72 protein-coding genes, 1 tRNA gene and 1 pseudogene (1 of these 74 running past the window's edge) are annotated in these 84,197 nt (G+C 67.8%); 36 read left to right on the top strand and 38 right to left on the bottom strand.

Annotated elements, in window-relative coordinates; all coding sequences use genetic code 11:
* Positions 1-123: 123 nt before the first annotated feature.
* The gene (locus AB0J88_RS37905) at positions 124-561 is read right to left on the bottom strand and encodes a fasciclin domain-containing protein (RefSeq protein WP_364360516.1); all 438 of its coding nucleotides are present in this window, start codon (positions 559-561) and stop codon (positions 124-126) included.
* A 584-nt stretch (positions 562-1,145) separates the two neighbouring features.
* On the opposite strand from AB0J88_RS37905, the gene AB0J88_RS37900 reads away from it, so the two are divergent.
* Together AB0J88_RS37900 and AB0J88_RS37895 are read left to right on the top strand one after the other, a co-directional pair.
* Positions 1,146-1,667 (top strand): hypothetical protein, encoded by a 522-nt coding sequence (locus tag AB0J88_RS37900; protein ID WP_364360514.1) that lies wholly within the window; start codon positions 1,146-1,148, stop codon positions 1,665-1,667.
* Between the two features lie 240 nt (positions 1,668-1,907).
* On the top strand, positions 1,908-2,456 hold the full coding sequence (locus tag AB0J88_RS37895; protein WP_364360512.1) for a DUF5994 family protein: 549 nt from the start codon (positions 1,908-1,910) through the stop codon (positions 2,454-2,456).
* Between the two features lie 292 nt (positions 2,457-2,748).
* On the opposite strand, the gene AB0J88_RS37890 is transcribed toward AB0J88_RS37895, so the two are convergent.
* The 9 genes from AB0J88_RS37890 to AB0J88_RS37850 all read right to left on the bottom strand — a co-directional run bounded on the left by AB0J88_RS37890 (position 2,749) and on the right by AB0J88_RS37850 (position 13,309).
* On the bottom strand, positions 2,749-4,350 hold the full coding sequence (locus AB0J88_RS37890; RefSeq protein WP_364360510.1) for an FAD-dependent oxidoreductase: 1,602 nt from the start codon (positions 4,348-4,350) through the stop codon (positions 2,749-2,751).
* A gap of 169 nt (positions 4,351-4,519) precedes the next feature.
* Positions 4,520-5,659 carry a hypothetical protein gene (locus tag AB0J88_RS37885; protein WP_364360508.1) on the bottom strand — a complete coding sequence of 380 codons (1,140 nt, stop codon included), beginning with the start codon at positions 5,657-5,659 and terminating at the stop codon, positions 4,520-4,522.
* Positions 5,656-6,627: an acetylxylan esterase gene (locus AB0J88_RS37880; RefSeq protein ID WP_364360506.1), complete on the bottom strand. Its 972-nt coding sequence runs from the start codon at positions 6,625-6,627 to the stop codon at positions 5,656-5,658. The genes AB0J88_RS37885 and AB0J88_RS37880 overlap by 4 nt, the downstream gene beginning before the upstream one ends.
* Positions 6,628-6,669: 42 nt before the next feature.
* Positions 6,670-7,554 (bottom strand): carbohydrate ABC transporter permease, encoded by an 885-nt coding sequence (locus AB0J88_RS37875; protein ID WP_364360504.1) that lies wholly within the window; start codon positions 7,552-7,554, stop codon positions 6,670-6,672.
* A complete protein-coding gene (locus AB0J88_RS37870) occupies positions 7,551-8,507 on the bottom strand; it encodes a sugar ABC transporter permease (RefSeq protein ID WP_364360502.1) in 957 nt (318 codons plus the stop codon). Before AB0J88_RS37870 ends, AB0J88_RS37875 begins: the two co-directional genes overlap by 4 nt.
* Positions 8,508-8,567: 60 nt before the next feature.
* The gene (locus AB0J88_RS37865; RefSeq protein ID WP_364360500.1) at positions 8,568-9,932 is read right to left on the bottom strand and encodes an extracellular solute-binding protein; all 1,365 of its coding nucleotides are present in this window, start codon (positions 9,930-9,932) and stop codon (positions 8,568-8,570) included.
* 57 nt (positions 9,933-9,989) lie between these two features.
* On the bottom strand, positions 9,990-11,258 hold the full coding sequence (locus AB0J88_RS37860) for an enolase C-terminal domain-like protein (protein WP_364360498.1): 1,269 nt from the start codon (positions 11,256-11,258) through the stop codon (positions 9,990-9,992).
* Positions 11,255-12,145 (bottom strand): NAD(P)-dependent oxidoreductase, encoded by an 891-nt coding sequence (locus tag AB0J88_RS37855; protein WP_364360496.1) that lies wholly within the window; start codon positions 12,143-12,145, stop codon positions 11,255-11,257. The genes AB0J88_RS37860 and AB0J88_RS37855 overlap by 4 nt, the downstream gene beginning before the upstream one ends.
* Positions 12,146-12,310: 165 nt before the next feature.
* The gene (locus AB0J88_RS37850; RefSeq protein WP_364360494.1) at positions 12,311-13,309 is read right to left on the bottom strand and encodes a LacI family DNA-binding transcriptional regulator; all 999 of its coding nucleotides are present in this window, start codon (positions 13,307-13,309) and stop codon (positions 12,311-12,313) included.
* A 153-nt stretch (positions 13,310-13,462) separates the two neighbouring features.
* Between AB0J88_RS37850 and AB0J88_RS37845 the strand changes: the two genes are divergently transcribed.
* On the top strand, positions 13,463-17,005 hold the full coding sequence (locus tag AB0J88_RS37845) for a hypothetical protein (protein WP_364360492.1): 3,543 nt from the start codon (positions 13,463-13,465) through the stop codon (positions 17,003-17,005).
* A gap of 40 nt (positions 17,006-17,045) precedes the next feature.
* Here AB0J88_RS37845 and AB0J88_RS37840 read toward each other — a convergent pair whose 3' ends face one another.
* Positions 17,046-17,768, bottom strand: a complete 723-nt coding sequence (locus AB0J88_RS37840; RefSeq protein WP_364738167.1) for a helix-turn-helix transcriptional regulator — start codon at positions 17,766-17,768, stop codon at positions 17,046-17,048.
* 72 nt (positions 17,769-17,840) lie between these two features.
* Between AB0J88_RS37840 and AB0J88_RS37835 the strand changes: the two genes are divergently transcribed.
* Positions 17,841-19,382, top strand: a complete 1,542-nt coding sequence (locus AB0J88_RS37835) for an FAD-dependent oxidoreductase (RefSeq protein ID WP_364738164.1) — start codon at positions 17,841-17,843, stop codon at positions 19,380-19,382.
* Positions 19,383-19,574: 192 nt separating this feature from the next.
* Positions 19,575-22,544: an immunoglobulin-like domain-containing protein gene (locus AB0J88_RS37830; protein WP_364360486.1), complete on the top strand. Its 2,970-nt coding sequence runs from the start codon at positions 19,575-19,577 to the stop codon at positions 22,542-22,544.
* 86 nt (positions 22,545-22,630) lie between these two features.
* Here AB0J88_RS37830 and AB0J88_RS37825 read toward each other — a convergent pair whose 3' ends face one another.
* The gene (locus AB0J88_RS37825) at positions 22,631-24,301 is read right to left on the bottom strand and encodes a family 43 glycosylhydrolase (protein ID WP_364360484.1); all 1,671 of its coding nucleotides are present in this window, start codon (positions 24,299-24,301) and stop codon (positions 22,631-22,633) included.
* A gap of 846 nt (positions 24,302-25,147) precedes the next feature.
* Between AB0J88_RS37825 and AB0J88_RS37820 the strand changes: the two genes are divergently transcribed.
* The 4 genes from AB0J88_RS37820 to AB0J88_RS37805 all read left to right on the top strand — a co-directional run bounded on the left by AB0J88_RS37820 (position 25,148) and on the right by AB0J88_RS37805 (position 33,663).
* A complete protein-coding gene (locus AB0J88_RS37820) occupies positions 25,148-32,530 on the top strand; it encodes an Ig-like domain-containing protein (RefSeq protein WP_364360482.1) in 7,383 nt (2,460 codons plus the stop codon).
* A gap of 147 nt (positions 32,531-32,677) precedes the next feature.
* Positions 32,678-32,875: a hypothetical protein gene (locus tag AB0J88_RS37815; protein ID WP_364360480.1), complete on the top strand. Its 198-nt coding sequence runs from the start codon at positions 32,678-32,680 to the stop codon at positions 32,873-32,875.
* Positions 32,875-33,075 carry a hypothetical protein gene (locus tag AB0J88_RS37810; RefSeq protein ID WP_364360478.1) on the top strand — a complete coding sequence of 67 codons (201 nt, stop codon included), beginning with the start codon at positions 32,875-32,877 and terminating at the stop codon, positions 33,073-33,075. The genes AB0J88_RS37815 and AB0J88_RS37810 overlap by 1 nt, the downstream gene beginning before the upstream one ends.
* A gap of 336 nt (positions 33,076-33,411) precedes the next feature.
* Complete coding sequence (locus AB0J88_RS37805; RefSeq protein WP_364360476.1) at positions 33,412-33,663, top strand: hypothetical protein; 252 nt, start codon at positions 33,412-33,414, stop codon at positions 33,661-33,663.
* Positions 33,664-34,362: 699 nt separating this feature from the next.
* On the opposite strand, the gene AB0J88_RS37800 is transcribed toward AB0J88_RS37805, so the two are convergent.
* The 7 genes from AB0J88_RS37800 to AB0J88_RS37770 all read right to left on the bottom strand — a co-directional run bounded on the left by AB0J88_RS37800 (position 34,363) and on the right by AB0J88_RS37770 (position 40,624).
* Positions 34,363-35,049: a glycosyltransferase family 2 protein gene (locus AB0J88_RS37800; RefSeq protein ID WP_364360474.1), complete on the bottom strand. Its 687-nt coding sequence runs from the start codon at positions 35,047-35,049 to the stop codon at positions 34,363-34,365.
* 27 nt (positions 35,050-35,076) lie between these two features.
* Positions 35,077-36,660 carry a glycosyltransferase family 87 protein gene (locus AB0J88_RS37795; protein ID WP_364360472.1) on the bottom strand — a complete coding sequence of 528 codons (1,584 nt, stop codon included), beginning with the start codon at positions 36,658-36,660 and terminating at the stop codon, positions 35,077-35,079.
* Between the two features lie 35 nt (positions 36,661-36,695).
* Positions 36,696-37,508, bottom strand: a complete 813-nt coding sequence (locus AB0J88_RS37790) for a hypothetical protein (protein ID WP_364360470.1) — start codon at positions 37,506-37,508, stop codon at positions 36,696-36,698.
* Positions 37,505-38,011, bottom strand: a complete 507-nt coding sequence (locus tag AB0J88_RS37785) for a SigE family RNA polymerase sigma factor (protein ID WP_364360468.1) — start codon at positions 38,009-38,011, stop codon at positions 37,505-37,507. Before AB0J88_RS37785 ends, AB0J88_RS37790 begins: the two co-directional genes overlap by 4 nt.
* A 112-nt stretch (positions 38,012-38,123) precedes the next feature.
* Positions 38,124-38,582 carry an integrase gene (locus AB0J88_RS37780; RefSeq protein ID WP_364360466.1) on the bottom strand — a complete coding sequence of 153 codons (459 nt, stop codon included), beginning with the start codon at positions 38,580-38,582 and terminating at the stop codon, positions 38,124-38,126.
* Positions 38,579-38,956: an AbrB/MazE/SpoVT family DNA-binding domain-containing protein gene (locus AB0J88_RS37775; protein ID WP_364360464.1), complete on the bottom strand. Its 378-nt coding sequence runs from the start codon at positions 38,954-38,956 to the stop codon at positions 38,579-38,581. The genes AB0J88_RS37780 and AB0J88_RS37775 overlap by 4 nt, the downstream gene beginning before the upstream one ends.
* 1,320 nt (positions 38,957-40,276) lie before the next feature.
* Positions 40,277-40,624: a hypothetical protein gene (locus tag AB0J88_RS37770; RefSeq protein WP_364360462.1), complete on the bottom strand. Its 348-nt coding sequence runs from the start codon at positions 40,622-40,624 to the stop codon at positions 40,277-40,279.
* A gap of 188 nt (positions 40,625-40,812) precedes the next feature.
* Here AB0J88_RS37770 and AB0J88_RS37765 point away from each other — a divergent pair, with 188 nt between their 5' ends.
* The 5 genes from AB0J88_RS37765 (at position 40,813) to AB0J88_RS37745 (ending at position 47,726) form a co-directional block, all read left to right on the top strand.
* Complete coding sequence (locus AB0J88_RS37765) at positions 40,813-43,884, top strand: BTAD domain-containing putative transcriptional regulator (RefSeq protein ID WP_364360460.1); 3,072 nt, start codon at positions 40,813-40,815, stop codon at positions 43,882-43,884.
* A 90-nt stretch (positions 43,885-43,974) separates the two neighbouring features.
* Entirely contained in the window at positions 43,975-44,664 is a 690-nt protein-coding gene (locus AB0J88_RS37760; protein ID WP_364360522.1) for an IS6 family transposase, read from the top strand.
* 306 nt (positions 44,665-44,970) lie between these two features.
* Positions 44,971-45,693, top strand: a complete 723-nt coding sequence (locus AB0J88_RS37755) for a response regulator transcription factor (protein WP_364360458.1) — start codon at positions 44,971-44,973, stop codon at positions 45,691-45,693.
* Positions 45,694-46,415: 722 nt separating this feature from the next.
* On the top strand, positions 46,416-46,916 hold the full coding sequence (locus tag AB0J88_RS37750; protein ID WP_364360456.1) for a hypothetical protein: 501 nt from the start codon (positions 46,416-46,418) through the stop codon (positions 46,914-46,916).
* 45 nt (positions 46,917-46,961) lie between these two features.
* The gene (locus tag AB0J88_RS37745) at positions 46,962-47,726 is read left to right on the top strand and encodes a hypothetical protein (protein ID WP_364360454.1); all 765 of its coding nucleotides are present in this window, start codon (positions 46,962-46,964) and stop codon (positions 47,724-47,726) included.
* A gap of 479 nt (positions 47,727-48,205) precedes the next feature.
* Here AB0J88_RS37745 and AB0J88_RS37740 read toward each other — a convergent pair whose 3' ends face one another.
* Positions 48,206-49,792 carry a SulP family inorganic anion transporter gene (locus AB0J88_RS37740; RefSeq protein WP_364360452.1) on the bottom strand — a complete coding sequence of 529 codons (1,587 nt, stop codon included), beginning with the start codon at positions 49,790-49,792 and terminating at the stop codon, positions 48,206-48,208.
* Between the two features lie 71 nt (positions 49,793-49,863).
* Positions 49,864-50,214 carry a metalloregulator ArsR/SmtB family transcription factor gene (locus AB0J88_RS37735; protein ID WP_364360450.1) on the bottom strand — a complete coding sequence of 117 codons (351 nt, stop codon included), beginning with the start codon at positions 50,212-50,214 and terminating at the stop codon, positions 49,864-49,866.
* Positions 50,215-50,569: 355 nt separating this feature from the next.
* Here AB0J88_RS37735 and AB0J88_RS37730 point away from each other — a divergent pair, with 355 nt between their 5' ends.
* The 3 genes from AB0J88_RS37730 to AB0J88_RS37720 all read left to right on the top strand — a co-directional run bounded on the left by AB0J88_RS37730 (position 50,570) and on the right by AB0J88_RS37720 (position 51,829).
* Positions 50,570-50,881: a HEAT repeat domain-containing protein gene (locus AB0J88_RS37730; RefSeq protein ID WP_364360448.1), complete on the top strand. Its 312-nt coding sequence runs from the start codon at positions 50,570-50,572 to the stop codon at positions 50,879-50,881.
* A 508-nt stretch (positions 50,882-51,389) separates the two neighbouring features.
* Complete coding sequence (locus AB0J88_RS37725; RefSeq protein WP_364360529.1) at positions 51,390-51,587, top strand: hypothetical protein; 198 nt, start codon at positions 51,390-51,392, stop codon at positions 51,585-51,587.
* Positions 51,584-51,829, top strand: a complete 246-nt coding sequence (locus tag AB0J88_RS37720; protein ID WP_364360525.1) for a GIY-YIG nuclease family protein — start codon at positions 51,584-51,586, stop codon at positions 51,827-51,829. The genes AB0J88_RS37725 and AB0J88_RS37720 overlap by 4 nt, the downstream gene beginning before the upstream one ends.
* Positions 51,830-52,243: 414 nt before the next feature.
* On the opposite strand, the gene AB0J88_RS37715 is transcribed toward AB0J88_RS37720, so the two are convergent.
* Positions 52,244-52,387, bottom strand: coding sequence for a hypothetical protein (locus tag AB0J88_RS37715; protein WP_364360446.1), 144 nt, complete (start codon positions 52,385-52,387; stop codon positions 52,244-52,246).
* Positions 52,388-52,455: 68 nt separating this feature from the next.
* Complete coding sequence (locus AB0J88_RS37710; protein ID WP_364360444.1) at positions 52,456-52,626, bottom strand: hypothetical protein; 171 nt, start codon at positions 52,624-52,626, stop codon at positions 52,456-52,458.
* Between the two features lie 271 nt (positions 52,627-52,897).
* On the opposite strand from AB0J88_RS37710, the gene AB0J88_RS37705 reads away from it, so the two are divergent.
* The 5 genes from AB0J88_RS37705 to AB0J88_RS37685 all read left to right on the top strand — a co-directional run bounded on the left by AB0J88_RS37705 (position 52,898) and on the right by AB0J88_RS37685 (position 57,698).
* Positions 52,898-53,965 (top strand): inositol-3-phosphate synthase, encoded by a 1,068-nt coding sequence (locus AB0J88_RS37705; RefSeq protein ID WP_364360442.1) that lies wholly within the window; start codon positions 52,898-52,900, stop codon positions 53,963-53,965.
* Positions 53,962-55,152: a methionine adenosyltransferase gene (locus AB0J88_RS37700; protein WP_364360440.1), complete on the top strand. Its 1,191-nt coding sequence runs from the start codon at positions 53,962-53,964 to the stop codon at positions 55,150-55,152. The genes AB0J88_RS37705 and AB0J88_RS37700 overlap by 4 nt, the downstream gene beginning before the upstream one ends.
* Positions 55,153-55,157: 5 nt before the next feature.
* Positions 55,158-55,856 (top strand): hypothetical protein, encoded by a 699-nt coding sequence (locus AB0J88_RS37695; protein ID WP_364360438.1) that lies wholly within the window; start codon positions 55,158-55,160, stop codon positions 55,854-55,856.
* Positions 55,857-55,933: 77 nt separating this feature from the next.
* Positions 55,934-56,773, top strand: coding sequence for a transketolase (locus AB0J88_RS37690; RefSeq protein ID WP_364360437.1), 840 nt, complete (start codon positions 55,934-55,936; stop codon positions 56,771-56,773).
* 46 nt (positions 56,774-56,819) lie between these two features.
* Positions 56,820-57,698, top strand: coding sequence for a transketolase C-terminal domain-containing protein (locus tag AB0J88_RS37685; protein WP_364360435.1), 879 nt, complete (start codon positions 56,820-56,822; stop codon positions 57,696-57,698).
* 12 nt (positions 57,699-57,710) lie between these two features.
* Here the strand turns inward: AB0J88_RS37685 and AB0J88_RS37680 are convergent, their stop codons facing one another.
* The gene (locus AB0J88_RS37680; protein WP_364360433.1) at positions 57,711-58,454 is read right to left on the bottom strand and encodes an SDR family oxidoreductase; all 744 of its coding nucleotides are present in this window, start codon (positions 58,452-58,454) and stop codon (positions 57,711-57,713) included.
* Positions 58,455-58,550: 96 nt separating this feature from the next.
* On the opposite strand from AB0J88_RS37680, the gene AB0J88_RS37675 reads away from it, so the two are divergent.
* The 4 genes and pseudogenes from AB0J88_RS37675 to AB0J88_RS37660 all read left to right on the top strand — a co-directional run bounded on the left by AB0J88_RS37675 (position 58,551) and on the right by AB0J88_RS37660 (position 60,800).
* Positions 58,551-59,039, top strand: coding sequence for an NUDIX domain-containing protein (locus tag AB0J88_RS37675; RefSeq protein WP_364360431.1), 489 nt, complete (start codon positions 58,551-58,553; stop codon positions 59,037-59,039).
* A 16-nt stretch (positions 59,040-59,055) separates the two neighbouring features.
* Complete coding sequence (locus AB0J88_RS37670) at positions 59,056-59,832, top strand: TIM barrel protein (protein WP_364360429.1); 777 nt, start codon at positions 59,056-59,058, stop codon at positions 59,830-59,832.
* Positions 59,829-60,071, top strand: a pseudogene (locus tag AB0J88_RS37665) (alcohol dehydrogenase catalytic domain-containing protein); the annotation flags it as partial. The gene AB0J88_RS37670 and the pseudogene AB0J88_RS37665, both read left to right, overlap by 4 nt.
* Positions 60,072-60,800, top strand: coding sequence for a zinc-binding dehydrogenase (locus AB0J88_RS37660; protein ID WP_364360524.1), 729 nt, complete (start codon positions 60,072-60,074; stop codon positions 60,798-60,800).
* Here AB0J88_RS37660 and AB0J88_RS37655 read toward each other — a convergent pair.
* The 5 genes from AB0J88_RS37655 to AB0J88_RS37635 form a co-directional block, all read right to left on the bottom strand.
* On the bottom strand, positions 60,717-61,676 hold the full coding sequence (locus AB0J88_RS37655; RefSeq protein ID WP_364360427.1) for a TIGR03560 family F420-dependent LLM class oxidoreductase: 960 nt from the start codon (positions 61,674-61,676) through the stop codon (positions 60,717-60,719). The genes AB0J88_RS37660 and AB0J88_RS37655 overlap by 84 nt on opposite strands.
* A gap of 44 nt (positions 61,677-61,720) precedes the next feature.
* Complete coding sequence (locus AB0J88_RS37650; protein ID WP_364360425.1) at positions 61,721-62,491, bottom strand: hypothetical protein; 771 nt, start codon at positions 62,489-62,491, stop codon at positions 61,721-61,723.
* Between the two features lie 47 nt (positions 62,492-62,538).
* The gene (locus AB0J88_RS37645) at positions 62,539-63,885 is read right to left on the bottom strand and encodes a hypothetical protein (RefSeq protein ID WP_364360423.1); all 1,347 of its coding nucleotides are present in this window, start codon (positions 63,883-63,885) and stop codon (positions 62,539-62,541) included.
* Between the two features lie 4 nt (positions 63,886-63,889).
* Positions 63,890-64,528 carry a flavoprotein gene (locus AB0J88_RS37640; RefSeq protein WP_364360421.1) on the bottom strand — a complete coding sequence of 213 codons (639 nt, stop codon included), beginning with the start codon at positions 64,526-64,528 and terminating at the stop codon, positions 63,890-63,892.
* 321 nt (positions 64,529-64,849) lie between these two features.
* A complete protein-coding gene (locus tag AB0J88_RS37635) occupies positions 64,850-66,220 on the bottom strand; it encodes a radical SAM protein (RefSeq protein WP_364360419.1) in 1,371 nt (456 codons plus the stop codon).
* 185 nt (positions 66,221-66,405) lie between these two features.
* Between AB0J88_RS37635 and AB0J88_RS37630 the strand changes: the two genes are divergently transcribed.
* Positions 66,406-67,365, top strand: coding sequence for a hypothetical protein (locus AB0J88_RS37630; protein ID WP_364360417.1), 960 nt, complete (start codon positions 66,406-66,408; stop codon positions 67,363-67,365).
* Between the two features lie 1,237 nt (positions 67,366-68,602).
* Here AB0J88_RS37630 and AB0J88_RS37625 read toward each other — a convergent pair.
* Entirely contained in the window at positions 68,603-70,618 is a 2,016-nt protein-coding gene (locus AB0J88_RS37625; RefSeq protein ID WP_364360415.1) for a polymorphic toxin-type HINT domain-containing protein, read from the bottom strand.
* Positions 70,619-70,750: 132 nt separating this feature from the next.
* Between AB0J88_RS37625 and AB0J88_RS37620 the strand changes: the two genes are divergently transcribed.
* Together AB0J88_RS37620 and AB0J88_RS37615 are read left to right on the top strand one after the other, a co-directional pair.
* On the top strand, positions 70,751-71,440 hold the full coding sequence (locus AB0J88_RS37620; protein WP_364360522.1) for an IS6 family transposase: 690 nt from the start codon (positions 70,751-70,753) through the stop codon (positions 71,438-71,440).
* A 66-nt stretch (positions 71,441-71,506) separates the two neighbouring features.
* The gene (locus AB0J88_RS37615) at positions 71,507-71,707 is read left to right on the top strand and encodes a hypothetical protein (RefSeq protein WP_364360413.1); all 201 of its coding nucleotides are present in this window, start codon (positions 71,507-71,509) and stop codon (positions 71,705-71,707) included.
* Here AB0J88_RS37615 and AB0J88_RS37610 read toward each other — a convergent pair.
* Positions 71,689-71,772 (bottom strand) — tRNA-Leu (locus AB0J88_RS37610). The genes AB0J88_RS37615 and AB0J88_RS37610 overlap by 19 nt on opposite strands.
* Positions 71,773-71,894: 122 nt before the next feature.
* Here AB0J88_RS37610 and AB0J88_RS37605 point away from each other — a divergent pair.
* On the top strand, positions 71,895-72,314 hold the full coding sequence (locus AB0J88_RS37605; protein WP_364360411.1) for a RidA family protein: 420 nt from the start codon (positions 71,895-71,897) through the stop codon (positions 72,312-72,314).
* A gap of 566 nt (positions 72,315-72,880) precedes the next feature.
* Here the strand turns inward: AB0J88_RS37605 and AB0J88_RS37600 are convergent.
* Positions 72,881-73,861, bottom strand: coding sequence for a serine hydrolase (locus AB0J88_RS37600; RefSeq protein WP_364360409.1), 981 nt, complete (start codon positions 73,859-73,861; stop codon positions 72,881-72,883).
* A gap of 176 nt (positions 73,862-74,037) precedes the next feature.
* Here AB0J88_RS37600 and AB0J88_RS37595 point away from each other — a divergent pair, with 176 nt between their 5' ends.
* Complete coding sequence (locus AB0J88_RS37595) at positions 74,038-75,294, top strand: sensor domain-containing protein (protein WP_364360407.1); 1,257 nt, start codon at positions 74,038-74,040, stop codon at positions 75,292-75,294.
* A 7-nt stretch (positions 75,295-75,301) separates the two neighbouring features.
* Positions 75,302-75,934 (top strand): response regulator transcription factor, encoded by a 633-nt coding sequence (locus AB0J88_RS37590; RefSeq protein WP_364360405.1) that lies wholly within the window; start codon positions 75,302-75,304, stop codon positions 75,932-75,934.
* Between the two features lie 5 nt (positions 75,935-75,939).
* On the opposite strand, the gene AB0J88_RS37585 is transcribed toward AB0J88_RS37590, so the two are convergent.
* Complete coding sequence (locus tag AB0J88_RS37585; RefSeq protein WP_364360403.1) at positions 75,940-76,539, bottom strand: hypothetical protein; 600 nt, start codon at positions 76,537-76,539, stop codon at positions 75,940-75,942.
* Positions 76,540-76,737: 198 nt separating this feature from the next.
* Between AB0J88_RS37585 and AB0J88_RS37580 the strand changes: the two genes are divergently transcribed.
* Complete coding sequence (locus AB0J88_RS37580) at positions 76,738-77,271, top strand: N-acetyltransferase (RefSeq protein ID WP_364360401.1); 534 nt, start codon at positions 76,738-76,740, stop codon at positions 77,269-77,271.
* Between the two features lie 26 nt (positions 77,272-77,297).
* Here the strand turns inward: AB0J88_RS37580 and AB0J88_RS37575 are convergent, their stop codons facing one another.
* On the bottom strand, positions 77,298-77,546 hold the full coding sequence (locus AB0J88_RS37575) for a hypothetical protein (RefSeq protein WP_364360399.1): 249 nt from the start codon (positions 77,544-77,546) through the stop codon (positions 77,298-77,300).
* Between the two features lie 87 nt (positions 77,547-77,633).
* Between AB0J88_RS37575 and AB0J88_RS37570 the strand changes: the two genes are divergently transcribed.
* Both AB0J88_RS37570 and AB0J88_RS37565 read left to right on the top strand, forming a co-directional pair.
* On the top strand, positions 77,634-78,566 hold the full coding sequence (locus AB0J88_RS37570) for a LysR substrate-binding domain-containing protein (protein WP_364360397.1): 933 nt from the start codon (positions 77,634-77,636) through the stop codon (positions 78,564-78,566).
* A 45-nt stretch (positions 78,567-78,611) separates the two neighbouring features.
* Positions 78,612-79,082: an SRPBCC domain-containing protein gene (locus tag AB0J88_RS37565; protein WP_364360395.1), complete on the top strand. Its 471-nt coding sequence runs from the start codon at positions 78,612-78,614 to the stop codon at positions 79,080-79,082.
* A gap of 52 nt (positions 79,083-79,134) precedes the next feature.
* Here AB0J88_RS37565 and AB0J88_RS37560 read toward each other — a convergent pair whose 3' ends face one another.
* From AB0J88_RS37560 to AB0J88_RS37545, 4 genes are read right to left on the bottom strand one after another with little or no spacing between them, the layout of a single operon-like run.
* The gene (locus tag AB0J88_RS37560; RefSeq protein WP_364360520.1) at positions 79,135-79,776 is read right to left on the bottom strand and encodes a response regulator transcription factor; all 642 of its coding nucleotides are present in this window, start codon (positions 79,774-79,776) and stop codon (positions 79,135-79,137) included.
* 5 nt (positions 79,777-79,781) lie between these two features.
* Positions 79,782-81,017 (bottom strand): histidine kinase, encoded by a 1,236-nt coding sequence (locus tag AB0J88_RS37555; protein WP_364360393.1) that lies wholly within the window; start codon positions 81,015-81,017, stop codon positions 79,782-79,784.
* Positions 81,014-82,573 carry an amidohydrolase family protein gene (locus AB0J88_RS37550; RefSeq protein WP_364360391.1) on the bottom strand — a complete coding sequence of 520 codons (1,560 nt, stop codon included), beginning with the start codon at positions 82,571-82,573 and terminating at the stop codon, positions 81,014-81,016. The genes AB0J88_RS37555 and AB0J88_RS37550 overlap by 4 nt, the downstream gene beginning before the upstream one ends.
* Before the next feature lie 42 nt (positions 82,574-82,615).
* Entirely contained in the window at positions 82,616-83,464 is an 849-nt protein-coding gene (locus tag AB0J88_RS37545; RefSeq protein WP_364738161.1) for a helix-turn-helix transcriptional regulator, read from the bottom strand.
* Positions 83,465-83,551: 87 nt separating this feature from the next.
* On the opposite strand from AB0J88_RS37545, the gene AB0J88_RS37540 reads away from it, so the two are divergent.
* Positions 83,552-84,197 carry the 5' portion of an alpha/beta hydrolase family protein gene (locus AB0J88_RS37540; protein WP_364360387.1) on the top strand. It continues 83 nt past the right edge of the window, so 646 of the gene's 729 nt are visible here — the first part of the coding sequence; the start codon lies at positions 83,552-83,554; the stop codon falls past the right edge of the window.

The raw sequence follows: 84,197 nt of genomic DNA, 5'->3' as shown, positions 1-84,197 counted from the left end.
CCCCGGCGCGGGGGGGGGGTGCGCTTTGTCCGCGGTGGGGCCGACCCCAAATTATTTGGGTTGCGGGCTCCCCTTCCCAAGGTCTCCGCTCCCCCCCCCCACCGCTCCTACCACTGCTTCAGCTCAGGTGGCGTTCGGCGTCGGCGTGCCCGACGTCAGCGGTGTGAGCACCGAGTCGATCATGTAGATCGTCGCGTTCCTCGTCTGGATGTTGCCGCATACCACGTTCGCGGTGTTGTTGACGGTGAAGTCCTCACCGCTGCCCGTGACGGTCAGGTCTTGGCCTTCCATGGTCCGGTGTGTGCCATCCAGGTCGTTCGGGCTCAGCCGCTCTGGCACGACGTGGTACTGCAGCGTGCGGCTCAGCTGCTGCTTGTTGGCCAGCAGGGCGTTGAGCTGCGACTGCCCGACCTTGTTGAACGCGTCGTTGGTCGGTGCGAACAGCGTGATGTTCTGGGCATTGTTCAGCGTGTCGGTGAGCCCCGCCGTCTTGATCGCGTTCGACAGCGTCGACATCTGCGGGCTGCTGGCCACCGCGGTGGCGACCGGCTGGTTGGCCATCGACGACAGGCTGCCGGCGCCCGAGGTCGGCAGCGAGGCGCAACCTGGGCCGAAGACCTGGCTGCTCCTGCCGGCGGTCGCGGTATCCGTCGGCTGAGGGCTGCGTGTCGAACCCCCGCCAGGGGACGTGGCCGTCGCTGTACCGGTCGGCTGGAGGGCGTTGGACGGGCTGGTGTCCGAGCCGCACGCCGCCATGGCCAGGGCCATCGCGGCCACCGTTACGGCGAGACCCGCTGTCCTGAAGACGCGCATGATGCTGAAATCCCCTCGTATCGGTTTTGAGTGCTTCACGCAGATTCGTACCAGCATATAAGGAGCAAGGGTGCCTACTCGACGTAATCAGGACATTGCATTGGTTATACCGATCGCGTCCGTCCGACTCGCCGGCCGTACCGTATGAATGCTTCTTCGCGGCAGTTGAACGGAGTGGGTCGATGACGCGGCGGGCGCGCCGCCGTCGACGAGATCGGGCAGCCGGATGGGTGGAACGCGCTCCATATCCACCGCTCCGAAGAGGAGTAGCGTTCCGGGCATAGACGTCGACCTTCGGCGTGCGGTGTGACGACCCCGGAGAGCAGGCAGCGATGAGTCTGCACCTGTCCAGCGCACGCGGCACGGCCCGGCGCGTCGTGCTCAGTTGCGACGTCGCGGGATGCGCGGTGCAGGTCGAGCCGCCCCCGATCGAGTCGTGGCGCAACGACGCGGACGCCCGTGTGTGGGCACGGGACCACGCCGCAGGCTGGACCCACGACCCGGTCCGGCAGACCGACTACTGCCCAGCCCATGCGGCGTTCAGCGTTGCCCCGGCCGCCGGCGCGGTGGCGCCCCGTCCCACGATGACCGCCCGCGACAACGCTGGTAACCCGCTCAACCGCGACGAGTACGCCGAACAGCTGCGAAAGCAACTCGCCGGAGACCGGTGGGTTACCGGCGCGCCGGCAGCGGTGACGACAGCGCAGGCAGCGGTCGCCGCCCGGCTCCTCGACGAGTTGGCCGGCGTCTACCACGGCGAGAGCATCGGCACGCTCGCCCACGAAGTCGCCACGCTCCTCGACCGGGCGTCGGTGGTCGACGGCGGCATGGCCCGTGGCGGTGAACCGGCGTAGGGTTGGGGCGTCGCTCGAGACCCCGGCGGCCGACAGCCCGCCGCTGGCGGACGCGCCGCACCGATCCAACGCCACCATGACGGCGGACGCCGTTCCGCGCTAGACGGTCCCCGCGGCGTACGGCCTGATGGGCTGGCACACATACCGGTAGCGGCCACGTTCGGCACGCCTTGCCGGGTTGCCGTCCAACCACTTCGGGACGCCACTGCCGCGCCCCTTTCCCGTCAGGACGGTACCGCCGTGCCCACCACCTCTGAACGCGCCACCATCGTGGTGTCCACGCCGCCATCATCGCCACGACTGGTCCTCGCCCCTGTCCGCGCCAACCAGGCCGTCCTCGACGGCGGCTGGTGGCCCCGGTCCTGGGACCCCGTCGCCGAGCTTCCCGGCCTGGTCCTGGCCCTGTCCGCCCGCTACGGGACAATTCGCCAGCTTATGCTCAACAACTCCACCTGGGACACTCGCTTCAGGCGGATCGCGGTCGGCGACGGCGTGGTGCGGGTAGGTTGGTTCGCCAGCGTCGACCCGGCCGTAGTGATCGCCACCACCTACGGCGGTGATCAGGTCGACCTGCTCGTGGTCCCGCCACCGACCGCACCCGCGGCAGCCGACAAGATGATCGCCGAAGCCGCCGACCCGGCCAACTTCACGCGAGCGCAGGCGATCCTGGCCGTCATGACTGCGGTGCCGGCTCCGGTCGAAGTAGCCGACGACGAGCAACCGGCCTGGGTCAACGAAGGCGGTAGCACCCTCGCGCCCGCCCGACGGGCGTTCTCGCCAGCACGGTGAACAGCAGCGACACCGCAGACGATCACGCCTTCCGACCGAAAGGGTGCCCTGGCTACCGCAATGCGTGGTGGTCGCCGCGCTCCGGTCGCGGGATCTGCACGGCAGGGCCGACTGGGTCGAGAGGGAGCTACCCAGCTTATCGACACCGCGAGCAACGCCTAGCTGATGCGAACCGTCGGCATGAACCTCGATGCGTGACCCACGGCGCGGCGCCGGTTAGCGTCGCCGGCGTGGGACCCCTGAGCGAAGCGGCCATCCAGGAGTCGTTCGTCAACTGTTCCCCCTGCAGCGGTCACTGGGGCGCTCGGTGTACGCGGATCTCGTCTGGCCAGGCGAGGGCGATGCCGAGGGTTTCGGTGAGCAGGCGCTGGTAGTCGCTCAGGTGGGTCTGGTCGTTGCGCACCTTGCGGGGCGGTACGCCGCGGTCGAGGCAGTACGCGGCCATGGCGCCTGCGGCCTCGCCGATGCTCCACTCGACCGGGTGCAGCCGGTAGCAGCCGTTGGTGATGTGCGTGCTGCCGATGTTCTTGCCGGCGGCGAGGAGGTTGTCGACGCGAACCGGGATGAGCGCGCCGAGCGGGATCTGGAAGGGGTACGACTCGATGTCGACGTACGTCCGCCCGGCCGTGCTGGGGTGCAGGTCGATGCGGTAGTGGCCGAGGCCGACGCTGTCGGGGAAGGTCTCGCTGCCGGCACCGGGCGGCCGGGCCTCTACGCCGACGTGCTGCTCCAGCACGGTGAACTCGGCCCGGATCCGCCGCGACTCGCGGACGTAGGCGGCCTTGGCCAGCCCGTCGAGCGTGCCGGTGACGTCGCCGCGCAGTCGCAGTCCCGGGTAGCCGGCGCCCTGCCCGTCGAGGCGGGGAGCTTCGGTCTGCATCCAGTGGAGGAACGACAATGACAGGTCGCGGGCACCTTCGAGGGCAGCGGCCCGGGTGTTGTCGTCGACGCCGAGCAGCGGGGCTTCCCAGTAGTCGATCTGCGGCCAGTTGACCAGCGTGATGTCGCCGAAGCTGGCGTCGGTCAGCTGGCGGGCGGCCAAGATGCGCCGGTAGTGCCACAGGTCGTCGGCGTGGGCGCTGTCGGGTCGGCCGCGGAAGATGGGACGGGTACGCGTGGCGAGCGTGATCGGTTCGACGTCGGTCCAGGACAGCTGCGGGCCGGGCCAGAACGGTGCGACCGTCGTCCGCCAGTGCTCGTACCCGGCGGGCCGGTCGATGGTGTGGTCCTCGCCGGGCCGGTAGTCCACCGCGAAGCACCACGAGATCGCCTGCTGGTCGAGTGGGTTGGCGACCGGCAGAGCGTGGGGTTCGCCGGTCTCGTCCTGGCCCTCGGCACCGATCACGTGCTCGACGCCGGCCAGGGGCAGCAGGTCGCCGAGCTCGGTGGCGTCCAGGACGTAGTGGGCAGTGATGGTCACGTCGCCGCCGTCGGGCCGGCGCAGGGTGACCGCGGTGATCTGGTCACCGGTGGTGTGCGCGGCGACCGGTTCGTGCTCGAGCAGGACGGTCAGGCGAGCGGCCGACTGCCAGGGAGCCAGCAGCGCCTCGATAACGGCGAGGGCGGCTCGGGGTTCGTGGCACAGCCGGCTGACGAGCCCGAGGCCGGGGTTGAGCAACGGGTGGGCCGCGGCCTGCGGCGTCAGCGGGTAGTTGTCCCGGTAGTGCTGGCGGATGCGGCGCCGGAAGTCGGCGTAGCTGGTGGCCGTGAGCTGGGTTTCGATCCAGGCGTTCTCGTCGGGTGGCACGGCCTGGCCGGTCAGCTGGCCGCCGAGCCAGTCGGTGGATTCGGTAAGGATCACCTTCCGGCCGAGCCGGCTCGCGGCCAGGGCGGCGGCCACGCCGCCGACGCCGCCGCCGACGACGAGGACTTCAGTCTCCAGTTGCGCACTCACCGCAGTCGTTACCCTCTCGAAATGGTGGTTACGGACGGGGCCGAGCGCACGACCGGTTGGGCGGCGGCCGCAGCCGCCACTATCCGTACGCGACCGCCTTCAAGGAGGTCTCGTTGACACGACTCAAATGCGATCCACTCTGGACCATGTAACAGCTCATGGGCAAGCGTCATCCAGCGGTCGTCTCCTTCTCGCGTATGATGCGTGGGCCGACGTCTGCTCCCATTCGGGCGAACCACGTCTCCGCGAAGTCCAGGTCCGGCACGCCGTTCGGCGGCAATGCGATGGTTTCCGGATTGGTTTCCGCGGTGTCGCGGGCGCGGAGTTCGGCGATGACGTCACGGACGCGTACTCCGACGGGCTTGACGTTGTTCATCGCGTCGATCAGTCCAAGGCCGTATTCCAGCTCGTCGAAACCGGCGAAGCGGCGGTCGATGTCGTGTGACGCCCACCAGGTCACGGCCGCGACCTCCGGAATCGCGGCGATTCGGCGCAGCATCCGTTCGGCGAAGTCCGGCACCGTCGTGCGCTTGAGCCACAGCTCGGACACGCCGACCTCCTGCACCCACAGGGGTTTGCGCGGTCCATCCATAGTGCCCAGTGCGATCTGCGCCAGATAGTCGGGGATCGCCCAAGCGCCCCGCTCAAGCTCACCGAAGCGCCGCAACGCGCCGGTGAAGTAGGGCCACGCGTGGATCGCCACCAGGTCCGAGGCCGCCACGACGGCTTCCGCGGTCAGCGCGCAATCACCGGTCATCCAAGGCTCGTGATCCACACCCACTGTCACCGGTAAGCCGGGCGCCCCACCGCGGGCGGCGGCGACCATGCGCTGCGCCCAGCCGTCACACCTTCCGTGGCCGAGACCCGCCTTCCGCATGAGGACGTTGGGTTCGTTGGCGATGTCGAGGCACCACAGGGCCGGGTGCCCGGCGACGGCCCTGGCGACCTCGGTCACCAGGAAGGCCGCTGCCTCCACGGTGGCCGGGTCGGTGAAGGGCTCGGCGTCGCGCAGCCAGGCAGGGCGGAAGTCGAAGCCGCTCAGCCAGCCGTCGAGCACCGTCGGGCAGACCGCCAGGCCGTATGCGTGTGCGAGGTCGAGCAGCCGGACGAGTCGGGACAGCAGCACTGGGGAGACGTACGCCGGGTTCGGCTGGAACAGCGGCCACAGGCACTGGATGCGGACGTGGTCGAAGCCGAGCCCGGCGATGACGTCGAGGTCACGGGCGATGTCGGCGTCGTCCCAATCGACCCAGGCGTACCACCACTCGCGGCTCGGCAGGTAGTTCACGCCGTAGCGCACCGCGCTCACGAGCCGCACCGAGCACCGAGGAAGGCCGCCTGCACCGGCCATTGGCTCGCGGCGCCGCCCTCGTGCTCGTTGTAATGGTGGACGGTGATGTCCTTCTCCCCCGCGTACGCGTTGTAGGCGGCGAACACGGTGGACGGTGGGCATATCTGGTCGAGCAGCCCGACGGAGAACAACGCGGCGGCGGACGCGCGAGCGGCGAAGGTCGCGCCGTCGAAGTACGACAGCGTCGCGAAGACCTGGTCCCTGGTCTCCCGCCGGACGGCGAGGTAGCGGACGATCTCCTGGTACGGATCGCGCCCGGTCATGCCGACGGCCCGCTCGAAGTGACACAGGAACGGCACGTCCGGCAGCACGGCGACGAGGTCGTCGGCCAGGCCGGCGGCGGCCAGCGCGATGCCGCCGCCTTGGCTGCCGCCGCCGACGGCCACGCGCGCCGCGTCCACCATCGGATGCTTCCGCACGGCGTCGATCGCGCGTACCGCATCGGTGTAGACGCGGCGGTAGTAGTAGCTCTCAGGGCTTTCGATGCCCCGGGTCATGACGCCGCCGGCGGCCGGGCCGCTGCCGTGGGGGTCGGGAGTGACGCCACCGACGCCCCACGTCGCACCTTGGCCACGGGTGTCCATGACGAAGAACGCGTACCCGGCCGCGACCCAGGTGAGCCATTCGTGCGGCAGTCCACGGCCCGCGCCGTAACCGAGGTACTGCACCACGGCGGGCAGCGGCGATTCCGCGCCGGACGGGATGAGCAGCCAACCCGCGACCGGCTCACCGGCGTACCCAGGAAATCGCACGTCGTAGACGCGGCAGGCGGCGAGCGGCGTGTCGACGGGGACGAACGTCGGCTCGTCACCGGCGGCGCGCGCCTCGGCGAGCGTATGCGCCCAGAACTCGTCGAAATCCGCCGGTTCGCGGATGTCGGGTCGGTACGCGCGTAGCTCGTCAAGGCCCAGGTCGAAGCGGGGCATGACGTCCTTCCGGTTTAGGTCTGATGTGGACAATGCTGGTGATCATCCCTTCAGCGCTCCCGAGTTTCCGGCCGCCTGCAAGAACTGCCGCTGGAACACGAGGAACAAGGCCACCGGGATGATGACGGAGATGAACAGCGCCGCCATGAACTGCGCGAAGTCTCCGGAGGTCTCCAACCGCGGCAGCGCGACCGAGATCGGCTGATCCTGCGGGTTCGGCAGCACCAGCAGCGGCCACAGGAACTCCTTGTACGCCCCGACGAGCGTCAGCAGGCTCACCACCCCAAGGATCGGCCGCGACATGGGCAGGACGAGCGAGCGGAGGATCCGGAACGGGCCCGCGCCGTCGATCCGGGCCGCCTCGAACAGCTCGCCCGGGATGGCGGCGAAGAACCGCTGCATGAGCAGGACGTTGACCGCGTTGGCCGAGGCGGGCAGCCAAACCGCCCACAAGGTGCCGATCAGGTTGGTGTGCACGAACGGCACATCCATCACGGTCAGGTAGAGCGAGACGAGTGAGATGACCCCGGGGATGAAGAGGGTGGCGAGGATCGCGCCGTACACCGCCTTGGCGTACCGGGGCTTGAGGACGGCCAGCCCGTAGCCGCCCGTCGTCGCGACCAGCAGCCCGAAGAACAGCGAGCCGGCCATGAGCCACAGCGTGTTGACGAAGTAGCGGGCGAAGTCGACCTTCGTCCACACCTGGGCGAAGGTGCTCCAATGGATGCCACTCGGCCACAGCGAGAACGGGCCGGACAGGCTCTCGGTCGACGTGGACGTGGCCGCCTTGAACAGCCAGAACAGCGGCCCGACACACAAGACGACGAGAACGGTGAACACCAGTGCCCGGACGGCGGCGAGGGCGACGCGTACGCCGGGGCGGCGCCGGTCGAGGCGGGACAGGATGCTGCGTTCCGTGGCCGTCATGACGTGCTCCATCGCTGGGTCGCCCGCAGGTAGATCCAGGACAGCGCCGACAACGCGACCGCCAGCAGCAGGCTCAACGCCGTCGCGCGCCCGTAGTCGCCGGAGACGAAGGCGTACCGGTAGATCAGCATGAGGATCGTCACCGTGCGGTTCTCGGGACCGCCGTTGGTCATGATGTACGGCTCGGTGAAGACCTGGAAGGTGCCGATGAGCTGGAGCAGCAGCATGACCAGCAGCACGCCGCGCATCTGCGGCAGCGTGACGTGCCAGAACCGGCGGAACGCGCCGGCGCCGTCGGTCTCCGCGGCGTCGTACAGCTCCGTCTGCACGCCCATGAGCGTGGCGAGGTAGATGATCGTTGCCGTGCCGAACGACGCCCAGGTCGCCTGCAGCACGATGGAGGGCATGGCCAGATCGCCGTCGTTGAGCCAGGCAAGCGGGCCGAGCCCGAACCACCCGAGGGTCGTGTTGAGCACACCGGTCGGGCTCGGGTCGAAGAACGCCTTCCACAGCAGGACCGCGACCACGGGCGGGAAGATGACTGGCAGGTAGACCAGGACCGAAGCCAGCCCGCGGGTGCGCCGCAGCTCCGCGATGACCACCGCGAACAGGATGGGCACCGGGAAACCGATCACGAGGGCCAGCACCGCGAACCACAGCGTGTTGAGCGCGGCGGTGACCAGCAACGGATCCTGGAGGACCCGGGTGAAGTTGTCCAGGCCCACCCATTCGGTCGTCAGGAAGTTGGTGCGCTGGACGCTCAGGGGCAGCGACCGCAGAATCGGCCACCACGAGAACAGCCCGAACGACAGCAGCATGGGCAGAAAGAACAGCAGCGTGGTCAGCCCGCCGCGGCGTACCCAGTGGATGGGGCCGCGCGGACGGCGGCGCGGCGCGGCCGTGGGCACGTCGGGCGCCGGGCGGGTCGCAATGGCAGCGGTCAGGGCAATCACCTCGTGTCGGCCGGGTCGCCGCGCCACGGGTTCGCGGCGCGGCGATGGATCGGGCGATGGTCAGCCGGCGTCGATGATCCCCTGGACCTTGCGCTGCGCGTCGGCCAGCAGCGCGTTGATGTCGGCGTTCTTGCGGGTCAGGACGGCCTGGACCACGGTGTCGAGCGTGCCGTAGGTCTCCTGGGCCTTCGTCTGCGGCTCGGGGACGATCGGCACCGTCTGGGCCGTCGCGAAGAACGCGGCGTAGTTCTGGCGGGGGACGTTGACGTAGTCCTTGACCCAGCCGAGGTACCGGTCGGTGGTCTGCTGGTCGAACAGCGGCAGCGCGGGCGCGCCGACCGGCTGCTTGTCGGCGACCTTCGCCTTGGCGTCCGTGACCGCGTCCTGTTCACTGCTGTACTTGCGGAAGTTCTCGAACTCCAGCCATTTGATCGCGGCCTTGACCTCGCGCGCCGACGCCCGCGGGTTGACGATCGCAACCGTGCCGCCGCCGAGTGTGCCCAGCCCCTGGCTGGCCTGCGGCAGGGGGGCGAGGCCGAAGTCGTCGGGCTTCATGCCCATGTTCGACACGACCACCGGGTACGCGTCAGCGCCCTGCACGAACATGCCCATCTTGCCGCCGGCGAACGCCTTCATCGCGTCGTTGTACCCGAGCAGGAAGTTCGAGCCGAACGTGTTGTCGTCCCAGCGCAGGGAGCGATAGAACTCCAGGGCGGCGCGCGTGCCGTCGTTGTCGACGGTGGCGTTCTTGCCGTCGGCCGATGCGATGGTGCCGCCGTTGGCGTAGCTCATGGCGGTGAGCACCCAGCCACCCGTGTTGTCCTTCGTCATGCTGCCGAAGCCCTGGACACCGGCCGCCGTCTGGATGGCCTTCGCGGCGGCGCGCACCTCGTCCCACGTGGCCGGCGGCTTGTCCGGGTCCAGGCCCGCCTTCTTGAACAGGTCGCGGTTGTAGAGCAGACCCATGCTGTACGCCTGGATCGGCACACCGTAGACGTGGCCGGCGGAGTCCTTGGCCACCTTGAGGATCGACGGATTGATCCGGTTGACGGCCGAGTCGGCGGGCAGCGCGCTGGTGATGTCCGCGATCTGCTTGCGTTCGATCAGGCCCTGCATCTCGGTGAACGGGACCAAGGAGACCGTCGGCAGCTGGCCGCCGGCGAGCTGGGCCTGGAACGTGCGGATGTCGAAGACGGCTTCGTCGCCGACGACCTTGATGTCGGGATTGGCCGCGGTGAAGTCGGTGACCTTGCGCTTGAAGGCGGCCAGCTGCTCCGGCTGCTGGGCGGTGGGCATGCCGCCGACGGTGATCGAAACTGGTCCGGACTGCTCGTCGTTCGACCCGCTGCCGCAGCCCGCTGGCAGGGCGAGTGCCGCGACCGCCAGGGCTGCCGGCACGAGAATCCGTCTTCTGGTGCTTCTCATGAGTCTCCTCGCAGAAAGTCGTTGTGCTGGATCACCCCGTGGAAAGCGGTGCGCGGATCAGGGAGCGATGAGTCCCCCGTCTCGGCCGCGTACGCGCGCGGCCCAGGCGTCATGGCCGGCCAGACCGGCCGGATACCGGGCGGCGGCCGTCTCGTCGAGGTCGATGCCCCAGCCCGGCGCCTCAAGGGGACGCAGCCAGCCGCGCTCGATCCGCAGCGTCCCGGGGAACACCTCGTGTACGGCGTCGCCGTACACGTGGCCCTCCTGGATGCCGAACGCCGGGCTGGTCACATCCAGGGCGACGTTGGCCGCCGCGCCGATCGGCGACGTGTCGCCCGGAGCGTGCCAGGCGGTGCGGACACCGACCAGTTCCGCGGCAGCCGCGATCTTGCGGGCCGCGGTGAGGCCGCCGATGCCGGAGATGTGCGAGCGGATGAAGTCGACGCCGCCGCCGAGCACCAGCCGGGCCGCGTCGGTGAGCGAGGTGGTGAGCTCGCCGACGGCCAAGGGCACCGGCGAGGCCGCCCGGACCTCGGGCAGCCGGTCCCAGTGCTCGGGCGCGATGACGTCTTCCAGGAAGAACAGGCGGTACGCCTCGAGGGAGCGGGCGAGCACGACGGCTTGTTTCGGGGTGAGCCGCGAGTGCACGTCGTGCAGCAGGGCGATGTCGGGGCCGAGCCGGTCGCGGGCAGCGGCGAACAGTTCCGGCGTACGCCGTAGGTACTCCTCGACGTCCCAGCCACCGGCGTACGCGTAGTCGGTCGCGGTCGGCGGCAGCACCGGCGCGCCGTAGTGGCCGGTGCCCGCCTGACCGGTCTGCAGCCGGATGTGCCGCAGACCCTGCTCCCGCAGGCGTTCGGCATGATCGAGGGTCTCGGCCACGGTGGCCCCGGCGGCGTGCAGGTACGTGTCGGCGGCCGCGCGGACCTTGCCGCCGAGGAGCTCGTGCACCGGCCGGCCGGCCCGCTTGCCGGCGATGTCCCACAACGCCTGATCGAGACCGGAGATCGCGTTGTTGCCGACCGGGCCTTCGCGCCAGTAGGACGAGAACCGCGCGAGCCGTACGAGGTCCTCGATGTCGCCGGGGTACCGCCCGACGACCAGTCGGGCCAGGTGCTCCTCGACGTAGGCGGCGACGGCCTTCCAACGCTGGGTGAAGGTGGCGCAGCCCAGCCCGTAGAGGCCGTCCTCACTGGTCTCGACCTTCACGACGAGCAGCGGGATGCCTTCCGGCGCGGTAGCGATCGCCCGGACGCGGGTGATGCGCACGTCGTCGGGCGCCTCCCACGGCTGGGCGAAGGCGGAGGCGGCGGGCAGCGTGCTCATGCGGATGCCTCCACGGTCCGGCCATCTTCGATCGAGACAGTGGGCGCCCAGCCGAGGACCCGGCGCGCGGCCGACGTGTCGACCGGGGCCTGCCGCCCGGGGAAGGACCGGCGGCGCTCGACGCCGTCGGCGTACCGGTCGAGCAGCTCTTCGGTGGGTTCGGTCATGATCGTGTCGTCCGCGGCGACCAGCAGCGCGTGCATCCCGGCGACCGGCTCCGTGAGGCCGCGCACGATGGCGTCCACGGCGTCGGCCATCTCCAGGTACGCCCAGCCTTCGCGGGCCAGCCGGGCCGGTTCGCCCGGCGCCGCGAGCATCCGCGGCACCGTCTCGCGCAGCGCATCCAGTTCGCGGACGAGCGGGAAGCGCAGTGCGACGACGGTCATGTCCCAGCGGCTGCAGGCATACGCGCCGATGTGCTCGTCGACCCACTTGGACAGCGAGTACGCGTCGTCGTGCGCGATTGGCGAATCCTCGTCCAGCGGGTAGTACGCCGGCTTGATCCCATGCCGGTTCATCGGTACGCCGAAGGCGTTGATCGAGCTGGCGATAACCGCCCGGCGTACCCCCGCCTCCCCGGCCGACGCGAGGACGGTGAACGTGGCGGAGGTGTTGCCGACGAAAACCGCCCGGGGCGTGTCGAGGCTGGGATGGGCCGTCGCCGCCAGGTGGACGACCGCGTCGACGTCGGTCAGTGCGGAGCGCACCAGGTCTTCGTCGGCGGCGTCGCCGGTGACGACCCGGTCCGCGCGGGTGGGCGCGGACCAGGTGCGAGACAGCCCGGTGACCGCGATGCCGCGATCGGTGAGCGCCTCCACCGTGGGCCGGCCGAGCGTCCCGTCGGCGCCGGTGACCAGCACCCGGGCGGGTCGGATGAGCTTCGGCACGCGCGTGAACCTCACAGTCGAGATTGATTTTGCGAAACTGCTTTCGCAGCAGAGAAGCACACGTGTTCCGGCAATGTCAACACCCGGTTACGACGGGCGCACAAGAAAATGACCGTCCCGCTAGGACGGTCATCGGACGAGAGGCCTTACGAGATTGGGGGGCCCTCAGGACGACGGGCCGAGCACCAGAGTCGGCGGCACGAGATGTTCCCCGGGGATGCGGTCGGGCGCCAGCACGTCGGCGGCCGCCAGCCGGCCGAGCCGCTGAAGTTCCAGGTCGACAGTGGTCAGCCGCCGAGTGCTCTGGTCCAGGACGACGCCTTCCCAGTTGTCGACGCCGACCACGGCGACGTCGTCCGGCACCCGGAGCCCGCGGGCCTTGCAGACACCGAGCACGCCCAGCCCGATGTGGTCGTTGCCGCAGAAGACGGCGTCGATCTCGGCGCCCGAGTCGAGCACCGCGGACATCGCGTCGGCGCCCGAGTCGCTGGACCACGTCCCGAAGCGGGTCGAGCCGGCCTGCTCGAGCCCGGCCGCCGTCAGCTCCGCCCGCATCCCCCGCTCGCGAAGCCGCACGGCGATGCTGTCGGCCGTCCCCGTGATGTGTGCGATCCGCGTGCGCCCCCGATCGATCAGATGCCGCGTCGCCAGGCGGCCGGCGCCCTCGTTGTCAGGCAGGTAGACGACGTCCTCGGGGTGGTCCGACGCGGCGAACGCGTAGGTGACGGGCACGCCGAAGTGGTGCGTCACCGAGGGCGACATCCGCTCGTGGCCGTCGCCGACGACGAGCAGGCCGTCGATCCGGCGCGCCTGCAGATCCCGGATGCTCCTGGTGATCTCGCGGGGCACAAGGAGGTCTTCGTCGAACACGAGCGATGCCTGCTGCAGCTCGCCGAGCGCGAGCACCGCCCCGATGAGGACCGGGCCGGCGAAGGTGCTGGCCGCCCGGTAGGTCAGGACGCCGATGGTGCGGCTGCGCCCGAGAGCGAACGAGCGGGCCAGGGCGTTCGGCTGGAAGTCGAGCCGTTCGGCGATCTCGCGCACGCGAGCCCGGGTCTCGTCCGAGACGCGATCGCCCCCGTTGAGGGCTTTCGACGCGGTGGACAGCGACACCCCGGCGATCGCGGCGATATCGCTCAACCGGATGCTGCGGTCCGACGGCATGCCGGAAGCATACCGGCGCGGACCCGTTGACAGCCGCCGGGCGCCCGCGCAAAATCGCCTGAGTGCGAAACCGCTTTCGCAGGCACAAACCCCCTCGCTCGTCCCGCCCCACCCTCAGCATCGCGATCATCCGACGCTGATTGAGGAGTGCCCATGCTCAGGACGATCCCCTCCCTCATCCGCCCACGAAGACTTCCCGTTCGGCACGCGCTGGCCGTCGTGACATGCCTGGCCACCGTCGCCACCGCGCTGACGGCGCTGCCCCAGCCCGCCGCCGCGAGCACCGGCCCGGTGGTCATCGGCGACTTCGAGAACGGCACCAGCCCGTGGTTCCCGGTCACCGCGGGCGGCGCCACCGCGACCCTCACCACCACGACCGACGCCCCGGCGAGCGGCAACGCCTCGGCCCGCGTCCAGGCGACCGCGCCGAGCGGAACGGTCGAGATGGCGCGGTCGGTCGCCTCCCTCGACCTCCAGCGACTGGATCTCTCCGTGCGCAGCGTCGAGCTCACCGGCCTGGTGCTCCGCCTCGTCGACAGCACCGGGCAGGCTCATCAGCAGACCCTCGCGCTCTCCCCCGGCGCCTCGTGGCAGCGGCTCTCGGTCACCACCTTCGCCGGCGGTTCGCAGTACGGGCACTGGGGTGGTGCCAACGACGGCGTGTGGCACGGTCCGCTGACCCAGATCTCACTGCTCATCGACGCGTTCAGGATCAAGCCCGGTCCCGCGGTGACTCTGGACGTCGACGACGTCGTCGTCCAAGGGCCGCCACCGGCCCTGGCCATCCGGCCGACGACCCTCGGCAACGCCTTCAGCACCGGTGACACCGTGGCCTTCGGCGTCGACACCGCCGCCACGTCGCTGAGCTGGACGGCGCGGGACGCGTACGGGGCCGTCGTCGCCTCGGGCTCGGGCAGTCCGGCCCAGCTCGGCAACACCATCTCCCTGGGCACGCTGCCCACCGGCTGGTACACGGTCGCCATCGACGCCGTCCAGCCGGACGGCACTACGGTTGCCGGCGGCACCGACATCTCCGTGCTGCCCGGCAGCACGCTGCGCGAACGGCGCATCGGCGCGTCCGCCCACTACGGAGGCACCTGGCCGACCGCCTCCGCCCCCTTGCTCGGCGAGGCCGGTCTGGGCTTCGCGCGCGACGAAGCGTACTGGTCGGAGGTCGAGAAGACCAAGGGTGTCTACGCCTTCCCCGTCCGCGTGGACAACGCCGTGGTGGCGCTGCGCGCCAACGACGTGGACTCCCTGCAGATCCTCGACTACGGCAACGCCCTCTACCACCAGGGCGAAGCACCCGCGACCGATGCCGGGCGCGCCGGATTCGCCGCGTACGCCCTGGCCTCCGCCGACCACTTCGGCACCGCGCACGCCGCGTACGAGGTGTGGAACGAGTGGAACATCCGCGACGTCGACGGGCCTGCCGGAGCCACGCCGCAGAACTACGTGGCGCTACTGACGGCCACCGCTGCCAAGGTGAAGGCCGCGCATCCGGACGCCGTCATCACCGGTCCCGCGCTCGCGCCGATGAACGACTGGCAGGCCTGGCTCGACGGCTTCATCGCCGCGGGCGGGCTCGACCACATCGACGCCTTCACGACCCACCCGTACAACTTCACGGCCGAGCCCGAGGTCTTCGAGGCCCACGTGGCGATCCTGCGCCAGAAGTTCGCCGCGGCCGGCCACGCCGACATGCCGATCTGGTTCACCGAGCACGGGTGGTACACGACGGCCAACGCACCCGGCGTGACACCCGCGGTCCAAGCCCGCAACCTCGCTCGGACCCAGTTGCTCGCCCTCGGCGACGGCATCGGCCGGTACACGATCTACGACTTCAAGGACGACGGCACGAACCCCGCCGACGCCGAACACAACTTCGGGATCATCCGCAACCAGGCCGACGCCCGCGGCGCGTACGCCCCGAAGCCCGCGTTCACCGCGCAGGGCGTGCTCACCCGACAGACCGCTGGGCGGCCGGTACGCGGCGTGCTGCCGCTGGGCACCGGCCGCTACGGCGTCGAGTTCGGCTCGCGTTCGGGGGAGCCGGGCGGCACTCGGATGCAGGCGCTGTGGGCGCTGACGCCGCAGACCTGGAGCGTCCAGGCAACCGGTCCGGTGAGTGTCACCAACCTTTACGGCACCACGATGGTCGTCGAACCGGACGCCGACGGGCGCATACACGTCTCGGTCGGTCCCGAGCCGACATACGTGCGGGGCACGCTGGGCCAGGTCGCGACGAGCTCGCCGTTCTCGCTGACCGTGACGGAGGCGGTCGCCGGCGTCGCACCGGACGCCACCTGGCGCGTCGTCAACACCAGCGACTCCGCCCGCAGCGTGTCACTCGTCTCCGACGGGCTGACCACGACGGCAACCGTGGCCGCCGCGACGACGCAGGACGTGCCGGCCCAGTTGGCACCGGCGCCGGTCGGGCCGCGCACCTGGGCCGGAGTCCTCCAGGAGGGCGGTCACGCCATCGGCGTGCTGACGGCCGCCGCCGCGGTCCAGCCCGCGTTGCAGCTGACCGGCGGGCACGCGCTCAGCGCCACCGGAGCCGACGTGCTGCGGCTCAAGGTCCGCAACCGCAGCAGCCATGAGGTGCGCCTCGACGGCGTCACCTGGAGCGTCGGCGGAACAGGCGGAACGGTGCTCGCCGGCACGCGGGTCGACGGCGGAGCAACCGCTGTGCAGGACGTTCCGCTGGCCGCCTTCGGCACCTGGTCGGCGACCGTATCCGGCCCGTCGACCGACGCGGCGACGGGCGTCGTCGTGTCGGCCGGTGCGGTTGCGGTGGACGTGCCGTACCAGTCAGTCACGGTGGACGGGGTCGTGGATCCCGGGCTCGCGAACCTTCCCGCGCAGAACCTTGGCGCCGCCGAGCAGGTGATCTCCGGGTGGGGCGGCCCGTCCGACCTGAGCGGGAGCCTGTGGATCACCCACGACGACGACCGCCTCTACGTCACCGCCCGGCTCACCGACGATGTCCACGCGCAGCCGGCGAGAGACGCCTCCATCTGGCAAGGCGACAGCGTCCAACTCGGTTCGTCACCGGGCTGGCCCGGCGAGGGTGTCCAGCCGGTGGGCGAGATCGGTACCGCCCTGACCGACGCCGGCCCGGTCGATGCCACCCGCTGGCTGCCCGTCAGCGGCGGCACGAACGGCCTGTCCACCGCGGTCAAGCGCGACGAGGTGACGAAGACGACCACCTACGAACTCGCGGCGACGTGGGCGGCGCTCGGGGTCGACCCCGCCGACCGCGTCATGGCCGCCACCATCGCCGTCAACGAGAACGACGGCTCCGGCCGCCGCGGCTGGAGCACCTGGGGCAAGGGTGTCGCCGAGTCGAAGGATCCGAGCCTGTTCCGGGCGCTGCGGCTCATGCCGCCCGGCGATGACGAGGTGGATCTGTCGACCCGGGCTCGCTCGGTCTGCCAGTCACCCGGCAGCGCCGTAACCGTGGAGGCGACGAACCGCGAGAAGTCACCGGCGGCAATTCGCATCACCACCCCGTGGGGCACGAAGGAGTTCCGGGGCGTGCCGCCCCGCACGCCTGTCTCGCAGACGTTCGCGACTGGTTCGGTGGGCCTCCCGGCGGGCAAAGTGACCGTCGACGCCTCGGTGGTCGATGCCGGCGGCCGGCCGGCGTACGAGGTCCGGCGGGTTCCCTATCCGCCGGTCATCTGTCCCTGACGAAACGCGTCTGAGCGGCGGTGGACGCGTCCACCGCCGCTCAGACGCGGCTGTCCTTGCGGTATCGCGACGGTGACTGCCCGGTGCGATCGCTGAAGACCCGGCTGAGATAGAACGCACTGCGGTATCCGCAGCGCTCGGCGATCGCCTGCAGCGTGTCGTCGGTCTCCGCCAGCAGCTCACGGGCCTTCTGCAGCCGAACACCCCGGAGGTACGCGACCGGGGTGACGCCCCGCACGGCTCGGAAACGCCGGGAGAGCTGCGCCGGGCTGATCCCGAGCAGGGCGGCCAGCCGGCGCAGCGACAGGTCCGGGCGGGCGAAGTGGTCCAGAATGTACGCCGTCGCCTGACGCACCAGGTCGTCCTCGGGTGTCTCGGATTGACCGCGCATCATCAGGATCAGGTCGGCGACGACGTGCGCCGCCACCAGATCGGCGTGCGCCCGAGCGGCTTCGAGCAGCGCGAGATCGGCGCGGAGCCGATCGAGATCCCGTACGCGCGTCAGGCCGACCGGAGGCTCCAGCTCGGTGTGGAAGCGCGCGTGGAAGAAGGACGTCGGCGTCAGCATCCGGCGCCAGAGCGTTCCGCCGGGCGGGCAGACGACGATGTCATGGCGCTGCGCCACCCGTCGCCCGCCGGCCGAGACCTCGAAGGCGAACGACCCGGTCCGCGCCAGCAGCAGACACCAGACGTCGTAGGTGTCGACGGCGCGACTGAACTGCTCCCGAGGCGGAGCCAGCAGGTGGCCATAGAGAATGACCATGGCAAAAAAGTACATGGTCGTGGTCAGAGTCGCTATGTCCAGCGGATATGGGACTCCGCGAAAGTGCATGGCATGACTTCGACGAAAACGGCCGACGTGTGCGTCTACGGCGGCACACCGGCAGGTTGCGTTGCCGCGATCACCGCTTACCAGGAGGGCGCGTCCGTCATCCTCATCGAGCCGAGCCGCTGGCTGGGCGGCATGCTCAGCGCGGGGATCAAGCCGCGTCAGGACTGCCCGGTTCCCGCGGCCGTCGGCGGCGTGACCCGCGACGTGATTCTCGAACTCGGCGACGACCCGCGCGACATCATGCGCGGGTTCCACGAATGGATCGCCGGCACAGGCATCACCGTGATCTTCGAACGTCGCGTTCGTTCGGTGCGGCGAGAGGGCAACCGGATCGCCGCCCTCCAGCTCGAGACCTCACAACCCGACCGGTGGGGAGTCCCGCTGCCCGCCTCCGAATCCGTTCTCGACACCGTCGTGGCGGCGTCGGTCTTCATCGACGCCTCGTACGAGGGCGACGTCATGGCTCTGGCCGGCGTGCCCTACCGCACCGGGCGGGAATCGCGGGACGCGTACGGCGAGCAGGTCGCCGGAGTGCGCCCGGTCACGAACTGGACGCCCATCGACCCGTACGCCGTACCCGGGGACAGCGCCAGCGGGCTGCTCTCCCACCTCGACGCCGATCACGGCCGCCCCCTCGGAGCCGCTGACGACTACACGCAGGCCTACAACTTCCGCCTGTACGTGACGACCGATCCCGCCCGTCGCGCCGAACTCACTCCGCCCGACGACTACCACCCATCCGACTTCGAGCTCGTCAGGCGGTACGTCATCCACCAAGGCGATGACCTCACGGCGCTGCGCGGGATCTTTCCCGGCTGGCTCAACTCGGGCGAGTACAACTATCAGCGCGCGTCTCTGATCAGCAACGCTCCGCTCGGGGTGAGTCGGGCGTACCAGGACGGAGACTGGGACGAGCGGTCGCGTGTATGGCGTTGTCACATCGACTATCTCCGTGGTCTGCACCACTTCCTGTCGACGGATCCAGCAGTACCAGAGGAGTTCCGGGCCGAGACGGCGGCGCACGGGTTGGACGCGGCTGTGTTCCCCGCGACCGACGGCTGGCCGCCCCAGTTGTACGTGCGGGTGTCACGACGACTTGACGGGCGATACACCGTCACTCATGACGATGTGCGCAACCGGACAGCACCCGCCGACAGCATCGGTCTGGCACTGTTCGGAGTGGACGTCTATCCGACCCGACGAATACCACATCGCGACCCGGAGACCGGGCAGGTCGGCGTCGCGACCGAAGGTGACATGTTCATCGGCGGGCATCTCGGCACGGGCAAGCCGTATCCGATCCCGTACCGGGCCGTCACCCCGAAGCAGTCCGACTGCGGCAACCTGCTGGTCCCGGTCTGCCTCTCCGCCACGCACATCGGGTACGCCGCCACCAGGATGGAACCGGTGTTCTGCGTCCTGGCCGAATCCGCAGCGGTCGCGGCTGTTCAATCCATCGACCGGCAGATCGACGTCCAGGACGTCGATGTCCGGTGCCTTCAGGCCCGAATCCTGGAGCGGGGTCAAGTGATCACATGGGCTTAAGAGATCCCAACAAAGTTCCCGAGGTCGGTGGGCCAATCGATCCCGACAACGAGACCCACGAGCTCGAACGCGGACGGCGGTGCGACGACGAGCAATGTGACGCACCGCGTTGACCTGGCTGCACGCCGTAGTTAGCGTGAGCAAGCACCGTCCACTTCAGAAGGAGTCCCACCACCTGTCGAGGAGGATCAATTGAGACTGCGACAGCGAAGGTCCCGTCCCAGGCTGAGTCGGAAGGGCAGAGGTGTCGCGGTCCTGGCACTGGGTGCGCTTCTCTCGGTCTCCTTCGCCGCTCCACCCTCGTACGCTGCCGAGGAGCAGCTCACCGAGGGTCTGGTGCACCACTTCGCCCTCGACGAGACCAGTGGGACGACGCTGGAGAACTCGGGTAGCGCGGGCGTGGCGGCGAATGCCACGCTCGTCAATCCTGGGAAGGCGACCTTGACCGGCGACGGGGTCAGGTTCAACCCCGACTCCTACGAGAGCGCCCTTGACGGCGCGTACGTGAGACTGCCGAACGACATCACCGCCGGCATGTCCAACCTCACGGTCGACTACGACGTGTGGATCGACCCGGCGAATGTGGGCGAGCACCAGATGTGGGGCTTCGGTCGCAAGTCCGGCTCCTGTGACGTCGACAGCGGCGCCCAGGGCTCCATCTTCGCGTCGAACACTCAGCGGTTCCGGGTCGCGGTGGGCTCGGTGAACCTGCAACAGAACCGGGTCCGCATGCTCGAAGGAGCGTGGACACACGTCACCTACACCCAGTCGTTGAACCCGAACGGGACGAGCTGGACCGGCAGGCTCTACCTCGACGGCGTGTTGCACGTGACGTCGGCGAACCTGACGTCCCCGCCGTCGGTGAACGCGGCGGGGACCAACTGCAACTTCCTCGGCCGCTCGCAGACGTCGGGCCACTACTCGTTCCGCGGCACGATCCGGGACTTCCGGGTTTACGACCGGGCGGTGAGCCCCGACGAGACACTCGCCCTGGCGCAGCGGACCGTCTCGGACGGCGTTCGCGACGACGCCGCCGCCATCGACCTCGGCCTGACCAATGCGGTCGTGCGCGACATCACCCTACCCAAGGTGGGCTCCGTGGCGGGCTCGGCCATCACGTGGGCGAGCTCGGATCCGTCGGTCGTCCAGGTCTACACCCCACCGGCCCTGCCCAGCGCGCGCAAGGTTTCGGTGACCGGGAGGATCACTCGACCCGCGCAGGGGCAGCCAGACGCGACAGCCACGCTCACGGCGACCGTGCGCAAGGGCGCCCAGGAGGTCACCACCCGGGAGATCCCGGTCGTGGTGAAGGCCGAGTTCGACGACGCGCAGGCCGTCGACCGTGACAGCTTCGACCTGACCCTGTACGCCACCGACGACGTACGCGGAAACCTGAACCTCCCTGCCCGCGGCGAGTTCGGATCCACGATCACCTGGCGCTCGACCACCGACCTCGTCACCGCGACGGGTGAGGTGACCCGCCCGGGCTTCGGCCATGCGGATGTCGCCGCCACCCTGACGGCGAGCATCACCAAGGGATCAGCCTCGCAGACGAAGTCGTTCCCGGTGACCGTCACCGCCCAGGCTCGTTCGGAGGACTACGAGCGGTACTTCATGGGGTACTTCAAAGGTGAGGGAATCGCCGACGGCGAGCAGATCATGTTCGCTACGTCCAATGGAAACACCGCGCTGGACTGGACCGGTCTGACCGGAGGCCGGCCGTCGCTCATCTCCCAACTGGGCGATCAGGGCCTTCGTGACCCGCACATCGTCCGCTCACCCGACGGCGACACCTTCTACATGATCGCCACCGACCTGAACTGGTACGACCAGGGCGGTTACGCGATCAACGACACCCAGTACATCGAGGTGTTCGAGTCGCACGACCTCGTGCACTGGACCCCTCAGCGGCACGTCAAGGTCGCGCCCGACAACGCGGGCAACGCCTTCGCACCTGAGTCGCTGTGGGTCGAGGAGATCGGCGCCTACGTCGTGTTCTGGGCGCAGTCGCTGTGGAACGACCCGGTGAACCGCACCGGTCAGGGCAACGCGCAGATGTGGTACGCCACGACGCGCGACTTCCAGACGTTCTCCGCTCCGAACGTCTGGCAGAACCCGGCCCCGCTGTCGCGGATCGACACGACCGCGATCCGGGTCGGTGACCACTACTACCGGGTGACCAAGAACGAGGCAGGCAACCAGGGCTCGGACATCTTCTCCGAGAAGCACACCGACTTCCTGGACAGCGACATCAACAACTGGACGTTGGTCGCGCCGGCCCTGGGGCGTACGACATGGGTCGCCAACCAGGGGTACGAGGGCCCGGTCATCTTCAAGGCCAACCCGGGCGACACCTCCTGCCCCGGCCAGTTCTACCTCTGGGGTGACCGGTACACCAACGGCGGGGGGTACCAGGCCGCCTGCCACGAGAACATCGAGGCTCCGACCTGGAACGCCAAGGCGATCACGATGACCAACGCGGGTGTCGTCCGTCCGCGTCACGGCACCGTGATCCCGCTGACCGTCCGCGAGTGGAACGACATCCGCGGGATCCCGAACAGCGACGTCACGACCACCACCGAGGTGGCTGTCGAGCCGTACGCGAGCGGGGCCCAGACGACCACGGCCATCGCCACGGTCACGGCGGCCGACGGGTTCGAGACCGGCGGTCAGGTGAGGTTCAGCGTCGGCTCGTGGTCGACGCTCGCCCATCTGAGCGACGGCGCGGCCACGGTCACGCTCCCGGCGGGTTTGCCCGCGGGCGCCCGGACGGTCAAGGCCGAGTACCTCGGGTTCGACTACCTGAAGGCGTCGGACGTTACGGCGCCGTTCGAGGTGCCCTCCGGCCCCGCGGCCGTCAAGGTCCACGCCAAGGCCGCGCCGGCGTCGGTGGTCCGCGGGGACACGTTCCGACTGAAGGTGACAGTGGGGCCGGCGGGTGGGCACCAGCACAACGCGCCGACCCCGACCGGCGAGGTCACCGTCACCTTCGGCGGCGCCGTGCAGGTCGTGACACTCGTCGACGGTAAGGCCGTCGTCGACCTGCCGACCGCTGATCTGCAGCCCGGGAGGTACCGGGTGCACGTCGCCTACTCCGGCAACCCGACCTACCAGCCCCACGCCGCCAACTACCAGAGGTTGACGGTGCGCAAGCGAGCGTAGGCGCCCTGAGGCGCTCGGCGACAAGAGGGAGCGGGCGAGATCCGGTGATCTCGCCCGCTCCTGACGGTACGGCCGCGCGACCGGGACTACGGAGTGATCATGCCCTTCTCGACGGCCAGGTTGTAGTTCTCTCCGAACACGTTGAGCTCGTGGACGCCGACCTTGACGTTCTCGGTCGTACCCAGGACCTTCAGCCGGACGGCGTTCGTCAGCACCCGGTCGAAGGTGACGTAGTCGGCCGTGTACGCGGTGGTGTTCGTGCTCCTGTCGACCAGGGGACGCCACGTGTTGGTGGGGATGTCCTTGTACTCCAGCGTGTACCGCACCGCGTTGTCCTTGGTGAACGTGCGCCCGAGTTCCTTCCACTGGATCTGCGCGGCGGAGATGTGGAAGACGGTCCCGAAGCCCCTGATGTACGTGGGCGCGATGTCGCCGTCAGCCGGCTCCCACCACGTGGACAGAGACCGGTCGCTGCCGTAGTACGGGTTGCGCCCGGGGGCGTAGCTGCTCGCCCAGTACGCCTGGCTGTTCGTGGCCACGTTGTAGAGCCCGACGTCGTCCCGGCCTGAGATCTTCTTCCCCGGGGCCAGCTGCGGCGTGTTGGACAACTCGCAGTCGACGTCTCCCTGTTTCGGGCCGGCGGGGATAACGGTGCAGATGTCCATTCCCAGTCGCCGCTCGAAGAACTCCTCGTAGGCGATGACGTAGGTGTAGAAGAACACCAGGTTGCCGGACTTGTCCAGGACGAAACTGCCGTGCCCGGCGTTCGGATAGACCGCACTCGGGTGGTTGTTGCCGTAGCCGATGGGATTCTGCTGGGTGACCTCGAAGCCGGAGAGCGGTTTGTCAGACGTCATTACGCCGGTCGCGTACGTGGTGAACTCGGTGCCACCGGACGCGACCGAGAGGTAGTAGGTGTCTCTCACCTTGAACAGTTGCGACCCCTCCACGTACCCATGCGTGTAGGTCGCCTTGTTGTCACCGATGTGCTGCCACTCCTGGCGCGGGTCGAAGGTCCAGAGCACGACCGGGTCGCTGATGAGCTGCCGAGGATTGTTCGGGTCGAGCTCGGCGCCCATGATCGGCGAGCCGATGTTGTACGTCAGGTACAGCCGGCCGTCCGTGTCAAGGAAGAACTGCACGTCGCCGACGCTCAGGGTCTGGCCGGTCGGGCGCAGGAAACTCCCCATGCTGGTCCACGGCCCGGTGGGCGAGTCCGATCGATAGACCGGGGTGTTGTTGCCGGCCATGTAGAACGTGTCGCCGATCTGCACGACCGTGGGTGCGACCAGGCCCAGGTTCATCTGGTGCGGCGTCCATGTCAGGTAGTCGGTGGTGGACCAGACGGTGCGGTTGTTGTTGGGTGCGTTCTGCATCGCGCCCGATGCGTAGAGGTAGATGGTCCCGTCGACGTTCAGCGCGGACCAGTCCGCCCCGGTCCGGGCGGAGTTCTCCGAGATCCTGGTGAAACCGACGGTGGACCGGCTCGCCAGCGTCCGCCCGGACGCTGCCGTCCACGTCGGCAGGTTCAGGCTGGCCGGGATCTGCGAGGTGTTGGCGACATTCGCGTCCGTCGGCGGCATCGTCCCGACGATGTTGCGCACCGCCATCCCGGGCAGGTTGATCGGGTTCACGTAGGTCTGTGTCATGTCGACGCCGGCCAGCGGCACCTTGGCGGTGGGGGTCTGTGGCCCCGGCGCTCCCGGGGCCGCGGCTCGCTCCGCCGAGGCTGCCATGATCGGTGTCAGTTGGCCCACTCCCACTCCTACCAAGAGCGCAAGGCCAATAGCCGCTATACCTCGTCGTCGTTTGCCGCCGGTCCACTCGACAACCATCAGCTCCTACCTTCCGTCTGGGCAGCGTTAGCGCTCACAACTTGCGGAAGTGTGCGATTTCCGGGTCAACCGGCCTGGCGTGGTTGATTGCTGGGTGTGAGGTGTCTTCATCGAGGGTGGCCGCGAAAAGGAAAGAGTATGTCCCTGGACCGGTTGGGCATCCAGCGCACGCCCCGGCTCGGTCTCGTCCAGCAGGGTCAGCGACCGAGCAGACTGTTAGCGCTAACAATGTTGCGGTGATGTTAACGTCACTGTCTGGAGCGCGTCAAGAACGTCAATGCCCTGTGGCTGGTCGCGGACGTCGTGGCGGGGTCTCGACGAATTGTCCGCCGGCTGCCCATACAGTCCCCCGCTGAGAATCAGCGCCCGCCGGCGTTGATTCGTCACACCGACGTATCTGGATGGGTGTTTCTAGAGCGTGCCGTACTAACGATTCCGTTTCCGAGAAATCGCATTGAATTGTCCTAACTCGGACATCGATGAGCCTCTTGTCTTGCAGCAACCGTTAGGTATATGTTCATCGCGCCAGAGGCTCATTGACATTCATGGGGGCCGAGCCTGCTCGGTCCGATGCGATTCATCGCATCGTTAGGCCACAGCGAAGCCAGTTTCTTCACGCTCCAACTCCGTGCGCCATTCAACCATGCGCAGGATTGATTCCGCGCATCGGTGAATGCTGCATGCCGGAAAAGGAGTGCGACCGGGGGAGGAAATGCGATGACCCGTGTCCGCGTAATGCCGTCCTGCCGCGCCGTCGTCGTGATCATTATGATCGCGACGGCGGCGCTGTTCGTCCCACCGACGCGAGCGCAGGCGACCGCCCATGCCGCCGTGCTCGCGGGCGAGATCACGCTCGATGAGCCGCAGGTCGTGCGCTCCAGCGGAGCCGAACTGAGGTGGTCCTTCGCCGCCGGCCCGGTCGCCGTCGAAATACACCGAGGCACCAGCGCCAACTTCACCGCGTCGGCCGCGACGAGGTTGACGACGATCGCCGACACCTCGGTGCGGTCCTTCCAGGACACCACCGCCGGGGCCGGCAGGACCTACTTCTACCGCGTGCTGAACGGCGCCCTCGCCTCGGCCGACGTCGCGGTGACGACGCCGCCGCAGGGAAACGCGCGCCTGACCCTGCGGGCCACCGCCGACACCTACCTGCTCGGCATGATCGGTCCCCCGACAGGATGCTACGGCTGGCAGAACAGCGGTGCCTCGACCAACCTGAGCATCGGCAACTCGGTCAGCCGCACCGTGATGCGCCCGATGCTCCGCTTCGATCTGCGAGACGTCCCCGTCGGTGCCACCGTCAGTAACGCCACGCTGCAACTCGGCTACGGCGCGACCAACGCACCCGTCGGCCCTCTCAACGTGCACCGCGTGACCACCGACTGGCCGGAAGGCACGGGGAATGCGACCTGCGACGGCTCCGGTGCCAGCTGGAACGAGAAGGTCGGTGGGATCCGGTGGCAGTCCGACGGCGGTGACTTCGACGCGACGATCGAGGGCACCCAGCCGAGCAAGGACCGCTCGAAGGCGGCCGGCTACGACATGATCGCGGTCACGGGCCTGGTTCGTAAATGGACCAACGGCACCGCCAACCATGGCCTGTTGATCAAGCGGGAGGTCGACACCGAGGTTCCGGAGCCGCCTCTGGTCGCCGACCCCCGTTTCAGCTACCTCTCCGACGAGTCCACCACCCGGCGTCCGGCCTTGATCGTGGATTATCTCGACGGCAGCGTCAGCCGGGGCCCCACCTCGGCGCTCACGGCGCCGGCCGCCGGAAGCACCGTACGCGGCACAGTCGCCCTCCAGGCCAACTCCGCCGATGACGGCCGCGTCGACCGGGTCGAGTTTCTCGTCGACGGCGCGTCGATCGGCAGCGACAACGTAGCGCCCTTCGAGATGCCGTGGAACACCGCACTGACCTCCAACGGCAACCACGCCGTCACGATCCGCGCCACCGATGACGTCTTCAACGTCACCACATCGACGGCGACGACGCTCGTCGTCGACAACACCGGCCTGCCGTTGGTGAGCCTGACCTCACCGGCACCCGGGACGGCCGCAGGCACGGTCACTCTCTCGGCCGATGCCAGCGACGACAAGGGCGTCGCGCGCGTCGAGTTCTACTCGGACAACCTGCTGGTCGGCGAGGACACCGTCGCCCCGTACTCGGTGGCGTGGAACACGCTCGATCCCTTCTCGACGACGTACGACGGCGCGCACATCCTCGCCGCCAAAGCGTACGACGCCGGCGGTCAGACGACGACGTCCGCCACGGTGGTGGTCAACGTCGTCAATCGAACGGGTCAATACATCGCCAACTTCGACCTCGGTCAGGCCGGCAACGCCGACGACGCTGCCGCGACGCCCTTGGGTGTGGGGCAGAACAACGCGGCGACGCCGGTCGACCCCGCGGTCTCCACACGCGCCGTAGCGACCGCTCCCACCGACGACTCGGCCAAGACCGACCCGGACGCCTTCACCGTCCCAATCAAGATCACGAACGCTGGCTCCGCCAGTTGGAGCGCGACGTCGCTTCGACCGTGGTATCGCTGGATAACCCCTGACGGCAAGGTCCTCTACGAAGGACCGGCCGGTGGGACCCTACCCGGCCTCGCCCCGGGCGGCTCCGCCCAGCTCACCGTCACCGTCCAACCGCCCGCCGTCCCGCTCGGCGCGGAACTGGCCGAGACGGTGTTGCGCTTCGACATCTACGACTCGGCCGCCGCCGGCTCCAACTGGTTCGCCCAGCGCGGCAACAAGCCGGCGGAGAACCCGGTGAAGGTGGCCAAGGACCTCGACAACGCGCTCGGCTTCGAGCGCTTCTGGCAGTACGAGGGAGACGAGGTCGGCGCCGGGATGTCGACGAGCACCAACGTCTCGAACGGCAACATGCTGCTGCGCTGGACGCCCTTCCTCGCACCCGGTCGAGGCCTGTCCACGATGGTCGACCTGTCCTACAACTCGCTCGAGGACCACTCCCGGTCGCCGGCCGGCAACAACTTCTCGCTCTCGATCTCGAGTCTCGCGAGGTGGGGTGAACGACTCGACCTCAAGCCGCCCAAGAACGTCACGTTCGTCGACGGTGACGGCACGAGCCACGAGTTCGTGAAGGTCGTCGGCAGCGACGGCGTCACCCGCTGGCAGGAGCCGCCGGGCGTCAACCTCTACCTGCGCGAGGTGCCGACCAACCCGACCGACAGACGCTGGGGCATCACCCGTCCCGACAATGTCACGCACTGGTTCGACGACGAGGGCTACCCGCGTTCGGTGACCGACCGCAACGGCAACTCCCTGCTCTTCGATCTCGTCGACACACCGCCCGGCGAAGACCCTGGTGGCCCGAAGAAACGGGCCGTCAAGGTGACCGACGCCGGTGGTCGGTCGTTCGGCGTCGACTATTACTCGAAGGACGAGGCGAAGAAGGCGCACGTCCGCGGCAAGATCAAGCGGATCACCGACCATTCGCAGTCGGCGCTCGACTTCGACTATTACGACGACGGCAACCTGCTGCGCCTGACGCAGCGCGGTGGCACCAAGGCCACGGGCGAGCCGCTGGTCGACCGGTCGTTCGTCTTCACCTACACGACCTCGTCGGGGTCCGGCCCGGCAATCACCGACCCCGCCACACGTCGCGCGCCAGACCCGCATACCCCGAACCAGTCGACCCGGATCTTCAGTGTCCTCGACCCCCGCAAGGGTGAGACGACCTTCGACTACTACGGGCCCAGCGAAGGAGCGCAGCTGCGCTGGAAGCTGCAGTCGCGCACCAACCGCGCGAACGCGGTCACCTCGTTCGAGTACGACCCGACCAACCGGGTGACGACCGTCAAGGCACCGCTGTCGCGGACCACAGCGTTCACCTATGACGTCGACGGCAAGGTCGTCCGCCTTGTCAACCCGCTCGGGCAGGCGGCATCGGTGGAATGGTCTCCTGACTTCAAGGTCACCAAGCTGACGGAACCGAGTACCAAGTTCAGCACCTTCACGTACAACGCCAACGGCTATCTGACCTCCTCCACCAACCAGGACAACGAGCGCACCGAGCTCACCTATCTGGACTCGGCCGTCGACGCGAACGACGCTGCCGGAAAGCACCTGTCCCTGCTGGCCACGGTGACCAAACCCAAGGGTGTGGCGACGCCGACCGTTCCGACCGATTTCCAGACGCGTTACACCTACGATGCGGCCGGCAACGTCGACAAGGTGACCGACCCGACAGGCGCGGTCACCGACTACGACTACAACCTCGCCGGGTCCGCCGCGCCGGGAACGCTCGCGGCCGTCAAGGACGCCAACGGCAACCCCCCGACCACGTTCCCGTCGTACGACCCGTCAGGCCAGCCGACCCAGACCAACGACCCGACTGGCGGCATCACGCGGGTCGGCTACGACCTCGACGGATTCGTCCGGTGGATCCAGGACCCGAACCACCAGGACGCCTCCGGAGTCGACGAGCGCTCCTACAAGTCTTTCTTCGACTACGACAGCTTCCACCGGTTGGGCCGGCAGAGCGCCCCGGTGTCGACCACCGGTGATCGCGGCAGGCTGATCTGGTCCAGTGTGGACTTCGATGAGAACGACAACGCCGTGCGCACGGTCAGCCCGCACTACGGCACGGCGGCCGACCGGGGAACGTCAGGCTCGGCGGCGGTGTCGAGCTACGACCCGATGGACCGGGTCCTCGTGCAGGGAAACCCGGACCGGTCCGTCGACCCCGACGGCGAACGGTGGTCCTACGCCTACGACGCGGCCGGGCGAATCACCAGGCAGACCATGCCGAAGGGCACGCTGTCCGCCACCGTCGACGACTTCACCTCCGCGTTCGCCTACGACACACTCGACCGGATCGTCCGTGAGACGACCTACGGAGCGTCGACCGCACAGGCTCGGCACACCCACCTGTGTTACGACGTCGCCGGAGACCTGCGCTCGGTGACCTCACCGCGCGCGGCACTGCCGAGCGTGTCGTGCCCAGGCAACGGCCCGCTCACCGGCACGGCGTTCACAGCGAGCTACGACTACGACGCCGCACACCGTCAAACCGTCTCGCGGGACCCGTTGGGACACGCGAACCGCACGACCTACGACGACAACGGCAACGTCTTCTCCACCGAGCAGGACATCGTCGCCGGCCGCAACGGCCGCACCGAGACCGAGTACGACCAGCGGGACGCGCCGGTGCTCGTGCGTCAGCGTTTCGACGCCGCGACCGGTCGCACGGTCGTGACCAAGACGGAGTACGACGCCAACGGCAACGTCAAGAAGCGAATCTCACCGCGCGGTGTCGAGGCCAACAACGGCCACTACGTCACCGAGTTCAGTTACGACGGTCTGAACCGGCAGGTCCGCCAGACCCAGCCGTTCGACGGGGCCGACGGCTCCGAGCGCCGCTACACCCACCAGGCGTACGACCGCAACGGCAACGTCGTCTGGACGAGCCTGCCGGTGACGGCCGACGCCGCCGGATCGGTCGGCCCGACGGCGAAGACGACGATGTCGTACTTCGACACGGGCTGGGTCGCGACATCGAAGGATCCGCGCAACCCGACCATCCATTTCGGGTACACGGCCCAGGGCTGGCAGCTCGAACGTGTGCCGGAGATGCGCGGCTCACCCGGTCAACTCAACGAACAGCGGCGCAGCAGCTGGACCTACTTCGAGGACGGCCTGCAGGCCTCGCGCAACGACTACAAGGGACAGCCCAGCACCTACACCTACGACGCGAACAACAACCTGACCCGGGCGCTCGACGCCGACGGGCTCGACGACCCGAGCCAGAAGGCGGTCGACGTCAGGGCCGACTACACCGCTTTCGATGAGGCGTCCAAGGTCCGCTACCGCAAGGAAGGCGAGACCCTCTGGAAAGCCAACTCCTACACCTACGACGCCAACGGCAATGTCACACTCCGCCTCGAGAACGGCGAGGAGAACGACGCCGGCACCCAGACCAAGGCGCCGCGCCGCTACGAGATGACCTACGACGGTGCCGACTGGCTCTCGGGCCAGCTCGACCGCGGCGTCGACGACGCCTGCAAGAACGACGAGCGGATCGTCAACACCTTCTGGTCCAACGGGCTCGAGAAGCAGCGCGACGTCTACCGCGCGGCGAGCGGGTGCGTGGCCGACCCGTCGACATGGCCGAAGAAGCAGACCACGACCTGGGACTACTTCGACTCGGGGAAACTGCGCTCCCTGGTGACGAAGAACGGGTCGGGCGCGGTCACCGAGTCGCACAGCCCGGGTTATGTCGACGAGGCCGGACGCTTCGCCAACGGCAACCGCACGACCGACAGCTTCATTCTCAAGCGGGCCGAGGGCAATGGCGCCACGGCGTGCGTAGGGCCGACACCCTGCACCGCGAAATACACCTATGACGCTCGCGACAAGCTGGTCAGCCACCAGAAGCGCGAGGGCAAGGTCACCACGTACAAGCTCGACGAGCCCGACAAGCTCATCGGCGACAACACGATCCGCTCCGGGAACGTCACGACCGAGAACAAGGACGACGGCACCACCCTCGTCCGTCGTTACGAGGCGGACCAGAACAAGGAGATCACGGTCTCCGGGGTCACCGGCAAATACTGGTACGACGACTTCGGGAACCTCGACTGCCTCACCCTGGCCGCGGGAAGCCAGGCCGACTGCAACAAGACCGACGGCGCCGGCGGCGCGAACCTGATCGCCGACCACACCTACGACTACCTCGATCGCCTCAAGGCCACCCGCCAGTATTCGGGCGGCGCCACGGCGACCGACACCTCGACCTACAGCTACGACGCGCTCGACCGGGTGACCAAGCAGGTCGAAGACCACTCAGGCACCGGCAAGGATCGCACGACCGACTTCACTCACCAGGGCATGTCCCGCGACGTCACGGAGGAGAAGCAGACCGGCGGCACCAATCCGAAGACCAAGCAGTTCTCGTACGACAGCTACGGGCACCGCATCTCGATGTCGAGCAAGGACAACGTCTCGGGTGCGGAGGAGCAGTTCGGGTACGCCTACGACCCGCAGGGTTCGGTCTCGCAGCTCATCGGCGACTCCGGTCAGGTGAAAGCCTCCTACGGCTACGACGCCTACGGCGGGTCCGACTCGCCGAGCAGTGACCCACAGTCGATGACGACCGGTGACACCGACAGCCAGGCCCCGGTCAACCCGTTCCGCTACGGCGGCAAACGGATGGACTCCGGCACGGCGCGTTCGAGCGCGACACCGGTCGCCAGCGGCGCGGCCGCCTACGACATGGGCACCCGTCGATACGGACCGGACATGGGTCGGTTCTGGCAGGAAGACATGTTCGCGGGATCGCTGGCGGACCTCGGTCTCTCTCTCGATCCGCTGACGCAGAACCGCTACGCCCTGGCGGGTGGCAACCCGATCAGCTACGTGGAGTTCGACGGTCACCTCCCCTCGTTGAGTGACATCGGCAACGCGATCGAAGAGGGCATCGAGAACGTACAGGGCTTCTTCGGTGAAGGGCCGGAGGCCGACCAGAGTCCCGACTGGATGAAGTCGGCGATGCAGACCTGGGACGATCTCGAAACCGCGTCGGCGACGAACGTCGCCGGTGACTCGGGAGACAAGGAAGCCGCGGCCGACCGGTTGGCTGGCTCCAACTTCGGCAAACTCACCGGGATCACCGACGCACGCAAGTGCGACCAGGGCGACAACGGCTCGTGCGCGTGGGCCGCCGCGGCGTTCCTGCCCGTTGGCAAGGTCGGCACGGGGGCCAAGGCCGCCGGATCCTTCCTCAAGAACAAGGCCTCGTATGCCTACTTCCGCGGCGCCGCCGAGTTCATCAACGTCTCGACCCTGCCCGGCAAGTCGGTATTCTGGTCCGGACCCGGGTCCAAGGCCGCCGCTCAGTCGTTCGCCCGCTCGACTGGACGCACCACGCTCGACATGACGCCGGGCGGTGGATGGTTGAACAGCATGAGCGGGCGGATGGCACGAAACCTCACGGATGCGCAGGCGACAAAGGTCTGGGGTGCCACGTCCAAGCGCTTCGCGGAGCAGGCCTCGGGCGAGGTCAACACGTTTACCCGCGGCTTCTATGCCGACTCCATCTGGCAGAAAATCGAACTTCCGGCCCTGAACAAGAACCCGCTGGTGACAAACATCAACATCATCTCCAGAGCGATGCCCTGACGGATGTCCCGGGTGCCCGCGTCGCCGCCAGCGTCGCGGGCACCTGCCGGGACCGACACACATCGATCGGAAGGAAAGACCTCGATGGCTTCACGGATACTGCGTGCGTTGTTCGGTCGTTCGTCACGAAACACGTCGGCAGGGCCGTTGATCGTCAAAGACTCCGCCACCGACCAGACGGCGGAAGCGTTCGACCGCTGGTTGCGCGCACAGGAGCGGCTGGAAGCCGTCTTCGCGCCCGTCATGGACCGCCCGAGCACACCACTGGATCTGGGTCTGGTCGCCCGCCTTCAGGACCAGGAGGCGCGCGCATGGAGTGAGTTCGTGGGATTGAGGAGAGGCTGATGGATCTGCGAACCCTCGTCGAGGGGCTCGGAGGCATCCGCAACGCCGGCAGCGAGATCCGTGCGACGGTCGCCGCCGCCCGCGACTCCAACGGCGAGGTCGACGTGGCGCTTGTCGACGTCGAGCGGATCGAGCGCGGCCGGGCCGACATGCGGACGGCCATCAAGTGGGTTCAGGGCGCGTACGGCGAGCCAGGCTGACGACCCACGACCAGCTTCGGCGCGCTTGGTGTGATCACCGACTGTCGGGTCTCCGCGGTTGCTCAACCGTGCGAACAGTGACGCCGGCGTGGCCGCTCCGGGCTGCGACTCAAAGGACCAGCTCAGCGCGCCGGTCACCGGGTGGAGGTAGCTGAAGGTACCGCGGGACGCGTCTACCGTCTCGTCACCGGCCAGGCCCGTATCTCTTCCGCGGGCTGAGCTCAGGCGGGATCTGCGGGCGCAACATCGCCGGCAACCCGAACCACGGACGCCTCTGCTACCGGTGCGCCGCTTCACGCGACTACGTTCGCCAGCACAGGATCAGCACCCCCCCCAGTGCTGTATCTCTGCGAAGACGCGATCGCAGCACCGATCGACAGCTTCCTCGCCGAGGAATTCGGCGGACGACCGCTGGCAACCAATCTTCGCCGGGCAGCCGAAGCCCAAGACCGAGCCGCGCTCGCCGCCTACGACCCGAGCGACGAAACCGTCCGCCGGCGGCAAGCCGCCGATGAGTACGACACCAAGATCGGCCGCTACCGGGAGGCGCTCGATGCGGGTTGCGACCCGGTCCTGACCGCCGGATGAATCAAAAGACAAGCGCGATCAAGACGAGCGCACAAGCAAGGCTGGCGGCGACCGACGCGCCGCCCCAGCGAATGACCGAAGATCAGCTCGACGCCGTCGCGGATGCCTTCCGCAACCTGCTCGCTCGCGCATAGTCAGACACTCGTGCTGAGCCTTCCGGACCACCAGAACCGAGCCCGACGACACCCCGGTCCCGAAACGCGACCACGGAGGTGGCGACGAGCTCGGCGAGGCCGGGTTCTTGACCGCGGGAGATCTCCGGCGTGAGGCGAACGTCGACACCGAACCGGTCGTGCGCCTCGACCGCACCGTCGGCGTATCCGGCGAAGAGCTCACGCCCGCAAGCTAAAGCTCAGGCCAGGTCCATTGAGGAATGGTCGCGGTCGGGTCGTCTTCCTCCAGCTCAAATCGCCGCCAGCTCAACTCGACGCTGGCAGCTACTACGGCGATCGCTTGTGGACGTAAGCGCGACGGGATGCGGTCGCTTGTGGGTGACCGTGCTATTGAGCTCCAGACGAGTACCTCGGCGAACATCCACGGGGGACCGATTCGGCGGCAACGTTACGGCGAAGGCCAGATCGCCGACAAGGGAGCGTTCGTCGTTGCCTCGCCACCTTGCGTGGGCCGCCGAACGGGCGAGATGCGGGCCTGAGCAGGCGCCGCTGGCGACTGGGGCCATCCCCGGCCAGCCAGTGGTGCTCAGGGTTTGCGGGTGCGCTCGCGGCCCAGGATCCACAGTGCTTCGACGCCGTCTTTCCACGTGATCTTCTTGCCCTCTTCGCGACCGCGGGCCCGGTAGCTGATCGGCACCTCGTAGGGGCGGATCTTGCGCCGCAGCAGCTTGCCGGTGACCTCGGCCTCCATGCCGAAGCCGCGCGACTTGATCTCCAGCGAGCGGTAGAGCGAGACCGGCAGCAGCTTGAAGCAGGTCTCCAGGTCGCCGATGTAGGAGTTGAAGAGCACGTTGGCGGCGGTGGTGACGGCCTTGTTGCCCATCACGTACCAAAAGCTGTAGGCGCTGTGGCTCCCGAAGGTGCGGTTGCCGTAGACCACCTTGGCCCGCCCGTCGAGCACCGGGTCGAGCAGCCGCGGGATGTCCAGCGGGTCGTATTCGAGGTCGGCGTCGAGGATGACCATGTAGTCGCCCTCGGCGTTGTCGACCGCGGTCTTGATGGCCGCGCCCTTGCCGGCGTTGCGCTGGTGGGTGATGACCCGCAGCCGCGAGTCGTCAGCCGCGTCGAGGATCGCGCCGGTGCCGTCGCGGCTGCCGTCGTTGACGACGACGAGCTCGATCTCGCACGGGTATTCCACGGCGAGCGCCTGCTTGAGCGCTTCCGCGATGCGTTCTTCCTCGTTGTAGACCGGCATCAAAATCGACAGCTTCACAGAACAACCTCCGGATGGCGTCGCACGTTACTGGTGGATCTCGAGGTAGGGATTCGTCGTCGATGTCGGCCGCGGATGCCTCGGTGCCCGCGTCGCCGGCACCGAGCCGCGGAAGTGGCCTCCGCCCGTGTTTCTCACGGCCGAAGTAATCGTCGCCGACGAGCCGCTGTCATGGCTGCGCACCGCCGCCGGTGCACCCGCCTGCGCTGGGATCCGCGGCTGGCCCGGACCGCCCGACCCTGGCCCGGGCGGGGCGTGGAGACGCCGCGGCAGCGCGGCCAGCCCGGCGACGATGACGACAAGCGAGGCAGCGGGCAGGACGACGTTCATGGCGTCACGGACGTCCGGGACCGCTTCGTAGAACATGTAGAACAGCGCTGAATACACGCCGGCCAGCGTCACGTAGACGATGCCGGAAAGGCGCCGCAGCAACAGCACGAACGGCACCGGCCACAGCAGGTACTGGATCCCGAAGCCCGCCGTGACGGCGAAGAAGACCAGCATCAGTCCCCCGGTCAGCGCAACACCGTCGGCCCGCTTCCACAACAGGGCGAGCACGCCGAGGACCGCGACCGCGGTGAGCAGCGTGCCCACCCGCTGCGCGGTATCGACGCCCGGGCCTGCGTACCCCAGGTCAACGACGTCCCAGACGTGGGCTATGCCGGCCCAGCCCCAGCGGCCCACGAACGACCGGTAACCGGTCAGCGTGTCGATCGCCGCGCGCAGCGAGTCATGCAGCACAAACGGAACCATCAGCAGAAACAACAACGGCACCGCGGCAACGCCGGCCAGCGCCCGCCACCACCGGCGCCACGGGATCTCCCGCAGCAGGCCGGGCAGCAGAACAGCGGGCCAGGTCTTGGCCGCGATCGCCAGGCCCAGCAGCGCGCCGGCCACCCCGGGACGGCCGCCGCGGGCGGCGAGGTAGCCGGCGACGCCGAACGCCAGCGCGATCGGCTCCACCTGACCGTGTACGGCGGTGACCAGGAACGCGACCGGACACACGGCGTAGAGCAGCGCCACGTTACGGCCCTGATGCTCCCTGCCGCCGAGCCTAGCCAGCAGCACGACCAGCACAAGGTCGGCGATGACCGGCGCGATCTTGCCAGAGATCTCCCAATTGATGCCGGTCTTCAACTCCGCACCAAAGATGATCGGCATGAACGGCAAGAAGTTCCACCGGAACTGCGGCATGTGCGTCATCGGATCAGCGCCCCGCAGCAACAACTCGCCTGCCACCCGGAAGTAACTCGCCACATCCCGCGGCGTCTGTCCGAACGCGACCCACACCACAACGACCCGCACCAGCACTGCGACACCGATGCTGGCAGCCACCCGAGGCGCCCAGTGGCGGAGATAGGCCACCACGAACAACACAGAACAAACCGCCACCAACACGCCGAGCGCCCACGTGTAATTCGGCACCGCTCCACTGAGCCGCGGCAGGTCGTCAACCGTCACCACGCGCGCTCGCCCCGCGCCCCGAGGACAGCGTCGCTCGACACCACACCCATGAACAAAACCGTGGTGCTGATAGTCAGCATTTCGAGCTCCCGTTAGTGGTCGCGGCAAACCATGCCACGCATCTTCGTGAGCATCGCGAAGAGGCACGTGGCAGCAGGCGCGCAAAGTGAACCGGGCGACCGCTATCGACGCGAGTAGCCTGCTGGAACGACAGGATTCAGAAGCTCAAGCGATTCGTTGTCGCGGGAAAGCCATTTGTAATCGGTCTGCGACCGGTATTCGCTATCGAAGATGAGGGAGCGGACTAGGCGGAAGCTGTCGGTCTCGACCCAGATATGCTCGGTAACGAAGATGCCGGTGGGGTCGACAATTTGCCGTCCAAGCATGAAGGTGTCATTCCCATCGATCGATTCTTCACCCTCCATGTAGAGCTCGTCACGCTCGAAGAGTGACCGAGGATCTTCTAGCTCCCGAGAAGATCCCCCGTCCGGGAAACGCGCGTCACGTGTTGTCCAGGTGCGTGCGGCGTGGTCGACCATGGTGTAAGACCAGACCTTTCCTCCGGATGGGTCCGGCCGTACGCGCAGCCAATACTCCGTATCGCCCGCACCAGGCCGCGAAGGCAGATCTCGGCATCGGCTGTCACCGGTGATCGGATCCCGCCAGCACTCCCTCGAATAGCCGTCGCGAGTGTCTGTCGTCAAGGAATGCTGAATCTGGTCAGGTGGGAGCGCCGCCGCCGCCCGCTCGACAATCGCCGCGACGGTCAACATCGTGGGTTCGTCGGGCGTTGTGCCTAATCTCGCGTACATCGGCTGCACGGCGGCTACGGCGACCACCGCTAACGCCACAAAGGTGCCGGCCGCGGCAACCGAGCGCATCCGTCGTCGACGGTGCCGCCGCAGGGCACGCGCCACCAGGCCGTCCGTGGGACGCAGGCCTTCGGTCAGCGACCGCATCGCATCCGCGAGCTCCTCTTCCAGGCGAGTCGTCATCGGGATACTCCATTCGACAGGTCTTCCCATGAGGCGGTCAGCTCGCGTAGTCGGGATAAACCGCGCGAGGCGTTCGATTTGACGGTCCCGACGGCGCAGCCGAGTACCTCGGCCGCCTCGGTTTCGCTGAGCTGCTCGAAATAACGCAGCACGAGGACGGCACGCTGCCGAACCGGCAACTCGCCGAGCGCGCGGATCAACGCCTCTCGCAAGGCGAACCGTTCAAAGCCGTCGTCCGTCGGCGGGGGGTCGACCGGCACCAGGATCTCGGGCCGGCGTCGGCGTACTCGCCATGAATCGACAGCGAGGTGATACATGGTGCGCCGCAGATAGGCCTCGATGTCGCCGTCGACTCGTCGCCACGAACGCATCATCCGCTCCAGCCCGGCCTGCAGCAGATCTTCACCCGCGGCGCGATTGCCTGTCAGCAGCACCGCAGTGGCGAGCAGGGCTGGACCCCGGACGGCAACCAGCTCCGTCAGCGCATCGTAGTTCCGCACCATCGAACTCCCCTCGACGCCAACCAAGGACGACGATGGGCCACAAATGGTTGCATGGGTTCCACACCAAGTTCGGCGGGCGCACTTGGGCGCGGTACGGCAGACTCAGGCTTACCTACGCGCACTCGGCCGCGACTTGCCACGGCCGCCGGGGTTTGGCGACCTTCCGGGCCGGGTTGTCCGCCTCCCGGATCAACCCGTCCGCCTCGGCCCGGCGATACACACACCGCAGCGCCGCCACCAGATGCTCGGCAGCCGACAGGCCGCCCCGCCCATTCCGCCGGGCGACGACCGCTGCCTGGACTCGGCCGCGGAGCGCTTCGATCTCCGACGGGGTCGGCTCGTCCAGCCGCCGATCCGCCCACTGCTCCAGCACCCTGTTCCAGTAGGAGCCATACGACCGGCGAGCGCCCGGCGACACCGCCGCGGCGGCGATCGGCACGTACTGCGCGAACGTCGGCACCACCCGAGCCTCCACCGGCGCCCCGGTCAGGTCCTCGATGGAGATACCCATCCGTTCCAGCAGCAGCCGGGCCGCCGCCAGCTCCGCCTCCCGGCCAGCACTCTGGTTCACTCCAGACCACCACCCTCGCCCGCCGACGACGCCGCTGCCAGGAGCCGGTCAAGAACCGGCAGCGGATACCCCTTCAAAACCCCTGCCCGGCGATCGGCGGTCAGCAGCAGCCGGTCCCCCGCCCCGAGCCGACACCAGCGGCGCAGCGCCAGCGCGAGGATGAGGTGACCACGGCTGTCGATCCGGCAGCGGCCGTCACCGGGCGCGTGAACCGTGAACAGGCCGGCCCGTTCGCGGGCATCCAGCCGTGTCCCCGGCGGCCAGCCGAGCACAGCGACGATGCCACGGTCGGCGATCCGCCCGCTGCGGTCCACCGGCGTCAACGCATAGACACTGTCGGTGTGCCAGGTGGCCTCCGGAGCGAGCGCCGCCAACGGCAGCGGACCCCGTCCGCAGACCCTCACGTACAGCGGCAGGTGCCCCGGCAAGCAGCGCCCGGGGAATCAGGGCCGGCACCATCGGGGCGGTCACGACGACCACCCCCGCCGGCCAGTCGACGGCATCCACAGAAGCAAAAAGTGCGTGTCCAGAGGTCTCTGAACAGGCACACCGAAACTGCGCACCAACGCGGAGATTGCGTGTCCGAGGAGCCACACCAACCGATACCCAACCGGGGTATCACCTGGCAGGCACTATCCTGCTGCCCGACTAGTGGTGCCGTCAACGTCCCAGTCCGCTGCGGCTGCACCGCAACGCAACGAGGTCTCGCCGCCGCAGGACAGCGCGTCAGGCGTTCGCACGCCGGTGGTGGGTGATCCGGGACGCTGCGCAGCGCGCGGAGCGGCAGCACCTGGACCTCAAGCAGCTGCGCCGGACCATCAAGCGACGCGACGGATTGCGCTTGCGACGCCCCGCTGGCCGTTGGCCGCCAGGCGAACTACAGCTCCGCTGCGATGCGGCGATCCCGGCCGCGATGCCTGGCGACCGAACGCCGGCGGCCCACCGAACCTGGACTCTGTCCCGTTGACCGTTGCCGAAATCCGGCGTCTGTTGGCGAAGCTGGTCACCACCATGACCCGACCGACCGCCTTCTATTTGGCTGGTCCCCCTGGCGGCGCATCCACCCAAGCCCGCGCCCGCACCAGCCGGTAACTCACTCGGTCCACGTTGCGGGTTCACGTAACTCGCAAGGTCCGTACAAGTGTTAAGGCGGACGGTCATGCCATGGGCCGGAGCGCACGGTCAGCGCCCGGCGATCTTTCACGGAGGGAAGCACCATGCGCTGCGGTCGCTTCACTCCTGACCGCGCAAAGAGGGCGACGGTGATGCGGGCGTTGGAAGCCGCGCTTGAAAGTGGAGTTCTGGACGGCGCGATCAGGATGATCAAGCTGAACACTGACGGCGGCCCACCCAAGACCGTTGCCTTTCCGCATACCGGTCTCGTCGGAGCTGGCGAGACTGCCGCACCACCCGTTCGCCACGACTACCGACGCGTCGATGTGCACAGCCAAGCCACTTCGAGCTCGGCGGGCATTCGAGCTGGAGAATGAAGGCCAAATTGTAGACGAGGTCTCCCGGCGAATGGCGATTCCTTGTGGAATCGTCATCACCAGGGAGACCTCGCCATTCGTAGACCACCGACACGACGCGCACGTCGATTGACCCGAGTTCGGCGCTGCCGGGATACGGCCTAGCTCGGACCGCCGCCGAGGCTTTGCCGGTCCAACCCAACCCGTCGCTGATGCCGCGCTCAGTTAGAAGCAGGAGTCCTCATAGATGCCGCGGCCTTGCGGGAGGTTATTCGACGCGTACCTGTCCGTCTCGACCGCCCACGCGGCAACGCTCATCAATGGGTCGGTGGAATACGGGATGTCGACACGGTAGCACTTCTTGCTTCCGCACCAGTTCTCGACGGTGACGTAGCGGTTCGTGCCGATATTCGTCCATCCGTTGAACTCGACACATCCCGCGGCGATCGACGTCGGATTGGCCGGTGGGGCTGAGCGGTCTCCCGCGGCCTGAGCCGGCGTGGCGACAGCTGTCGCCACGAACATGCCAACCGCTCCGGCCAGCGCTAGCGCAGACTTCCGTTCCCAGTTCATCCCTGTTACCTCCAAGATCGCGTGGTGAATGTGACCCGCCGTTTTGCGCAGCTAAACAATTTCCTCGTGGAACGCCGTTGACGAGATTGATCCTGAGCGGTGCTCCTGTCTGCTCGCTTGCCGTTCCCTACCCGTACCGACCCGTACTATGGTCAACTTCGATGGCGTGCGCGACGGGGAGCAGTGACATGGCCACCAGCGCGAATCACGGTCGCTTCGGTGACTTGCTACGGATGGCTCGTGGGGCGGCTCGGATCACCCAACGGCAGCTGGCTGCTGGGGTCGGCCTGAGCGTGGCCGCCATCCGCGACCTTGAGCAGGGACGGACCCGTCGACCCCGTCGCGGGTTCGTGGATGCGATGGTGGTCGCGTTGGCGTTGACCGGGGACTCGGAGGCCGCGTTTCGCGCCGCGGCCGATGAACGCTCGGAGTGGGTCGAGCCGGTGGCATCCCCGACAGGTCTGGTGCGGGTGCAGGTGCTGGGGCCGCTGGCGGTGAGCCGGGGCGGCCGTCCGGTGCCGGTGGGCCGCGGGCGGCAGCGTGTACTCCTCGGCCGCCTGGCGCTCGCGGCGAACACCGCGGTGCCGACCGCGGACCTGGTAGACGTCCTATGGGGCGTCGATCCGCCGCCGGCCCCGGCCCAGGCGGTGCAGACCTACGTGTCGCGGCTGCGGTCTTCGCTGCAGCCGGACGCGTCCGGTGAGACGAGCATGGTGACCTGGACGCCGGGTGGCTATCAGCTCAACCTGAGCGACGACCAACTCGACCTGGCCGATTTCCGACGCCGGGTACGCCGAGCCCGTGCGGCCGAGCCGGTAGAGGCTCTTGCCCTGCTGGAGAACGGACTGGACCTCTGGCGAGGCACCCCCTTAGCCGACATTTCCGAGCTGCGCATCCATCCGCTCAGCGTGGCGATTGTGGACGAGTACATCGGTGCGGCGCTGTGGTACGCCGATTTGTGCCTGGCCCACGGTTGTCCTGAGCGATGTCTTCCCCGGCTGCGCGACCTGACCGCGGTGGATCCGCTGCACGAGCCACTGCACGCTCAGCTGATGGCGGCGCTTGCGGCCAGCAACCTGCAGGCCGCCGCCCTCGCCGTGTACGCCGATATTCACGCCCGCCTCGTCGACGATCTCGGGATAGAGCCTGGCCCCGCTCTCGTTCACGCTCACCGGCGCGTGCTCCGGCAGGAACCGGTTACGAGGTTCGCCTCCACACAGGACGCCGCCTCACGATCAGAGCTCAGCAAGAACAACCCACCTGGGCAGCTTCCCGCTGACATGCCCTCGTTCGCCGGGCGGGTAGCCGCCCTCTGCTGGCTCGACGACCTGTTGGACGCCGGCCTGAACGCATCGGCCATGGTGATCGCGGCCGTGTCCGGCACAGCCGGCGTCGGCAAGACCACGCTCGCCATACATTGGGCGCATCGGGTGTCCGACCGATTCCCCGACGGCAATCTGTACGTCGACCTGAACGGCTTCGGCCCGGCTGGCCGGGCACTGGATCCCGCCGAGGTGTTGCGGCGCTTCCTCGATGCACTCGGCGTACCGGCCGCACAGATCTCCCACGGCCTGGACGCCCGAGTGGCGCAGTACCGCAGCGTGATCCGTGGCCGCCGGATGCTCGTCGTACTGGACAACGCCCGCGACGCCGACCACGTCCGCCCGCTGCTGCCCGACACGCCCACCGCGGCCGTCCTCGTCACCAGCCGGCATCGGTTGACCGGTCTGGTCGTCACCGAATGGGCGCGCCCGCTCCAGCTCGGGCTGATGTCGCCAGCCGAGTCACACGAGCTGCTGATTGGCCGGCTCGGTCCCGACCGGGTATCGCAGGAGCCGGGCATGGCGGAGCGAATCGTCACGTGGTGCGCCGGGCTGCCGCTCGCCTTGGCCATTGTCGGCGCACGCGCCCAGCAGACGCAGTTCCCGCTCGCCGCGGTAGCGGACGACCTCGCCGCCACCAGCCGGCCCCTGGACGCCCTGGATGGCGGAGACTCGATGACCCGGGTCCGGGCCGTCTTCTCCTGGTCCTACCGCGCCCTGACACCAGGCGCCGCCCGCCTGTTCCGGCTGCTCGGCCTGAACCCAGGTGGCGACATCGGACTGTCCGCGGCGGCGAGCCTGGCCGGGCTGTCAGAGACCGAGGTACGCGTTCAATTGAACGAGCTCATGACGGCCTCTCTGCTCACCGAGGCGAACCCGAGCCGGTACGCGCTGCATGATCTGCTCCGCGACTACGCCAAAGAACTCGCGTACGACGAAGAAGGCCCGGATCGGCGGCGAGAAGCCCTCGAGCGGCTTCTCGACCACTACCTGCACACCGCGGTCGCGGCGGACCGGAAACTGAGCCCGGGACGCCGGCCCAGCGCGATCCCTTTGGGCGACCCGGCCCCGCACACCAGTGTCGGCCGCCTGACCGAACCTCTCGCCTGGTTCGCCTCCGAGCGCGCCAACCTGCTCGCCGTGCTCGGCCATGCCGGCGACCTGGGAATGACAACGCAGGTCTGGCAGCTCGCGTGGGCCGCCGACTCCGCGTTGGAACGGCAAGGTCACTGGTCGGATTTCGCCCACGCGTGGCAGCTCGCACTCTCCGCCGCCGGGACGCTGCGGGACATGCGAGCGCAGGCCTTCGCGCACCGCCGACTCGCCTACGCGTGCATGCTGCTCGGCCACGACGCCGACGCAGGCGCCCACTTGAGCCAGGCGCTGCGCCTGTACGAGGAATCCGGGGACGCGCTCGGGCAGTCGGTCGTCCACCACTCGCTGTCCAATCTCCACGACCACAGGCAAGATCCGAACAGTGCGCTCCACCACGCCGAGCAAGCGTTGGCGTGGGCCGAGCAAGCCGAGGACGCCAACGAGCAGGCCGCCGCACTCAACGCCATCGGCTGGTGTCACGCACAACTCGGCCATCACCTGGACGCGCTGACGTATTGCCAACGAGCACTGCGTCTCATCGACCCCAACAACCACCGCGCGATGGCGGACACCTGGGACAGCATCGGATTCGCGCACCACCACCTGCGCGAATTCGCTCAGGCGGCTGACGCCTACCGCCAGGCACTGACGCTGGCCCGCCAAGCCGGGGCCCGCCACCTCGAGGCCACCGTGCTCACGCACCTGGGCGACACCCACCACACCGCCGGCGAGCACGAAGCGGCCCACGACGCCTGGGAGCCGGCCCTGAAGATCATGGTCGACATCGACGCCACCGCGGCCGACGCGATCCGCCAGCGCATCGCCATCCGCCGAGAGCTCTAGCAGCAGTCCATGTGGGCTCCGTTGCATAGAGCGTTGGCATGATCGAGGCACGCTTGAGCAGTGAAGTCATCGACACGCTCTCGGCCGTGGTTGCCTCCGAGGTCGGCGTTCGCCGGGTTCCGGTTCCCGACCGAGGTGATCGTGGTCGCGGTCCGCTGGTATCTGCGTTTCAACCTGTCGTATCGGGATGTGGAGGAGCTGCTGGCCGAACGCGGGGTCGTGGTCGATCACGTCACCGTCTACCGGTGGGTGCAGCGGTTCACCCCGCTGCTGGCCGACGCCGCCCGATTCAGCCGCCACTCGCCCGGTGACAGGTGGCACGTTGATCAGACCTACGTGAAGGTCAACGGCGTGCGGCGGTACGTGTACCGGGCGGTCGACCAATACGGGCAGGTCATCGACGTGCTGGTGTCGGCACGCCGCGACGCCGGCGCGGCCCGGCGGTTCTTCCGCCGGGCGCTGTCCACGCTGAAAGTGAAGCCCAGCGAGGTGGTTACCGACGCCGCTGCGGTCTACCCCGCCGTCCTGGATGAGCTGATCCCGTCGGCATGGCACCACGTCGAGCAGTACGCGAACAACCCGATAGAAGCCGATCACAGCCAGCTCAAACACCGGTTGAGACCGATGCGCGGGCTGCGGACCGACAAGACAGCACAAGTGGTCATCGCCGGACACGCCTTCACGCAGAACCTCCGCCGCGGACATTATGAACTCGCCATCGATGCCCCGCCTGCGACACGGATGTCTGTGACGTTCGCCGCCCTCGCCCTGGCGATCTGACCTAGGACCGACACGGGTTCAACACGTCCGTCGATCCCACAACGCAACGGCGCCCGCAGGCGCATCTCGCATCGATACTCGCTCAGGTCTAGCCGGGTTCAACCGCTAGACGCCCGAAATCAGCAGCTGGCTGCATACCCAGTTCGGCGAGATCCATGCCGATCGACCACCTTTAATGATCGTTTCGCCCGCCTCATCCGGGAAGCGTGTTCTTGGCTGTTCGATGCGGAGGGCCCCGCGACACCGCGAAGATCGGTTAGGTTCGATCGATCTTCCGTCCGGCACGTAGTGCGGGCCGGCCTGCACATGACTCTCCAGCTTCAACCCGACAAAGGCGCCCTGGAGGAAGACGTGCCATCTGCATCGGACAGAACCCGGCGGCTAATTGACCTTTGCGTTTCGGCAGCGGGGCGATCCACGGTGGATCGGCTTCTCGTTGCACATGCGCGTGAGTCCCGTGTCTGCGAGCCGCTGGAGTCGTCGTGGCCCAGGCTCTGTGGCATTGTCGCGCTCATCGACTTGACCACGCACGGCCGGTCAACCGCTGAGAGCACACATCGCCGGAGCCGCCCGGCGATCGTTGCAGTCTTAGATGGACCCGATGATGAAAGCCTACTTTCGGCGTTATCCCACGGAGCACGAGGCTTAGTGCTGGCAAACGATCCCGCTGAGGACCTGGGGAGTGCTATCAGCTTGGTCACCGCCGGCGGTGCCTGGATCTCAAGCGGAGTCGCACCGCTGCTCGTTGCCCGGATCCACACCATGCTCGCCGTCCACCGTTCATTTTCAGGAACCGCGGCGACCCGCGAGGCGGCCAGACTGACGCGAGGAGAGACCGCCACATTACGCCTTGTCGTGCGCGGCTTGAGCAACGCCGAGATCGCAGTGGCACACCGAGTCAGCGAGTCTGCAGTCAAGTTCCATGTCTCCAACCTCCTACGCAAATTCGGATGTCGGCGCCGGTCTCAGCTGGCCGCCGCCCTCGTCGGGGGTCAGTACGACGACCTCTCCGGCGGGTGGGTTGGATAATCTCCTCTGGACTTGACACCCGGCGAGGGCTGGCCCTGCTTGAGATTGCGGATCCGACCTCGCGGACGGTCGTGCTCCGCCTCGATCGCCCTCAGGTCCCGAGCGGCGATGCCATCGTCCAAGTCCAGTAGGGCCTCGTACCTTCAACGGTCTCACCAGGCTGCCACCCAGACTACGCCCAATGTGGGGCCGGCCGACCTTTGAAGATCAGCCGCAGTTGCCGTTGCGCCACAGGGAGCAGCACGCCCACAGACCGACCCACAGACCGTGCGTCGGCGCGAGCGCTGGCCGGCCCGGCCGCGGTCGCAGGTTGCTCCCCATCCGTCGACCGCCAGACCTGAGCTGTCGAGTTCGTACAGATGATATGGACCCGCGCACGCCGCCGACTCCATCCAGACGCAGGGCAGTGGCCGTCCTGGCGTTGAAATCCATCACAAGCACCGACCGGTGCAGCGAGGCACGCTGTGCGGTTCGCACCGGCATTGCCCTCGATCCACCCAGATCCACGCGATGGTGATCAACGCAACGCAGCCAAGAGCGGCGGTGGATCGATGTCCCTCCACAAGAGACGAGTAGCGTTGCCGACCCACGGCGTCTCAGCGCCTTTGCTCCGACAGAATCGTGGCCAACGCCTTGAGCGAAACCCTAGTCATTGGACTAGGGCATGGAGTACGACGCGTTGCGACCATTGGTGCCACTCCCTTTACCCATGAAGGAGGATCATGAACCATCGATCAATCCGGTATGTAGGCGCCGCGCTGGGAGCGCTCGTGCTGGTGCTCTCGGGACTGACCTCATCGGCCTCGGCCAACCCATCGACGCCACCCACCGAGGATGGCAAGCGAGTGATCCTCAGGGTCACGGCCCAGCCGCCGGCAAATGCCAGGGCCGCCGCCATCACCTGCGAGCTGGCGGCTCACAACCCGCACAAGTCGACACATGTCAGTGGAACGATCAACGTCACTGCGACGTGGACGTGCTCCGCCCCCGTCACGCGGCTGACGGTGACTGCCCGGCTTTGGCGCAACGTATCGACACTCGTCAATCAGGGATACAACGAAACCACGGGCAATCGCCGCGCCCAAGCCAATGCCGCTGGGGGCTGCACGACCGGTTTGTACGACGGCACCACAGCCGGGACCGTCTATTACCCGCCGGGCTACACGCCTGCGACCATGACCGGCTATGACCAAGGTCCGGCTGTAAACATCAGCTGCCCATGACGCCGACACAGTTCGTCGCCTAGGGCGCCACGATAGGCTCCTGCGATGAGCGCCGCTGCCGAACTCGAACGGAGGGTCGCCCAGCTCGACGCCGAGCTGGGCGACACCAGTGCAGAGGAGGCTTTCTCCTGGGTCGTTGGTCTAGCTGTCGACGAAATCAACGGATCGCTGACACCCGAGGCGGCGGACGCCATAGTCCGCCGCAGCAGCGTGCTCGCCACGCTTCGGAGGGTCGATCCGACACTAGTCGACGGTCCTGTGCGAACGGACAGTCAACTATGGATAGCCGCGGCCAAGCCGCCCCACCTGCCCATCCGATTTCAGGAGCCGAGCCGGGACCATCTGGTCGAACCACGGGACGCAGGTGCGCTTATCACGACTAAGCCGTTTGAGGTCGGTCTCTATACCTCAACAGCCACGGAAGGGCCTCAGACCCCGAGCGGGATGTGGCTTACGTACCTGCGGGATCATGGCGGCTCAAGCGGTGGCTCGTTTCCTTATCCCTGGCACGTGTGGTCGATCGTACCGAAACAGCCGGTCACGGTCTTCGAGGTAACGAATGCGGTGACGTGGGTCGATCTAGTTAGGACTTTCCCGTCAATACACGGAGGTCTGCTGTATCCCGACTGGGTTGCAATTGCCCAAGATTGGGACGCCGTGCACATGACCGCCGCTGCTGTCGCGGCTACGCACGGTCTGCGCATGTGCACCAACGCTGGGACAGTGGCAGCGCCATTTTGGGGTGTCGAGTCAACTCTCTGGCTTAGATGGTGCTTCCAACAGCCGCGGCTCATAAGCACGATCACTTGAGACCCTGACGCGGCGCCGTACGCAGCAGCCCCCTCCGACCTGCCCCGCGCTGGCGGACCCGGAGGTCAGGCGGACTTGCCTGTGCCCAAGGGCAGACTCGGACACACGCGGCCGGAGCCCATGCGAACGTCCCCACCGGCTCCGCGTGCCGCGGCCCGGCCACGACTTCGAGTCCGAGCCCGCCCGACGCCGGAGCCGAGCAAGGGCGAGGGCAGGGGCAAGGGCAACGAGACCACACGCCGCGCCGCACACGACGCGGTCATGATCGTGTGCAGAGCACCAGGGATCCGCACCGGCCACCCGTTGATTCAGTGCATCGCGTCCGGGAAACCCACGGTGTGTCTCAGATCTTCCGCACACGGTTGATCGAGGAACGCTTTCCTCCACCGGATCAGGCACACCCGATCAAGCGAGCCGGACATCATCGCACGCATTTAGCGCACGATCGAGCCAACGCCCGTGACGGGCAACCCCGCTGGTCAGGCCGCCGCGTGCCCAAAGTGGGCGGAGCGGTTCTGGTGGGCGGCGGCAAGTGCCTCCGCAGCGTCGTCATAGACGTGGCCGGCGAGTTGGTTGAGGACGCCGAGCGCGTCGAGGGGTCGGCGGTGGGCCGCGTGCAGACCGGACAGATACACGGTCACGCCGCGGCGGTGGAGCCCGGCGATCGCGTCGCGCAGGATCTGCGCTCCGGAGGCGTCGATCGTGCTGACCCGCGACATGCGGATCAGCACGCTGCCGGCCTCGTCGACGGCGGCGAGTTGTAGTTCCAGGTTGTGCGCGCCCGCCCAGAAGAGCGGCCCGACCGGTCGGAGCACCACCGGTTCCCCGGCGGCGCCGGCCTCGGCTATGCGTTCCACGTGCACCGCCTTGATGACCTTCCTCAGCGTCAGGATCACCGCGGCGCCGAGGCCGACGAGCACGGCGGTGACGAGGTCGAAGGCGAGTGTCGCCGAGGCGGTCAGAACGAGCACGACAGCGTCCGACCTGCTAGCGCGGGCCATCCGCGTCAGCACGGCGAGGTGCACCATGCGGATCGCGGTGGCGAACAGGACGCCGGCGAGTGCGGCGATCGGGATGAGCGCGACCAGCGGCGCGATCGCCAGGACGATGGCCGCGAGGATCACCGCGTGACTGAGTGCGGCCAGGCGGGTGGTTGCGCCGGCCTTGACCGAGACGGCGGTACGGGCGATGGCCGCCGTCGCCGGTATCCCGCCGAACAGGGGCACCACCAGGTTTGCGATGCCCTGGCCGAACAGTTCCTTGTCGGGGTCGTGTCGCTCGACCGTGCCGGATTTCCCGGCTGCGCGCATGGAATCGGCGACGCTGGCGCACAGCAGCGACTCCAGCGCGGCTAGCGCCGCCACGGCGATGGCGGCTGTCGCCAGGTGGCGGATTGCGCCGAGGTTGAGGAAGGCCAGCGTGGGCGCCGGCAATCCCGCCGGCAGCGCGCCGATCCGGTCGACCGGCAGGGCCAGCAGCGACGCGAGCAGGGTCGAGCCCGCAACGGCGAGCAGTGAGAAGGGGATTCGCGGGCGCCAGGCGAGCCCGACCAGCACCATCGCCGTGACGCTGCCGGCCACCAGGAGCTCTGCCCAATGTGGAGTCGACGCGAACTGCCGTGCCGCGTTGATCGCGGTCGGCACGACCCGCTCCCCGTGTGCGGTGATTCCGAGTGCGCCTGGCACTTGCTGGATGAAGATCACCGCTGCGATGCCGACGGTGAAGCCCTCGACCACAGGCACCGGCACCAGCCGTGCGAACCGTCCGGCGCGAGCGAGGGCAAGCATTACGAGCAGGATTCCGGCCAGCAGCCCGACGGTGAGGACGCCTGAGGTTCCGTACCGGGCGACGATCGGCACCAGCACGACGGTCATCGCCCCGGTCGGCCCGCTGACTTGAAGGTTCGAGCCGCCGAACACGGCCGCAGCCGCGCCAGCCACCACCGCGGTCACCAGCCCGGCGGAGGCGCCGAGCCCCGACGCCACGCCGAACCCGAGCGCCAGGGGCAGGGCGACGACGGCGACGGTGAGGCCGGCGGTCAGGTTGACTCTCTTGTCGCGTCGCATCACGGCCAGATCTGTCCAACGTGGAAGGACGGCCGAGGCGGCGGTACGGGCGCGGAGCAGCGGTGTCGCCATCATGCAGCGACGTGTCCGTCATCGCTCGGCCCGCGCAGCGCGTCGAGCAGTGCCGACTGCCCATCGATCATCTCGGTCAGGATGCGGCGGGCCGCCCGCATCAGGTCGGCCACATCGGGCCCGGTGAGGGCGTAGAGGACCGTCCCCGCGTCGCGGGACGACACGACGATGCCCGCCCGGCGGAGCACGGCGAGCTGGTGCGACAGGTTCGACGGTTCCACCGCGACCTCGTCGAGCAGCTCTCGGACCGGACGCGGCCCGTCGCCGAGAAGCTCGAGGACGCGGATTCGAACCGGATGCCCGAGCATCCGGAAGAACTCGGCTTTCCGTTCATAGAGGGGCGGCTGCATGTGTGCAATTGAAGAAGTCGACAACTACGCAATCAGCCGCGGGGGTGGGTGGTATGCCGCAGGTCACACGCGCCCGGGCGGCCGCGGGTGCGCCGGCGTTCGTGATCGTCGAGCCGTCGCCGCGCTCAGGGCGTCTGCCGCCGCGCCGGCGTCCGCCGAAGTCGCCGCCGTCCGATCGCCGCGACCGGCTGACGCTGCCACCGAAGCCTCCGCCCCACCCGCCGCCGCGATAGCGGGTCCTGTAGCGCGAACCGCTCCCGGCGAGGATGTCTCGCCGAGCATCGCGTCCAGCAGCGCATCCTCGCCCGCGTCGTCCGCGTCTGTAGCCGTCGTCGACGGGAACTCCTGATCTCGGATGCAGCGCGCGAGCGATCGAGCTTCGCCCTGGTCCAGCGCCGGATCCAGGCGCCGAACGCCCCCCGGTCGGCTCTGCACGCGGACCCTGCCGCTGCTAGCCGAACGCGCCACCACCGACTCTCACGAGGACGTGCGACGGGCTGCGGTGGAGGCGATCGCCGCAAGCTGGGCCCACGACGAAGGCACCCTGCCGCTACTACGCGAACGCGCCACCACCGACCAGCACGAGCAGGTGCGACAGGCCGCAGCGCATGCCGTCACGGCGCGCCGGGTCCACGCCGAAGGCGAAGGCTCTGACGCGGCTCCATGACGCGCCAGTTGGGAGCCACCGGCGGCCGTCGACGTCTGCTGCGGCGAAGGCGACTCGTGGGCGGCCGCGGGCCAGCGCGCGCCGAACACGAACGGCAGGCCGCCCGCCTTGAGCGGCGCCGCAGCGAGCTGGCCATCGTGCAGACCGCCCTGGCCACGGCCCGCGGAGCCCGGGAGAATTGCATGCGATGAGCATCCTTGAGGAACCGGAACAGTGGACCGCGGCGCAGGACACCAAGTTGGCGATCGTGTGGCCGGAGGCTGCCGCCCGGGCCGCTGGCACCGACCGTGGTGTCGCGGAGTACCGCGCCGAACTCCCCGGCCACACAGCGTGCTCGGCGCGTTCCGCGAGACCCAGGTACGGCAAGGGCCAGAGCCTCGACAGGGTCGACGCAAACCACGACGACCTCACCACCAGCCCACGAGGAGTTCATGCACGTCCTCAACACCCGCAGCTCCGCCGACGGAACCGGCCCGGTTGGCACGTGCTCCCGTCGGGACGGTGATCGATGACCACCTACGGCGAATACCGGGACCGGAAGCGGCTGACCAACCGATACCGACGAGAAATCCGCAGCTACGGCACCCACGGCGACCCGAAAGAAGCCATGATCGAGGCCGGCCTGACCGTCTTCGGCGACTTCGACGACCCCGGCCTGCTGCACCACTACGCCGGCGTGTACTTCATCGCCAGCGGCCCTTCATAAAGATCGGTGAGGCGGCCGATCCGTACGAGCGGATGCGCCCATTCCACACCGCCAACCCCCACGGCCTGGAGCTGCTGCACGTCATCGCCCGAGACAGCGAGTACGCCCGCCAGCTATTGGAAAAACAGCTCCACCGGCGCTTCGAGAGCCTGCGGCTACCCGACCAGCGCGAATGGTTCCAGAACCACCCCGAGCTGATGGGGTTCATCGACTCCAGCTGCTCCGAGGAGTGCTACCCGTAACCGGCGACCACGGCTCGACCGAGCTGCTGACCGACCGGCTCGGCGGCACCCGGCTCGACGCTGACCGCCCTCGAGCAGGCCCCACAGGAAGCCTTAGCCGCCCCTCCCTAGCCGCTGGCGCCGACCACGCGTCGCGGAGCACCGTGCCTTTCTGCTGGGCACCAAGACAACCGTCGGTTGCGTGACCTAGATGCGGTTCGGGGCGCGTTTCGCGGGTTCAAGGTGAGGTTCTGCCACTCACGCATCGTAACCTCGGCCAGATGCGCTTGGATCTCCCCGTCGTCAAACCCTTCGCGGAAAGCGCGATAACCATGTCCTCGACGCCGTTCAACCGCCGCTGTCGGTTGCGGACGATCTGGGCTCGAACGTGTGCCATTACGGTCACACGGCACGCTGATCTCGACCGGTCCGACCTCAGTCAGAACGGTCTTGCCTCGGGACACCGTTGCGGGAGTCCTGGCCGTTGTTCCCGGCCGGTTCGCCCTTGTCAAAGCCGAGGTGATCGGTGATCTCGCCATCCAGCGCCGCCTCGAGCACGCGTTTGTTCAGCTGCTGCAACGGCCCGGCCTTCGTCGCTCAGCTGCAGACCCGCCGAGCGAGCCTGCTCGACCACCTGACCCACGAGCTCAGCGTCCACGGGGTCGGCCGGATTGTTGTCCGGCAGCGCAGCAATGGTTGTCCAGCCCGGTGCGGTAGCGGATGGCGATGGCCGGTGATACCCAGGGAGTGATGGTGGAATTGTCGACCACGCCTCCGCTGCCGAGGTAGTCGGTCGTCTCGAGCGTCTGGCTGGCCACCCGGCTTCCACCCGAAGCGTTACCGGGCACGGAACAAACGCGAGTTCATGGACCTGGCCACCATCGACATTGCCGCCATCAAGACCTGGGCTCCGCGCCGCACCCGCACAACCTGATCCACAAGACACTGCCTACGGCGGCATATGCAGTTTTGCGATGAAGGGAGCGATCGACACGACGTAGCCCTAAGAAGATCGACACCGGGTTGAAGGTTTTCTGAACAGTCTGCAATTGGTATCGTCGACTCCCGCCATTCGTGTGAAGGGGACCGATGATCCGGACAGCGTTGGTAGGCGTGGGCAGTTGTGCGTCCAGCCTGGTACAGGCGGTCCATCTCAGTCGGGAGCATTCGGATGCCAGCGGCGTAGCGCATCCGCTGTTCGGCGGCTATCGGATCGGTGAAATCGAAATCGTGGCGGCCTTCGACGTCGACCGTCGCAAGGTCGGCAAGGATTTGGCACACGCGATCTTCGCCGAACCGAACTGTGCGACACGATTCAGCGACGTCCCCTTCGCCGGCGTCACGGTTGCACCCGGGCCGCTCGCCGACGGGGTGAGCCCGGGGCTTGGTGCGCTCGTCCAGCCGGGCCCCGCGGACGAGGCGACCCCAGCCGACGTTGCGGCCGAGTTGAAGCGGTCCGCAGCGGAGGTTCTGGTCGTATACCTCCCGGTCGGTGCGACCCAAGCATCGCGCTTGTATGCGGTCGCCGCGCTGGAATCCGGGTGCGCACTCATAAACTGCACGCCCGCTCCGCTGGCAACCGATCCCCACTGGGCGCACGAGTTCGCGGACCGCGGCTTGCCGCTGCTCGGCGATGACATCAAGAGCCAGTTTGGGTCGACTGCGCTGCACCGCGCATTGGTGAGCCTGATTACACGGCGCGGCGGAAGCATCGACAGCTCGTATCAGCTCAACGCGGGTGGCAACGCCGATTTTGCCAACATGCTCCAGCCCGATATTGCCTCGCACAAGCGCCACACGAAGCACGCCGCGTTGGATGAGTTCGGGCTCGGAGCCGACGCGCTCAGCGTCGGTCCCAGCGGCTACATTGCACATCTCGGCGACCGCAAGGTGGGCTACATCAACATCGTCGGCCGGGGTCTCATGGGCGCACCGTTTTCAATCGAGGTGAAATTGGAGGTGGAGGACAGCCCAAACTCCGCCGGGGTTGTTGTCGACGCCGTGCGTGCCGCACGCGTCGCCCTTGACCGCGGTGTCGCCGGTCCGATCGACGAAGCCTCGGCCGCGTTATTCAAGAACCCGTCGAGCCACCTCCCCGACGACGCGGCCTTCGCCGCCCTCGACCGCTGGGCCGCCTCGAACGGAATCGCTCCGTGAGGCTCGTGGTCCTGCCGCTGCGGGCGGCCGCCGGAGATGCGGCATCTGTGGAGGTCGTCGAGCGGAAGGGAATCGGCCATCCGGACACACTCTGCGACGCCATCGCCGAACGCGCCTCGCAGCTGTACGCACTGCACTGCCTGGACGTGCACGGGCGGGTGGCGCATCACTGGTTCGACAAGGTGATGCTCGTCGGTGGCGAGGCAGTTACCGGTTACGGCAACGGCATCCTCGTGCGCCCGTACGAACTCGTGTTCGCTGGGAAGGCCGCTTTCGCGGTCGGCGGCGACGCCATCCCTGTCGAGGATCTGCTGGTGCGAGCGGCCCGGGACGTGCTGGGTGCCGTCCTCAGGCAGTTCGACGTTGAACGCGATATACGCATCCATAACATGCTCGTCGACCATCGCGGTTCTGGGCGCAGTGACGGGCGGTACCGGCCTCGCACGCGCGCCGACCTGCTGGAACTGGATGATCCGGCGCGCGTCTCGAACGACTGCAACGTACTGACGGCGTTCGCGCCGTTCAGCCGGCTCGAGGAGCTAGTGCTCGACATCGAGCAGCAGTTGACCGGAGAGGGCGGCCTCGGCAACGCGCCGGACATCGGGGTGGACGTCAAGATAGTCGGTACACGCGTCGGCCACCACGTCGAGCTCGTTGTAAATGTGCCCTTCATCGCGGCAGAGGTCCCCTCGCAGGTCGTGTACGAGCGTCGCCAGGCGGAGCTCGCCGAGTTCATCTGTGAACGCGCTCGCCACCGCCACGGTCTCGACATCGAGCTCACCCTCAACCCAGGTCCGCAGCCGTATCTCACGGTGACGGGCTCTGTTGCCGACACCGGCGACGTCGGCGTAGTCGGTCGGGGTAACCGCAGCAACGGCCTAATCACCCCGATGCGGCCGATGTCTATCGAGGCGGCCAGCGGCAAGAACCCGCTCGACCACACAGGAAAGATCTACTCCCGGATCGCCGATCAGCTGGCGGCCTCCGTCGCCACAGCCAGCGGAGGGAACGTGGTTGTCACCATCACGACCGCCAAGGGGCGGCCGATCAACGATCCCGACCTCGTAGCCATCGAGTGCGACGAGCCGCTGCCAGAGGACATCGCGGCCGCTGCGGCGGCTTCCTGTCTGGACGGTGTGCACGAGCAGTCGCGCGCATTCATCTTTGGCGACGAGCCGCTATGGTGAGGGTCTTGACCCGCGTACCCCACTGCGCGGTCGAGGGCAACTCCGGATCAGGTAAGACGACGACGGCTCGGGCGCTGGCGTGGGAGTGGGAGCAGCCCGGTTTCGTCAGCGAGTACTTCGAGTACTTCGAGCCGTTAGGGTTGACGATGCCCGAACTGCCGCCGCCTGACGAGGTTGTCGGTCGAGCCCAGTCGATCGTCTGGGCAGTAATCGACCAACGCCGCTACGCAGATCTGAGCGGCGTCCGCAGCGGAACCCACCTTGCTGTCCTGGACACGACCGTGCTGAGCGTGGTGGCATGCGAGATGGCCAAGCGGGAGTTTGGTAGGGCGTCGGCAGCGGCCGAGATCGCGGCCGAGTACCGGCGACTGCTCGACGGCGGGGCCTTCTGGCCGCCGGATTTCTGGGTGCTTCTCGAAACGTCCTATGACGAGCTCGAGCGCCGTATCGTCGCGCGGGGCGGGTCGCGGCCGTTCCTGCGCCAGCCGGAGGTGGTGACCTACCTCCACGCGTTCCGGGCTTCGTTCGCTGAGCGCTACCTTAGCGCCCACGAGTGCATTCGGCTTCCTAGTGACGCAGCGGCGACAAAGGAGGTCGTCGCTGCCGTCACCGCACACGCCCGCAGCCGCGGCTCCGCGGTTACGGGGGACGGGCTGTACCGATTCCTCGACGACTTGGCCTGCGGTGTGAGCACGGTGCCCTGACCGCGGGGTGACCGGCGGCAGGAAGACACCGCGATCCACGTGTGCACCGGTACGAGGTCCGAGTGAGGGAGAAACCAGTGGCCACGACCGCATTGGACGAACGATCCCTGTACCTGCGGAGGCTAGTCGTGCGTGCGCTGGCTGGCGGTGGGCGGGGGCATGTCGGCCCGTCGTTCTCCTTGATCGAGATCCTACGCGTCTTGTACGACGACTTCCTGAACGTTCGGCCGAAGGATCCGGGATGGCCGGACCGCGATCGACTCATCCTCAGTAAAGGCCATGGCTGCCTGGCCCTCTACGCGCTCCTCGCAGACAAGGGCTTCTTTCCCGCGGCGGCGCTCGACGCGTTCTGCCGCGAGGGCGCAATGCTCGGCGGTCATCCCGAGCGCGGCCCGGTTCCGGGGGTAGAGGCGAGTACCGGAGCGCTGGGGCACGGTTTGCCTATCGGCGTGGGCCTAGCGCTGGCACTTCGGCGTCGTGGCCTGCCGGGCCGGGTGGTGGTGGTGACCGGCGACGGCGAACTGAATGAGGGCTCGAACTGGGAGGCCGCTCTCATGGCAGCCAAGCACGAGTTGGGCGAATTATCGGTTTTCGTAGATGCCAACGGTTTTCAATGCTACGGGGAAACCAGCCAGGTACTAAACCTCGAGCCGATGGTCGCCAAGTGGGAGGCGTTCGGGTTCGACACTCACGAGGTGGACGGCCACGACGTCAAGGCGCTGCGGTCGGCCTGCGCCGTTCTGCCATCCGCCGAGGACCGACCCTCGGCGGTCATCTGTCGTACGATCAAAGGCAAGGGCGTGCCGTTCGTGGAGGGCAATCCTCGCTGGCACTATAGGTTCCAATTCGAGCCTTTGGAGTTAGAGGCTATCCTGCACGCCTTAACGCCGAATGCGCTGGCGACCACCGATGCGTGAGCGCAGCCTAATGGCGATTCACCGCCTTGCTTCCGAGGATCCTCGCGTGGTCTTCATCGGCTCGGATTTGGGCGCCGGGGTGCTCGACGCCTTCCGCGATGACCTCCCCGAGCGGTTTTTCATGGAGGGTATAAGCGAGCAGGCGATTATCGGCATGGCGGCGGGACTAGCGATGGAGGGCTACGTTCCGTTCGTCAACACCCTCGCAACCTTCCTGACCCGTCGCTGCTACGAGCAAATCGCAATCGACCTGTGCCTGCAGAAGCTGCCGGTGCGCCTGCTCGGCTACGGCGGTGGGGTGGTGTACGCGCCGCTCGGGCCCACCCATCTTGCGGTCGATGACATTGGCCTGTTGCGGCTGTTGCCGAACATGACGATCTTCGCTCCCTGCGACGCCGAGGAAATCGACCGAGCCATCGCGCTCTCTGCTGATGTCGATGGGCCGATGTACATCCGGCTTGGACAGGGCGACGACGAGATCGTCTCCCGAGAGAGCGATGCATTCGCCTTCGGCAACGCCGTCGCCATGCGTCCTGGTCGAGAGGCGCTACTCGTGACCACCGGCGTCATGACCCAGGTCGCCCTTCACGCAGCCGAGCGCCTCGCGGTGCAGGGCATGGAGGTCGGAGTAATGCACGTGCATACCATCAAACCGCTCGACCGGGCCGCACTCGTGGCCCAGGCGCGGCGGGTCCCATTGGTGTTTACCGTAGAGGAGCACCTTCTGGCGGGCGGCTTTGGCTCGGCCGTTCTTGAGGTCCTCTCCGACGACCTTGGACCGGCGATGCCGGTCGTGGTCCGTGCGGGGCTGACGGACGCATTCCCTGGGGGCTACGGCGATCAGACTGCCGCGTTGCGCCGGGTAGGGCTCGACGAGCAGTCCATCGCCGATCGGGTCCTCGCAGCGGTACGCGCGCTTCGATGACTCCGATGGGACTTAGAAGTCCACGAACTCGTGAGATGCCCCGTCAACGAAGAGGTTCACGCCCGAGACGAACGCAGCAGCCGGGCTGGCGAGGAAGGTGACGACGCGGGCAACGTCGGCCGGGGTGGCCATACGACCCATGATATTGCGGCGGACGGCATCGGCGTACAGGTCGGGATCTTCCTGGCGCATGCGATCCCAGAAGCCGCCGGGGTAAAAGACCTCCCCGGGGGAGACGACGTTCACGCGTATACCCGCCGGCGCCCAATCCCGCGACAGCGAACCCATGTAGCTCACGAGAGCAGCCTTTACCGCTGAGTATGGCTTGTAGGACGGAACCGCCATGCGGCCGGCCATCGACGCGATCGCGACGACTGCTGCTGCAGCGGAGCGCCGCAGGTGGGGCTCGACGAGTTCCAGAAAGCGTACGGCTGCGAGAATGTCTACGTCCACGGACGTCCGCCAATCAAAGGACTGGGCGCTGACGTTGCTCACAACGATATCGAGGCCGCCAAGCGCCTCTGCGCTCGCCTCGACCCAGTCTCCAAGCGCAGCCCCATCGCCAACGTCGACGGAAGTACCGCGGGCCCTGCCGTGGAGCGCGAATTCATCAACCGCTTGGTCGACCTCCGACGCAGTCCGCGCGCAGAAGGCGACAGTTGATCCTTCGGCGAGCAGGTGCTCGACTATGGCACGGCCGATGCCTCGGGTCCCGCCCGTGACGAGAACGCGCAAACCGGACAGGTGGAGATCCACGATCAACCCTTCGCGTCGGGGACATAAGCATCGTCCGCACGACCGACGGCGCGGGGTCACCTGACGGTGCAGTCCTGGTTCAGTATAGTGACGCACATGACTTCCGCGGGCAAGGTCGTCGTGCGTGAGGCCGCCCGGGCGGTGATCCTCGATCCGGACATGCGAATCCTGCTTATCCATTTCGTTGACGAGCGGCGCGGCGCCAGCTGGTGGGCGACGCCGGGGGGCGGGCTACGGCCGGGCGAAACCCGGCAGGTAGCCGTGTTGCGGGAAATCGCCGAGGAGACCGGCCGTGCCGATCTGCCGCTCGGGCCCTGTATCTGGACCCGGCGGGCCAAGTTCGAGTCCGCCGGCAGGCTTGTCGACCAGACCGAGTGGTTCTTCCTGTTACACGGACCGGCATTCGAGGTCCGCACCGACGGGTTGGAGTCGCAAGAAAGGTCGTTCATCCGCGAGTGCCGGTGGTGGAGCCTGGACGAGATCCTCCGGTCGACCGAGGAGTTCGCCCCACGGGATCTCGCCGGCAGGCTGGATGACCTGTTCCAGCAAGGCCCGCCTGAGCGTCCGATCGACGTTGGCCCCTGACGTGGCAGCGTTGTGCGTGGATCCGGCGACCCTTGGCTTCGACCTAAGCCTGGAGGAGTACGCCACCGCAGTTGGAGCAGCCGGATTTTCCGCGGCCGAATGGCCGGTGACGTGGGCGGATCCAGGTCCGCTTGGCGACTACGCGCCAACCCTGGCGGCGTTTGTCGCCGCAAGGGTGACGCCTTTGCAGTTCACGTCGGGGATGGGCGTGCCGGGCAATCTCGCGGTTCGCGCGAAGGAGTTCCGGCGCCGCCTCGTCGACTTCGCAGGACACTGCCGCAGCGGGCACGCGGTGGGCAGTACTCGGGCGGCGGCCTTCTTCGATGACCGGTGTCACGGTGGCGTCGAGCTGTCCGAGCAGGAGATTCTTGGCAGAGCAACAGCTGTGGCGGCGGTAGCCGCCGACCACGGCGTTGCTGTCGTCATCGGCTGGCACGGACGCCGCCTGCTCGAGCTCTGTGGCCGCGTCTACACCTCGTCAGGCGGAGCGTTCGGTCTCATCATGGACACCTACACGCTCGCTCGCTATGGCCTCGGCCCGAAATTTGTCCGTACTCTGCCGGTCGGCGCTGTCGGCTGGGTGCGCCTCGGCGATGCGGTCGTAGCCGAGGGCTTCAACCTGCGGTTGCTGCCTGGTGGCGGCACCGTCGACATCGCGGGCATCGTGCGGGCCTGCCGCAGTAACGGCTACAGCGGGCCGCTTTCGGTGGAGGTCAACGACGCTCCCCCGGGGACTGACGCCCGCGGCAAGGCGCGGCGGGCGTACCTCTGCCTCGAGGGCGTCGACCTGTGAGAGCCGTGCGCCTTCACGGCAGACAGGACCTGCGGCTGGACGACGTGCCGACACCCCGCCCAGGCGAGGGGGAACTGCTCGTCGAGGTCCGCGCCTGCGGTGTGTGTCCTGGCGACGTGCGAGCATGGTCAACCGGGTCGCACGAACGGCTGCCGCTGCCTGCCAACATCGGCCACGAAGCGGCCGGCGTCGTCGTCGATGCCGGCTGGTCGGGCGGACGGACCTACGTCGGACAGCGGGTGTTCGCTGACGGCTACGGAGGCTTCGCCGAGTACAAAACAATCTCTCGCTGGACGCTGGAGCACGCCGACGGGCCCACAATCCTGCCACCCGGCCTGGCCTGGGAAACGGCCGTCTTCGTCGAACCGCTAGCCGACTGCATGTTCGCTGTCGAGAACGCCGCTCGGGCTGTGGAAGGCACCTGGGCGGTGGTCGTCGGCTGTGGACAGATGGGTCTGCAGATCGTGCGGCTGTGCGTTCTTGCGGGGCTGCGGGTAGCGGCATGCGATCCGGAACCTGATCGACGTGAGCTCGCCGCCCGCTTCGGCGCCGTGCTGACCCTGACGGACGCTGCCGATCTACCCGCCGCCGTCCGCGACATGACGAGCAACCGCGGGGCGGACAGCGGATTCCTAGCCTGCCCGGACGCGGCTCCGCTGCCGCACCTCGCCGACAGCCTCGCGGACGGCGGACGATGTGTTCTGTTCTCTGCACACCCCGAAGTTGAGTCGGTCGGCCTGACCGCTCAGACGATCCATCACCGGCGGCTCACACTCGTCGGCTCGCGCTGGATCCGCGATGGCGGCGCTCCGCTCTTCCACCTGTACGCCCGAGCGGCGAACCTGCTGGCGTCCGGTCTCGTCGAGGTGGCCGCTCTCTATCCGTCACACATTCCACCCGAAAGGCTCGGCGCGGCGATGCAGGCGATGCACGAACGATCCGTGCTCAAGGCCGTGGTCATGTTCTGACCGCTGGGCGGACCGAACACAGGCGATCGCAGGCAGCACCCGCTCGGCCACGATCTCTAGGCAATTGGGGTCGTCGTAGTGGCGCACTTCGCAGAGTGCGGCGTCAGCGCCCCGCCGGGCGAGTTCGTGCAACTCCTCGATCGTCTTGTTCACCCTGGCTCCGTTCGGACCCACGTCCATCCGGTAGTAAACGGTCTTGCCGATCTCGTCATAGTCGCGGCCAATCACTGCGCAGTGTTCCCGAAGGCTGTCGAGGGCGCAGGTGATGGTGTCTGGGAAGAGGCAGCAGGCGTCGGCGTACCGGGCCACGAGACGCATCGTCCGCTTGCGGCCGCTGCCTCCGATCAGCAGCGGCGGCGGGACTGGTGCCCGCGGATGATTGATGGTGGCATTCAGCCGGTAGTGCCGCCCGACGAAGGGACCGTCGTCGTCGCTCCACATCTGGCGGAAAATGCGGATGGTCTCCTCGAGACGCTCGAACCGCTCGCGAACGGGCGGGAACGGCACACCCATCGCGAAGTGCTCGAAGGCGAACCAAGCTGCCCCAACGCCGAGGACGGCTCGCCCGCCGGAAAGAACATCTACTGTGGTAAAGACCTTCGCTAGATGACCTGGATGGCGCTGCGTGACCCCAGTGACCAGTGTGCCGAGGGTGATTTCAGAGGTCGCGGCGGCGAGGTAGCCCAGAGTTGCGTACGCTTCTAGCATCGGTTCCGTGGTGTCGGCAACCTCGGGCGGCGGCAGCAGATGGTCGACTGACCACAGCGAGGAGAATCCAGCCTGTTCCGCATTGACGGCGATGCGGCGCAAAATGGTGCCGGCCGCACGCACGTCGCGCGCCCACGACTGCGGCAGGACGACTAGTCCGAGGTCCATGTCAGTCCATCCGACAGCGGTGGGCCGTCAGGTGGCGTCGACGGCTAGCTGGTGAGTAAGGCTTCGTATGCAGCTATTTCACGTCGCAGACTACGGCACAGATCGTCGTAGCGGTAGCGTGATTCTGAGGCGATCGATGACCGGCGGGAGACGAGCCGCTCTGTCGGGTTCAGGCTAATTTCCAGCCGGCTTGACAGCACTGTGAGTGCATCGTCGATCTTCGCCTCTACCCCGACGTAGTCGTAGTCGACCGCGAGATTGAATCGGAAGAAGTCGTCGATAAGGTGAAAGCTGCGGTTACCAACGACGATGTCACGCTCGCCAGCCAGGAACCGGTCGATGAAGCGGTGCAGACCCGCGCTCACGACGCCGTCGAATAATGCCACGCCTTCGCTGACCCGCTCCGCACCGCGGGAGGTCGAATTCACGAACACCAAATAGCTGAAGATATCGTATATGTGGCGGACCGGTTCACTGATGATAGTGAAGACGAAGTCGCCTTCACTTTTCTTGATCAAACCTCCATCAAAGACCCCGTAAAGAAAGTCGATGTCCTCAAGCAATTCCGGTTCGATGAAGTTGATACCGTTGTTCAGGACATTGAAAGGGAATCCTGGATTCGGCACGCTCCGGCGCGGAACCTCGGCGAGCTGGTAGTCGTAGGCAATCACGTTGTTGAGCATTCCCCACCGGTGATCCGAAATGTTGGACGCTCGGATCGGAAAGCGGAAGTGGTACGACCGTCGAAAGACTTGTGTCATCTGATCGACCAGGAGCGGGAAAGTGCGGACCGGCGCCGTGTGGTAGATGATCATTTTAGCTCCCTCCCGTCATATTCGGTGCTGCCAGCGGCGACGAGGCGCTACTGCCGGTGGCGTGCGCCGTCGTCAGGTGGCCAAACCGACGTCAGGTTCTCGAGCGTCGCAGCAATACGCGCCCCGACCGCGTCGCGATCGAGTTCAGATCTCCGGAACGACGCGGCGATCTCCGAAGCAATGCGCTGGAGCAGCCGGTTGCGCGATCGCGACCACTCGTCCCGATGGGGCTGGACCTGCTCCACTCCGAGCAGATCCCGGTCCGAGTGACCGGTCGGCACGAGCGCCGGGTCGGGTCTAGCGAAGGTGTCATCGCTCGGCACGATCAATCCACCCCATGCCATTGGCCGACCGTTCACCAAGCTGACCACTGGTCGATCGAAGGACGCGCGAGCCGAGTACTGGCCGAAGTCGACGATCTGCCGTACTCCAGTCTCGTCGGCCGTCGCCAGTTGGACGTTGATGCAGTCGGCGACGAACGGCAACTGGAGGTCCAAGTACTCAACGAGGCAGCAAATCAATGCATGTGAGTGGTCAATCCGCGCGTCGCGGCTGTACACCCCGAGTGTGCCGTCGTCATCCCGAATCTCGAATCCTCGCCACCTGGATGACGTTATGCCGTAACGCCGCAGGAGCATCTCGGTCCGAACGGTCAGGTAATGGTCCTCCGAGTCCCAGCGCGGCAGGTCGGAGTGTAGGTCGCGCATGTGTGACCGCCGTACGATGAGGGCAGCCGGGAAGGAGTGGTCGCCAAAGGCCCCCTCAAATCCAGCGTCGATAATCCCATAATGCGGTAGTGTCCGCACGGGCGCACCGGCGTGCGCAAGCACAGCCTCGATGAGGAGTTCGACCATGTACTCCTGCAGGGCGTCGGGCAGCGAGAGTAACCCATCCGTGTAGGCGCCCTGCATGGGACGTCGACCTTCCCTCACCCCAACCCCCTTGATGTCGAGTTCACCACCACCCTGAAGCTTTACGGGATCGTGTAGCTCGTCCAAGTGGATGATCGTCGGGAGCACCTCAGCAATGCAGGCGCGTCCGTAGCGCGGAGGCCGGCAGACGGTTCGCGGTGGGCCTTCGGTCACGACGCGCGCATTCACCTCCGACGGCTCGGCCTGCGCACGTGAGATCAGAGCGGCGTTCTCGGTGAACCACTGGTCGACGATCTTCCTGAAGATCGCTGGTGCGTCCGACGCTCCCGCCACCCGTTGCAGCTCGGGGTTAGCCGCCATGAGGGCGTGCGGCCGCAGGAAGGGGAAGTCAGCCAGCAGCCGCTCGTAATGGATCAAGACAACCCGTGCGCCAGCGATCCGTCGCGTCGTTTCAAGTGCCGCGGCGTCGCCGTAACTCGCGATCACGCTCGCCGGACGCGTGCTGAGCTGCTCAACGACCACCGGGCTACTGCCTCCGATCGGATTCTCGGACCATGCCGTGGCTCGGATAGCTGAACCGGATGTCCGGGGGCTCACCGGTCATCAATACGTACTCCACGAATGCGGCTACAAAGGCCGGGTCCGGCATTGCCGCAACATCGCGTCCTCGACGGTTCTCGGACATGCTGTAGCCCGCTACTGGTCCGCAGAGCATGAAGCCGTCCGACGTCGCCTGCTTCAGATTCCGCTGGAAGCTCGGCTGCCGGCTGGTGGCCGGGTGCACGGCCGGCACAAGGATCCGGTGCCCCTCAAAGACGCTGAGCATGCTGGTCACGGTGTCGTCGGCGAACCCATGAGCGAGTTTCGCGATGACGTTACCGGTAGCCGGCATTACGACGGCGACCTGACATGTGTATGCCAACTCGACATGAACGGCCCTACCGTCCCGAGCATCGTCGAAGATGTTTGTGATGCACCGCTGCCGGGACAGGATTGCGAAAGGCTCCTCACGGACAAAGCGGAGCGCGTTGTCGGAAAGTGCGACATAGATCTTCGCGAACCGTCCCCGCTCTACCAGTACTTGGAGCACCGAGATCGCCCCGGCTGCAGCGACCGATCCCGTGACGCAGAGCAGCAGGGAGTGTTCCGCTCTATGGTCTTCCATGGCCCCTTCGTGCCCAACTCCTACTTGCACCCGGCCACCTACGGCCTAACAGATGTTGCAGTTCCCGTTCCCCGAGCTCTCGGCGGACTCGTTCAGCAAAGCTCCGATCTCCTCACGGGAGAGGTTCTTGCCTGCGAGAAAATCGGACCTGATCCTCAGGAGCTCTGGGGACACTTCCTTCCGGGATCTACTGACGATCGGGACGGCTACCTCTCTAGCTGTGAGGATTTGAACCGGCGGGCTTCCTGCCGAGCCACCGTCGGATGTGCCGCCTGCAATAGGACCTGTCACTTGACCCTCCTCCGTCTCTAACTCACTGTTCTAAACCCTGGCCATGTTGAGCACTGGCCCCGGGAAGTTCTTGGGCGGCGGGCACGGGCGCCGGTTGTTCTCGAAGCGTTCGAGCGGGCACGCGTTGCCCTGGCACGCGGCGGAGAGCGCGCACCCCTGACAGGTGGTGTCTTCCTCCAGGCCAGACGACGTCCACTTCGACAACTTGTCGATGTTAAGTTCGACGGACCCGTCCTCGTATAGGCGACCCACGGCGTTGTAGTCCGCGTCCAGGGCCACCGTGCACTTGTTCAGAATCCCATCGGAGCGGATCACGAACGAGTTCGCTTTCGCCGCATAGCAGACGAGACCGCCCAGGCTCAGGTATCCGGGAGCGTTGCTCCGCAACCCTCTCGCGTGGGCTGCTGCCATTAGCTCCACGTACGTCCGTTGCTTCGTCGCGCCGACGGCCATGCTGACTTCGACATTATCCGGATCGGCCCAGATCGGGCAGAAGTCGACACGGACCCTGGGATCGTTCCCGACGACGCTCGCCATCGTGTCGATCCATGCGTCCATCTTTTCGAGCGAGTTGAGGTCGAAGTTGGTACGCAGTTGCAGATTGAACATGCGTCGCAGCGCGAGCAGGTCCTGCACGTTTTCCATGATCCTATCGAACGTGCCGTGCTCCTGATCGGCCCCAACACCGTTGACTCTGTGCTTGTGGAGCTGTCGGCGCTTGTTGTGCTCCTCGGGCGGCCCATCGAGTGTGATCTGAAAGCTGTCCACCTGCCAATCGAGGAGCTGCTCGGCGATCTCGCTAGAAAGCAGGTATCCATTGGTCGTAATATGGCCGCTAAGGCGACAGGAGTTTTCCGCGCAGACGGCCCTGATATCCGGAAGTACATCCGACATGACGTCGAAGGCGAGCAGCGGCTCGCCCCCGAACCAATCGAGCGCCAAGGAGTCAAGCGACGGGACTTGGGCTGCGATGAACTTCGTCAGCCCCGCCCGCAACGGGCGCGGCATCTTACCTTTCTCGAAGTCCTCGTAGCAGTAGACGCAGCGGAAATTGCACTTCTCGGTGGGGAAGACGATCAACTGCAGCTTCCTCGACGTCGAAGTCTGATGTGCTTGCAGGTATCGGAGCTGCCGACGCTCGTTGCTTTCCGCCGGTACTACAACACCCACCTTCGCAAGCTGCTCGACAAGATCAATATTTGTTTCATCGACGTCGATTCGTTTATCGCCCAGCAGGCCCTGCGCTTTCTCTCGGTAGGCGCTCGGGAACAGGACGTGGGAACCGGACATCGTGTTAACGACAACGATTTCACCAGTAGCCGTGTCGGCCATCATGTTGAACTGCGACGGCTTGTACGAGACCACTTGCCGTGCGCTGGAGAGCTGGATCGGGACAGGCATCACGCACTCCGGGGCTCTTGATCTTGATGGGCCAGCGAACCGAGACCGTTTGCACAATGAAAGACAAGCATGACATTGGTTGCAAACTTGGTCATATGCACCATCAGAGCCTACACCCACAAGAAGGTCTGCGAACCGGAGAGGCCTAACACGGCCCTGCAGCGGGGTGCGGCACTATCGCAGTCATGGCCAAGCCTCCACCTGAGTCGACCAAGACCCCACAACGCCAACGCTTGGGCGAACACACCCGCACGCCCTGCCAGGCCGTTGCGGAGATCCCGGACATCTCGGATCCGGTAGCGCTGATGACGGCGGCGCCTACCGACGAGGCTCTGGTCGTACACGAAGGCAGCCCTCGCCCCGACACCGCTGTAAGGACTGCCGTGGCGCCGAAGCGTGGACCACGCGTACCCTTGTTACCGGTCATCGATGATCCGGTCCTGCCGGTTCTCGAGGAGCTCTCGCACCGCTACGAGGACGCCGGCCACCGGCTCGCCCTGACCGGAGGCGCGACGCGGGACTTCTTGCTCGGTCGCCGGCCCCGCGACTTCGACCTGATCAGCGACGCGAACCAGGACGACACCGAGACGCTGCTGACCGACTGGGCCGGCAACTCCACCCGCAGCTTCGACCGGTTCGGCGTGGTGTCGGCGACTCATGGCGCGTTCAAGTTGCAGGTGCTCACGTTCCACACGCCGCGCGACTGGTACCCGGCATTTGATCCGGCTTTACTTCACGAGGATCCGCTGCACAACCAGCTCCTGTGCGCCGATCTCACCATCAACACGGGCGCTCTGTTGTTTCCAGGAGCCCGATGGATCGACCCGTACGGCGCGGCCACCGACGTCGCGACGCGGATACTCCGCCCTCCGATCGACCCGTTTGTCACCATCCCGGGGAACCCGCGGACCATGGTCCGCTACGCGCGGTTCGCCGCCGAGCTCGGTTTCAACGTTGCGCCGGACGTCCTAGCCGCCATGACCGAGCACGCAGCCAAAATCGGCGACGACCTCGACTGGCAGGTGATCATGTCACTCACGAAGATCGTCACCGCGCCGCATCCGGAGGCCGGGATGGCGATCCTGCGCGACACGACCGTGCTCGACTATCTGCCCGCCGAGTGGCGGCCGAGGCTCGAATTCTGACGCATGAGAACAAGGTCTATCCCACCACCGGTCGGGAAGAGTCGGAGGGTTCCGGCCCACACGACTACGAGAGCTCATGTATCAGGTTGCGAAAACTTATTAGTGGACAGTCAGTAGCGATGACCAGCACGGCGGTCGCCGACGTGGGGCGCCCGCGGCCCGTCGGCGCGCCGATCCCAGTAGCAGAAACGGACCCGTTCGCTGGAAGCCGCCGGCGTTCCGCGCGCCAGCACTCCTGGATGAACACGCCCCGGACTTCTCCCCTTCCGGCCGGCCGACCCGCCCCAGCGTCGTCCAGCAGACGCACCCGGACCGGATCAACAAGGTGCGTCGTGGCGCGGAACTGATCGCGGGGCTTGAATAGCATCGAGGTCACCCGATCGTGGTCAACGCCTGTCCCAAGGCGTCGACCTCGAAGCTCAGGGCGAGCGAGGAGATGAAGAAGCTCCACCGCCCGGACGGGCGGGGACCACGTCCCCGACTACACTGGCTCGTCGCCGCCTAGCAAGCTGGCCCGATCAGCCTCCCTTGGCCCTGGCGGCGTGCAGCAACGCCGGGGCCGAATCGGCTTTGTCGGATCGGTCGGAACGGTCCTCGACCTGCCGCCTCCCAACGCATGGCGTGACCGATTATCAAGAAGCCTGCACCCGCAGGAATGCGATCACGCCGCTCGGATCGGCCCACGCAGTCCAGCAGATAAGAAGAGCTGCGCTTCGGCGCGCACTTCGCGAGTTTGAGGTAATGCTCGAACCCGGATGTGGTACTAGACGGCCAAGCTGAATGTCGTCCGGCCGTGCAGGTGTTGAGCCGTCTCCGACGAAGGTTTGTGTATGACATCGCAGGGGCCAGCTCAAATCATGCTTGAATCGGATCGTGGCGTCGCGACCAAGACAGGTGGTGATCATCCGGTCCTGTTCGGACGGCCAAGCCAGGCCGTGGAGAGTTCGGTGCTGCTCCGGGACGCACATCACCGACGTGGTCTCGGTCTCCGCGGATTTTCGATCTCTTCAACACCAGCATCAAGCGGAATCGAGATGCTGTCACTAGGGTGTTCCAAGACGTCGCCCAGTTTTTCTACAATACGCCGCATTGCTGGTTCGGATAATCCAGTTCGGATGAAATACTCCGCACGTGACACACCTTCGTATCCTGCTGCAATTGAGGCGCGAAGTCGCTGCGCCTCGGCGCGCGTAAGGCGTACCTCCACCGTGCCATCGCCAACTCGAATGTCCATCAGCTACTTCAACTTTCTGAGGAAGTCCACGTACGACATTTCGTAGCCTGTCATGGAGTACTCCCCTCGCTGAATGATTGCGACGCCTCGATCAGCGTCATACCAGCCTATCGCGCCATCCTTAAGCGGCTGCCCACCGCCCCTAGTCACGAATCCATCCAGGTAGTCCGCAAGTTGGTCGTCCGACATTCTCGCCGCCCATGAGTGGCTACCACCCGCACCCTCTCTTGCGATTTCATCACGGATGTACAGAACGCCTTGGTAGGCCGCGTCGGAGCAGCCATCCATGCCACCCGTGTTATGCACCAGAACCGGGGTTTTGCCGGCTAGCACGTAGTACGTGTGAACCCGGTCAACGGTGAGGTTGTACATAGTGGCGGCGCCGGTTCGAGACCTGGTTCCGACAAGGGTTGCTCCCGACCCATCGATGGAATGAAGCTGGTCACCTGGCCGCAGATCGGCGGCGTCGGTCCAACGGTCCGTCGAGTTGTTCCAGAAGGGGTGCTCATCCGTCGTTTTGATGACGACGGCGCCTGTGCCCTCAGTGGATACGGTCAGATCGGTTAACGCGGTGTCGTTATTGATGTGGACCTGCGTTACCTTGTGGGCCGCCGTTACTCCCGATTCTGGGTCGGTGACTGTTAGCTGGTCTCCGACTTCGATTTGGTCGATGGGTTTCGTTGTGCCGTCGGCCATGAGGACTAAGGTCCCCGCCGCAAAGCTGTTGACTTTGCACGCCCCGGCTAGGAGATCGTCGGCCCCTTTCTTTGCCGCCTTCTCAGCTTCCAAAACTTCTTTCGCCCACTTGCGCTCTTTATTCAGAGCTTTCACGGCCCTTATTGCCCTGGTGATGCCTTTGATCATTTCCAATGAGCGCCAAGCGCGGCTAGCTGCTTTGCCCACCGGAAAAAGGTCGATCATTGCCCAGAAACAGGCTCCCGCGTCTCCCTCTATGCAGCCCATGATGTTGTCGATGCCCAGGAGGCTGATGACGATTTGGCCAGCTGCTTCCTTTACGACGTCGAGCGTCGTTTTGTTTTCGATGTCGTGCGCTTTGTCGACGTCTTCTTGGGTCGGTAGCGGCTTTTGGCCCGGGTCGTCGTCATCGTCGTCGTCCGGTTGGTGGGTGGGCTGGCGTGGGTCGAAGTTGCCGCAGCTGTCGTCGATGACGCATGCGTTGCCTAGGCCGCTGGGGTCAGTGATTGAGCTCGGGTTGTTGTTGGCGTAGGCGTAGGCGTTCCAGCTTTGCGGGTCGGAGAGGTCGAACAGCGGGTCGACGCTGATGAAACGGCCCTGAGTCGGGTCGTACTCACGAGCGCCGATATGAGTCAGGCCAGTTGGATCGAGGGTGCCGCCGACGACCCCTTTCTGGCCCGGCCAGGTGCCCGGTTGGGTGCCGCGGGGTTCGCCGAAGGGCATGGTGCGGCGGCGGGTCATTGACAGGGTGTCGGAGTCGATGGTGGCTTGGTTGGTGTCGTGGTGGTCGGCGGAGAGCCAGGTGAGGCCGGCCATGGTTCGGACGGCGACTGTGCCGCCGTTGTGGGAGTAGTAGCGGGTGCCGTCTGATGCTGCGGTGCCGTTGCGGTGGATTTCGGTGTCGCCGAGGTAGAGGGTGGTGCCGTTGGCGTCTCGGCGGAGTATTCGGTTGCCGTCTGCGTCGTAGACGTAGCTGGTGGTGAGGCCGGCTTGAGTGGTGGTTTCGAGGTGGCCTTCTGCGTCCCAGGTCAGGGTTTGGTCTGTGCCGTTCACTTTGCGGGTCTGGGTGTAGCCGCCGGCGTTGTAGGTGAAGGAGTCGCTGGGGCGGCTCGCTGCCCCGGTGTAATCGACGGATGAGACCGCGTGCGGCTGTGTCGTTCCGGCCTGTGGGTAGTTTGCTGGTGGCGGTAGTGGTGCCTGCCGCCGTGGTGGTGGTCTGGGTTTTGCGGTTGCCCGTGACGTCGCGACCTGGTAAGGGTCGGCGCCGGCGCGCTGTGGTGTGGCGGTGCAGCCGGTGGCGGCTTGGGTCCAGGCGTTGGTCATGCGGCGTTGGTGGTCGTACTTGAAGCATTCGACCTGGTCGAGGGCGCCGTTGGTGGGGCTCCGTTGCATTGAGCGTTGGCATGATCGAGGCACGCTTGAGCAGTGAAGTCATCGACACGCTCTCGGCCGTGGTTGCCTCCGAGGTCGGCGTTCGCCGGGTTCCGGTTCCCGACCGAGGTGATCGTGGTCGCGGTCCGCTGGTATCTGCGTTTCAACCTGTCGTATCGGGATGTGGAGGAGCTGCTGGCCGAACGCGGGGTCGTGGTCGATCACGTCACCGTCTACCGGTGGGTGCAGCGGTTCACCCCGCTGCTGGCCGACGCCGCCCGATTCAGCCGCCACTCGCCCGGTGACAGGTGGCACGTTGATCAGACCTACGTGAAGGTCAACGGCGTGCGGCGGTACGTGTACCGGGCGGTCGACCAATACGGGCAGGTCATCGACGTGCTGGTGTCGGCACGCCGCGACGCCGGCGCGGCCCGGCGGTTCTTCCGCCGGGCGCTGTCCACGCTGAAAGTGAAGCCCAGCGAGGTGGTTACCGACGCCGCTGCGGTCTACCCCGCCGTCCTGGATGAGCTGATCCCGTCGGCATGGCACCACGTCGAGCAGTACGCGAACAACCCGATAGAAGCCGATCACAGCCAGCTCAAACACCGGTTGAGACCGATGCGCGGGCTGCGGACCGACAAGACAGCACAAGTGGTCATCGCCGGACACGCCTTCACGCAGAACCTCCGCCGCGGACATTATGAACTCGCCATCGATGCCCCGCCTGCGACACGGATGTCTGTGACGTTCGCCGCCCTCGCCCTGGCGATCTGACCTAGGACCGACACGGGTTCAACACGTCCGTCGATCCCACAACGCAACGGCGCCAGCCAACCTACGATGGAACAGATCACGGCGATCATCGATGAGCTTGGCGACCTCATCGACGCGCTGCGCCACGCTGAACCCGAACACAAACTCGAGGTCTATCGAAACCTCGGTCTCCACCTGACTTATGACCCAGAAACACGAACGGTGCGGGCCCAAATCGATCTTGAGCCGCACCGTTGGGGATCGGTAAGTGTCCGAGGGGGGACTTGAACCCCCACGCCCTATACGGGCACTAGCACCTCAAGCTAGCGCGTCTGCCATTCCGCCACCCGGACTTGCTGCGAGGACCCAGTTTACCGGGACGCTCGGGCGAAACTGTACACGACAGGTTGGGGGGTGCGGCTCGGGGGGCAAAACCGCTCGCGTGTCACTCGCGTACCGGCGCACACTGCCTGCCATGACGATCATCCGGTTGAATCCTGACGGTTTGCACCATACGCCCGGTTACCACCATGTCACTGTCGTCGAGGCCGGGCGGACGGCCTACCTCGCCGGGCAGTGTCCTCTCGACGCCGCGGGCGATCTTGTCGGGGGTGGCGACGTGTTCACGCAGGTCGAGCAGGTCGTCGCCAACACGCTAGCCGCCCTCGCGGGCGTCAACGCCACCCCCGCAGACGTCGTTCGGACCGTCATCTACGTGACCGACGATGCCGACCGCTCCCTCGGGGACGTCTGGCGCCGCCTGCTCGACTCCCCTCTCTCCCCCGCCTTCACCTCCGCCAGCACCCTGCTCGGCGTCTCCCGACTCGGTTTCCCCGGCCAGCTCATCGAGCTCGACGTCACCGCCGCGCTGGTCGAGGGCAACGCCACCGCCTAACCAGGCCGCCGGGCAGACCCGGGCGAGCCTGAACCTTCGACGTCGGCCGCGTCGAGGTGGCGGGCCGGGTCGCGGTCACGACCCAGGTGCGCGCCCAGGGTCCACGGCACCAGAACCGCCACCCAAGCTCTCGGACCCCCACACCGCTCAGACCGATTGCTTCGAACTCTGCCGCGTACGTTCGCCGATGATCGGCCCCTGACCCTTGGCGCGATGTTGTAAGACGGCTCACCACCACGTCCACGCCGCCGCCGGCCAACGGCAGCGCCCGCAGATCTGCGGTGACGAGGCTGTCGGTGGCGACTTCGCCCGCCGCGTTGGTCATCGTGGCGGCCGGGTCGGTCCACCGACCGCCACCAATCGGTGCCGATGACCCGGCCCCCGTCGAGCATGGTGGCGACCGCGGTGAGGACGGCGCAGCGTTGCCGGTCCCGGAGATCGATCCGAGTCTCGCCGGCGTGGTCTGGACGTCCCCACGCGGACTCGTTGACCGGCTGACGAAGCTCATCTGCCCGAGCCGATCGGGGCAGGGCGCTACGGGGCGCCCGACCTGATCGGGTCAGGCGTCAGCCGCCGTTGCTGGGCCGCTGGGCGCGCGGTCGGTGCATCGTGGTCGCGGTCGTGGTGGTGATGCCGTTGGCCGCGGCCAGGAACCGGGGTCCCATGGCCGCCCGGGCCTGAACGGCCGGATGGGTGGCGCCGAAGTCGTCCGGGTTCGCCTGCCCGTCGGCGAACAGCACGTACGTCAGGACGGGAGCGCCGGCCGCGCTGAAGATGACTCCGGCCTCGTGGCGGGCGTCGCCGAACCAGCCGGCCTTCGTCGCGATCCGTGCGCGGTCGTCCGACGACATCGTGCGGCGGATCCCGTCCGTGAACGCGATCGGCGAGCGCAGCACGCTGAGTAGGAAGCTCGTGCTGGACGGCGACAGCAGCGTGCCGGCGGTCAGCGCCTGCAGCATGCGGTGGGTCTCCCGCGCGCTGCTGGTGCCCAGGAAGAACCGGTTCGGGTTCGCGACCGGCTGGACCTGGGTCTTCGGGAATCCCTTGTCGACCAGGATCTGGTTGAGCTCGGCGGCCGGACACACCAGACCGCACAGGCGCACCGCGGTATCGTCCGAGACCGTCAGCAGCGCGGCCAGGGCGTGGCCGAGGGTCACCGAGCTCGGGTACGCGCTGTCCAGGCTGAAGATCCCGTCACCACCGGGTACGACGATCGCCGCGGTGACGTCCACGCGCTGGTCGAGCGTGAGCAGCGCGCGGTCGACCTTGTCCAGCACCGCGGTGGCGACGGCGATCTTGTTGACGCTGTACGCCTCGACGATCGTGTCCGCGTCCTCCTCCACCGCGACCTGCGGTGCGCTCGCACCGGCGACGGTGACGTAGGAATGCCAGTTCCCTCCCGCCCTCGACCGCTCGGACCGGTACGCGTTCGCGACCTTGTCGCGGGGCGTAACACCCCGGGCGGCCGCGCCCGCCGGTGTGCCCAGTCCCAGAACCGCCCCCGCCGTCGCCGCTGTGCCCAGCCCCAACGCTGCCCTACGACTCACCGTGCCAGCCAACACCGCCACCCTTCGTCGAGTCCACCGCCGGGCGGGCGGACCCCAGGACCATCCCCACCGCGCGAGCGACGTGACAAGGCTTTCGAATGGATTCGAACGATCTCGAACACCCCTGAACCCGGACACGGGCGCACGGGTACGCCCAGGTTCGACACAATGGCGCGATGGCCGGACGGTGGTGGTCGCGGGTGCGTCGCACCAGCAGGGAACTGGCCTACGTGCTGGTCACCGCACCGGTGACCGCGCTGGGATTCGCCTGGGTGCTGATCGGCGCCGTGGTCGCCGCGGTCCTGTCCGTCACCGCGCTCGGCGTGCCGGTGCTGGCGGCCATGGTGCCTGCCACCCGCGCGTTCGCCCGCGCGCGCCGCGCCCTGGCCGCACGCTTGATCGGCGAGGTCGTCGTGGCGCCACCGCCGTTCCGCGCCGACCCGGGAGTGTTCCTGCGACTACGCGCCGGGTTGCGCGACGGACCCGGGTGGCGGGCCGTCGCCTTTCACGTCGTGGCTCTGCCGCTGTCCCTGCTCGAGCTGTCGGTCGTGCTGTTCACCTGGTCGTGGGGCCTCGTCGCGGTGACCGCCCCCGTCCAGCACGCGCTGGATCTGAACCAGAGCACCGTCGGCGGGCGACATGGGCTGCTGGTCGGCAACATCATGATCGACACCTGGCCCGGCGTGGCGCTGTTCGCCGCCGGCGGTGCGGCGTTGCTGGCCCTGGCACCGCGGAGCGTGCGAGCGGTGCTGGTTCTCGACCGTCTCCTGCTGCGTGCCCTGCTCAGCCGCGACGACCGCACCGCCCGCATCGCGGCTCTGGAGCGCAGCCGCACCGCGGCCGTCGAGAACGCCGCCACGACGCTGCGGCGCATCGAGCGGGACCTGCACGACGGCGTCCAGGCACGCCTGGTCGCGGTGACGATGAACCTGGCCATGCTGGGCGAGTTGCTCACCACCGCGCCGCCGCGCACCCGTGACCTGTTGCGGTCGGCCCGGGCCACCGCCCAGGACGCCATCGTCGACCTGCGGGACGTGATCCGCGACATCCATCCGCCGATCCTCGACAACGGCCTCGACGCCGCCGTGGCCACCCTGGCCGCCCGCAGCCCGGTGCCGGTCGACTGCGACATCGCGATCGACGACCGGCCCGCGCCGGCGATCGAGTCGATCGCGTACTTCTGTGTCGCCGAGCTGCTGACCAACGTGGCCAAGCACAGCGACGCCGGCGCCGCCACCGTCGCGATCTCCCAGTCCGCTGGCATGCTGCGGCTGGTCGTGACCGACAACGGTGGCGGCGGAGCGGACGAGGCGGCCGGCAGCGGGTTGCGCGGACTCGCGGCCCGGGTCGCTACCGTGGACGGGACATTGACTGTCATCAGCCCACGGGGAGGCCCCACGATGGTGAGCGTCGTCCTGCCCACCCGGCCGTGAGTCGACGATGCGTGTTCTGATCGCCGAGGACTCGTCCATCCTGCGTGACGGGCTGGCCCAGCTGCTCGCGATGCGCGGACACGAGTCCACCGTCGTCGGCGACGTCGTCGATCTGGAGGCCGTGGTCGAACGGTGGCAGCCCGATGTCGCCGTGCTCGACATCCGCATGCCGCCCACCCACACCGACGAAGGGCTGCGGGCCGCGATCGCGATTCGCCGCGCGTACCCGAGCGTCGGTGTCCTGTTGTTCTCCCAGTACGTCGAGCGCCGGTTCGTCGACGAGTTGCTGGCCGGTGGAGCGGCCGGGGTCGGCTATCTGCTCAAGGAACGGGTCGGCGACGTCGACGAGTTCGTGGACGCCCTGGGCCGGGTCGCCGGCGGCGGCACCGCACTGGACCCGGAGGTGGTCAACCAGCTCTTCGGGCGCAGCGACCTGTCCCGCCTGACGCGCAGGGAGCGCGAGGTGCTCGCGCTCATGGCCGAGGGCCGCACCAACGGTGCCATCGCGCGGTCCTTTGTGGTCAGCGAGCGTGCCGTGGAGAAACACGTCGCCAACATCTTCGCCAAGCTCGGCCTGCTGGCGTCCGACTCCGACCATCGGCGGGTGCTCGCCGTGCTGCGTTTCCTCGAGAGCCGGTAGCCGGCTCACAACTGCCGGGTCCAGGCCACGAACAGCAGTGCGGTCGCGAGGACGGTCATTGCGACGGTCGGCAGCAGCCATCGAGGTCGCCGGACGCCGTCCAGCGACGCCGTGAGTCGCTGGTGCAGCGCGGCGATGCCGACGAGGACGGCCAGAGCGGCCAGCACCTCCGGGATGCCGGCCGCGATGTGGGCGACCCAGGCGCCTCCGCGGCTGGGTCCACCCCAGGAGTGGTCGTACGGGCCGCGGTCCACGAGACCGTAGAGCAGGCCGCGCAGGACGAAGAGCACCTGGACGCCGAGCGGCACCAGCGCGACCAGCCCGAGGGCCAGGCTGACCAGCGCGTGTGCGACGACCGCCGTGGTCCGCGGTTGCCGTGCGGGCACCGCGGAGCCGTCGAGCAATCTGACGCGTAGTCCCCGCCACCACGCGACGGCCGAACCCCGCCGGCCCGCGATGGCCGCCGCCAGGGCCGCGAGGGAAACCGGAAGCAGGAGCGCGCAGTAGAGGGACGATCGGCCGGCCAGGCGTGTCCATCGGCGGGCTCCCGACGGTGTCGGACGTGCCGCGGCGGGTGTGCGGGCTTGCGAGCTCGCGTCGGTCATCTTCGTCTCCCGAACGTCGATCGGTTGGGCTATGCCCATCCTTCGGCGCCAGGCGGCGCGTGCCGATGGTGCTGCCACGGAAACGTCCGGTTCGGAGAACCGAACCACGAGCCGCCGGGTGACAGCCCTCAAGGTTGTCGTCGCGGCTGCTGCGCAAAATCCGTTGACGACGGAGAGCGAGGGCCCGATGGTTCGGTGGTGATAGTTCGACGTGAACGCTCCGACGACATCGACGCGATCCACGCGGTCACGGCGGCCGCGTTCCGCGGTCTGCCGTACAGCGCACCGCCGGCGGAGCCAGGCGGTGATCCCGGCGAGGCCACGCTCGTTTCGTGGCTGCGCGACGATCCAGGTTGGATCCCGGAATTGTCGTTGGTCGCGATCGAGGACGATGAAGTCGTCGGCCACGTTCTCGCGACGCGCGCCCATGTCGAGGCCGGGCCGGTCCTGGCGCTCGGGCCGCTGAGTGTGCTCCCGCGCCGCCAGCGAGCCGGCGTGGGTAGCGCCCTCGTGCACGCTGTCCTCGGCGCGGCCGACGCGCTCGGCGAGCCCCTGGTCGCGCTGCTCGGCGACCCTGCCTACTACAGCCGGTTCGGCTTCGTCCCGGCCCAACCGCTAGGGATAGCCGCGCCGGTCTCCGCATGGGGTGAGCACTTCCAGGTCCGAACCCTCAGCCAGTACGAAGGCCAGACCGGCCGTTTCCGGTACGCCGCACCGTTCGACCGGCTCTGAACGAGCGGCGTCCCGGCGGATCGACGTCAGGCCCTGACGCCGCGCTTTGCCCGGTCGGCGAAGATGCGCCCGACGAGGCCGCCGATCGCCGGCATCACACCGTTGACCATCGCGACGACCAGGGTGCCGCTGACGACCAGGGTCTGCGTGCCGCGCGGAGCCGCCGCCAGCGCGCTGCCTCCGGCGTGGATCACGAGAGTAACGATCACGTAGGCGGCGAGCCAGGCGATCACAGTGGTCGTCGCTCGCCGCGCGAACTTCTGCGTCTTGGTCATGCACTGACCGTAAAAGCGTCCGTACCCATATGTCGAAGACCACTTTACGATCGATCCGATAAGCAATCGTGATGGAGGTGGGGTTCGGTGGAGCTGCGGCAACTCGCCTACTTCCTCGCCGTGGTCGACGAGGGCGGATTCACGCGCGGCGCGCAGAGCTTGCGGGTCGCCCAGCCCGCGGTGAGCCAGCAGATCCGCCGGCTCGAGCGGGAGCTGGGCGAGCCCGTGTTCCACCGGGGCACGCGGGCGGTGTCGTTGACAGCGGCCGGAGAGGCGCTGCTTCCGCACGCCCGGGCTGCGCTGGCGACCGTGGAGCACGCGAAGGCGGCGGTGGGCGCGCTCAGCGAGCTGTTGACCGGCACGCTGACCATCGGGTTCGTCCAGGCCCAGCCGGACGAGCGGATCGCCGCCCTGCTCGGCGACTTCCATCGACAGCATCCGCGGGTACGCATCGCCGCGCTGGCCGACGATCCCGGCGCGCTGTTCGCGGCAGTGGCGACCAGCCAGGTCGACATCGCCTTCGTCGGCCTGGCCGAGACCCCACCGCCGGGTGTCACGGTCGAGCTCGTCGCATCCGAACCGCTGGTGGTCCTGGCAGCAGCCGATCACCCACTGGCCGAGCGGACGGACGTCGCGGTGGCGGACCTGCGGGAGCACGCACTGGCCTCGTTGGTGCAAGGCAGCGGCCTGCGCGCCGTGCTCGAGCGGGAGTGTGCGGCGGCGGGGTTCACTCCCCGGATCGTCGCCGAGACCACCGACCTGACCATGCTGGCGGACCTCGTGGCCGCCGGCGTCGGCGCCGCGGTGCTGCCCGCCGGCGTCGCCGCTGCGCGCGACACGGCCGTCACGATCGCGCTGTCGCCGCCCGTCGAACGGCGGATCGCGATGGCCTGGAGCACCTCGACTCACCTGTCCCCCGCCGGTCGGGCGTTCCTCGCGCTCGCTCGAACGCGCGAACCGACTGTTCGACTTCGTTCGAACTCGCTGTCGGGGCATGCCGAAGGGCCGCCGAGCTGTTAGACAAGCGGTGATCGAACACACCCGCGCAGGAAGGGCAATCGACCTATGACGGACGGCCCCGCATTCACCCAGGAATACACGATCATTCGCGACTACGACGCTCCGCCGGAGCTGGTGTTCGCGGCGTGGACCACGCCCGAGCATTTCTCCCAGTGGTTCGGTCCCCGCGCGCTCAAGACGCCGGTCGAGCTGGTCTCCATGGACCTGCGTCCGGGTGGAAAGTGGACCGCCAGCATCGTCACCCCGGACGGTGAGGCCCACCCGCTGGACGGCACCTACCGCGAGATAGCCGCACCGGGTCGGCTGGTGCTGACCACCGGCGACCCCGACAACACGGACGGCGCGATCGCGTCCGTGGTCACCGTCGACTTCGAGGAGGCCGGTGCCGGCACGCGCATGCGGTTCCACCAGGCGGGCGTCAACACCGACGAGGCACACGCGGAGGGTGCCAAGGCAGGGTGGGTCGAGTTCTTCGACCGGTTGCAGGAGCACCTCAAGCGGATCCAGGCCGACTGACCGGCCGTTGACGAAAGGCCCCGACCGGCGGTCGGGGCCTTTCGCGAGTAGGTCAACCGGCGTTGAGCCAGGCGAGGACGGCAAGGACACGGCGGTTGTCGTCGGCCGCCGGTGGCAGGTCGAGCTTGGCGAACATGTTGTTGATGTGCTTGCCGACGGCCTTCTCGGTGATCGAGAGGCGGTCGGCGACCGCGGCGTTGGACCGTCCCTCGGCCATCAGGGTGAGCACGTCACGCTCGCGCGAGGTCAGCCGGTCCAGCGGGCGGACGCGCCGGCTGACGAGCGCGGCGACGACCTCGGGATCCAGGACGGTGCCGCCGCCGGCGACCTGCCGGACGGCTCCGAGGAACGCGTCGACGTCAGCGACGCGGTCCTTGAGCAGATAGCCGACCGCGCCTTCGCCGGAGGCGAGCAGCTCGCGGGCGTAGAGCGGTTCGACCCATTGGCTGAGCACGAGCACGGGCAGCCCGGGCCGGACGGCGCGGGCCGCGATCGCCGCCTCGAGTCCCTCGGTCGCGTGTGTGGGAGGAAGCCGCACGTCGACGACCGCCACGCCGATGTCGTCCGCGGTGAGCGCCGTGGCCAGGGCTGCCGCGTCCTTGACGGCGTCGACGACGGCGATGCCGTCGGCTTCGAGAATGCGGGTCAGCCCGACCCGCAGCAGTGCCTGGTCCTCCGCCACGACCGCCCGCAGGCGCGCTAGGTCGGACACGGGATGTCCAGCGTGACGATCGTGGGGCCGCCGGGTGGGCTGTCGACCGCCAACGAACCGTCGAACGCGGCCAACCGCCGGGCCACGCCCACCAGGCCTGAGCCGGTCGCGTCCGCGCCGCCGCGACCGTCGTCGCCGACCGTGAGCCGCACGCGCGTCCCGTCGTGGACGCCGCGCACGCACGCGCGGGTGGCCGCGGAGTGCTTGACGGCGTTGGCGACGCATTCGGCGACGGCGAAATACGCGGCCGATTCGACCGGGGCGGGCAGCCGCCCGATGCCGGTCAGCGACACCGCGACCGGCAGCGGCACCGCCAAGGCCAGCGCCTCGATCGCCCCGCCCAGGCCGCGGTCCGCGAGCACGGGTGGATGGATGCCGCGTACGACCGAGCGCAGGTCCTCCAGTGCGTCGAGGGTGGTCCGGCGAGCTTCCTCCAGCAGGTCGGCGGCGGCGTCCGGATCCCTGCGGAGCAGCTTGCCGGCCAGCCCGACGCTCATGCCCACCGCCGCCATGCGGGCCTGGGCGCCGTCGTGCAGGTCGCGTTCGATGCGGCGGATCTCGGCGGCCGACAGGTCGCGGGTCTCGTCGCGCGACGCGGTGACCCGCTCGACCCGGCGCGCGAGCTCGGCCAGCCGCGACCCGCCGAGGATCGCCCGTTCGGCGACCGCCCGGGCTCGCGTCAGCGCCGGCGTGGTGATCCACCACACGAGCAGGCCCAGTCCGCCGGCGCCGAGCAGCAGGGTTCCCGGCCAGCCGGGATCGACGACGAACCAGACGAGGTACGGGACAGGGGCGACCAGCAGCAGCGGAGACAGGGCCGACAGGGCGAGCCCGCCGGTGGCGGAGAACCACACGAGGGCGACGTCCCTCCACCGTGCGCCGTCGCGCAGCCAGCGCACGGGCCGGGCGAGCAGGCCGCGATTGGACGTGTCCGCGTACGCGGCGGGGATCTCGTCGTCGAGCAGCGCCCCGCTGACCCGCCGGTGCACGCCGGCGAGCGCGGCGGCGGACGGCACCGCGACCAGCGCGACGGGAAAGCCGACGCCGATCAGAGCGAGCGGCACCGAGAGGACCACCGCGATCCCCACGGCCAGGGCGGGCGCCGCGCTCAGCGCGTAGCCGGTCGACACGACCGTCAGTCGGAGCCGCTCGTTCAGCGCACGCGTGGTCGGCTCGACGCGCGCGACAGGCCCGAGGAGGCGGGTCGGGGGCCGAGCGGTCACGAGGCGTCGCGCCGGCGTGCCGGCCCCATGCAGGGACAGCCCACCGTAGCCGCGGCATCGGCGGGAACCTGCCTCGCGGCGGCCTCGACCTCCAGGAGCATGCGCGTGCGGTCCTCGGCGGAGACGAGTCTGCCTCGCACGACCACTGCCCGGATCCGTTGGGTGTTGCGGATGTCGTCGAGCGGGTCGGCGTCCAGCAGCACGAGGTTGGCGACGTTGCCGCGACGGATCGTGCCCTCGTGGTCCTGCCGGCCGAGGAACCGTGCCGGTTCGAGGGTCGCCGCCTGCAGCGCCTCCAGCGGGCTCAGACCAGCCCGCACCAGCAGCGCCAGCTCGTCGTGGAGGGCGAAGCCCGGAAAGCATCCCGGCGTGGCACTGTCGGTGCCCGCGAGCATCGGCACCCCGGCCCGGCGCATCGCGTCGACCAGCTCGAGCTGCCGGTCGAAGAGCTCCCGGTGCTGGGCGACCTCCGTCGGGCCGCGGCCGGCCGCGAACAACTCGTCCAACGCCCACCACCATTCCTGCGCCGTGACGGCAGGCAGGTACTTGAGGCGGGCGTCGGTGCGCGACACCTCGTCGGGCATCGCGATCGCCCGCATCGCGATCAGGGTCGGGACCTGTCGGGACCCGTTCGCGACGAACTCGGCGAAGACCGCGGCAGCCTTGCCGGGATCGATGCTGTTGGCGGCCAGCCAGTTCACCGGGTGGATCTGGTTGAACCAGTTGTTGTAGTCGCCGGCCTCGATCCGAATGTCGGCGATCGCCCGGCGTAGCTCCGCTTCGCGGCCGGAGGTCGAATACCACGTCCCCCACATGTGCTCGAGGCTGCGCTGCCCCGCCGCACTGGCCCGCGTGATCGGCACGTTGTCGGGGCAGTGCCCCACGAACGGGACACGCTGGCGTCGCGCCTCGTCAGCGACAGCGAAGTAGGCGCGCGGCGACAGTCGCGAGTAGACCTTGACGAAGTCGGCGCCGTCGCGCACCACACGGCGGACCGCGGCGCGTGCCTCCGCCTCGGTGGTCACCTCGATGTACGAGACGGCGTTGAGGCCCGCCCACAGACCCGGTGCGCCGTCGATCAGCGGGCTCGCGATGATCGATGCTGGACCCAGCAGGGTGCCGGCGTCGACCTGATCCCGCCATCGGTGCAGATGGTCGGCTCCGGACATCTCGCGGACGGTCGTGACTCCGTTCGCGATATACAGCGGCGGGATGATCCCTTCGTAGATGTCACTGTGGACGTGCATGTCGCACAGACCCGGGATCAGGAACCTGCCCGTGCCGTCGACGACCGTCGCGGCAGGCGGGACGCGGACGTCTCGCCGCCCACCGAGCCGGCTGATCCGATCCCCTTCGACGACCACGGTCTGGTCGGGTCGCGACGGTCCGCCGGAGGTGTCGATCACCGTCGCGCCGACGAACGCGACCGCGGCTCGCCTCGTCGCGCCCGCCGGCGGAGATTGCGTCAGTCCAACGACCGCTCCGGCGCCTGCGGCCAGCCCTGCCCGCAGGACGCTCCGACGAGAGACGCTGTGCGTGTTGCTGCGATTGGTCATGCCAGTCATGCTCGCCGGGATACGGGGACCACGTCGCTGGGCCTAGCCCGTGGATCGGCGGTGGGGCTCACCCCCTGTGTGGACACCTGCCTGCCGGGTGGCGCCAGGCACGTTGTCGGCCCGGTAGCGGCCCGGGGTCGTCCCGATGATGTCGGTGAAAGCCGCGATGAAGCCGCTGGGGTTGGCCCATCCGCAGGCATGCGCCGTCCGGGTCGTGTCGTAGCCGTCGCCGAGGAGCACCAGCGCGTGATAGACGCGCAGCTGGGTGCGCCATTCGTAGAACGTCATGCCGAGCTCGTCGCGAAAAAGCCTGCTGAGCGTGCGGGTGCTGGCTCCGATCCGCTTCCCTATCTCGGCGAGCGACGCGCTGTCCGATGGGTTCTCGTGCAGCAGGGCGGCGATGGCGTGCAGCCGGTCGTCCTGCGGCTCGGGCAGACGCAGCGGTTGTTCCGGTGCCTCGCGAAGATCATCGGCCAGCACCCGGACGAGGCGAGCACGCGCGGAGCCGCTGTAGGCAAGAGCCGCGCCGGAGCCGGTCAAGGCGAGGACGACCTCGCGGGCCAGGCCCGAGGCCAGGAACACGGCCGGATGGTCCGGCATGAGCCGCGCCACGGCAGGGGCGAGGAACACGACCCGGATGTCGGTGTCGCCGTGGGCGCGATGGCGGTGCGCGACACCGGCCGGCGTCCAGGCGACCCGGTTGGCGGGAACGATCGACGTGCCGCGCTCGGTGTGGATCGCCAGGACGCCGCTGGCGGCATAGACCAGATGCCCCCGCGCGTGCGACTGCGCGGCGCCCGCCCGCCCGGAGGGCCACAGGTGCCTGCCGCCGGAGGGCCACATCTGCGAGGTCACTTCGGCGGCTCGTCGGGTTTGGCCGCGAATCGGCATCAGATGGCATCCTATCGGTAGCACGCCACACGTTGACCTGGTGACATTGCTCCGTACGCAGAACCCGCTCGCGAAACGGAGCAGCACATGGCGACGTTCGTCCTCGTTCCCGGCGGCTGGCACGGCGCGTGGTCCTTCGAGGCGGTCGTGCCACTGTTGGAGGGTGCCGGCCATCCCGTGCATGCCCTGACCCTGACGGGTCTGCGGCCCGACGACGACGCCAGCACGGTGGCGGCGGCCAACCTCGACACGCACGCCGACGACGTCCTCCGGCTGCTCGACCGTGCCCACACCACCGACGCGACCCTCGTCGGCCACAGCTACGGCGGCATGGTGATCACCGCCGCCGCGGACCGCGCCGCCGGTCGGGTCGCACGGGTGGTCCATCTCGACGCCTACGTCCCGCGCGACGGCGAGTCGTGCTGGTCCCTGACGACCGACCAGTACCGGCAGATGTTCGTCGCCGGTGCCGCCGACACGGGCTACGCCGTCCGGCCGCCGGCCGGCGGCGATCCCCGCCGGCGGCCCCATCCCCTCGCCTCGTTCCTGCAGACGATCCGGCTCACCGGCACGTCCGCGACCGTCGCCCGCCGCGATTTCGTCTACTGCTCCGGCTGGGACGGCACGCCGTTCACGCAGGTGCGTGACCGACTCGACGCCGACCCCGCCTGGCAGGTCCACGACCTGCCGACCGGTCACAACGCGATGCGCCAAGCGCCGGGAGCCGTCGCCG

This window comes from Asanoa sp. NPDC049475 (genome assembly GCF_040676915.1).
GTDB lineage: Bacteria > Actinomycetota > Actinomycetes > Mycobacteriales > Micromonosporaceae > Asanoa.
This window is presented reverse-complemented; position numbering and strand designations above follow the sequence as displayed.

Excerpts from the sequence above, each read along its gene's own strand:
- AB0J88_RS37905 (WP_364360516.1), bottom strand. The coding sequence starts at position 561 with ATGGCCAACCAGCCGGTCGCCACCGCGGTGGCCAGCAGCCCGCAGATG.
- AB0J88_RS37900 (WP_364360514.1), top strand. The coding sequence starts at position 1,146 with ATGAGTCTGCACCTGTCCAGCGCACGCGGCACGGCCCGGCGCGTCGTG.
- AB0J88_RS37880 (WP_364360506.1), bottom strand. The coding sequence starts at position 6,627 with ATGCCCCGCTTCGACCTGGGCCTTGACGAGCTACGCGCGTACCGACCC.
- AB0J88_RS37875 (WP_364360504.1), bottom strand. The coding sequence starts at position 7,554 with ATGACGGCCACGGAACGCAGCATCCTGTCCCGCCTCGACCGGCGCCGC.
- AB0J88_RS37865 (WP_364360500.1), bottom strand. The coding sequence starts at position 9,932 with ATGAGAAGCACCAGAAGACGGATTCTCGTGCCGGCAGCCCTGGCGGTC.
- AB0J88_RS37860 (WP_364360498.1), bottom strand. The coding sequence starts at position 11,258 with ATGAGCACGCTGCCCGCCGCCTCCGCCTTCGCCCAGCCGTGGGAGGCG.
- AB0J88_RS37850 (WP_364360494.1), bottom strand. The coding sequence starts at position 13,309 with ATGCCGTCGGACCGCAGCATCCGGTTGAGCGATATCGCCGCGATCGCC.
- AB0J88_RS37845 (WP_364360492.1), top strand. The coding sequence starts at position 13,463 with ATGCTCAGGACGATCCCCTCCCTCATCCGCCCACGAAGACTTCCCGTT.
- AB0J88_RS37840 (WP_364738167.1), bottom strand. The coding sequence starts at position 17,768 with ATGGTCATTCTCTATGGCCACCTGCTGGCTCCGCCTCGGGAGCAGTTC.
- AB0J88_RS37835 (WP_364738164.1), top strand. The coding sequence starts at position 17,841 with ATGACTTCGACGAAAACGGCCGACGTGTGCGTCTACGGCGGCACACCG.
- AB0J88_RS37820 (WP_364360482.1), top strand. The coding sequence starts at position 25,148 with ATGATCGCGACGGCGGCGCTGTTCGTCCCACCGACGCGAGCGCAGGCG.
- AB0J88_RS37810 (WP_364360478.1), top strand. The coding sequence starts at position 32,875 with ATGGATCTGCGAACCCTCGTCGAGGGGCTCGGAGGCATCCGCAACGCC.
- AB0J88_RS37790 (WP_364360470.1), bottom strand. The coding sequence starts at position 37,508 with ATGACGACTCGCCTGGAAGAGGAGCTCGCGGATGCGATGCGGTCGCTG.
- AB0J88_RS37785 (WP_364360468.1), bottom strand. The coding sequence starts at position 38,011 with ATGGTGCGGAACTACGATGCGCTGACGGAGCTGGTTGCCGTCCGGGGT.
- AB0J88_RS37770 (WP_364360462.1), bottom strand. The coding sequence starts at position 40,624 with ATGAACTGGGAACGGAAGTCTGCGCTAGCGCTGGCCGGAGCGGTTGGC.
- AB0J88_RS37765 (WP_364360460.1), top strand. The coding sequence starts at position 40,813 with ATGGCCACCAGCGCGAATCACGGTCGCTTCGGTGACTTGCTACGGATG.
- AB0J88_RS37755 (WP_364360458.1), top strand. The coding sequence starts at position 44,971 with ATGACTCTCCAGCTTCAACCCGACAAAGGCGCCCTGGAGGAAGACGTG.
- AB0J88_RS37750 (WP_364360456.1), top strand. The coding sequence starts at position 46,416 with ATGAACCATCGATCAATCCGGTATGTAGGCGCCGCGCTGGGAGCGCTC.
- AB0J88_RS37745 (WP_364360454.1), top strand. The coding sequence starts at position 46,962 with ATGAGCGCCGCTGCCGAACTCGAACGGAGGGTCGCCCAGCTCGACGCC.
- AB0J88_RS37740 (WP_364360452.1), bottom strand. The coding sequence starts at position 49,792 with ATGCGACGCGACAAGAGAGTCAACCTGACCGCCGGCCTCACCGTCGCC.
- AB0J88_RS37735 (WP_364360450.1), bottom strand. The coding sequence starts at position 50,214 with ATGCAGCCGCCCCTCTATGAACGGAAAGCCGAGTTCTTCCGGATGCTC.
- AB0J88_RS37730 (WP_364360448.1), top strand. The coding sequence starts at position 50,570 with ATGCAGCGCGCGAGCGATCGAGCTTCGCCCTGGTCCAGCGCCGGATCC.
- AB0J88_RS37725 (WP_364360529.1), top strand. The coding sequence starts at position 51,390 with ATGACCACCTACGGCGAATACCGGGACCGGAAGCGGCTGACCAACCGA.
- AB0J88_RS37705 (WP_364360442.1), top strand. The coding sequence starts at position 52,898 with ATGATCCGGACAGCGTTGGTAGGCGTGGGCAGTTGTGCGTCCAGCCTG.
- AB0J88_RS37675 (WP_364360431.1), top strand. The coding sequence starts at position 58,551 with ATGACTTCCGCGGGCAAGGTCGTCGTGCGTGAGGCCGCCCGGGCGGTG.
- AB0J88_RS37655 (WP_364360427.1), bottom strand. The coding sequence starts at position 61,676 with ATGGACCTCGGACTAGTCGTCCTGCCGCAGTCGTGGGCGCGCGACGTG.
- AB0J88_RS37650 (WP_364360425.1), bottom strand. The coding sequence starts at position 62,491 with ATGATCATCTACCACACGGCGCCGGTCCGCACTTTCCCGCTCCTGGTC.
- AB0J88_RS37640 (WP_364360421.1), bottom strand. The coding sequence starts at position 64,528 with ATGGAAGACCATAGAGCGGAACACTCCCTGCTGCTCTGCGTCACGGGA.
- AB0J88_RS37635 (WP_364360419.1), bottom strand. The coding sequence starts at position 66,220 with ATGCCTGTCCCGATCCAGCTCTCCAGCGCACGGCAAGTGGTCTCGTAC.
- AB0J88_RS37630 (WP_364360417.1), top strand. The coding sequence starts at position 66,406 with ATGGCCAAGCCTCCACCTGAGTCGACCAAGACCCCACAACGCCAACGC.
- AB0J88_RS37625 (WP_364360415.1), bottom strand. The coding sequence starts at position 70,618 with ATGACCAACGCCTGGACCCAAGCCGCCACCGGCTGCACCGCCACACCA.
- AB0J88_RS37615 (WP_364360413.1), top strand. The coding sequence starts at position 71,507 with ATGGAACAGATCACGGCGATCATCGATGAGCTTGGCGACCTCATCGAC.
- AB0J88_RS37605 (WP_364360411.1), top strand. The coding sequence starts at position 71,895 with ATGACGATCATCCGGTTGAATCCTGACGGTTTGCACCATACGCCCGGT.
- AB0J88_RS37595 (WP_364360407.1), top strand. The coding sequence starts at position 74,038 with ATGGCCGGACGGTGGTGGTCGCGGGTGCGTCGCACCAGCAGGGAACTG.
- AB0J88_RS37590 (WP_364360405.1), top strand. The coding sequence starts at position 75,302 with ATGCGTGTTCTGATCGCCGAGGACTCGTCCATCCTGCGTGACGGGCTG.
- AB0J88_RS37585 (WP_364360403.1), bottom strand. The coding sequence starts at position 76,539 with ATGACCGACGCGAGCTCGCAAGCCCGCACACCCGCCGCGGCACGTCCG.
- AB0J88_RS37575 (WP_364360399.1), bottom strand. The coding sequence starts at position 77,546 with ATGACCAAGACGCAGAAGTTCGCGCGGCGAGCGACGACCACTGTGATC.
- AB0J88_RS37565 (WP_364360395.1), top strand. The coding sequence starts at position 78,612 with ATGACGGACGGCCCCGCATTCACCCAGGAATACACGATCATTCGCGAC.
- AB0J88_RS37550 (WP_364360391.1), bottom strand. The coding sequence starts at position 82,573 with ATGACCAATCGCAGCAACACGCACAGCGTCTCTCGTCGGAGCGTCCTG.
- AB0J88_RS37545 (WP_364738161.1), bottom strand. The coding sequence starts at position 83,464 with ATGCCGATTCGCGGCCAAACCCGACGAGCCGCCGAAGTGACCTCGCAG.